This window comes from Serratia sp. BIGb0234 (genome assembly GCF_024809915.1).
GTDB classification, from domain to species: Bacteria; Pseudomonadota; Gammaproteobacteria; order Enterobacterales; family Enterobacteriaceae; genus Serratia; species Serratia liquefaciens.
Genome location: NZ_JANUEI010000001.1, coordinates 1,198,745 through 1,314,087, shown reverse-complemented (window position 1 = coordinate 1,314,087; position 115,343 = coordinate 1,198,745). Strand labels below are relative to the sequence as shown.

General features: G+C 53.9%; 111 protein-coding genes, 3 tRNA genes, 1 other RNA gene and 1 other annotated feature (2 of these 116 running past the window's edge). Of the genes, 55 read left to right on the top strand and 60 right to left on the bottom strand.

What is annotated here, in order from left to right; all coding sequences use genetic code 11:
* Positions 1-336, bottom strand: partial view of a nuclear transport factor 2 family protein gene (locus M2407_RS06520; protein ID WP_046373681.1) — the 5' portion only. Its footprint begins 60 nt before the window's first position; 336 of the gene's 396 nt are visible here — the first part of the coding sequence; its start codon is at positions 334-336; the stop codon falls past the left edge of the window.
* A gap of 236 nt (positions 337-572) precedes the next feature.
* On the opposite strand from M2407_RS06520, the gene M2407_RS06515 reads away from it, so the two are divergent.
* The 5 genes from M2407_RS06515 to gstA all read left to right on the top strand — a co-directional run bounded on the left by M2407_RS06515 (position 573) and on the right by gstA (position 3,556).
* Positions 573-1,238, top strand: coding sequence for an HD domain-containing protein (locus tag M2407_RS06515; protein WP_128865410.1), 666 nt, complete (start codon positions 573-575; stop codon positions 1,236-1,238).
* Between the two features lie 103 nt (positions 1,239-1,341).
* Positions 1,342-1,608 (top strand): DUF3811 domain-containing protein, encoded by a 267-nt coding sequence (locus tag M2407_RS06510; protein ID WP_020826699.1) that lies wholly within the window; start codon positions 1,342-1,344, stop codon positions 1,606-1,608.
* Between the two features lie 73 nt (positions 1,609-1,681).
* A complete protein-coding gene (locus tag M2407_RS06505; protein ID WP_116690574.1) occupies positions 1,682-1,867 on the top strand; it encodes a hypothetical protein in 186 nt (61 codons plus the stop codon).
* Positions 1,868-1,973: 106 nt separating this feature from the next.
* Complete coding sequence (gene dapA / locus M2407_RS06500) at positions 1,974-2,858, top strand: 4-hydroxy-tetrahydrodipicolinate synthase (RefSeq protein WP_259217179.1); 885 nt, start codon at positions 1,974-1,976, stop codon at positions 2,856-2,858.
* A gap of 92 nt (positions 2,859-2,950) precedes the next feature.
* Complete coding sequence (gene gstA, locus M2407_RS06495; RefSeq protein WP_129940478.1) at positions 2,951-3,556, top strand: glutathione transferase GstA; 606 nt, start codon at positions 2,951-2,953, stop codon at positions 3,554-3,556.
* 48 nt (positions 3,557-3,604) lie between these two features.
* Here gstA and pdxY read toward each other — a convergent pair whose 3' ends face one another.
* Positions 3,605-4,465 (bottom strand): pyridoxal kinase PdxY, encoded by an 861-nt coding sequence (pdxY, locus tag M2407_RS06490; protein WP_046373686.1) that lies wholly within the window; start codon positions 4,463-4,465, stop codon positions 3,605-3,607.
* Between the two features lie 519 nt (positions 4,466-4,984).
* On the opposite strand from pdxY, the gene M2407_RS06485 reads away from it, so the two are divergent.
* The gene (locus M2407_RS06485) at positions 4,985-8,062 is read left to right on the top strand and encodes a hypothetical protein (protein ID WP_259217172.1); all 3,078 of its coding nucleotides are present in this window, start codon (positions 4,985-4,987) and stop codon (positions 8,060-8,062) included.
* A 59-nt stretch (positions 8,063-8,121) separates the two neighbouring features.
* Positions 8,122-11,244, top strand: coding sequence for a DUF4214 domain-containing protein (locus M2407_RS06480; protein WP_259217170.1), 3,123 nt, complete (start codon positions 8,122-8,124; stop codon positions 11,242-11,244).
* Positions 11,245-11,324: 80 nt separating this feature from the next.
* Here the strand turns inward: M2407_RS06480 and tyrS are convergent, their stop codons facing one another.
* From tyrS to anmK, 4 genes are all read right to left on the bottom strand, one after another.
* Positions 11,325-12,599 (bottom strand): tyrosine--tRNA ligase, encoded by a 1,275-nt coding sequence (gene tyrS, locus M2407_RS06475; RefSeq protein WP_020826694.1) that lies wholly within the window; start codon positions 12,597-12,599, stop codon positions 11,325-11,327.
* A 139-nt stretch (positions 12,600-12,738) separates the two neighbouring features.
* Positions 12,739-13,392, bottom strand: a complete 654-nt coding sequence (pdxH, locus tag M2407_RS06470) for a pyridoxamine 5'-phosphate oxidase (protein ID WP_046373687.1) — start codon at positions 13,390-13,392, stop codon at positions 12,739-12,741.
* Between the two features lie 87 nt (positions 13,393-13,479).
* Positions 13,480-13,782, bottom strand: coding sequence for an MliC family protein (locus M2407_RS06465; protein WP_122079141.1), 303 nt, complete (start codon positions 13,780-13,782; stop codon positions 13,480-13,482).
* A gap of 45 nt (positions 13,783-13,827) precedes the next feature.
* On the bottom strand, positions 13,828-14,949 hold the full coding sequence (anmK, locus tag M2407_RS06460) for an anhydro-N-acetylmuramic acid kinase (RefSeq protein ID WP_259217167.1): 1,122 nt from the start codon (positions 14,947-14,949) through the stop codon (positions 13,828-13,830).
* A 369-nt stretch (positions 14,950-15,318) separates the two neighbouring features.
* On the opposite strand from anmK, the gene M2407_RS06455 reads away from it, so the two are divergent.
* A complete protein-coding gene (locus M2407_RS06455) occupies positions 15,319-15,783 on the top strand; it encodes a glycine zipper 2TM domain-containing protein (protein ID WP_044552917.1) in 465 nt (154 codons plus the stop codon).
* Positions 15,784-15,868: 85 nt separating this feature from the next.
* On the opposite strand, the gene slyA is transcribed toward M2407_RS06455, so the two are convergent.
* The gene (gene slyA / locus M2407_RS06450; RefSeq protein WP_012144945.1) at positions 15,869-16,303 is read right to left on the bottom strand and encodes a transcriptional regulator SlyA; all 435 of its coding nucleotides are present in this window, start codon (positions 16,301-16,303) and stop codon (positions 15,869-15,871) included.
* 180 nt (positions 16,304-16,483) lie between these two features.
* Here slyA and M2407_RS06445 point away from each other — a divergent pair, with 180 nt between their 5' ends.
* Genes M2407_RS06445 through M2407_RS06435 form a run of 3 tightly spaced genes read left to right on the top strand, consistent with a single transcriptional unit; the run spans position 16,484 to position 19,624 of the window.
* Positions 16,484-16,720, top strand: a complete 237-nt coding sequence (locus M2407_RS06445) for a DUF1656 domain-containing protein (RefSeq protein ID WP_104410897.1) — start codon at positions 16,484-16,486, stop codon at positions 16,718-16,720.
* A 3-nt stretch (positions 16,721-16,723) separates the two neighbouring features.
* Complete coding sequence (locus M2407_RS06440) at positions 16,724-17,581, top strand: HlyD family secretion protein (RefSeq protein WP_122079134.1); 858 nt, start codon at positions 16,724-16,726, stop codon at positions 17,579-17,581.
* 9 nt (positions 17,582-17,590) lie between these two features.
* Positions 17,591-19,624, top strand: a complete 2,034-nt coding sequence (locus M2407_RS06435) for an FUSC family protein (RefSeq protein WP_259217163.1) — start codon at positions 17,591-17,593, stop codon at positions 19,622-19,624.
* A gap of 6 nt (positions 19,625-19,630) precedes the next feature.
* Here M2407_RS06435 and sodC read toward each other — a convergent pair whose 3' ends face one another.
* Positions 19,631-20,155, bottom strand: a complete 525-nt coding sequence (gene sodC / locus M2407_RS06430) for a superoxide dismutase family protein (RefSeq protein ID WP_020826685.1) — start codon at positions 20,153-20,155, stop codon at positions 19,631-19,633.
* Between the two features lie 240 nt (positions 20,156-20,395).
* On the opposite strand from sodC, the gene M2407_RS06425 reads away from it, so the two are divergent.
* Positions 20,396-22,243, top strand: coding sequence for a polyurethanase (locus M2407_RS06425; RefSeq protein WP_259217162.1), 1,848 nt, complete (start codon positions 20,396-20,398; stop codon positions 22,241-22,243).
* Between the two features lie 57 nt (positions 22,244-22,300).
* On the opposite strand, the gene M2407_RS06420 is transcribed toward M2407_RS06425, so the two are convergent.
* From M2407_RS06420 to M2407_RS06410, 3 genes are all read right to left on the bottom strand, one after another.
* Positions 22,301-23,197 carry an aldo/keto reductase family oxidoreductase gene (locus M2407_RS06420; protein ID WP_020826683.1) on the bottom strand — a complete coding sequence of 299 codons (897 nt, stop codon included), beginning with the start codon at positions 23,195-23,197 and terminating at the stop codon, positions 22,301-22,303.
* Between the two features lie 99 nt (positions 23,198-23,296).
* The gene (locus M2407_RS06415) at positions 23,297-23,536 is read right to left on the bottom strand and encodes a DUF1289 domain-containing protein (RefSeq protein WP_115058942.1); all 240 of its coding nucleotides are present in this window, start codon (positions 23,534-23,536) and stop codon (positions 23,297-23,299) included.
* A gap of 21 nt (positions 23,537-23,557) precedes the next feature.
* Entirely contained in the window at positions 23,558-24,487 is a 930-nt protein-coding gene (locus M2407_RS06410) for a LysR substrate-binding domain-containing protein (protein ID WP_041414527.1), read from the bottom strand.
* 141 nt (positions 24,488-24,628) lie between these two features.
* Here M2407_RS06410 and M2407_RS06405 point away from each other — a divergent pair, with 141 nt between their 5' ends.
* The 4 genes from M2407_RS06405 to M2407_RS06390 all read left to right on the top strand — a co-directional run bounded on the left by M2407_RS06405 (position 24,629) and on the right by M2407_RS06390 (position 28,969).
* Positions 24,629-25,270 (top strand): NAD(P)-dependent oxidoreductase, encoded by a 642-nt coding sequence (locus M2407_RS06405; RefSeq protein ID WP_020826680.1) that lies wholly within the window; start codon positions 24,629-24,631, stop codon positions 25,268-25,270.
* Positions 25,271-25,421: 151 nt separating this feature from the next.
* Entirely contained in the window at positions 25,422-27,059 is a 1,638-nt protein-coding gene (eptA, locus tag M2407_RS06400; RefSeq protein WP_259217337.1) for a phosphoethanolamine transferase EptA, read from the top strand.
* A 103-nt stretch (positions 27,060-27,162) separates the two neighbouring features.
* Positions 27,163-27,783, top strand: coding sequence for a TetR/AcrR family transcriptional regulator (locus M2407_RS06395; protein WP_259217159.1), 621 nt, complete (start codon positions 27,163-27,165; stop codon positions 27,781-27,783).
* An 88-nt stretch (positions 27,784-27,871) separates the two neighbouring features.
* Positions 27,872-28,969 carry an alkene reductase gene (locus M2407_RS06390; protein WP_128865403.1) on the top strand — a complete coding sequence of 366 codons (1,098 nt, stop codon included), beginning with the start codon at positions 27,872-27,874 and terminating at the stop codon, positions 28,967-28,969.
* A gap of 80 nt (positions 28,970-29,049) precedes the next feature.
* On the opposite strand, the gene idi is transcribed toward M2407_RS06390, so the two are convergent.
* On the bottom strand, positions 29,050-29,589 hold the full coding sequence (gene idi / locus M2407_RS06385; protein ID WP_020826676.1) for an isopentenyl-diphosphate Delta-isomerase: 540 nt from the start codon (positions 29,587-29,589) through the stop codon (positions 29,050-29,052).
* Between the two features lie 325 nt (positions 29,590-29,914).
* On the opposite strand from idi, the gene gloA reads away from it, so the two are divergent.
* The gene (gene gloA, locus M2407_RS06380) at positions 29,915-30,322 is read left to right on the top strand and encodes a lactoylglutathione lyase (protein ID WP_041414525.1); all 408 of its coding nucleotides are present in this window, start codon (positions 29,915-29,917) and stop codon (positions 30,320-30,322) included.
* A 79-nt stretch (positions 30,323-30,401) separates the two neighbouring features.
* Positions 30,402-31,082, top strand: a complete 681-nt coding sequence (gene rnt / locus M2407_RS06375) for a ribonuclease T (protein ID WP_020826674.1) — start codon at positions 30,402-30,404, stop codon at positions 31,080-31,082.
* A 71-nt stretch (positions 31,083-31,153) separates the two neighbouring features.
* On the opposite strand, the gene M2407_RS06370 is transcribed toward rnt, so the two are convergent.
* Entirely contained in the window at positions 31,154-31,501 is a 348-nt protein-coding gene (locus M2407_RS06370; protein WP_020826673.1) for a Grx4 family monothiol glutaredoxin, read from the bottom strand.
* A 415-nt stretch (positions 31,502-31,916) separates the two neighbouring features.
* Between M2407_RS06370 and M2407_RS06365 the strand changes: the two genes are divergently transcribed.
* Positions 31,917-32,735 (top strand): C40 family peptidase, encoded by an 819-nt coding sequence (locus tag M2407_RS06365; protein ID WP_020826672.1) that lies wholly within the window; start codon positions 31,917-31,919, stop codon positions 32,733-32,735.
* Between the two features lie 185 nt (positions 32,736-32,920).
* Positions 32,921-33,499: a superoxide dismutase [Fe] gene (gene sodB / locus M2407_RS06360; protein WP_020826671.1), complete on the top strand. Its 579-nt coding sequence runs from the start codon at positions 32,921-32,923 to the stop codon at positions 33,497-33,499.
* A 54-nt stretch (positions 33,500-33,553) separates the two neighbouring features.
* Here sodB and M2407_RS06355 read toward each other — a convergent pair whose 3' ends face one another.
* The gene (locus tag M2407_RS06355; protein WP_020826670.1) at positions 33,554-33,643 is read right to left on the bottom strand and encodes a YnhF family membrane protein; all 90 of its coding nucleotides are present in this window, start codon (positions 33,641-33,643) and stop codon (positions 33,554-33,556) included.
* Positions 33,644-33,966: 323 nt separating this feature from the next.
* Here M2407_RS06355 and purR point away from each other — a divergent pair, with 323 nt between their 5' ends.
* Positions 33,967-34,992, top strand: a complete 1,026-nt coding sequence (purR, locus tag M2407_RS06350; RefSeq protein ID WP_020826669.1) for an HTH-type transcriptional repressor PurR — start codon at positions 33,967-33,969, stop codon at positions 34,990-34,992.
* A 34-nt stretch (positions 34,993-35,026) separates the two neighbouring features.
* Here purR and punR read toward each other — a convergent pair whose 3' ends face one another.
* Positions 35,027-35,935, bottom strand: a complete 909-nt coding sequence (punR, locus tag M2407_RS06345; RefSeq protein WP_122079117.1) for a DNA-binding transcriptional activator PunR — start codon at positions 35,933-35,935, stop codon at positions 35,027-35,029.
* A 123-nt stretch (positions 35,936-36,058) separates the two neighbouring features.
* Between punR and punC the strand changes: the two genes are divergently transcribed.
* Entirely contained in the window at positions 36,059-37,270 is a 1,212-nt protein-coding gene (gene punC / locus M2407_RS06340; protein WP_122079115.1) for a purine nucleoside transporter PunC, read from the top strand.
* 340 nt (positions 37,271-37,610) lie between these two features.
* A complete protein-coding gene (gene cfa, locus M2407_RS06335) occupies positions 37,611-38,762 on the top strand; it encodes a cyclopropane fatty acyl phospholipid synthase (protein ID WP_046373697.1) in 1,152 nt (383 codons plus the stop codon).
* Positions 38,763-38,827: 65 nt separating this feature from the next.
* Here cfa and M2407_RS06330 read toward each other — a convergent pair whose 3' ends face one another.
* On the bottom strand, positions 38,828-39,124 hold the full coding sequence (locus tag M2407_RS06330) for an I78 family peptidase inhibitor (RefSeq protein ID WP_020826665.1): 297 nt from the start codon (positions 39,122-39,124) through the stop codon (positions 38,828-38,830).
* A gap of 29 nt (positions 39,125-39,153) precedes the next feature.
* Positions 39,154-39,804 (bottom strand): riboflavin synthase, encoded by a 651-nt coding sequence (locus M2407_RS06325; protein WP_020826664.1) that lies wholly within the window; start codon positions 39,802-39,804, stop codon positions 39,154-39,156.
* Between the two features lie 241 nt (positions 39,805-40,045).
* On the opposite strand from M2407_RS06325, the gene M2407_RS06320 reads away from it, so the two are divergent.
* The 7 genes from M2407_RS06320 to M2407_RS06290 all read left to right on the top strand — a co-directional run bounded on the left by M2407_RS06320 (position 40,046) and on the right by M2407_RS06290 (position 44,674).
* Positions 40,046-41,422: an MATE family efflux transporter gene (locus tag M2407_RS06320; protein WP_142815288.1), complete on the top strand. Its 1,377-nt coding sequence runs from the start codon at positions 40,046-40,048 to the stop codon at positions 41,420-41,422.
* Positions 41,423-41,611: 189 nt separating this feature from the next.
* Positions 41,612-41,688 (top strand) — tRNA-Val (locus M2407_RS06315).
* 20 nt (positions 41,689-41,708) lie between these two features.
* Positions 41,709-41,785: transfer RNA gene (locus M2407_RS06310), tRNA-Val, on the top strand.
* 20 nt (positions 41,786-41,805) lie between these two features.
* Positions 41,806-41,882, top strand: a tRNA-Val gene (locus M2407_RS06305).
* A gap of 124 nt (positions 41,883-42,006) precedes the next feature.
* Positions 42,007-42,312: a cupin gene (locus M2407_RS06300; RefSeq protein WP_259217147.1), complete on the top strand. Its 306-nt coding sequence runs from the start codon at positions 42,007-42,009 to the stop codon at positions 42,310-42,312.
* A 404-nt stretch (positions 42,313-42,716) separates the two neighbouring features.
* A complete protein-coding gene (gene pykF, locus M2407_RS06295; protein ID WP_020826661.1) occupies positions 42,717-44,129 on the top strand; it encodes a pyruvate kinase PykF in 1,413 nt (470 codons plus the stop codon).
* Between the two features lie 308 nt (positions 44,130-44,437).
* The gene (locus M2407_RS06290; protein ID WP_004943717.1) at positions 44,438-44,674 is read left to right on the top strand and encodes a major outer membrane lipoprotein; all 237 of its coding nucleotides are present in this window, start codon (positions 44,438-44,440) and stop codon (positions 44,672-44,674) included.
* A 143-nt stretch (positions 44,675-44,817) separates the two neighbouring features.
* Here M2407_RS06290 and M2407_RS06285 read toward each other — a convergent pair whose 3' ends face one another.
* The 7 genes from M2407_RS06285 to sufA all read right to left on the bottom strand — a co-directional run bounded on the left by M2407_RS06285 (position 44,818) and on the right by sufA (position 51,785).
* The gene (locus tag M2407_RS06285) at positions 44,818-45,831 is read right to left on the bottom strand and encodes a L,D-transpeptidase family protein (RefSeq protein ID WP_020826660.1); all 1,014 of its coding nucleotides are present in this window, start codon (positions 45,829-45,831) and stop codon (positions 44,818-44,820) included.
* Between the two features lie 291 nt (positions 45,832-46,122).
* Positions 46,123-46,536, bottom strand: a complete 414-nt coding sequence (gene sufE / locus M2407_RS06280; protein ID WP_020826659.1) for a cysteine desulfuration protein SufE — start codon at positions 46,534-46,536, stop codon at positions 46,123-46,125.
* A gap of 93 nt (positions 46,537-46,629) precedes the next feature.
* Positions 46,630-47,850: a cysteine desulfurase SufS gene (gene sufS, locus M2407_RS06275; protein WP_020826658.1), complete on the bottom strand. Its 1,221-nt coding sequence runs from the start codon at positions 47,848-47,850 to the stop codon at positions 46,630-46,632.
* Positions 47,847-49,139, bottom strand: coding sequence for a Fe-S cluster assembly protein SufD (gene sufD, locus M2407_RS06270; protein ID WP_217331182.1), 1,293 nt, complete (start codon positions 49,137-49,139; stop codon positions 47,847-47,849). Before sufD ends, sufS begins: the two co-directional genes overlap by 4 nt.
* Positions 49,114-49,860, bottom strand: coding sequence for a Fe-S cluster assembly ATPase SufC (sufC, locus tag M2407_RS06265; RefSeq protein WP_020826656.1), 747 nt, complete (start codon positions 49,858-49,860; stop codon positions 49,114-49,116). Before sufC ends, sufD begins: the two co-directional genes overlap by 26 nt.
* A gap of 42 nt (positions 49,861-49,902) precedes the next feature.
* Positions 49,903-51,399, bottom strand: coding sequence for a Fe-S cluster assembly protein SufB (sufB, locus tag M2407_RS06260; protein ID WP_041414521.1), 1,497 nt, complete (start codon positions 51,397-51,399; stop codon positions 49,903-49,905).
* A 14-nt stretch (positions 51,400-51,413) separates the two neighbouring features.
* Positions 51,414-51,785 (bottom strand): Fe-S cluster assembly scaffold SufA, encoded by a 372-nt coding sequence (gene sufA / locus M2407_RS06255; protein WP_020826654.1) that lies wholly within the window; start codon positions 51,783-51,785, stop codon positions 51,414-51,416.
* Positions 51,786-52,340: 555 nt separating this feature from the next.
* Here sufA and M2407_RS06250 point away from each other — a divergent pair.
* A complete protein-coding gene (locus tag M2407_RS06250; protein ID WP_004943694.1) occupies positions 52,341-52,745 on the top strand; it encodes a hypothetical protein in 405 nt (134 codons plus the stop codon).
* Between the two features lie 54 nt (positions 52,746-52,799).
* Here the strand turns inward: M2407_RS06250 and menI are convergent, their stop codons facing one another.
* Both menI and M2407_RS06240 read right to left on the bottom strand, forming a co-directional pair.
* The gene (gene menI / locus M2407_RS06245; protein ID WP_020826652.1) at positions 52,800-53,216 is read right to left on the bottom strand and encodes a 1,4-dihydroxy-2-naphthoyl-CoA hydrolase; all 417 of its coding nucleotides are present in this window, start codon (positions 53,214-53,216) and stop codon (positions 52,800-52,802) included.
* On the bottom strand, positions 53,213-56,269 hold the full coding sequence (locus tag M2407_RS06240; RefSeq protein ID WP_128865397.1) for an FAD-binding and (Fe-S)-binding domain-containing protein: 3,057 nt from the start codon (positions 56,267-56,269) through the stop codon (positions 53,213-53,215). The genes menI and M2407_RS06240 overlap by 4 nt, the downstream gene beginning before the upstream one ends.
* Before the next feature lie 243 nt (positions 56,270-56,512).
* Here M2407_RS06240 and ydiK point away from each other — a divergent pair, with 243 nt between their 5' ends.
* Together ydiK and rprA are read left to right on the top strand one after the other, a co-directional pair.
* Positions 56,513-57,613 (top strand): AI-2E family transporter YdiK, encoded by a 1,101-nt coding sequence (ydiK, locus tag M2407_RS06235; protein ID WP_020826650.1) that lies wholly within the window; start codon positions 56,513-56,515, stop codon positions 57,611-57,613.
* Positions 57,614-57,873: 260 nt separating this feature from the next.
* Positions 57,874-57,984: antisense sRNA RprA (rprA, locus tag M2407_RS06230), an RNA gene on the top strand.
* Between the two features lie 112 nt (positions 57,985-58,096).
* Here rprA and ppsA read toward each other — a convergent pair.
* Entirely contained in the window at positions 58,097-60,475 is a 2,379-nt protein-coding gene (ppsA, locus tag M2407_RS06225) for a phosphoenolpyruvate synthase (protein WP_201895329.1), read from the bottom strand.
* A gap of 532 nt (positions 60,476-61,007) precedes the next feature.
* Between ppsA and M2407_RS06220 the strand changes: the two genes are divergently transcribed.
* The 9 genes from M2407_RS06220 to M2407_RS06180 all read left to right on the top strand — a co-directional run bounded on the left by M2407_RS06220 (position 61,008) and on the right by M2407_RS06180 (position 69,895).
* Positions 61,008-61,829 carry a pyruvate, water dikinase regulatory protein gene (locus M2407_RS06220; RefSeq protein WP_017892646.1) on the top strand — a complete coding sequence of 274 codons (822 nt, stop codon included), beginning with the start codon at positions 61,008-61,010 and terminating at the stop codon, positions 61,827-61,829.
* Positions 61,830-62,023: 194 nt separating this feature from the next.
* Complete coding sequence (locus tag M2407_RS06215; protein ID WP_046373703.1) at positions 62,024-63,070, top strand: 3-deoxy-7-phosphoheptulonate synthase; 1,047 nt, start codon at positions 62,024-62,026, stop codon at positions 63,068-63,070.
* Between the two features lie 103 nt (positions 63,071-63,173).
* Positions 63,174-63,659 carry a glutathione peroxidase gene (locus M2407_RS06210; protein WP_122079096.1) on the top strand — a complete coding sequence of 162 codons (486 nt, stop codon included), beginning with the start codon at positions 63,174-63,176 and terminating at the stop codon, positions 63,657-63,659.
* Between the two features lie 162 nt (positions 63,660-63,821).
* Positions 63,822-64,013 carry a hemin uptake protein HemP gene (gene hemP, locus M2407_RS06205; protein WP_170868563.1) on the top strand — a complete coding sequence of 64 codons (192 nt, stop codon included), beginning with the start codon at positions 63,822-63,824 and terminating at the stop codon, positions 64,011-64,013.
* Positions 64,014-64,106: 93 nt separating this feature from the next.
* A complete protein-coding gene (locus tag M2407_RS06200) occupies positions 64,107-66,188 on the top strand; it encodes a TonB-dependent hemoglobin/transferrin/lactoferrin family receptor (RefSeq protein ID WP_122079093.1) in 2,082 nt (693 codons plus the stop codon).
* A 63-nt stretch (positions 66,189-66,251) separates the two neighbouring features.
* Positions 66,252-67,286, top strand: coding sequence for a hemin-degrading factor (locus M2407_RS06195; RefSeq protein ID WP_020826643.1), 1,035 nt, complete (start codon positions 66,252-66,254; stop codon positions 67,284-67,286).
* On the top strand, positions 67,283-68,113 hold the full coding sequence (locus M2407_RS06190; RefSeq protein WP_020826642.1) for a hemin ABC transporter substrate-binding protein: 831 nt from the start codon (positions 67,283-67,285) through the stop codon (positions 68,111-68,113). The genes M2407_RS06195 and M2407_RS06190 overlap by 4 nt, the downstream gene beginning before the upstream one ends.
* Positions 68,113-69,117, top strand: a complete 1,005-nt coding sequence (locus tag M2407_RS06185) for an iron ABC transporter permease (RefSeq protein WP_128865395.1) — start codon at positions 68,113-68,115, stop codon at positions 69,115-69,117. Before M2407_RS06190 ends, M2407_RS06185 begins: the two co-directional genes overlap by 1 nt.
* A complete protein-coding gene (locus tag M2407_RS06180; protein WP_020826640.1) occupies positions 69,110-69,895 on the top strand; it encodes a heme ABC transporter ATP-binding protein in 786 nt (261 codons plus the stop codon). The genes M2407_RS06185 and M2407_RS06180 overlap by 8 nt, the downstream gene beginning before the upstream one ends.
* A 55-nt stretch (positions 69,896-69,950) precedes the next feature.
* Here the strand turns inward: M2407_RS06180 and M2407_RS06175 are convergent, their stop codons facing one another.
* The 15 genes from M2407_RS06175 to M2407_RS06105 form a co-directional block, all read right to left on the bottom strand.
* A complete protein-coding gene (locus tag M2407_RS06175; RefSeq protein ID WP_046373708.1) occupies positions 69,951-71,393 on the bottom strand; it encodes a protein adenylyltransferase SelO in 1,443 nt (480 codons plus the stop codon).
* Positions 71,394-71,639: 246 nt separating this feature from the next.
* Positions 71,640-72,377, bottom strand: coding sequence for an EAL domain-containing protein (locus tag M2407_RS06170; RefSeq protein ID WP_122079080.1), 738 nt, complete (start codon positions 72,375-72,377; stop codon positions 71,640-71,642).
* A 551-nt stretch (positions 72,378-72,928) separates the two neighbouring features.
* A complete protein-coding gene (locus tag M2407_RS06165) occupies positions 72,929-73,942 on the bottom strand; it encodes a lipoate--protein ligase A (RefSeq protein ID WP_122079077.1) in 1,014 nt (337 codons plus the stop codon).
* A 57-nt stretch (positions 73,943-73,999) separates the two neighbouring features.
* The gene (locus M2407_RS06160; RefSeq protein WP_041414519.1) at positions 74,000-74,464 is read right to left on the bottom strand and encodes an NlpC/P60 family protein; all 465 of its coding nucleotides are present in this window, start codon (positions 74,462-74,464) and stop codon (positions 74,000-74,002) included.
* A gap of 177 nt (positions 74,465-74,641) precedes the next feature.
* On the bottom strand, positions 74,642-75,031 hold the full coding sequence (gene arnF, locus M2407_RS06155; protein WP_046373746.1) for a 4-amino-4-deoxy-L-arabinose-phosphoundecaprenol flippase subunit ArnF: 390 nt from the start codon (positions 75,029-75,031) through the stop codon (positions 74,642-74,644).
* Positions 75,028-75,375 (bottom strand): 4-amino-4-deoxy-L-arabinose-phosphoundecaprenol flippase subunit ArnE, encoded by a 348-nt coding sequence (gene arnE, locus M2407_RS06150; RefSeq protein WP_048762677.1) that lies wholly within the window; start codon positions 75,373-75,375, stop codon positions 75,028-75,030. Before arnE ends, arnF begins: the two co-directional genes overlap by 4 nt.
* Positions 75,372-77,036 (bottom strand): lipid IV(A) 4-amino-4-deoxy-L-arabinosyltransferase, encoded by a 1,665-nt coding sequence (gene arnT / locus M2407_RS06145; protein ID WP_128865392.1) that lies wholly within the window; start codon positions 77,034-77,036, stop codon positions 75,372-75,374. The genes arnE and arnT overlap by 4 nt, the downstream gene beginning before the upstream one ends.
* Positions 77,033-77,938, bottom strand: a complete 906-nt coding sequence (arnD, locus tag M2407_RS06140) for a 4-deoxy-4-formamido-L-arabinose-phosphoundecaprenol deformylase (protein WP_142815297.1) — start codon at positions 77,936-77,938, stop codon at positions 77,033-77,035. Before arnD ends, arnT begins: the two co-directional genes overlap by 4 nt.
* The gene (gene arnA / locus M2407_RS06135; RefSeq protein WP_046375045.1) at positions 77,935-79,917 is read right to left on the bottom strand and encodes a bifunctional UDP-4-amino-4-deoxy-L-arabinose formyltransferase/UDP-glucuronic acid oxidase ArnA; all 1,983 of its coding nucleotides are present in this window, start codon (positions 79,915-79,917) and stop codon (positions 77,935-77,937) included. Before arnA ends, arnD begins: the two co-directional genes overlap by 4 nt.
* A complete protein-coding gene (arnC, locus tag M2407_RS06130; RefSeq protein WP_020826629.1) occupies positions 79,917-80,897 on the bottom strand; it encodes an undecaprenyl-phosphate 4-deoxy-4-formamido-L-arabinose transferase in 981 nt (326 codons plus the stop codon). Before arnC ends, arnA begins: the two co-directional genes overlap by 1 nt.
* Complete coding sequence (gene arnB, locus M2407_RS06125) at positions 80,884-82,038, bottom strand: UDP-4-amino-4-deoxy-L-arabinose aminotransferase (protein WP_128865391.1); 1,155 nt, start codon at positions 82,036-82,038, stop codon at positions 80,884-80,886. Before arnB ends, arnC begins: the two co-directional genes overlap by 14 nt.
* Before the next feature lie 400 nt (positions 82,039-82,438).
* Positions 82,439-83,194: a vitamin B12 ABC transporter ATP-binding protein BtuD gene (btuD, locus tag M2407_RS06120; protein ID WP_217331180.1), complete on the bottom strand. Its 756-nt coding sequence runs from the start codon at positions 83,192-83,194 to the stop codon at positions 82,439-82,441.
* A 20-nt stretch (positions 83,195-83,214) separates the two neighbouring features.
* On the bottom strand, positions 83,215-83,766 hold the full coding sequence (locus tag M2407_RS06115) for a glutathione peroxidase (protein WP_020826626.1): 552 nt from the start codon (positions 83,764-83,766) through the stop codon (positions 83,215-83,217).
* A 41-nt stretch (positions 83,767-83,807) separates the two neighbouring features.
* Positions 83,808-84,815 carry a vitamin B12 ABC transporter permease BtuC gene (gene btuC, locus M2407_RS06110; RefSeq protein ID WP_020826625.1) on the bottom strand — a complete coding sequence of 336 codons (1,008 nt, stop codon included), beginning with the start codon at positions 84,813-84,815 and terminating at the stop codon, positions 83,808-83,810.
* Between the two features lie 173 nt (positions 84,816-84,988).
* Positions 84,989-85,408: a DUF2502 domain-containing protein gene (locus M2407_RS06105; RefSeq protein ID WP_020826624.1), complete on the bottom strand. Its 420-nt coding sequence runs from the start codon at positions 85,406-85,408 to the stop codon at positions 84,989-84,991.
* Positions 85,409-85,640: 232 nt separating this feature from the next.
* On the opposite strand from M2407_RS06105, the gene M2407_RS06100 reads away from it, so the two are divergent.
* The gene (locus M2407_RS06100; protein ID WP_259217114.1) at positions 85,641-85,772 is read left to right on the top strand and encodes a hypothetical protein; all 132 of its coding nucleotides are present in this window, start codon (positions 85,641-85,643) and stop codon (positions 85,770-85,772) included.
* A 216-nt stretch (positions 85,773-85,988) separates the two neighbouring features.
* Here M2407_RS06100 and ihfA read toward each other — a convergent pair whose 3' ends face one another.
* From ihfA to M2407_RS06050, 10 genes are all read right to left on the bottom strand, one after another.
* A complete protein-coding gene (ihfA, locus tag M2407_RS06095; RefSeq protein ID WP_004943604.1) occupies positions 85,989-86,285 on the bottom strand; it encodes an integration host factor subunit alpha in 297 nt (98 codons plus the stop codon).
* A gap of 4 nt (positions 86,286-86,289) precedes the next feature.
* Positions 86,290-88,677 carry a phenylalanine--tRNA ligase subunit beta gene (pheT, locus tag M2407_RS06090; protein ID WP_259217113.1) on the bottom strand — a complete coding sequence of 796 codons (2,388 nt, stop codon included), beginning with the start codon at positions 88,675-88,677 and terminating at the stop codon, positions 86,290-86,292.
* A 14-nt stretch (positions 88,678-88,691) separates the two neighbouring features.
* Positions 88,692-89,675 carry a phenylalanine--tRNA ligase subunit alpha gene (gene pheS / locus M2407_RS06085; protein ID WP_020826621.1) on the bottom strand — a complete coding sequence of 328 codons (984 nt, stop codon included), beginning with the start codon at positions 89,673-89,675 and terminating at the stop codon, positions 88,692-88,694.
* A gap of 118 nt (positions 89,676-89,793) precedes the next feature.
* Positions 89,794-89,916 (bottom strand) — a sequence feature (Phe leader region).
* A complete protein-coding gene (pheM, locus tag M2407_RS06080; protein WP_121626058.1) occupies positions 89,868-89,912 on the bottom strand; it encodes a pheST operon leader peptide PheM in 45 nt (14 codons plus the stop codon). It overlaps the preceding feature by 45 nt.
* Before the next feature lie 113 nt (positions 89,917-90,029).
* Positions 90,030-90,386, bottom strand: a complete 357-nt coding sequence (rplT, locus tag M2407_RS06075; RefSeq protein ID WP_020826620.1) for a 50S ribosomal protein L20 — start codon at positions 90,384-90,386, stop codon at positions 90,030-90,032.
* Positions 90,387-90,429: 43 nt separating this feature from the next.
* A complete protein-coding gene (gene rpmI, locus M2407_RS06070) occupies positions 90,430-90,627 on the bottom strand; it encodes a 50S ribosomal protein L35 (RefSeq protein WP_004931418.1) in 198 nt (65 codons plus the stop codon).
* Positions 90,628-90,725: 98 nt separating this feature from the next.
* On the bottom strand, positions 90,726-91,277 hold the full coding sequence (infC, locus tag M2407_RS06065; RefSeq protein ID WP_013812633.1) for a translation initiation factor IF-3: 552 nt from the start codon (positions 91,275-91,277) through the stop codon (positions 90,726-90,728).
* Between the two features lie 3 nt (positions 91,278-91,280).
* The gene (gene thrS / locus M2407_RS06060) at positions 91,281-93,209 is read right to left on the bottom strand and encodes a threonine--tRNA ligase (protein ID WP_041414516.1); all 1,929 of its coding nucleotides are present in this window, start codon (positions 93,207-93,209) and stop codon (positions 91,281-91,283) included.
* A gap of 223 nt (positions 93,210-93,432) precedes the next feature.
* The gene (locus M2407_RS06055) at positions 93,433-94,044 is read right to left on the bottom strand and encodes a hypothetical protein (protein WP_259217108.1); all 612 of its coding nucleotides are present in this window, start codon (positions 94,042-94,044) and stop codon (positions 93,433-93,435) included.
* Positions 94,045-94,295: 251 nt separating this feature from the next.
* A complete protein-coding gene (locus M2407_RS06050; protein ID WP_130015635.1) occupies positions 94,296-95,336 on the bottom strand; it encodes a PspA/IM30 family protein in 1,041 nt (346 codons plus the stop codon).
* A 247-nt stretch (positions 95,337-95,583) separates the two neighbouring features.
* Between M2407_RS06050 and M2407_RS06045 the strand changes: the two genes are divergently transcribed.
* Both M2407_RS06045 and M2407_RS06040 read left to right on the top strand, forming a co-directional pair.
* Positions 95,584-95,805 carry a hypothetical protein gene (locus M2407_RS06045; RefSeq protein ID WP_130015634.1) on the top strand — a complete coding sequence of 74 codons (222 nt, stop codon included), beginning with the start codon at positions 95,584-95,586 and terminating at the stop codon, positions 95,803-95,805.
* 124 nt (positions 95,806-95,929) lie between these two features.
* Positions 95,930-96,616 carry a MarC family NAAT transporter gene (locus tag M2407_RS06040; protein ID WP_020826577.1) on the top strand — a complete coding sequence of 229 codons (687 nt, stop codon included), beginning with the start codon at positions 95,930-95,932 and terminating at the stop codon, positions 96,614-96,616.
* A 38-nt stretch (positions 96,617-96,654) separates the two neighbouring features.
* Here the strand turns inward: M2407_RS06040 and M2407_RS06035 are convergent, their stop codons facing one another.
* The 6 genes from M2407_RS06035 to M2407_RS06010 all read right to left on the bottom strand — a co-directional run bounded on the left by M2407_RS06035 (position 96,655) and on the right by M2407_RS06010 (position 104,310).
* Positions 96,655-97,788, bottom strand: a complete 1,134-nt coding sequence (locus tag M2407_RS06035) for an ABC transporter substrate-binding protein (protein WP_046375047.1) — start codon at positions 97,786-97,788, stop codon at positions 96,655-96,657.
* Positions 97,789-97,937: 149 nt separating this feature from the next.
* Entirely contained in the window at positions 97,938-99,221 is a 1,284-nt protein-coding gene (locus M2407_RS06030; protein ID WP_020826575.1) for a septum site-determining protein, read from the bottom strand.
* 256 nt (positions 99,222-99,477) lie between these two features.
* Positions 99,478-100,815 (bottom strand): cytochrome c, encoded by a 1,338-nt coding sequence (locus M2407_RS06025; protein ID WP_048762668.1) that lies wholly within the window; start codon positions 100,813-100,815, stop codon positions 99,478-99,480.
* A 12-nt stretch (positions 100,816-100,827) separates the two neighbouring features.
* Positions 100,828-102,609 carry a GMC family oxidoreductase gene (locus M2407_RS06020; RefSeq protein WP_259217104.1) on the bottom strand — a complete coding sequence of 594 codons (1,782 nt, stop codon included), beginning with the start codon at positions 102,607-102,609 and terminating at the stop codon, positions 100,828-100,830.
* A 2-nt stretch (positions 102,610-102,611) separates the two neighbouring features.
* Positions 102,612-103,337, bottom strand: coding sequence for a gluconate 2-dehydrogenase subunit 3 family protein (locus M2407_RS06015; protein WP_128865382.1), 726 nt, complete (start codon positions 103,335-103,337; stop codon positions 102,612-102,614).
* 307 nt (positions 103,338-103,644) lie between these two features.
* Entirely contained in the window at positions 103,645-104,310 is a 666-nt protein-coding gene (locus tag M2407_RS06010) for a transglycosylase SLT domain-containing protein (RefSeq protein WP_020826571.1), read from the bottom strand.
* 109 nt (positions 104,311-104,419) lie between these two features.
* Here M2407_RS06010 and ghoS point away from each other — a divergent pair, with 109 nt between their 5' ends.
* The 5 genes from ghoS (at position 104,420) to M2407_RS05985 (ending at position 108,403) form a co-directional block, all read left to right on the top strand.
* Positions 104,420-104,719 carry a type V toxin-antitoxin system endoribonuclease antitoxin GhoS gene (ghoS, locus tag M2407_RS06005; RefSeq protein WP_020826570.1) on the top strand — a complete coding sequence of 100 codons (300 nt, stop codon included), beginning with the start codon at positions 104,420-104,422 and terminating at the stop codon, positions 104,717-104,719.
* A 132-nt stretch (positions 104,720-104,851) separates the two neighbouring features.
* Positions 104,852-105,796, top strand: a complete 945-nt coding sequence (locus tag M2407_RS06000; protein WP_259217097.1) for a metal ABC transporter substrate-binding protein — start codon at positions 104,852-104,854, stop codon at positions 105,794-105,796.
* A complete protein-coding gene (locus tag M2407_RS05995) occupies positions 105,793-106,683 on the top strand; it encodes a manganese/iron ABC transporter ATP-binding protein (protein ID WP_020826568.1) in 891 nt (296 codons plus the stop codon). The genes M2407_RS06000 and M2407_RS05995 overlap by 4 nt, the downstream gene beginning before the upstream one ends.
* The gene (yfeC, locus tag M2407_RS05990; protein ID WP_046373759.1) at positions 106,683-107,543 is read left to right on the top strand and encodes an iron/manganese ABC transporter permease subunit YfeC; all 861 of its coding nucleotides are present in this window, start codon (positions 106,683-106,685) and stop codon (positions 107,541-107,543) included. The genes M2407_RS05995 and yfeC overlap by 1 nt, the downstream gene beginning before the upstream one ends.
* Positions 107,543-108,403 carry a metal ABC transporter permease gene (locus M2407_RS05985; RefSeq protein WP_020826566.1) on the top strand — a complete coding sequence of 287 codons (861 nt, stop codon included), beginning with the start codon at positions 107,543-107,545 and terminating at the stop codon, positions 108,401-108,403. The genes yfeC and M2407_RS05985 overlap by 1 nt, the downstream gene beginning before the upstream one ends.
* Positions 108,404-108,440: 37 nt before the next feature.
* Here M2407_RS05985 and M2407_RS05980 read toward each other — a convergent pair whose 3' ends face one another.
* A complete protein-coding gene (locus M2407_RS05980) occupies positions 108,441-108,890 on the bottom strand; it encodes a GNAT family N-acetyltransferase (protein WP_176983977.1) in 450 nt (149 codons plus the stop codon).
* Between the two features lie 260 nt (positions 108,891-109,150).
* On the opposite strand from M2407_RS05980, the gene M2407_RS05975 reads away from it, so the two are divergent.
* Positions 109,151-110,020 (top strand): fructosamine kinase family protein, encoded by an 870-nt coding sequence (locus M2407_RS05975; RefSeq protein ID WP_020826564.1) that lies wholly within the window; start codon positions 109,151-109,153, stop codon positions 110,018-110,020.
* 44 nt (positions 110,021-110,064) lie between these two features.
* Here M2407_RS05975 and M2407_RS05970 read toward each other — a convergent pair whose 3' ends face one another.
* Positions 110,065-110,625, bottom strand: a complete 561-nt coding sequence (locus M2407_RS05970; protein ID WP_020826563.1) for a YniB family protein — start codon at positions 110,623-110,625, stop codon at positions 110,065-110,067.
* 195 nt (positions 110,626-110,820) lie between these two features.
* Between M2407_RS05970 and M2407_RS05965 the strand changes: the two genes are divergently transcribed.
* The 4 genes from M2407_RS05965 to M2407_RS05950 form a co-directional block, all read left to right on the top strand.
* Positions 110,821-112,101 carry a protease gene (locus tag M2407_RS05965; RefSeq protein ID WP_259217094.1) on the top strand — a complete coding sequence of 427 codons (1,281 nt, stop codon included), beginning with the start codon at positions 110,821-110,823 and terminating at the stop codon, positions 112,099-112,101.
* Positions 112,102-112,159: 58 nt separating this feature from the next.
* A complete protein-coding gene (gene hxpB, locus M2407_RS05960) occupies positions 112,160-112,825 on the top strand; it encodes a hexitol phosphatase HxpB (protein WP_020826561.1) in 666 nt (221 codons plus the stop codon).
* A 396-nt stretch (positions 112,826-113,221) separates the two neighbouring features.
* Positions 113,222-113,770, top strand: coding sequence for a metal-dependent hydrolase (locus M2407_RS05955; protein WP_020826560.1), 549 nt, complete (start codon positions 113,222-113,224; stop codon positions 113,768-113,770).
* A gap of 183 nt (positions 113,771-113,953) precedes the next feature.
* Positions 113,954-115,343 carry the 5' portion of an L-cystine transporter gene (locus M2407_RS05950; RefSeq protein WP_020826559.1) on the top strand. It continues 2 nt past the right edge of the window, so only the first 1,390 of its 1,392 coding nucleotides appear in the window; its start codon is at positions 113,954-113,956; its stop codon straddles the right edge of the window (only 1 of its three bases is visible, at position 115,343).

The following is a 115,343-nucleotide window of genomic DNA, read 5'->3' as shown; positions in this document are numbered from 1 at the left end:
TTTTCCCGCGCGCAGCTGGTAAATATGCGCAAAGGATGCGGTGAAGGACTTTCCGGTGGCCGCGTAGGTGCCATGGTAGAACCCCTGCGCAATCACGGTTTCGCCGGCATCATAGAAGTGGTCGACATCGGCGCGATAGCCCTGCCATTCCGTCCCCAAACGCTGGTGAACATTTTTGAATATCGCCTGCGGGCCGATATAGGTGCCGGCATAAGGAAACCCCGCCGCTTCGGTCCACTCGGCATCTGGCGCCAGCGCTGCCAGCAGGTTGCGGCCATTCTCTTCGGCACTGCCGCCCTCATAGGTGGCGCGTACAATTTCAAGATTCGTAGGCATGATCTTTCTCCGGTGGCGTCTGCAGGATATTCCGGCCATACCCCGCAGACACAGGTTTACACCAAGCGGAGATGACCGGAATGGCGTCATTGTAAGTTGCTTATTCCGGTATAAAAACCGCGATTGCGGCAATAGTCTGTTGCATTGTAGTAAACAATTAGAACATTGCGCTGTCATCACCGCCGCATCAAAGGGGGGTTATGATTGAGGTTTTCCGACCACAAGGAACAAAACACGTGCATTCTTCACCTCTGGCGCAAGCCTTGCTGCAGCCTTTCGCCCCCCATCAGGAACTGGCTCAGGCGTTGTTGCCGCTGACGCTCGATTCCGATGATGGCTCTCATGACGTGGCACATCTGCATCGCGTGTGGAAAAACACCCGCAAAATCAGCCAACAAGAAGGCGGCAACCGTCGCATCCTGTGTGCGGCCGTGCTATTGCATGACTGTGTGGCAGTGGAAAAAAACTCGCCACAGCGCCATCTGGCTTCGCGCATGGCGGCAGAGAAAGGCGCCCTGATGCTCAAACAGCTGGGCTGGGAGCCGCAGGACATTGCCGAAACCGCCCATGCCATCGAGGCCCACAGCTTCTCCGCAGCCATTACCCCGGAGAGCCTGGAGGCAAAAATCATTCAGGACGCAGACCGTCTGGACGCTATCGGCATGATTGGCGTAGCGCGGTGTTTCTATATTGGTGGACGCATGCGCAGCGCGCTGTACGATGCCGCCGATCCGCTGGCGGAACAGCGCCAATATGACGACAAGCGTTTTTCCCTGGATCACTTCGAAACCAAGTTATTCAAACTGCAGGAAGGTTTCCAAACCGCCACCGGCAAGAAAATGGCGCTGGAACGTACCGAACGCATGCGGCGTTTCCTCAGCGAACTGCTGGAAGAGATGTAACGCGCCAGCGCCCTGCAAACTGGCATTTCCGTTACGGCAGCAGCATCTTCACACCGCTAATTGCTGTACACTGGATGCCAACTTCACTGACCAGGCTGCAAAAATGAAAAAACTGACGCTGAAAGACATGACGGAAAGCGAGCAACGTGAAGTAAAAACCGAGTTGGACAAGGCACGTAAAAGCCTCGGGCGCGCCTTGACCAATGGCGAGAATAACAAGATCAAGGATGAGGTGGTGGCTCGCATCACTGCCGCCCGCGAGAAAATTGAAAAAGCCACCCGGGCCGAACGCAAAGCCAATCGCGTTCAACCCACCGGGGAAACGTTCAGTTGGTCGGCTTCGATCAACGGCGCACGCCGTCCCCGCTAATCAATTTCGCCCCGCCAAGGCGGGGTTTTCCTTTTCCCGGCTTATTAGCCAAACTCATCAGCGCGGTTTAATCATGAATAACCGTGTTATCAACCTGTTGCAAATTGACAGCATCATGCAGAATATTCATTATCAACGCATTACCCCTTTTCAAGAGACCGCCATGACTCACCTCAACCACAATGACGCTGCGCAAATATCGGCATTGCCGCTTGAAGGTTTGGTGGCAGTTTACTCGAAGAAACAGACGCTCATTTGATCGGGGCGCGCTGTCCCGTCAGATGAGCTGACTGGGCGGTGTACGACTCGTTTCCCCTCTTGTTATCTCATCTGGCATCTTATTGTTCGCATTGAAGGAAATTACTATGGCCTCATTTTCCGGTATCTGGGTTGCGCTGGTGACCCCATTTAATCACAACGCCGTTGACCTGCCCGCCACCCAACGGCTGGCCCAACACCTGATCGCCTCTGGCGTCGATGGGTTGGTGGTTTGCGGTACTACCGGTGAGGCTGCCGCGTTAAGCAAGGAAGAACAGCTGGCGGTGCTCGATGCCGTGCTGGCCGTGACGCCAGCCCATCAGGTGGTGATGGGGCTGGCCGGCAATAACCTGATCGACACATTGCAAATGCAACAGGCGATCCAGCTGCGCGACGTCGCCGGCGTGCTGATCCCCGCGCCCTACTACATTCGCCCGTCGCAATGCGGTCTGGTGGACTATTTCACCCAGTTGGCCGACGCCTCAAGCGTGCCGGTGATCCTGTACAACATTCCGCAACGCACCGGCGTGGTGATGGAGCTGGCAACCCTGCGCCAGATTGCACGTCATCCGCAGGTGAAAGCCATCAAGGACTGCGGCGGTAATCCGGACACCACCATGGCGCTGATTAACGACGGTGAAATCGACGTACTGACCGGGGAAGATAACCTGATCCTGACGACGCTGTGCCTGGGCGGCACCGGGGCGATTTCTGCTTCCGCGCATATTCAGCCGCAGCGTTTTGTGCAATTGGTACAACAGGTCGCCGACGGCGATTTGGTTGCCGCCCGCGCTAACTTCTATGACCTGCTGCCGATGATCCAGCAAATGTTCAGCTTCCCGAACCCAGCCCCGGTCAAAGCTGCATTGGCGCAGCAGGGTCTGATCCGTAACGAGCTGCGTTCGCCCATGCAAATCGCGCCGCAGGCATTGCAACAGCAAATTGCCGTCACCCTGGCGCAGTTACAGCCCGAAGCCGCGTTGATAAGTTAAATTTGTCGTTTAACCCGCTGTAATTTTGGCGTTATAGAGCTAGGATCAGAAGTTAAGCATGCCTGTCACTCATCATTATCAAGGAGCTTTCGATGAAACTGTTCTATAAAGCCGGTGCCTGTTCTCTGTCTCCACACATTGTACTGCGTGAGGCGGGCCTGGATTTCACGGCGGAAAAGGTCGATCTGGCGCTGAAGAAAACGGAAAGCGGTGCCGACTATCTGACCATCAACCCGAAAGGACAAGTGCCTGCGCTGCTGTTGGATGACGGCAGTCTGCTGACCGAAGGCGTCGCGATTGTGCAATACCTGGCCGATCGCGTGCCGGATCGCGGTCTGATCCCCGCAGCGGGCACGCTGTCGCGCTACCATGCGATTGAGTGGCTTAACTATATTGCCACCGAACTGCACAAGGGTTTCAGCCCGCTGTTTAACCCGAAAACGCCTGAAGAATACAAAGCCTTCACGCGGGAAAAACTGGAGAAGCAGTTCAGCTATCTGGATTCGGTGCTGGCGAAGCAGCATTTCTTGCTGGGGAACCGGTTTAGCGTGGCAGATGCCTATTTGTTTACCGTTCTGCGCTGGGCTATCGCCATGCAGTTTGATCTCAAAAAGCACGCCAACTTATCGGCCTATTTTGATCGCGTGGCCGCACGGCCGGCAGTAGATGCCACCTTGAACGCGGAAGGATTGAAATAATTTCCTGGCCCCGGCGCGATAATCCGCCGGGGCACAGCGTCAACTTAATTACAGCTTTACCGCTTTAAAATCACAGTCTGGCTGGACGATACGATCCTGAGCCGCCACCACCTGTAGTTCGTACTGTCCCATTGCCTGAGTTGTCAGCATCACTTCATAAACCGCCGCCGTCACGTGCTCCAGCGCCTTATCAAGCGCCTCGCCCTTAAGCAGATTAACCAGCAACAGGCCGCTGGTCAGATCGCCCACGCCTACCGGTTGGCGACTGCCAAAATCCACCAGCGGACGGCTGATGTGCCAGGCTTCATCCGCCGTGACCAACAGCATTTCGAAACAGTCCGGATGGTAGCCGGCGCGGCTCAGGTGCTTGACCAGCACCACTTTCGGCCCCTTGGCAATTAGCTCACGCGCAGCGCTTACCGCTTGATCAACATTCGCGACGGTGCGCTGACTCAACAACTCCAGCTCCAGCAGGTTTGGCGCAATCATGTCGCTGCACGGCAATGCCTGCTGACAATGAAACTCCGCCACGCCCGGTGCCACGATGCAGCCTTTTTCAGGGTGACCCATGACCGGATCGCAAAAATACCAGGCGTGCGGATTGGCCTGTTTGACCTGACGCACGATCTCAAGAATATGGCTACCCTGCTCCGGCGAACCGATATAACCGCTCAGCACGGCATCGCAATGCTTGAGTTGATCGATATCCGCAATACCCTGGGCAATTTCCGTCAGGTGGCTGGCCGGCATCACGCAACCGGTCCACTTGCCGTACTGGGTGTGATTGGAGAACTGGACGGTGTTCAACGACCAGACGTTAACACCCATGCGGCGCATCGGAAATTCTGCCGCACTGTTGCCCGCGTGGCCAAACACCACATGAGACTGTATAGAAAGAATGTTTTTCATTTTAATTAGGTTACAACCTTACCAAAGCCTGACCATGGAAAATTAAACGAAACAAACGCTACAGCTATGCGCGATCGTTCTCTAGACACATCATACTCCAAACGTCAAATTTTAAAATCATAAAGTACAATAAAAACTTTAAAAATAACAAGTTAGGTTGTTAACAATGCAAATATTTAATGTGAACGCGCATATAATCCGTAGCAACAATCATGGTACTTTTCCTAAAAAATCAACCTCAAAACCCATAGAACACATTGTTATCAGTCAGGTAGGGAATACTTGCATTGTATCGACTTGAACTAACTCTCTATTGCAACTAAGTTTAATTTCAACTTTGAATGAATCGGCTTGGTTTTTCGTTATTAACATATCATCAAGTTAAACGCTTAGTACGCTAATAGCATAATTAATTATATAGGTAACCATAATAGGTCAACTTATTTCACTTTATCACTAGTAGAGTTTGGCGCGTAGCCATCTATCGTATGCACTTCACAACTCAAATCTGGGGGATCCATGAGTAAAATTAAATATCAAAAAGACGTTGCCGCTCTTTATTATGCCTGTCTGGGGAAAAAAGCAGACTCCGCCACGTTGACTTTTTATGCCAATATTTTATCTGACGGAAAAGTTGATCAAACCTTCCTGGTCAATAAGTTCATTGCCGCATTGGATGGTCAATCACGCTATCAAAATCTCAACAATGAGGAAAAGGTCAGTTATGTTTACCAAAATATAACTGGCGCCCCTGCACCTGAAAACGTGGTAGCTCATTGGTCAAATGAACTGAGTCAGGGCCACTCAACTGGTTATATGGTTCAAAATCTTGTGCGCGAATTTCGGGATTATAACGGGAGTAATCCAGAGCTTACAGAGGGTGCCGCTCAGCTGGAAAATACCATCAACGCGTCACTTTACCCCGCTTTCGACCAAGGACCCGACGTTTACGCCGCCGCAGCCGACATCCAAGCGATCTACTATGTGATTGGCGGGAGCATGGTCGCTGAGGGCATCAATTTTTGGGCTCAGGCATTATACAGTGGCCAAAGTACGCTAAGCCGAATTGCTCAGCACTTCATAGAAACCAGACCTAAAACTGCGGGCTTAAGCGACAAAGATTTCGTTAAAAAAATATTCAACCTGACCTTTAAAACGCCCCCCAACGATGCGGAGTTAGCCAAATATTTTGCTGGTCTTGATGCTCACACCGAGAGCCGCGGCGAAGTCGTCACCAGAATGATAGAAGATATTCGAAATGATACGACACACCCTCAAGCCAAAGAAGCCTTCCTTAGTGCAACCCATGTCTATGCTGCCGGCCAGCTTCCAACAGCCCAATACAAAGAAACTGTCGCCGCGTTATACCTGAGCATCGCGAAAAGTGACGCATCAGCATCAACTATTGACACTTATAGTAAGTTTTTGGCTAGCGGTAACTCTGAATTAGCCTTGTTGAAGATACTTGCCAAATCACCTCAGTTTAGCGAGGCCAGTAATTTTAAAAAGATATATAATGATCTTTATAACTTTAACGGCTCTGTTCCAGAACAGGTTTACCAGGCCATTCTCCTTAAAAGCGGGAATGACCCATTAAAAGCAACGCTGCTTATTATTGACTCTCTGCGCAATGGGAAATACCCATTAGATAATGGTCAGAGCCCGAGCCCTTCGTTGATCAAAAAATTCAACGCAAGCATTGGTGAAGCGCTAGGTTATAAAGAAAAAGCCATATTAACGCTAGATAGTAACGGTGGTGTCCTAACGGGAACAATTAACTCAGACAAATTACATGCATTATCTGCTGCAGAGATAGCATCTCTAAAGGAAATCACAATAAATGCCAACACCGATCTCCAAAAAAAACTCGACCTTTCAGATTTAAATGGGATAAACAAAATCATCATCAGCGGGGATTATGCCAGCAATAAACTACTTCTAAGTTCAATTTCCGCCGCATGGATTTCACCAACGCTCATTCTTGACGATAAAAATATCGAGAATTCAGGAGGTCAAATTGATCTGGCAAGTTTTATTGTTGATAAGAAGGTATTTGTAAAAGATGACACCGACATTGCCAACGCCACATTAAACCTTATTTTCGGCGCGCAGGGAAATAGCCAGCTATTTTGGAACGGCAATGCTACAAGCACCACTGGAAACATGGTAAGCAAAGCCTTCCACGCAAAATCAGACCATTTCTACTCGATCTACAGTGACTATCTAATTTCAGCAAACTTTTTTACCAAGGACATTTACACCACTACAGACCCAAACGGGGCCACCTCCACGGAAGTACGTGGAAATAGTGGTAACTTCAACTATTTTTCCGCCTTTGACCTGACCAACTACATCGGAAAAACAAATATTTATCACGACGGATTATTAACAGGAACTCAGGACAATAAAGTCTTTGATTTCGGCCTGGCTACGCAGCTCGGCACAGTAAATGGCTGGGATGGACTGACCGTTTCAGGTCCTGTAAACGATATTCATGTTATTAATTTCCATAAGGGCTACGGATATGGCAATGATAATAGCAATGTTCTGCGCTACCGGGAGGACGCTGGCGAGGCCAGTTCACTGCATATCGAAATGGCCCCTATTACACAAAGTATCGCTACGGATATCGCTCTAACCATACGCCTGGGAGAGGATGAAAACGACCACATCAACGCAGGCACCCTTAGTCTGACAACTCACTATCAGGGAACGGTTAATGATAGGTCGCTGAACATCGAGTTACAGGGCGAAAGTGGCACGCTGAGGCTTGCCGGTGGTGACAATAGCATTACAAATATCAATATAAATGGCGCAGCAATAGATACTCATACCTTAAACCTGACTATTGCAGCAGACTTTAGTGATTCATTGACTTACGTTGGAACGACACCGACAGCAGACCGCTACCAAGACTATATTATCAATTTGCACATGGAAAAAGGAGGTTCTGGTGGTGGGTCATTTTATCAGACATTAGTTTCCCTCAATGATAATTCTCCTTTTCAGACTGTTATTGATGCATTAGCTGGCGAGCAGTTGCTCGTTTCTGGCGGTAATTCGGGAGATAACCTTCAGGTGATGGGGAATACAACCATTATCGATGACACGGCTAATAATGCTGCAGATATTTATCGTTTTACCGACAGTAGCATCGACAACCTGGTTACCAGCTTGACTCCGGAGAATCGAGACAAAATACTTGTTGGCGAAGAAAATCAACAGTGGATATTTGGTACCGGGGGCTATAAAGAAATGGCCATTTATGGCAGCGTTGTTGGGAGTAATGCCCTGAATACACTTTTCCACTCCCTGGACTCCAGTCAATCTGATTCTGCGCAGAACATGTTTAGCGCAATAATGGATAATGTAACTGAAGGAAGAAGCCAAGGCCAACTCTCTGAGGTCGGCATTTTGAAAATTGATAAAGCACTGTATGTGATCATCGATAAAAACCACAACCAAGCATTTGATGATAATGATATTGTATTCTCTTTGGGAGACAGAGATCCCTACCAGACCGCAGTTAGCCTGCATTATAAATCACCACCGGTACAGTTGACGGCGGAATACCCCATACTAAGTGAAACGTTATAATGCTATGTTTATTTGCTAAAACCATAGGTTTAAAATAAACTTTTTGATGCGGAGACTTTATGAGCTTACTGCAAGAACAACATATTTTCTCCGCCATTTACCTGGCCACATTAGGTAAAAAGGCGGACACCCCCACGCTTGATTACTTTGGAAGGAAGTTAGAAAGTAATAAAACCAACCCCGCCCTACTCGCTAACGCATTAATTAACTCGCATGATGGGCAAAATCGTTACGATGGTCTGAACAATAGCGAAAAAATTAGTTTTATATTTAAAAATATCACCGGAACGAAACCTGACAGCACTACATTAGCAGCGCTAGTTTTAGAGGCCGAAAATGGGACAACACTGGGTTCTATAGCCATTAGCATTATAAATAGAACAGAGAATTACAGCGGTACAGACCAGAATCTACTGCAGCAGAAAATGCATCTGGAAAACGCCATTATCACAACCCTTTACCCTTCATTCGACAAAACTAGCGAATACACCTCCTATGCATCTGATATTCAAGCCATTTACTATGTCATCGGTGGAGCAATGGTATCAAGTGGAATTAATTTTTGGGCTAATGACTTGATTAACAACCCAGATAAACTTAATAAAATCGCCCAGAACTTCATCAGTACCAGACCCTCATTAGATAATTTAAATAATGAGGATTTTATAAAGACAATATTCAAAAACACCTTTAATAAAGAGCCGTCATCACAGGACATATCAAACTATCTCACCGGTTTAAACAACAGTACAGAAACTCGAGGGGATGTTGTTGTGAGAATGATTAATGACATACGCAATGACGATAGCAACTCTCAAGCCAATGTGAATTTCAATAAAGCGACCAAAGTCTATCTTTCTGGTGAGATGCCAGATTTTAAATACCAAGAAGTTGTAGCCTCCTTCTACCTGGTCATCGCCAAAAGTAGTGTGCCGGCCGATGCATTAGATACGTACAGCAAAATGCTGGCGGCCGGAACGACCGAGGTCCAATTATTAAAAACTCTGTCCGCCTCGACGCAATTCAATGCCGCAACGGATTATGGTGCTATCTATCAGTACTTGTATGGCAACAATCTTACTACATCAGAATCTCAGGCCATTCTGTTAAAGGCTAATTACGATAAACTGCAAGCCACCGTGTTAATTATCGATGCTTTTCGCAATGGAAAGTACCCACTAGATAACCATCCAACCCCTCCATCGCACTCCTTACTGCTAGATTTCGAAAAAAATATCGGTATTTCTTTGAATTATCAGAAGTCATACAATGGTGAATTTGGAATTTCGAATAATGGTAAGTTGACTGCAGAAATAAATACGCAGCACTCTCACGAACTGACTAATGCCGAAATAGCCTCACTGTTAATATTGACTGACCTCAAGATAAATGCCAACAGCAATCACAGCATAGATCTAAGCTTTATTAATCTAAACTCTATAAAAGAAATTTTATTAACTGGAGAATACGCCACCAGTGATTTGGTTCGCTCAGGATTTAGCGGCCAGCAGCACATGACGCTAATGCTGAATGATTCTAATATTGCTACCGCAAACGGGAGTATGCAGCAACGAAATGCCAGCGTAATCATCGACAGTAAGGCCCAGCTTAATACGGCCAAAATTGAAATCCGGCTGGACGATAATGGCTTTCTTTCCTGGGTTGGCAATAGCATCAATGGTGGAGCTAACATCGTAGGCAAAGACTTTACGGCACTTAATATTCATGGTTCTGCCGCCTCGATGAGCCCCTTTGACAAAGGAATCATTTCCGCAAATCTGATCAGCAAAGATATTTTTCTTACTAGCGACGAGAACGGTTCTGTCCAAGCCGAGATTGCCAGCAGCCTCAATCAATTTTTGTACTTTTCCACTATTGATCTTACTCACTATCGGGGTACCGGTAGCATCTACATGAATGGCGTATTAGTCGCTACCGAGGGAAGAAACACGTTTGACTTTGGTTTAATTGACCAGCGAGCTACAATTTTCAACTCTGCCTACAACAATGTCACCCATTTGCAGCAGACTGATAAAGCCAAAGACCAGCATGGGGACTATACAGGTTCCCAAGGTGCAATCATTTCCGCATATTCTGGCGAACTCACCCTACTAAATGTCAGCAATTCATTATTTAGAATCAATGGTGATTTAACTAAGCAAAGCCATATTAATATTTATGATACGCTGCAAAGCGATAACACATTCACTATCGGCTTCACCGATGTGGCCAGCAGCTTACGCACTCTAGATATGGGAACATTCAGTTTTACTTCCGCACACAAGAACATGTTGGAAGTGTATATGAGCAGTTCCCCCGATCATCAGCAAGAACGTTTATTAACACTTACCGGAGGGGATAATCATATTTCCACCCTACAGTTAAACGGTCATCAATATATTACCGATCAATTAATGCTGCTGAATCTCAAAATAGAATCCAACTTCAGTGATAATCTGAAAACCATTAAGGGTGGAGACTACAACGAAGGCCGCATATCTTCTATTATGCACCTCAACTTGATATCCGAGAAACAAGGCACCGGCGGTGGGAGCTTCTATAGCACATTAAAAACGTTGGATAACAGTGCAGAGTTCAGCCCTGTCATCGACAGTTTAGCGGGTGAACAATTGACAGTTTCAGCAAGTGATGGTGGCCTTATTGTTCACTCCGCTACCGTTATGGGCAACACCACGTTAGGTTACGCACAAACCCTTAATTTTGCCGACAGCAAAATTGATAATATGGTGACTCTGGAGAGCAACTACTCGCAAGCCATCATTAACGTTGGCAACAGCGGCTCTCAATGGACATTTTCCTTCGACGGGCCAAAAAATGCCGTGTTATATGGCAATGCGACGTCATCTACCGAACTTAATACATTATTCACCGGTTTAACCGCTAGCGACAGTGCACAAAACCTCTTCTCCCAGGTTTTGGCAAAAATAACCAATGGGGCCAGCGACCATAATTTGTCAGAGGTCGGAGTAATGAAACTGGATAAATCGGTATATGTTATTGTTGATCAAAACCATAACCAGATGTTTGATGCAGACGATATTGTGTTTTCGGTCGGCAATCAGGACCCCTACTTTGTCGCCAGTGCATTACACTATAAAGCACCGGCTATCACCGTTAATGGCTCTGCGACTGAGAGTCTCCTGACAGAGGCAATAGCATAACCATTAGCTAATCAAACTCAGTATCTGCCCAAAATAAAAAGCCCGGAGGTTATCCCCGGGCTTTTTTCGATCCAACGAGATTACTGCCAATCTACCAGGCAGTAATGTTTTTTGCCGCGACGCAGCAGCGTGTAACGACCGAACAGGCGATCGGCGTCGCTGAAGGTGTATTCGGCGTTAGACTGCTTCTCACCGTTGATGGTCACTGCATTGGAGCCAATCATGGTGCGAGCCTGGCCGCGTGAAGGTACCAGCTCGGCATTCACCAGCGCCTGTTGCAGATCGGCGTCGCCATCGAGCTTGATGGTCGGCATACCGTCCTGCGCCAACTGAGCGAAGTCAGCTTCAGTCATGTCGTGCAGCGCACCGGAGAACAGGCTCTGGGTGATGCGCTTGGCCGCAGCCAAACCTTCCGCACCATGCACCATGCCGGTCACTTCTTCTGCCAACACATACTGGGCACGCGGTGCCTTGCCGCTGTTCTTGTCTTCTTCTTCCAGCGCGTTGATTTCGGCCAGATCCATAAAGGTGAAGAACTTCAGGAAGCGGTACACGTCGGCGTCGGCGGTGTTGATCCAGAACTGGTAGAACTTGTACGGGCTGGTTTTTTCAGGTGCCAACCAGACTGCGCCACCTTCGGTCTTGCCGAATTTGGTGCCATCGGCTTTGGTGATCAACGGCACGGTCAGGCCGAACACCTGCTGCTGATGCATGCGGCGGGTCAGATCGATACCTGAGGTGATGTTGCCCCACTGGTCGGAGCCGCCGATCTGCAGCTCAACCTGATGACGGTTGTAGAGCTCGGCGAAGTCGAAGCCCTGCAGCAGATTGTAGGAGAACTCGGTGAACGAGATACCGGAATCGTCACGGTTCAAACGCTGCTTCACCGCTTCCTTGTTGATCATCTGGTTGACGGAGAAGTGTTTGCCGATATCACGCAGGAAGGTCAGCACGTTCATGCCGCCGAACCAGTCGTAGTTGTTGGCGGCTACCGCGCTGTTGTTGCCACAGTCGAAATCCAGGAACGGAGAAACCTGTTTGCGGATTTTTTCTACCCACTCGTTCACAGTATCGGTGGTGTTCAGCTTACGTTCAGCCGCTTTGAAGCTCGGATCGCCGATAAGTCCCGTGGCACCCCCCACCAGCGCGACCGGTTTGTGGCCGGCAAGCTGGAAACGCTTCAGGCACAACAGAGGAACCAGATGGCCCAAATGCAAGCTGTCAGCGGTCGGATCGAAACCGCAATACAGTGCAATTGGCCCTTGCGCCAGTCGCTCTGCTAACGCTTCCTCATCCGTAACCTGGGCAACGAGGCCCCGCTCTTGCAGTTGTTTAATCAAGTTGCTGCTTGCCATCAATGACTCCATGTATAAACGAATGCACCTTTGTCGGTACACGACCTTTCGCCCACTGGCGAAATATAAAATTCAGAATACCGCATAGAATAAAGCGCCGGCGACATCAGTGCCAGCGCTTAAGGGGGATTTTCGGTCTTCAGGGCGCCAGTCGGTCAATTTTCCAGTCATTCCCGTCCCGTTGGTACAGGAAACGGTCGTGCAAGCGGTTGGCACCGCCCTGCCAAAACTCGACGGAGTCGAAATTGACCCGGAATCCGCCCCAGAAACTCGGCAGCGGGACTTCGCCCTGTTGGAATTTTTGCTTCAGCTCGAGGAATTTGCTTTCCAGCACCCCGCGCGCGGAAATGCGCGATGACTGCTGCGACACCCAAGCGCCGATCTGGCTGTCTTTCGGGCGACTGGCGAAGTACTTCATTACTTCTAAAGTGGAAAGCCGCTCCGCCTTACCGAGGAAAATCACCTGGCGGTCAAGCATGTGCCACGGGAACAGCAGGCTGATATGCGGGTTATTCGCCAATTGCTGTGCTTTGCGGCTGCCCAGGTTGGTGTAGAACACCAACCCTTTTTCATCCACATGCTTAAGCAAAACAATACGCTGATAGGGTTGACCATTTTCATCCACGGTGGCCACACACATGGCAGTCGGATCGGCCAAACGAGCGTCGCAGGCCTGTTTAAGCCACTTTTCGAACAGCTCCAGCGGATTGGCGGTCAGATCGTTGCGACGCAGGCCACCCCGGGTGTATTCACGGCGCAGGTCCGCAACATCAAATTCATTATTTTCAATCATTGGGTTATCAACCAACTGAAAAATGGTGATTCTATTCTGCGCCAGCGGCGTCAGGATCTCAATCGATCTGACGCCGCAACCGCCGGATCAATTCGCCAGCGTGCAGTCGCTCATGATCACTTTGCCATTACGCTCAAGGTAGGCGTTTTGGCCCTTGGACCAGAAGGTGTATTTACCGTCACTGTATTTTGCGCCGGTCATGGCCAGCACCTGCTTGAGTTTCAACTGCTCGCCGTCCATCAGCAGGCTGACGGTGCTCTCCTTGCCGTCCAGCGCCACCGTCAGCGGCGTGGTGCCACACTGATAGTGCAGGGTCTGGCTGCTTTGCGGCAGAACATAGCTGCAACCGGCCAACGCCAGCGCACCGGCGGCAATAATGATTTTTTTCATGCTGTTGCTCCTTAGGAAAATCTGTCGATTTCTATCCTAACAGAGCTAACGGCCCCCTAAAGGTAAAACCGGATAAATCCCACCCAGCAGGGTTTCACGGCTGGCGCCGGTGACCGAAGGCAGATTACCGGGCTGGCCAGACAAGGTACGAAACGCCAGCCAGGCGAAGGCCAAAGCCTCCATATCATCGCCGCTGATGCCGAAATCGTCAGTCAGGCACACTTCGGTGCCGGGCAGTAGCGCCGACATCCGCGCCATCAGCAATGGGTTACGCGCCCCACCACCGCAGACCAACAGGCGTTCGCACCCGCCAGCCAACTGGACCTGCTCGCAGATAGTGATCGCCGTCAGTTCCGCCAACGTAGTTTGTACGTCAACCGGCTTGACCGCCGGCAGTCCCGTAAGCTGACGTTCCAGCCAGGCCGCATTGAAATATTCACGGCCGGTACTTTTCGGCGCCGGCAGCGCAAAGTAAGGATCGGCCAGCATCTGCTGCAACAGAGGCAGGCAGACACGGCCTTCCATCGCCCATGCGCCGTCTTTATCGTAAGGCTGCGAGCGATGGCGCCATACCCAAGCGTCCATCAGCATATTGCCCGGCCCGGTATCGAAACCGCGCACCGGCGCCCCCGGCAACAACATCGAAAGATTGGCGATACCACCGATGTTCAGCACCATGCGGCGTTCCACCGGATGCGCCAACAACGCCTGATGGAAGGCCGGCACCAGTGGCGCGCCCTGGCCCCCGTAGGCCATATCACGCCGCCGAAAATCCCCCACGGTGGTGATATTGGTCAGCGCGGCAATGCGATTGTTATCGCCCAATTGCATAGAGAAGCGCGCGTCACCTTCGGGCTCGTGCCATACCGTTTGGCCATGGCAACCGATAGCGGTGATGTCCTGGGCGGCAACGCCGGTTTGTTTCAGCAGGCCAAGCACCGCCTCACCAAACAAGGTGCCGAGCTGCGCATCCAGTCGCCCCACTGCAGCAAGCGTGGTCTGTTGCCCCTGGCACATACCGAGAATATCCTGCTTGAGCTGAATCGGCATCGGATGGCTGTAGCTGGCCTGCTGCGCCACCATTCGTCCGTCTATCGCGGCAAGCACCACGTCGACGCCATCCAGACTGGTGCCGGACATAACACCTATATAGCGGCCTGACTTCATAGCAACATCCTTTACCCTGCGCGGGGAAGCAAATTTTTGACCCAACAAATAAACCAGAATTAAAAAATTAACGCCATGAATTCTGATGTTTTTTTTCACCTCTGTGAACGATGCGCCTGTTTTATTGCCTGCTTTCTTGCTGAGGTGTCACCGCTAAACAATCGCTCAACGTGTAACGGAATTTCTCACGGCACTGTTATAAAGCTAAACCACCGTTTATTATTGGTTGAACAGCGCAACGTTAAGCTGCGTGCAGTAGCGGGTCATGGTGATGTACGTGCGTTTGAGCCATACTTTGTCTATCATTTTCATTGAATCTGGCCTGGAAAGGTTCCCCAGGTTATGGACTACTATCAACAGGAGTTTTATATGATCAAGCGTCTTCTCGTCGTTGCCATCGCCGCAGTTACGCTGGCAGGGTGCGCCAATGATTCCATGTCCGGCGACGTCTATTCCGCTTCACAGGCCAAGCAGGTTCAAACCGTGACTTATGGCACGCTGGTTTCTGTTCGCCCGGTCAAAATTCAGGGCAGTGAAACGTCGAATACCATTGGTGCCATTGGCGGGGCGGTACTGGGTGGCTTCCTCGGTAACACCGTTGGCGGCGGTACCGGTCGCAGTCTGGCAACCGCAGCCGGCGCAGTAGCCGGTGGCGTGGCGGGTAACAGCATCGGCGAAGCCGCCGGCCGTACCTCAGGCTACGAGCTGGAAATCAAGACCGACCAGAAAGAGAATATCGTGGTGGTTCAGAAGGCGGGCGCGACCAAGTTCAGCCCAGGCCAGCGTGTTCGTATGGCTCGTACTGGCGACACTATTACCGTATCTCCGCTGTAAGCGATACAGATGGGTAAAACCGGAGGCTTTAGGCCTCCGGTTTCATTTCCGATGCTGTGAAATCTAATCGAATAAAAAGAAATTCTTATTGTTTATTTTGTAGTTCAGTGATGTTTTGCTCAAGCTTGCCAATCAAACCAACCAACAGTTGTACTTCATCAGTAGTAATGCCGCTCAGAATCTCGCCCCGCGTAGAGCTGATGACGCTGTCCACTTCCCGGATGATGGGATCGGCCGCTTCAGTCAGTTTGATACGCTTTGCACGCCGGTCATTGGCGCAGGTGTGGCGAGTAATCAACCCCTTCTCTTCCAGTTGGTCCAGAGTACGAACCAATGACGGTTGCTCAATGCCGATCGCTTTAGCCAGCTGGATCTGTGACTGCTCCGGCGGCAAACGATTGATACTGTGCAAAGTAACCCAATGCGTTTGCGTGAGCGCCAGCGGCTTGAGCCGATGATCGATGAGCGCGCGCCATACACGAACTAATCGTGCTAAATCTGAACCTAATGTTGACTCCACTTACCCCTCCTTATAATTAGCATGCTAACATACCCTCCCAGAGCTTAGACTATTTTGAGTAACTCACATTAAAAACACAAATGTATATAATGTATATTGTGGAAATAGCCACCATTTTGATCAGTTATTGTTTATTCTCTATGCAACCGCTCAACATATTCACTCACTGGGATTGTTAATGTGAATACTTCATGGCTTCATGCCTCGTCCCCGCTACCCGATTTGGTGCTGGGCGCCTCGCTTTATTTTCCGCCCCTATTTAAGGCTGTTTTGCTCGGCCTGATTTTATGGCTACTGGTACACCACCTGTTGCGAGACTGGATTTATTCCGGCGAAATTTGGCACCCTATGCTGATGGATTTGTCTATTTTCGTCATCGCCGTCAGCGGCTCCCTGTGGCTTTTAGCGAGTTGGTAACTCATGACGTATAAAACATTAAAATATTTTTCTACGGTAATCGTCTGTGCCATTGCCATCTGTGCCGGTTGGTGGTTATGGAATTACTATATGCAATCCCCCTGGACCCGCGATGGAAAGGTGCGCGCCGAACTCGTCAATATCACACCAGAAGTTTCTGGAAGATTAGAGAAAATAACCGTTCATGACAATCAGTTCATACCTGCGGGAAGTCTGATTTTTACGATCGACCCCGTGCCTTACCAGATTGCGCTGGACAATGCTGAGGCCGCGCTGGCAAAAGCGCAGTCTGATTTGGCTAAGGCCGATCATGAGGCGGCTCGCCGCCGCGGTCTGCCGCGAAATGTTATTTCTGCGGAAGATATGGACGAATCGAATTTAGCGGCACAGGCAATGAAAGCCGCGTATAAAGCCGCACAGGCTAATCTGGAACAGGCAAAATGGAATTTAAGTAAAACTAAAATTTATGCCCCTACCGATGGCTATATCACCAATTTGCAAACCCGCGTGGGTAACTATGCCAGCGTCGGCTCACCGCTGGTTGCGCTGGTTGATGTGCACTCGTTTTATGTGCTCGGTTATTTTGAAGAAACCAAGCTAAAACATATAAAAGAAGGCAATAAAGCGGACATCGTTTTATATAACGGCAACACTCCGCTTCAGGGTGAAGTTGAGAGTATCGGCCGCGCCATTTACGATCAAAGCGTCGAAAGCAGCAGCGATTTATTAATGGACGTGAAACCCAACGTGCCCTGGGTTCGTTTGGCGCAACGCGTACCGGTACGGATAAAATTGCTAAATGTTCCGGCAGATTTGCCGCTGGTCGCGGGCACCACCTGCACCATCTCGATTCATCAGTAAGGCTAACGTGTGAACCTGCCTTTTTTGGAATGGAACCGTACCCCTTGGGGAAAAGCCACCGCTGGACAATGGCGTTATGCACTGCGCAATTCACTGGCGATGTGCCTGTCACTGTGGGTCGCGTTCGTTCTCAATCTTGACGAACCTTACTGGGCGCTCACATCGGCAGCGGTAGTCAGCTTCCCCACCGTCGGCGGTGTGATCAGTAAAAGCATCGGCCGGGTTTTCGGCAGCCTGGTCGGCGCTGCCGCATCCGTGGCCATCGCCGGCCATTGCCTGAATGACCCCTGGCTGTTCACGCTGTTTATCGCCGCCTGGATCGGCCTGTGCACTTATATTTCAAACCACTATCAGAACAACGTTTCCTACGCCTTCGCGCTGGCGGGCTACACCGCCGCCATCATCGCCTTCAGCACCGTCAACGTGACGGACACTCAGCAGATCTTTGATATTGCCCAAGCGCGCGTTTGTGAGGTTATCACCGGTATTCTGTGCGGCGGTCTGATGATGATGATCCTGCCCAGCACCTCTGACGGCGAAACCTTGTTAACCTCGTTGCGGCGCATGCATCTGCGATTATTGGAACATGCCGCGATGCTGTGGCAGCCGGAAATCACCGTGCAGATGCGTACCTCGCACGAAGGGGTTATCGGCCAAATACTGACCATGAACTTGCTGCGTATTCAGGCTTTCTGGAGCCACTACCGGCTACGCCGACAGAATAATCTGCTCAACTATATGCTGCACCAGCAGTTACGTATTACCAGCGTGATCTCCAGCCTGCGCCGCATGCTGCTGAACTGGCCGGATCGCCCGGACAACCTGGCCAGCGTGCTGGAACAACTGCTGACCGAGCTGCGTAACCCCGAGACTGACAAGTACCGTTTGGCGCGCATACTGCAACAGATTGCGCCGCAAGATCCCGCCGACTATCGTCATCGCGCCTTCTGGCTGCGTCTGCGCCATTTCTGCTGGCTGTATCTGGGCGCCAGCCGCTGGTTGCAGCGTCTGGAGAGCGCCACGCCGGTCAGCGATATTCAGCCACCGCGCGTCACCTCTTTGGCCCGTCACACCGACAGCTACGAAGCGGCATATAACGGCCTGCGCACCTTTTTGTGCATTGTCATTGGTTGCGCTTACTGGATTAATACCCAATGGGACGCGGGCAGCTCGGCCCTGACGCTGATTGCCATCAGCTGCGTGCTCTACTCTTCCACGCCGTCCCCCATCAACAGCATCACTACCCTGCTAAAGGCGGTGCTGCTGCTGTCGATTGTCTGCTTTGTGGTGAAATTTGGCCTGATGATTCAGATTGATGATTTTTGGCTGTTCTGTGCCTTTCTGTTCCCGGTGCTGGTAACGATGCAGATGATCAAGCTGCAGCACCCCTCCTACGCCGCACTCTGGGGGCAACTGATCGTATTCATGGGCTCTTTTCTTTCCGTCACCAATCCACCAAGCTACGACTATCAGTCGTTTATCAATGACAGTATCGGGAAGATTGTCGGGGTATTGCTGGCCGGTTTAGCCTTCCAAATATTGCGACCCAGCTCGGACAAACGCAAAAGTCGGCGCATTATCCGCGCCCTGCGGCGGGACTTTATCGATCAGCTAAGCAAAAAACCGCAGCAAAGCGAAAGCCAGTTTGAATCGCGAATCTATCATCGCATCAGCCAACTTAATCAAAGTCAGGATCAAGACGCGCGCAGCTGGTTATTGCGCTGGGGCGTGGTGTTGCTCAACTGCAGCCATATCGTCTGGCAACTGCGTGACTGGCAAACCCGTTCCGATCCGCTCTCGGCGGTTCGCGACGTCTGTATTCATTGCCTGCGGGGCATCATGACGGAGAAAGGCGTGCAGCACAGTTCGCTGGACGCCAGCCTGCAAGAACTACAGCGCATGAGTACTGCGCTGGCGCACCACCCGGAACAGGCGGCGCGCGATCTGGCAGGCTTGATTTGGCGGCTTTATTGTTCGTTGCAGCAGCTACAGCAGGCGATTGTCCCTGTTGATAGCGCAGCGGCAACATCCACCGCCCGTTAACCGTTGCTATGACTTAATCACGCCGCAGGCGAAGCGTTCGCCTCCGCCACCCAGCGGTTTGGGATGATCGGAGTGGTTATCACCACCGGCGTGCACCATCAGTGCCTTGCCGCTGATTTCGCTGATTTTTTTCAGCCGGGGCGCCAGCACCGGGTAGCTGGCCATGCCGTCGTCGGTCACGTAAATAGCCGGCAAATCCCCCAAATGACCGTCGGCGTACGGCCCAAGGTGCTTACCGGTTTTTTGTGGATCAAGATGTCCGCCGGCCGCCAACGCCGCGACGGCCTTGCCGTCCTTCATTCCCGGTTCGCAACTGCCCTTCTCATGAACGTGAAAACCGTGCACGCCGGCAGGCAAGGCTTTGAGCTGTGGCGTAAACAACAAACCATAAGGCGTTTCGCTGATCGTCACCTTGCCAATATCCTGACCAATTCCCTGTCCGGTCACCAGATTCATGTCAACATCCACCGTCGCCGCCTGAGCAACGCCGCAGGCCATCAAACCAAAGGCCGCATACCAATAGTGTTTCATCAATCAATCTCCTTGAAGTCTCTGTGAGTGTTCAGTATAGGGGAAGCTGCCGCGTCACCGCACAAAACACGCACAATTTTGGCGATCAAATTCGCATTCTTAATAATTACTACTAATAATAATTCTACCGATGTCGGTCCTCTGACCAGACGCCGTGCGGCATACTCATTTCATTGCGACTCGCTGCAATAGCTATTCAAAGATTAACCCGGCAACGCAGCTAATTCATAAGGAACTGATATGGGAATCTTTAATTATCAAGGCCTCGATGAGGCGAAGTCCAAAGCGTTATTTACCGATGCCATGGCAATTTCCACCTACGCCTATCACAATATCGATAATGGTTTTGATGAAGGCTATCATAATACCGGCTTCGGGCTGGGCCTGCCCTTTACCCTGCTCACCGCGTTGATAGGCAGCTCTCAATCACAGGGCGGATTACCCGGTATTCCCTGGAACCCTGACTCGGAAAAGGCGGCGCTGGCGGCGGTAAATAATGCCGGCTGGTCATTGATTAGCGCAGATCAATTAGGCTATCAGGGCAAAACGGACGCTCGTGGCACCTATTACGGTGAAACTCTGGGCTATACCACTGCACAGGCCGAAGTACTGGGAAAATACGACAGCGAGGGTAATCTCACCAGCATCGGCATTGCTTTTCGCGGCACCAGCGGCCCGCGAGAATCGTTAATCACCGATACCATCGGCGATCTGGTCAATGACCTGCTGGCCGGTTTCGGTCCCAATGGTTATGCCGATAATTACAGCCTGAAAGCCTTCGGCACCCTGCTGGGGGATGTGGCCAAGTTCGCCCAGTCTCACGGGCTGAGTGGGGATGACATTACCATCAGTGGTCACAGCCTCGGCGGCCTGGCGGTAAACAGCATGGCGGCGCTCAGCGACGGCAATTGGGGTGGCTTCTACGCGCAGTCAAACTATGTCGCCTTCGCTTCTCCTACCCAATACGAAACCGGCGATAAAGTCATTAATATCGGCTACGAAAACGATCCGGTATTCCGCGCGTTGGATGGCACGACGCGCACTTCAGCAACGCTGGGCGTGCATGACGCACCACAAGAGTCCGCTACCAATAACATCGTTAATTTCAACGACCACTATGCCTCCACCGCCTGGAATATTCTGCCCTTCTCGATCCTCAATGTGCCAACCTGGTTATCTCACCTGCCGTTCTTTTATCAGGACGGATTGATGCGGGTATTGAATTCAGAGTTCTACTCGCTGACCAGCAAAGATTCGACGGTGATTGTCTCCAATCTTTCTGACGTTACCCGCGGCAATACCTGGGTGGAAGACCTCAACCGTAACGCCGAGCAACACAGCGGCCCAACCTTTATTGTCGGCAGTGACGACAATGACCTTATCAAGGGCGGCGCGGGAAATGATTATCTCGAGGGCCGCGCCGGCAATGACACCTTCCGTGACGATGGCGGTTTTAATATTATTTCCGGCGGTGAAGGCCATAACACCCTGGATTTGCAACATGCATTGAAAAATACCGAGGTCGCGTACGACGGTAATACGCTCTATTTGCGCGATGCTGACGGTGGCATCACTCTGGCTAACTCGATTGGCACGCTGAAAAGCAAAGAGTCGTCACTGCTGATTTTCACCAAAGAGGTTGATCATCAGGTGACCGACAACGGATTACTTTCCACCAAGGGGTTGACCGCCTACGCCAGTTCGGCGAACGGTACCGCGACCGATGACGTTCTAACCGCCAAGGATTCCGGCTCCTGGCTATTCGGTCTGGAGGGAAATGACCAGCTGTTTGGCGGCAAAGGCAATGACGTGTTCGTCGGAGGCGCGGGTAACGACGTTATGCACAGCCAGGGCGGCAGCAATACCTTCCTGTTCAGCGGCGACTTCGGTCAGGATCTGATTTACGGCTATCAGGCCCGAGACAAGCTGGTATTTATCGGTACCGACGGCAGCAGTACGGGCGGTAATTTCCGTGATTTTGCTTCCGAGGTGAACGACAATCTGGTGTTTAATTTTGGCGGCAATACGGTCACTTTAGTCGGAATCGGATTCGATAGCCTGTCGGACGGCCAGGTGGTACTGGCCTGAACACCGGGGTAATAACGTTAAAACGGGCGGCCGAAGCTGCCCGTTTTATCGTGCCGGTTAAGGTACGTCGTAACCCAGCGCCGCTTTGCGGATGCGGAACCACTGTTGACGATCCAGCGTCAATTGCTGCGCCTTCAATGCCGAACGCACGCGTTCAATCTTGCCTGAGCCGATAATCGGCAACGGTGCCGACGGCAGACGCATCACCCAGGCGTACACCACCTGCTCGATAGTCTCGGCCCCTATTTCCTGCGCCACCGCCTGCAACTCATCACGCAGCGGCTGGAACTCGGCGTCGCTGAACAGGCGGCCGCCCCCCAGACAAGACCAGGCCATCGGCTTGATGCGTAATTGCTGGCACTGATCCAGCGATCCATCCAGGATACTCGGCTGATGAATCGGTGAAATCTCCAGTTGATTGGTCACCAGCGAGAATGGCAGCCGCGATTGCAGCAACGTAAATTGCGCCGGTGTGAAGTTGGAAACGCCGAAGTGACGCACTTTGCCACTTTGGTGCAGAGACACAAAGGCCTCGGCGACCTCATCGGCATCCATCAGCGGATCCGGACGGTGGATCAACAACAGGTCAAGATAGTCGGTATGCAGATGCGCCAACGAACGTTCCGCGCTGTAAACAATATGCTCGCGGTCGGTGATGTAATGGCCGATGGCGTTGCCCGGTTTGGCCGTAGTGGCGATACCGCATTTGGACACCAACTCCATCGACTGGCGCAATGACGGCTTCAGCCGCATCGCTTCGCCAAAAGCCTGTTCGCAGGCATAGCCACCGTAAATATCCGCGTGATCGGCAGTGGTCACGCCCAGCTCGATATGCTGCTCAATGAACGCCAACAGCTGTTGCGGCGACATGCCCCACTCCATCAAACGCCAGTATCCGCAAATCATGCGGGAAAATTCAGGCCCCTGCGGCGCGAGTTGAATACGGTTTTCCATTATTGAAACCTCATGACAGTGTTTGATGCCAGCATACACAAGCGGGTAACGACGTGGAAAGGGGAAAGCCGCGCTAACGTGCGGCGGATCGGGTACCGGTCAAAATAGCGACGGCTGTTCGGGTAGCGGCTCATCGGGCTGTTTATTGGCTCGCTGCAGGCGCAGGAAGCGTTGGTGACACAGGCGCAGCACATCCCTTTTTTGCGCATCGCTCATTTGCATCCAGCCAAAGCGTTCTTCGCGGCTGCGCAGGCAGCCACGGCAAAAGCCTCGGTCATCGGCCTGGCAGATACCTCGGCACGGGCTGGGGATGTCAAAAAACTCAAGCTGCTGCGGCACGCGTCCTCCTGTTATCTCTTGCTAATTGAAGACGCCATCGGCGCCGCTGGCAAGTGACTTTTCGGTGTGGCGGCGAAAATAGTCGCGCAAGTAACGCAGCGCCTGGCGATTTTTCTCCGGCATCGCCCGCTCGAGCGTCATCGCATGCAGCCGTAACGGTGTCGGCCGCCATTCAGGCATCAGTTGGATTAACTCACCGCGTTGCAGCTCATCTTCTATTTCATACAGGGGTTGAATCGAGATCCCCAAACCATTGCGGGTGAAGGCGCGCATGACGGTCATGCTGTCGCTGACAATCTGCCCTTCCGCCAGACGCAATTTAAGCTGCTGGCCGCTCTGGTGATGCAAATCGAGATGCGCACCGCTGAAAGCCCCGGTGATCCATCGGTGTTGCACCAGGTCTTGTGGCGTCTCCGGCACGCCATGCTGGCTGAGATAGCGAGGAGCGGCACACAGCACCATCGGCCATTCGGCCAGCGGGTGGGCAATCATATTGGCGTCCGCCAGTTGACGATTAACCCGCAGCGCAATATCGATACGTTGATCAATCATATCGACAATCCGGTCGTCAGCCAGCACCTTCAGCGTCAGCTTGGGATGCGCCTGCAACAACGGCGCCATCGCCTCCGCTAACGGGCGACCACCGATACCGATGGTCGTCGCGATGCGCAATTCTCCCACCAGGGTATCGCGCAGTTCCGCCAGACGCTGTTCCGCCTGCTGTGCCTGAAACAACATCGCCTCACAACCGGGATAGAACGCCGCCCCCGCTTCGGTGAGCGCCAGGCGGCGTGTAGAACGGTGCAACAAGGGCACGCCAAGCGTTTTTTCCAGTGATCGCAGGTGCTGGCTGACCGCTGACGGCGTCATTCCCAGTCGCCGGGCGGCTCCGGCTAGCGATCCTTCGGCCACCACGGTGGCGAATACCGCCATTCGATTCAGTTTATCCATGATTATGAAGTTTTACTTAATCAAGAAAGCATGAATATGGCACTAATCAACATCATTGTTAAGTACTACATTATCTATACCCGCTCGGGTCAATCTGAGCAGAAAGTTAATACTGACCCCTTTACTGACAGGAGCATAAAGATGAAAGTAGCCATTATTGGAGCAACAGGTTTTGTAGGCCGCCGCGTGCTGGATGAAGCTCTGGCACGTGGACTGCAAGTCACGGCGATTGCCCGTCAGCAAAAAGACCTGCCGGAAAACGCCAACCTGAGCATAGCGCTGGGCGACGTCGCCGACACCGAATGGCTGGCGAAACAGCTGGCCGGTCAGGATGCGGTGATCAGCGCCTATAACCCAGGCTGGGCGGAAGACAACCTTTACGAAAAAACCAGCCGCGGCGCACAGCAGATCCTGGACGCGGTTAAAAAAGCCGGCGTTAAACGCCTGCTGGTGGTGGGCGGTGCCGGCAGTCTGGAAGTCGCGCCGGGCGTTGAATTGGTGGACACGCCGGAATTCCCGGAAAATATCCGTCCAGGCGCACAAGCGGTACGCGATTTACGCAACAAACTGCGTAACGAGACTTCGCTCGACTGGACCTATTTGTCGCCAGCTGCCCTGTTGGAACCTGGCAAACGCACCGGCCAGTTCCGCCTTGGCACCACCAAACTGTTGATGAATGGCCAGGCGCCAGCCGGTATCTCGGTGGAAGATCTGTCGGTCGCCATCATCGACGAAATTGAAAAACCGCAGTTTATCAAAGCGCAATTTACCGCCGCTTACTGATATCGCATCGCCAGACCATCCCCCGGTCTGGCGACCTTTTTTCTAAACCAAAACTAAACGACTTCGCCACCATTCTGAATCTCTAAGGTTTTCTTAAGTTTCATCCTGTAAATTTCAGCGCATTACTTAATAGCAGGACTTAGATTTGGCAATGTGGTTACGTCAACGCTTACAGTGCAACAGCCTGGGTTTTATCCTCGCCAGCGCCTTGTTCTTCACTCTGTTCCAGAATGCGTTATTCCTTCATAAGGCCTGGTCGTATATCAGCTTCGATAACGTCCACAGCGTTATTTTCGCCGCCACCATGCCGGTAGTGATTTTTTGCGCGTTGAATATCATTTTCAGCGTGCTGACCGTGCCCTTCCTGCGTAAACCGCTGATGATTTTCTTCCTGCTCGGCAGCGCGGCCGCCAACTACTTTATGTTCAGCTATGGCGTGGTCATCGACGGCAATATGATGCAGAACGCCTTCGAGACCAATCCGCAGGAGGCCACGGCCCTGCTGACACCCCGCATGGGGCTGTGGCTGGTGTTGCTCGGTATTCTTCCGGCGGTGGCGGTCTGCTTTACCGATATCCGAAAAACTCGCCCCTGGTGGTACATGGCCGGGCTGCGTGCCGCCAACGTGATGCTTTCCGTGGTGGTGATCCTGATTATTGCCGCGCTGTTTTATAAGGACTACGCTTCGCTGATCCGCAATAACAAAAGCGTAGTGAAAATGCTGACGCCTTCCAACTTCGTCGCCGGCACCATCAAGTTTACCCAGCAACGCTACTTCACCCGTAACCTGCCGCTGGTGAAAATTGGTGAAGATGCGCGCAAAGGGCCGCTGATAGCCTCACAGCAAAAGAAAACCCTGGTGATCCTGGTGGTGGGCGAAACGGCGCGCGCCGAGAATTTCTCGCTCGGGGGCTACGACCGCGAAACCAACCCGCGCCTGAAACAAGACAATGTGACCTATTTTAAAAACGCCAGCTCGTGTGGCACTGAAACCGCCATATCCGTCCCCTGCATGTTCTCCAACATGCCGCGCAAGGATTACGATGCGACTCTCGCTACGCATCAGGAAGGTGTACTAGACGTACTGGCTCATGCCGGTGTTAACGTGCTGTGGCGTGAAAATGACGGCGGCTGCAAAGGCGCCTGCGATCGCGTACCGCACGTAGACATGACCAAGTTGAAACTGCCGCAGGATTGCGACGGCGATGTATGCATGGATAATGTATTGCTCTACAAGCTGAACGACTACATCAACAGCCTGAAAGACGACGGTGTGATCGTACTGCATCAGATGGGCAGCCACGGGCCGGCCTATTACCGCCGCAGTACGCCAGAGTTCCAGAAGTTCTCGCCGACCTGCGACAGCAATCAGATCCAGGATTGCACCCACGAGCAGTTGGTCAATACCTATGACAATTCGCTGCTTTATACCGACGCCATGCTGGACGACACCATCAAACTGCTGCAGCAGTACAGCGGGAAATTCAACACGGCGCTGGTGTACCTTTCCGACCACGGTGAATCATTGGGTGAAAACGGCATGTACCTGCACGGTACGCCCTATGTCTTCGCTCCAAGCCAGCAGACCCACGTTCCCTTCCTGATGTGGATGTCTGCAGACTATGAGCGCAACTTCAAGATCGATCGCCAGTGTCTGAACAATATGGCGGAAAAGGACGAAGTCTCGCAAGACAACCTGTTCCATACCCTGCTCGGCATGATGAACGTGCAAACTCGCGAGTATCAATCGCAGTTGGATATTCTGCAACGCTGCCGCAGCGGTTCATAACCGCTTAACATCTTCACCCCGCTCGGGCAAAATACCGATCATCGCAACCGGCGTTCTTACGCCGGTTTTTTTATTGCTATTGACCTAGACCGATTGGTCTATTATGCTGACAGCCATTATGACTAAACATGCGCATTGCCCGACAGACACCCGTGAACATTTGCTCGCTACCGGCGAGACGCTAAGCCTGCGCCTTGGTTTTACCGGCATGGGGCTGAGTGAACTGCTGAATACGGCCGGGGTGCCGAAAGGCTCGTTCTACCACTACTTCCGTTCGAAAGAAGCCTTTGGTGAAGCGATGCTGCAACGTTATTTCGAGCATTATGATGGGCAAATGAAACAGCTGTTTGCCGACGATAAAAGCGATGCGCGCCACCAGTTGCTGAGCTATTACGCCCAGGCAATCAGCTATCACTGCCGCAGCGAATGCCACAATGCCTGTCTGGCGGTGAAGCTTTCCGCCGAGGTGAGTGATCTGTCAGAACCGATGCGTCATGCATTGGAAACGGGAACCGCCCGGGTGATTGCTCACCTGCAGGACGCGATTGAACGCGGTATCCGCGAAGGCGCCTTGTCGATTGCCATGAGCCCGGCAGCAACGGCAGAAACGCTGTATTCACTGTGGCTTGGCGCTTCGCTGCGTGCCAAAATCCGCCGCTCGATCGCGCCGTTGACCAGCGCGCTGGAAAGTATTGAATTGCTGTTGCGTCCGCCGCAACCTTAAACGAAACACCCTGGCTTTATCGAAACTTGCCCTGCGGGGCAGTTTTATTACATCACTAGTCGACCGGTCTATTAATATAGGATGCACTATGAAGATTGAAAAGTTGTTCTCCCCGTTGAAGGTTGGCGCTATCACCCTGCCAAACCGCGTGTTTATGGCCCCACTGACGCGGCTGCGCAGCATTGAGCCCGGCGATATCCCTACTCCGTTAATGGGCGAATATTATGCTCAACGCGCCAGTGCCGGCCTGATCGTCACTGAAGCCACTCAGATTTCTTTCCAGGCGAAAGGCTATGCCGGCGCTCCGGGGCTGCACACTCCTGAGCAGATCGCCGCGTGGAAAAAAATCACCCAGGCTGTACACGATAAGAATGGCCATATCGCCGTTCAACTGTGGCACGTGGGCCGTATTTCCCACAACAGCCTGCAACCGGGCCAGCAGGCACCGGTGGCCCCTTCTGCGATCAATGCCGACACCCGCACCACCGTGCGTGACGAAACCGGCGCCTGGGTACGAGTGCCGACCTCTACCCCACGAGCGCTGGAAACCGAAGAGATCCCGGGGATCATCAACGATTTCCGTCAGGCAACCGCCAACGCGCGTGAAGCCGGCTTTGATTTTATCGAGCTGCACGCTGCGCACGGCTATCTGCTGCACCAGTTTATGTCGCCAGCGTCTAACCAACGTACCGACCAATACGGCGGCAGCATCGAAAACCGCACTCGCCTGACGTTGGAAGTGGTTGACGCGAGCATCGCCGAATGGGGTTCAGAACACATTGGCATCCGTATTTCACCGCTGGGTCCGTTCAACGGCCTGGATAACGGGGAAGATCAGGAAGAAGCGGCGCTGTATCTGGTGGAAGAGCTGAACAAGCGCAATATCGCTTATCTGCACATTTCCGAACCCGACTGGGCCGGCGGCAAGCCTTATTCCGACGCCTTCCGTGACTCGGTACGCGCCCACTTTAAAGGCGTCATCGTCGGTGCCGGTGCTTATACCGCCGAGAAAGCAGAAGAGCTGATCAATAAAGGCTTTATCGATGCGGTGGCCTTCGGCCGCAGCTATATCGCCAACCCGGATCTGGTAGAGCGCTTCAAGCAGAATGCTGCGTTGAACGAGCCGCAGCCTGCCACCTTCTATGGCGGCGGTGCAGAAGGTTATACTGACTACCCGACGCTGTAATAACGCGGAATACCAGATAAGAAAGCCCGTCGGTATGCGAATGCCGGCGGGCTTTTGTCGTTTTTCGATTCAGGGGCAATTTAACGGGGAACCAACTTTCCCCAACGTTCAATCTCAGCGGCGTCGATATTGTTCATTATGGTGCGGAACCAAACGGTAAATTTATCAGGATCGTTTTTTATCTCCTGGGCTAATTGCCGAATATCGACCCACAACCAGCTGTGGGCCTCTTCGGGATCCTCTTGCGGTTCACCGTCAAACAAGCCCACGTAAATATGATCGAATTCGTGCTCAATTAAATCGCCTGGCACTTCCGCGCGGTAGGTAAAACTCGATACCTGCAGTAGCTCAGTGCAAAAGCCCATCTCTTCCTGCAACCGCCGCTGTGCGGCTGCCTGCGTCGCCTCTCCCCAGCGCGGGTGACCACAGCACGTGTTGGTCCACAACCCGGCAGAATGGTATTTACCGTAAGCCCGCTGTTGCAGCAGCAGTCTGCCCTGGCTATTAAATATAAAAATTGAAAACGCCCGGTGCAGTAATCCCTGCTGGTGCACCAGCGTTTTGGTTTGCGACCCCACGGAATTATCTTCGGCGTCCACCAGAATCAGCATTTCGTCCATTAATGATCTCCTTCGGCAGTAGCCATCATTCCACACGGGTAAAAACAAAAAAGCATATTAACCAGATCCAAATGTATAAATTGAGGCCATTCACCCTGAGTCTGGATCGCTATCCGACCCTGCTGTTCCTTGCGAGGGGTATAGTACCTATTTCCATCAACCATAGGGCACATACTGTGCGATTGCCATTGATAAGGTGACAATGTCACCGAAACTCTGCCGCTCCCGCCCCGGCATACATTGAAATCCCTTATGCGGCAACGCTATACTGAATTTCGCTTCAATCCATCCGCCATTGGCAACGGCACACCCAATCAGAGGAATTATGCGCTTACTCCATACCATGATCCGCGTCGGTGACCTGCAACGTTCCATCGACTTTTATACCAAGGTATTAGGCATGCGCTTGCTGCGTACCAGCGAGAACCCGGAATACAAATACTCGCTGGCGTTTGTAGGCTATACCGATGAAAGCGAAGGTGCGGTGATTGAACTGACCTATAACTGGGGCACCGACAGCTACGAAATGGGCAGCGCGTTTGGCCATTTGGCGCTGGGCGTCGACGATGTCGCCGCAACCTGTGACAGCATCCGTAACGCCGGCGGCAAGGTTACTCGCGAAGCCGGCCCGGTAAAAGGTGGCACCACGGTGATCGCCTTCGTTGAAGACCCGGACGGTTACAAGATCGAACTGATCGAGAACAAACATGCTGGGCATGGTCTGGGCCACTGAGGTCGATTAAGGGCGCTTCCTGCGCCCTTATTTTTATCTGCGTGATAACCGCCTGCAACCGGGCGCAAAATTTGCCATAATGCGCGCTGCATTCGATGAAGATAAGAAACTGATGGCCGAAAAAAGTGATCTTAACGCCCTGAGTGGCCGTTTTCGTGGGTTTTACCCCGTAGTCATAGACATAGAAACTGCCGGATTTAATGCCAAAACCGACGCGCTGCTGGAAATTGCCGCCGTTACGTTAAAAATGGATGAAAACGGCTGGTTGCAGCAGGACGAGACCCTGCACTTCCACGTGGAGCCTTTTGAAGGTGCCAACCTGCAGCCGGAAGCGCTGGCCTTTAACGGCATAGACCCAAGTAACCCATTGCGCGGTGCGGTCAGTGAGCACGATGCGTTGCACGCTATTTTTAAAGCCGTGCGCAAGGGCATTAAGGATCGTGGCTGCAACCGGGCAATCATTGTGGCGCACAATGCCAATTTTGATCACAGCTTCCTGATGGCCGCTGCAGAGCGCGCCAGCCTGAAACGCAACCCCTTCCATCCATTCGCCACCTTTGATACTGCGGCGCTGAGTGGGCTGGTACTGGGGCAGACGGTGTTGGCCAAAGCCTGCATCGCCGCCAATATCCCGTTCGACAGTTCCCAGGCACATTCTGCCCTGTATGACACCGAGCAAACCGCGTTGCTGTTCTGTGAACTGGTCAACCGTTGGAAACGCTTGGGTGGCTGGCCACTGGCGGTCGAAAACACCGACTAAGACAAAAAAAATCGGGCGGCCCAGTCTTCACTGGTGCCGCCCGATGGATCCCAACAATAAAACCGAGCCGATTATGGCTGCTGGTCTTCCTGCTGTTTGTACTTCTCTGCCGTTTCTTTGATCAGCTGCTGCAGTTCGCCGCGCTGATACATTTCGATGATGATATCGCAGCCGCCTACCAGCTCACCGTCGACCCACAGCTGTGGGAAAGTCGGCCAGTTGGCATATTTCGGCAACTCGGCACGGATGTCCGGGTTCTGCAGAATATCAACGTAGGCAAAGCGTTCGCCACAGGCAGACAGCGCCTGCACGGCTTGCGCAGAGAAACCGCAGTTTGGCAATTTCGGTGAACCTTTCATGTACAGCAGAATCGGGTTCTCAGCGATCTGGTGCTGAATTTTTTCAATCGTCGTCGTCATTGTATTGCTTCCTCAAGCCAAGTCTTATGGCTACAACATGCATCACACCGGCCATTGTAGCGGCTGGAACAGTCGCAAGAAAACGCCATCTTTTGCAAGGGCATTTCCCCGTAGTCAGTCGCGTCTTACCGGCAAAGCCTTTCCGGTCAAAACATATGCGCAGAATAACATTTTTAATCTGGCCATTTCACTAATATATTTTGCCATCAAAATGCGCCGTTAAATAATCCCGTCGACGGTGATTGTCGCTTTTTTATACATCAACGGATTGATTTTTCAGCAAAAAAAATGCCATTAACGTTTTCTCACAATATGGATTATCATTTATGAGTTCTTCGCTGTTTTATATGGCGAAATTCGGGAATACTGTCCTTCTTTCGATATCTGTTCCGGGGCCAAGGTTGGTAACGTCGACATGCGTTTAATTCTTACGCTTTTTGTGCTGCTGTTTACACAGCTATTCTTCAATCTGGCGCATGCTGCGCCACAGGCGCGTATTGCCGCCGAGCAACGTAAAAGCCATGTCAACGAAGCCCGGCCAGATGACCGCAAGAAAAAGAAAGCGGTAAAAGCCAGCAAAAAAGCAAAAACCACCACCCCGCAGAAAACCGCCAAGGTTTCCAAAGCCAAAACGGAAAAAACCGCTAAAAAGATCGTCAGCGCCAAATCGAAAGGCAAAACTCAGAAAATAGCCAAAATCAAAGTTACCCCGCCGAAAAAGGGTTACAAAAAAGGCTATGGTCGCCACCGTGAAGCCGGGATGGCCACCGCAAAACTGGTGCGTGATGATAAACCGTTGAAGCTGACTCCAGCGCACAAAAAACGCTATCAGCACGCCAAGCAAACCGCGATGGCCAAGCTGATGGACCAAATGGGCAAACCTTACCGCTGGGGCGGTACTTCACCAAGAACCGGTTTCGACTGCAGCGGCCTGATTTACTACGCGTATAAAGACGTGGTGAAAATCAAAATGCCGCGCACCGCCAACGAAATGTATCACCTGCGAGACGCTGCGCCGATCAAGAGAAGCGAACTGGAAAGCGGTGACCTGGTGTTCTTCCGCATTAATAACCGCGGCGTGGCAGACCATGTTGGCGTTTATCTGGGCAACGGCAAATTTATTCAGTCACCGCGTACCGGTGAAGAAATTCGGATCAGCCAGCTCGACAATGACTACTGGCAAAACCATTACATCGGCGCCCGCCGTGTAGTAACACCGAAAACCATTCGATAATTTCTTTGGCGGCTGGCTTGCCCAGCCGCTCTCCCCTGACTGATTTTTCTAAAGCACCCAATCCTTTAGCCCGCCCCCACTGTATTTCATCGAGAAAATTGCCAAGCTAAATACCCACAATAAAAACAGGTCAATTTAAGGTCCGTTGCTTTAGCGGCGAGTTGACACTGTACAAGGAGGAAGCAATGTCGTTTGAACTGCCCGCACTACCTTATGAAAAAAATGCCCTCGAACCGCACATTTCGGCAGAAACCCTGGAATACCACTACGGCAAGCATCACAACGCCTATGTGGTCAACCTGAACAATTTGCTGAAAGGCAGCGAGTTTGAAGGATTATCCCTTGAAGCAATCATCAAGGCTTCCAGCGGCGGCATCTTCAACAATGCAGCTCAGGTATGGAATCACACCTTCTATTGGCACTGCCTGTCACCTCAGGGCGGTGGGGAACCTCAGGGCAAATTGGCTGCCGCGATCAACCAGGCTTTTGGTTCTTTTACCGCCTTCCGGGAACAATTCAGCGACGCCGCGGTGAAAAACTTTGGCGCAGGCTGGACCTGGTTAGTGAAAAAGCCGGATGGCTCGCTGGCGATTGTTAATACGTCGAATGCGGCCACGCCGTTGACTGGTGAAGACAAACCGTTGCTGACCGTCGACGTTTGGGAACACGCCTACTACATCGATTATCGCAACGCACGACCGGCCTACCTGGAAAACTTCTGGGCGCTGGTTAACTGGGCATTTGTGGAGGAAAATCTGGCGTAACGCGGGGAAAATACAACCAGGCGTAGCGAACTGCGCCTGGTTGACTGAAGAGTATCAGTTCAATGCTGCGGTGAAGCTAAAAGCGATAATCACAGCCAGCGCACCCAGGGTGGTGAACAGTGACATTTTCAAATCGGTATCCATTACAACTCCTTTTCAGATTGGGTTTCCCAAGGGTAAAAGGCACACAATTAATGTGTTAAACCATTTTCCCACAGTTGGCCGATAAAATCTTGTTATCATTTCCCAGTTTATAATACCGATTACCTCTTCCCCTTTTGCTCAATATGGGACAAAATTCGCAGTTCACAACTGTGTACCGGCAAAATGCCCCTCCTGACCAAGCGCTGACGACTTCAACACACTAAAAACTCAGTTTTCGCTTCTTTGGAGAAGGATCTACGCAGGCAAACGATTAACATCACACTTACATACTGCAACATGTGAGTTCAGGAGTCATTCTTTACATGGCAACGATTAAAGATGTGGCCAAACGCGCTGGCGTTTCCACCACCACCGTTTCGCACGTCATCAATAAGACTCGTTTCGTCGCCGAAGAAACAAAAGCGGCCGTTGGCGCCGCGATCAAAGAGCTGCACTATTCACCCAGCGCCGTGGCGCGCAGCCTTAAGGTCAATCACACCAAATCTATTGGTCTGCTGGCCACATCGAGCGAAGCACCCTACTTTGCCGAAGTGATCGAGGCGGTGGAAAACAGCTGCTACAGCAAAGGCTATACGCTGATCCTGTGCAACTCACATAACAATCTGGACAAACAACGCGCCTATCTGGCGATGTTGGCGCAAAAGCGCGTCGATGGCCTGTTAGTCATGTGTTCGGAATACCCGGACCAACTGCTCGGCATGCTGGAAGATTATCGCAATATCCCGATGGTCGTCATGGATTGGGGCGCCGCACGCGGTGACTTTACCGACACCATTATCGATAACGCCTTTGAAGGCGGCTATCTGGCCGGGCGCTACCTGATTGAACGCGGCCACCGCGATATCGGGGCCATTCCGGGCCAACTGGCGCGTAATACCGGCGGCGGCCGCCATCAGGGCTTTTTAAAAGCCATGGAAGAAGCCAATATCGACGTGCGTGAAGAGTGGATTGTTCAGGGCGACTTTGAGCCGGAATCCGGTTACAAGGCCATGCATCAGATACTGTCGCAGAAGCAACGTCCTACTGCAGTCTTCTGCGGTGGCGATATCATGGCCATGGGGGCGATCTGCGCCGCCGATGAACTTGGCCTGCGCGTACCACAAGACATATCGGTGATTGGCTACGATAACGTGCGAAACGCCCGCTACTTCACCCCGGCACTGACCACCATTCATCAGCCCAAAGAGCGTTTGGGCGAGATGGCCTTCACCATGCTGCTGGATCGCATTATCAGCAAGCGTGAAGAGTCGCAGGTGATTGAGGTTCATCCCAAGCTGGTTGAGCGCCGTTCGGTCGCTGACGGCCCGTTCATCGATTATCGCCGCTAATTATCTACGCCGGACACTCTCGCGGTTTCCGGCGTCATTCTTCGCTTAGCCACTCCTGATTCAAGGTTTCACTGTCTCCCAGATAATCCAGCAACCAGGCCATAGCCGGTGACGGCGTATTTTGCTGCCAGGTCAGGCAACAAGGACTGGCGGGAAATGGCTGTTGCAACTGTAGCGCCACCAGCTCCCCGCGCTGCACCAAAGGCAATACCTGATGCGCGGGCATCATACCAACGCACAACCCGGCACACAGGCAGTCCACCGCAGAAGCCCAGTCCGGCACCACCAGGCGGCGCTGGTTGTCCAACGTCCAGGTCACGCGTTTGGGCAGGTTGCGCGAGGTATCTTCCAGGCACAGCGACGGAAAGGGCCGTAGTTGATCGTCGTTCAACAGCCCCTCTATCGCGGCCAGCGGGTGATGCGGACTGGCCACGCACAACCAACGCATATCTCCCATATCGCGAAAGGCGAAACCGCCGCCCACCGGCACCGCCCTTGTGGCGCCGATCGCCATATCGGCACGACCGTCCACCAGCGCATCCCATACGCCATTAAACACCTCCGGCTGAACCAGCAATTCGACGTCGGGGAAATGGCGGTAAAAATCCAGCACCAATTGGCGACTGCGTTGGGGTTTAACGATGATATCCACCGCTATTTTCAATTGGCCCCGCCAGCCGTTAGCGACCTGTTGGCACTGTCGGCGCGTGTCGAGCATTTTTTTGATGACACCACGCGCTTCCTGAATAAACAGCACGCCCGCCGGTGTCAGTTCCACGTCACGATGACGGCGCTCAAACAGCGGTACCGCCAGCCATTGCTCCAACTGCCGCACCGTATAACTTACCGCCGACGGTACCCGATGCAGCTCCTGCGCCGCGGCGCTGAAACTGCCGGTGCGGGCCACCGCATCGACGACATCCAGGGAATATTCAGACCACATAGCTTTGCCTTCAATTTTTTTAACAGCACCTCGCAAATATTACCGTTTCACAAGCAGAGATCCAGCCGGATACACTTGCCGGCGCTAAAAACCTGCGACAATAAAATATTAACGAGAAATACTATGCGAAATTCCTTTGGTTTTATGTTCTACCTTGCCGGCCTGAGCATGCTGGGATACCTGGCCACCGATATGTACCTGCCCGCCTTCGGCATGATGCAGCAAGATCTGCAGATTTCCGCCGGGGCAATCAGCGCCAGCCTGAGCATCTTCCTGGCCGGGTTTGCCTTTGCACAACTGCTGTGGGGCCCGCTTTCCGATCGCCTCGGCCGTAAACCGGTGTTGCTGATCGGTCTGGCGCTGTTTGCCCTCGGCTGCCTTGGCATGCTGTGGGTGCAAAATGCCGTGCAACTTTGGTCGCTGCGCTTTATCCAGGCGATTGGGGTTTGCTCGGCTGCCGTTACCTGGCAGGCCTTGGTAATTGACCGCTATCGCGAAGGCAAGGCTAACCGCGTGTTCGCCACCATTATGCCGCTGGTAGCCCTTTCACCGGCGCTGGCGCCATTGGTGGGTGCCTGGTTGCTGAATCACATGGGCTGGCGCGCCATTTTCGCCGTGTTGCTGGGCATTACCGTGCTTTTGCTATTGCCGACGCTGCTGCTGAAAGAAAGCGCCAAAACCGTGCCTTCCGACGACAATAAGAAAAGCGCGCTCAGTTTCTTCCATCTATTAAAGTCACGCATCTTCAGTGGCAACGTTATGATCTTTGCCGCCTGTTCTGCCGGCTTCTTCGCCTGGCTGACCGGTTCACCGTTTATTCTTGGTGATATGGGTTATAGCCCGAACGACATCGGTCTGAGCTATGTGCCGCAGACGCTGGCGTTCTTATTAGGGGGCTATGGCTGTCGTACCGCGTTAAACCGCATGAATGGCAACACCTTGTTGCCTTGGCTGTTGGTAGTTTATGGCGTCAGTATGGTTGCATTATATCTGGTTGCCACCCTGACTCAGCCCACGCTCACTACGTTGTTAATTCCGTTCTGCGTGATGGCGTTGGTCAACGGAGCCATTTACCCTATCGTGGTAGCCAATGCGTTGACCCCCTTCCCGGAGGGCACCGGTAAAGCTGCCGCCTTGCAAAACACCCTGCAATTAGGCCTGTGTTTTGTCGCCAGCATGCTGGTTTCGGCCTTTATCGCCCAGCCTCTGTTGGCAACGGTCACGGTAATGGTGTCGACGGTGGTATTAGCCGCGTTGGGCTATCTGATGCAGCGGAGAAAGGTAATGGACGATCGACAGGCGACGCGTCAGGAACATGCTAACTCCGCGTCATAATTGCCAGTATTAATAATCACTTAAAGAATATTTTTGCCGAGTGCGATTTACAGTTGAGTAAGCGCCTCGGCAAGCCTATACTCAAAAACGACCTTTAAAAATAACACTTTTATAATTTCTTTATCACTAGCAACTGTTGTGTACGCGTATGGCGTCACAGTTTTTTAAGGATTGTCTTTCCCGCGTTTCTTGCGCTGGAACCTTCTTAAAATTTTCCTCTGTTCATAGTCGGATATCAGACGCCACGGGATTCTTACCGTAGGTAAACGTATGCACCCGCAGAATTTGTCTAAGCTATTTTTTGACGGGTCATAAGTCAGAAGAAGGTGATGGAGAAGCTATGAGTTCATCGTGTATAGAAGATGTGAGCATCCAGGACAACCAATGGTACCGTATCGCTCATGAAATGCTCAGCATGGCCGGTATTGAAATAAACGGCTCGCGCCCTTTCGATATTCAGGTTAAAAATCCTAATTTTTTTAAACGCGTGCTGCAGGAGGGTTCTCTCGGCCTGGGCGAAAGCTATATGGACGGCTGGTGGGAATGCGAACGGCTGGATATATTCTTTCATCACGTGGTCCGCGCCGGTCTGGAAAAGAAATTGCCCCGCCACCTCAAAGATACCCTGCGAATTGCCGCCGCGCGATTAACCAATCTGCAATCGAAGAAACGCGCCTGGATAGTCGGCAAAGAACATTACGATCTGGGGAACGATCTCTTTACCCTGATGCTGGATCCTTATATGCAGTATTCCTGCGCCTACTGGAAAGAGGCGACCACGCTGGAAGAAGCGCAGGAAGCCAAATTACGGATGATTTGCGAAAAGCTGCAGCTGCAGCCCGGCATGAATTTGCTGGATATTGGCTGTGGCTGGGGCGGGCTTTCTGCCTATGCGGCGAAAAACTATGGCGTTTCGGTGGTGGGCGTGACCATTTCTGCCGAGCAGCAAAAGCTGGCACAGGAGCGCTGTGCCGGGCTGGACGTCGAGATCCTGCTGCAGGATTACCGTGATTTGCATCTGCAATTTGACCGTATTGTTTCCGTCGGTATGTTTGAGCACGTCGGTCCGAAAAATTACCGCACCTACTTCAACGTGGTGGAACGTAATTTAAAACCGGACGGCTTATTCCTGCTGCATACCATTGGTTCGAATCGGACAGATATGAATGTTGACCCGTGGATCAACAAATATATCTTCCCGAATGGCTGCCTGCCGTCGGTTACCCATATTGCCCAGGCCAGCGAAGGGCATTTTGTGATGGAAGATTGGCACAATATTGGCGCTGACTACGATCGCACCTTGATGGCGTGGTACGAAAGATTCAAACAGGCATGGCCGCAGTTGGCCCAACGTTATTCGGATCGTTTCGAGCGCATGTTCAGTTATTACCTGAACGCCTGCGCTGGAGCATTTCGCGCCCGTGACATTCAACTCTGGCAGGTGGTATTCAGCCCGAAAGGCGTAGAAGGCGGTATCCGCGTGACGCGCTAAATATGCACAATAAAAAACCCCGGCCAATTAACCGGGGTTATTCTTATACATGACCTGCAAAAGCATCAGCCGCAATACACGCGAATGATCTTATCCTCGCTGTCGCCCAGGAAATTCAGGCGGCGCAGGTTGAAGTCCATCGTAACCGCTGAGTTATACGGAATCGCACGTACCTGCGACTCAATTCGTACGCCTTCCAGCGAAGACATCGGTTTACCGACATAATTCTGGTATTGCGCCGCACCACAGGTGTCGCTATCGGCATCCACTGTCGGGTTGGCCGCGCCCTGGTCCGGCGAACTGCTACAAGCACTCAGCGCCAGCAGCGCCGTTAACATCAACGTTTTCCCATAAAACTTCACGCGATTGCTCCTCTCTGGTGGGTCGTTTGTCAGATCTTCTGCGCCAGCGCGCTCGCCGCCGCCATTGCCGCTTCGCGGCTTGCCAACACACGTTCAACGGTGTCTACCACCGCCTGCGTTTGCGGGTCGATCTCAATATTCACCTTATCACCCAGGCGTTTTTTGCCCAGCGTGGTACGTTCCAGCGTTTCCGGGATCAGGTGTACGCAAAAACGATTATTCACCACTTCACCGATGGTCAGGCTAATTCCGTCAATACCAATAAACCCTTTGTGCAGAACATATTTCATCAGTTCCGCATTCGGCATACGTAACCATACCTGACGATTATTCTCGGAGGTATAAATCTTGGCAACTTCCGCCGTGCAGATAATATGGCCGGACATCAGGTGACCGCCAATCTCATCATTAAACTTGGCCGCCCTTTCGATGTTAACCACATCGCCCAACGCCAGTTCACCAAGGTTGGTCAGGCGCAGCGTTTCTTTGATCAAATCAAAACTGACGCGGTTACCTTCTACCGCGGTGACGGTCAGACAGCAGCCGTTATGCGCCACAGACGCACCGAGCTCCAATCCAGGCAGCAGCTCGGTAGGCATTTCTATGACGTGGGTACGGAAGTTGGATTTTTCATCAATGGCGACCAGCGGCGCGGTGCCTTGTACGATACCGGTGAACATGTGAGCCTCTTCTTTCTGAAAATGTTTAAAGCGCTTGGGGCAGTTTGCCCCAGTTGGCGAGGAAAACCAAACCCGTGGCGACAAAAAGTCTGTGCCTGCGCATTTAATAACTATTTCATCACAGCATTTGCTTAACCTCGCCGAGCGGGTACAATCTTTTTGACAAAATTCCGCTATTTTTAATTGTTGTCCTTTCGCGACGACCCTCCCCTCCATCATAAATAAATAGAAAGGTGTATGCGTGCAGAAGTACTTCATTGAAGCGCGTAGTTTATTGGCCCTCGCAATCCCGGTAATCATCGCGCAAATATCACAAACCGCAATGGGTGTGGTAGACACCATTATGGCCGGTGCGTACAGCGCCACAGATATGGCGGCGGTTGCCGTCGGTACCTCTATTTGGCTGCCTGCCATTTTGTTCGGGCACGGCCTGTTGTTGGCGTTGACACCGGTCATCGCCCAGCTTAACGGCGCGGGCCGACGAGATCGCATTGCTCATCAGGTGCGTCAGGGCTTTTGGCTGGCGGGGGCGGTCTCGTTGCTGGTGATTATCGTGCTGTATAACAGTAAGTTCGTCATCGACTTGATGCACAATATCGACCCGCAATTGGCGGATAAAGCCGTGGGCTATCTGCACGCCATCATGTGGGGCGCGCCGGGCTATCTGTTCTTCCAGGTACTGCGCGGCCAGTGCGAAGGGCTATCGAAAACCAAGCCGGGCATGGTGATTGGCTTCCTCGGCCTGCTGGTGAATATCCCGATCAACTACATCTTTATCTACGGTAAATTCGGCATGCCGGAATTGGGTGGCGTAGGTTGCGGCGTGGCGACCGGCAGCGTTTACTGGTTTATGTTCCTGGCGATGCGTTGGTACGTGAAGCGCGCCCCGTCGCAGCGCGATATTTTGCCACACGAAGGCAGCAGCCCGCGGCCCGACTGGCCGGCAATAAGACGCCTGTTCGGCATCGGTCTGCCAGTCGCGCTGGCGCTGTTCTTCGAAGTCACGCTGTTCGCCGTCGTCGCTCTGCTGGTCTCTCCATTGGGCATCGTTTCGGTGGCCGGGCATCAGATTGCCCTGAACTTCAGCGCGCTGATGTTCGTGTTGCCTATGTCGTTGGGCGTCAGCGCGACTATTCGCGTTGGCTATCGGTTGGGTGAAGGCTCGGTCGAAGGCGCGCGGATTGCCGCTTATTCGGCTATCGGCGTCGGTATCCTGATGGCCTGCTGCACCGCGCTGTTTACCGCCACCTTCCGCGAGCAAATCGCCCTGCTGTACAACGACAGCCCGGCGGTAGTGGCCATGGCATCACAGCTGATGCTGTTGGCAGCTATTTACCAGATCTCCGATTCTATTCAGGTAATTGGCAGCGGCGTTCTGCGTGGCTATAAAGATACCCGCTCAATCTTCTTCATCACCTTTATCGCCTATTGGGTGCTGGGTCTGCCGAGCGGGTATCTGCTGGCGTTGACCGACATTGTCGTCCCGGCGATGGGGCCTAGCGGCTTCTGGATTGGGTTTATTATCGGGCTGACCTTCGCCGCCATCATGATGGCCTTGCGTATGCGTTGGCTGCAAAAACAGCCTGCGGCACTGATCCTGCAGCGCTCTACCCGCTAACTATCACCACCGGTCGGTTACGCCGACCGGCGGCTTCAGCAGCATGGATTGCAGAAAAAACCGCCGCACTGCACACAAGCGCAGCAATCGCGTGAAATACCGGATAAAATTACGTTTTTCTCCTTGCCAGCGCGCGGGGAGCTCGTTAATATTCGTCCCCGCTGTCAGCCATGACAGACAGGAAAAGATGCGTCCGTAGCTCAGTTGGTTAGAGCACCACCTTGACATGGTGGGGGTCGGTGGTTCGAGTCCACTCGGACGCACCAAATTCCTAAAGCAGTACAGTGCGTCCGTAGCTCAGTTGGTTAGAGCACCACCTTGACATGGTGGGGGTCGGTGGTTCGAGTCCACTCGGACGCACCAAAATTCTAAAGCAGTGCAGTGCGTCCGTAGCTCAGTTGGTTAGAGCACCACCTTGACATGGTGGGGGTCGGTGGTTCGAGTCCACTCGGACGCACCAAATCATAATATCCGCAGCTCCACCCTATCGACCCGACAGTTCCTCAAGCTTTAAAAACTTTGCTCCTGCTACCGCAAACCACATCAGGTATCATCAAGGTCAATACCCTATCAGGACAGATCCCATGCTGAAATTTACCGCAGAGACTGCGTTTGAAAAACTGGACACCGGCCTTACCCGCAGGCAAGGGGTAATGAGCGACGGCACCAGCGCCACGGAAGTGAAGTTCGAAGCAGGAACCTTCGGCCAACTGCAAAAGCGGGCTTACGCTCTGCAGACGCGGGTGGTTTCCGGTGAGTTTGAATTCACCGTCGGCAATGATACCCAGGTGATCGTGGCCGGTGAAACTATCGCCATCCCCGCTAACATTGCCAGCGGCTGCTTCTGCCTGTCGGCCGGTACGCTGCTGGAAATTATCGTATCCGGCTAAAATCGGCCAATGACATGTTTACACTAAGGTTATTTGCGCAACAAACTGCAGCTGTCAGTTTGCATTTGCGCCACATTTGCTGCTGATTTGCCGGATCCGCGCGTTAGCACCGGTTTTTTATTTTGTTTCCCGCCGCTTAGCCTTTATAATGCGCAACGTCTTTCAGTTGAATGGTTTCAGCCCTTGATCTGCGAAAACGCAATAACAACACATTTTCATCTCATCACGTTGCGCAGCATCCCCGCATCCCGGCGCGGGCTGAATTTTTCCGCCCCATTTCGACTCCGGTCACCTATCCTTAACTATGTTTTGCACCACCAGGCACGACTCAAATCCCTTATCAGTGGCCTGACCGCTGGTTTTATTCGTTTTATTATCCATCACAACTTGTAGAAAACTCCGTCATGAAAAAGACCAAAATTGTTTGTACCATCGGTCCAAAAACCGAATCGGAAGAAATGCTGACCAACCTGCTGAACGCTGGCATGAACGTAATGCGCCTTAACTTCTCCCACGGCGATTACGAAGAGCACGGCAACCGCATCAAGAACATGCGCGCCGTGATGGCGAAAACCGGTCAGAACGCCGGTATCCTGTTGGATACCAAAGGCCCGGAAATCCGCACCATGAAACTGGAAGGCGGCAAAGATGCCTCTCTGGTTGCTGGCCAGACCTTTACTTTCACCACCGATCAGAGCGTTATCGGCAACAACGAACGCGTTGCAGTAACCTACGCCGGTTTTAGCGCAGATCTGAAAATCGGCAACACCGTACTGGTGGACGACGGCCTGATCGGCATGGAAGTCACCAACGTGACCGAGAACGAAGTGGTCTGTAAGGTGCTTAACAGCGGTGACCTGGGCGAAAACAAAGGCGTTAACCTGCCGGGCGTTTCCATCCAGTTGCCGGCATTGGCTGAAAAAGACAAGCGCGACCTGATCTTCGGCTGCGAACAGGGTGTGGACTTTGTTGCCGCTTCCTTTATCCGTAAGCGTTCCGACGTGCTGGAAATTCGTGAGCACCTGAAAGCCCACGGCGGCGAGCAGATCCAGATCATCTCCAAAATCGAAAACCAGGAAGGCCTGAACAACTTCGACGAAATCCTCGAAGCTTCTGACGGCATCATGGTCGCTCGTGGCGATCTGGGCGTAGAAATCCCGGTAGAAGAAGTGATCTTCGCGCAGAAGATGATGATCGAAAAATGTAACCGCGCACGTAAAGTGGTGATCACCGCCACCCAAATGCTCGATTCCATGATCAAGAACCCACGCCCTACCCGCGCAGAAGCCGGCGACGTTGCCAACGCCATTCTGGACGGTACCGACGCAGTGATGCTGTCAGGCGAAAGCGCCAAGGGTAAGTACCCGCTTGAAGCCGTTACCATCATGGCGACCATCTGTGAGCGCACTGACCGCGTGATGCCAAGCCGTATCGACAGCCTGAATGACAACCGCAAGCTCCGCATCACCGAAGCCGTATGCCGCGGCGCCGTTGAAACCGCAGAGAAACTGGATGCGCCACTGATCGTGGTTGCCACCAGCGGCGGCAAATCAGCCAAATCCGTGCGTAAATATTTCCCTAACGCCGTGATCCTGGCGCTGACCACCAATGAAGTCACCGCGCATCAGCTGATTCTGAGCAAAGGCGTGATCCCACAGATGGTCAAGGAAATTGCCTCTACCGACGACTTCTATCGCATCGGTAAAGAAGCGGCGCTGGCCAGCGGTCTGGCACAAAAAGGCGACGTTGTGGTGATGGTTTCCGGTGCTCTGGTTCCGAGCGGCACAACCAATACTGCCTCGGTTCACGTGCTTTAATATAAAACGTGACATAATTATTTTGATGAAAACGCCGCTTAGCGGCGTTTTTTTTAGCACTGGTAAACTGTTTTCTCAAAAACGCAACCGTGGATTGCTCATTATTTAGCTAATTATAAATCGGAGTTGTCCCATGGAATCCAGCTGTTTTCCCTACATTTTTTAACTATTTTTCAAAAGAAGCTGTAAGTTTGAGCGAACGATCAAAATAAAGCACTCCAATACAAAAAAATTATTCTCTTTCGAAAAAAGTTTGTGTAATACTTGTAACGCTACATGGAGATTAACTCAATCTAGAGGGTGTTATAATGAATCGTACTAAACTGGTACTGGGCGCGGTAATCCTGGGTTCCACTCTGCTGGCAGGCTGCTCTAGCAATGCTAAAATCGATCAACTGTCTTCTGACGTTCAGACTCTGAACGCTAAAGTTGACCAGCTGAGCAACGACGTGAACGCAATCCGTTCTGACGTTCAAGCAGCTAAAGACGACGCAGCACGTGCTAACCAGCGCCTGGACAACCAAGCTCACGCTTACAAAAAGTAAGATAGCTTCGGTTATTGAAAACGGCGCACATTGTGCGCCGTTTTTTTTGCCTGTCATTTCCGCATTTCCCCCCTTCCGTCTTTAGGCGAAAAAAAAGGGCTCAGCACGCTGAACCCATCGGTATTGACCGCTACGGCTACTTTTTAATTCACCGAACTGATAGGTGCACCCTTGAACGGGCCCTTATTCGCTTCCTGCGAGGCTACAGGCGTTAAACTGACGTCAGAGGGGTTCTGCCCCACGTTAACCAGCACCGGCATGCCAGAGCGGCGTACAACCGCGCTATCGAACACGGCCTTATCGGTCTGCGCATCGCCGACAAAAGCCTTCTCGGCTTTGGACAACGTAATCGGCATGGTCTGCGGATCGTCGCTTTCAACTCTCGACAGCGGCTGATGCACTTCTACGTAACGTTTACCGTCCGGTTCAACCGAAATTTTCACCGGATCGTTAATGACCTGAACACGGGTACCGCGCGGTACCATGTTGAACAACGCCTCGATATCGGTTGGGCGCAGACGGATACAGCCAGAGCTGACGCGCATGCCGATACCGAAGTTGGCGTTGGTGCCGTGGATCAGATACTCACCGTGCCCCATAGCCAGACGCATAGCGAACAGGCCCATTGGGTTTTCAGGACCGGCCGGCACCACGCCCGGCAGCTTCACGCCTTTCTCCAGATAGCGCTTGCGGATATTGGCTGTCGGCGTCCAGGTCGGGTTCGGGATTTTTTGGCTTACGGAGGTCACCTGCAGCGGAGTGTGCATCCCGGTCTGGCCGATACCGATAGGATAAACGATGACCTTGTTCTCGCCTTTCGGGTAGTAATATAGACGCAGTTCGGCCAGGTTGACGACAATCCCCTCACGCTTGGTGTCCGGCAACAGCATTTGGGTCGGGATGGTCAACACCGAACCCGGCTTGGGCAGGAAGGGATCGGTACCCGGGTTGGCCTCAAGCATGCCCAGCAGACCAATTTTATAGTCGGCAGCAATCGCCTCCAGCGGACGCCCATCGTTCGGTACGGTATAGGTGGTGTTCTCGCCAATCAGACGGCTGTCCGGCGGCGGCAGCGGGTATTCGCTCGCGCTGGCGGCTTGCGTGCCGGTCAGTACGGTGGCAAATAGCATGCCCATTAAACTCAACGCACGTTTCATTATCATCCCTATATGCTTATTACGGTTCGGCCACAAGGCTATCTGGCACTTGATGACCGGTAAATCAGACAAGACCTGATTAATACTAGCAATGCTGACGTCAAAGGCAATAAGTCCTCTAAAAATCAACATGTTATAACGTAATCGCTTTCTCCATTTGTCAGTATAACGTCAAGGGATAAGCTGCTGATATGTCACTGATTTGCGGGGTGAATAGCAGGGTTGGGCGGGTTTTGTAAAGACTCATTGACATAGCAAATATAAGCGCCTTATCAATGAGCCTTAGGAATATCAGAGTTTGGCGGCCTGACTGCGGATTGCGCGGATCATGGCTTCCAGCCCCTGAGAACGGGAAGGCGTCAGGTGCTGACTCAACGCCAGTTCGGCGAAAAACGGCCGCACGTCCAGCTCGACAATCTGCTGCGGCGTCATTTGGTGATAAAGAATAAACACCACCGCCAGCAGCCCTTTGACGATAGCCGCGTCGCTATCCCCGTGAAACTCGACCTGCCCTTGTTCATCGAGCCGCATCACAATCCACACCTGGCTCTGACAACCGGAAATCAGATTGCCCGCCTGACGTTCGCTATCGTCAAGCGCCGGCAGCTTCGCGCCCAGTTCGATGACATACAGGTACTTGTCTTCCCAGTTCAGGCAACGGGAAAAATTACGCACCAACTTTTCTTTATCCGGCAAGTTCGCCATGAGGTTCCTTTCAATAATTCAGGGGCCGGCATGCCGACCCCATGTCACTGGCCACCGGCGCTCAGCCAATAGCGCCAAGCCCGACAGTCTACCCTATCCCAGCAGTTTTTGAATTCGCTGCAACCCGGCCACCAGCCGGTCAACTTCTTCGCGGGTGTTGTACAACGCCAACGAGGCGCGGCACATGCTCGGCACATTATAGAACGCCATCAGCGGCATCGCGCAATGATGTCCGGTGCGAATAGCGATGCCGTACTGATCCAGGAAGCTGCCGACGTCATAGGCATGGTGTTCGCCCAGATTAAAGGCGATCACCCCAGCGCGATCCGCCGGACCATAGATCTTCAGCGTCGGTACCTGCTGCAGCGCTTCGAGCGCATAATGCATCAGCGAATGCTCATAATCAGCAATCGCCTCCAGCCCCAGCGCGTTCACGTAGTCAATCGCCGCCCCCAGTCCCATCATGCCTGCAGTATTGGGGGAACCGGCTTCAAAACGCCACGGTGGCTCGGCATAGGTGGTGCCGAGAGTAAGGCTCACCTGCTGAATCATTGAGCCGCCGCCTTCCCACGGTGGCATTTGCTGCAACAGCGCCTGACGACCGTAGAGAACGCCGATACCGGAAGGCCCATACAGCTTGTGACCGGAAAATACGTAGAAATCACAATCCAGCGCTTGCACATCAACCCGTTGGTGCATGACCGCCTGCGCACCGTCAATCAGCACCTTCAGACCGGCAGCTTTGGCCTGCGCCGTAATTTCCTGCACCGGATTGACCGTGCCCAACACGTTGGAAACCTGAGTCAACGCCAGCAGTTTGGTGGTGGCATCGATCAATCCAGGCAGCTGCGCCACATCCAACGTACCATCTTGCTGTAGCGGCCAGACGCGCAGGTTCAGTCCACGCTCTTGCGCCAGCATCTGCCAGGGCACGATGTTGGCATGGTGCTCCATCTCGGTGATGATGATGCTGTCACCGGGCTGCAGGAAGTGGCGACCAAAGCTGTTGGCCACCAGATTGATGCCTTCGGTGGTGCCTTTAACGAATACGATCTCTTCCGCCGAGCCTGCATTGATAAACGCCGCCACCTTTTCACGCACCGCTTCCATTTCCTGTGTCGCCTCGGCGCTCATGGTGTGGATGCCGCGATGCACCGCCGCATAACCGTGACGATAAAAATCCAGCTCGCGATCGATTACCGCCTGCGGCTTTTGCGCACTGGCCGCGCTGTCGAGGTAAGCCAGAGGCTGGCCGTTGACCTCACGCGACAGGATCGGGAAATCGCCGCGTACCCGTTCGATGGGAAAACTCATGCGGCCTCCCCCGGCTCCGGCAAGCGCCGTGCAATGCGCGCCAGCACCGATTCACGAATGGTTTCGTTACCGATCCCCTCAGTCAGCTCAGCGGCAAAGGCAAAAATAATCATCTGTTGCGCAGCGTGCTTGTCGATGCCCCGTGATTGCAGATAGAACAGCTGCTCTTCATCGATACGCCCGACGGTGGCGCCATGGCTACACTTCACGTCATCGGCATAGATTTCCAGCTGCGGTTTGGTATCGACCTCAGCCACTTTGCCCAACAGCAAATTGTGGTTGGTCATCTGCCCATCGGTTTTTATCGCGTGCTTGGCCACTTTGATCATGCCATTGAACACGGCCTTGGCGCGGTCGCTAACCACCACTTTGTGCAATTGGCGGCTTTCGCAGTAACCCTTGTTGTGTTCCAGGTAAGTTCGGGTATCGCACACCTCTTTGCCGACCGGCAGCACAAGGCTGTTGATCACCAAATTAGATCCTTCACCGTTAAGCTGCGCGCTGGTGTTGTGGCGCGTCAGGCCCGCACCGAGCAGGAAGCTGTCACTCTTCACCTGCGCGTCGCGGCCAATCACCAAATCGTTATGGGCAAAGTGGTAACTTGGCTGGCTTTCAAACGCCAGTTTGCAGTGATGCAGTTGGGCATTGTCAGCCACATTGGCGGTCAGGCGTGCGCCGGTGAAATGCGCGGCATCGTTCAAACTGACGTAGTGCTCAATCACTTCGGCCTGGGCGCTGCGCCCAATCTCAAGATGATGACGGTGATGCACGGTGTTCACTCCGCCTGCGGCACCGCGTCCGCTGCTGATATGCAACAGGTACAAAGGGCGTGACGCGCTTTTACCGGCCGCCACGCGGATAATGCTGGTTTCCTGCGCCAGGCTTTCGGTCAGGTGCAGAAAAATTTCAGGCTGAATGGGCTCAGGCAGCGCCTGTGGCGTGCCGTAGGAGGCAACGTCAAACTGATAATCGCCCAGTTCGCCATCGCTCAGCGCCGCACTGAAACGGCCGTCGATAAACACTAACCGATATGCATCGATAGCCAACGCCAGTGCATCCACCTGAGCCGTGGTCACCTGCTCTACAGGCGGCTCCAGGAACTGCTGCTCCAGCAGGCCTTCCAGCGGCGTGTATTTCCAGTTCTCATGCTTGCGGGTCGGCCAGCCCAGGCGTAAAGCCTGCTGCCAGTGCGCCAGCGCATGCGCGGAATGCTCGCCGCCACGCTCTTCGAACAGGCTGTAAAGCTGCTGCAGCGCGCGTGAGTTATTGTTCGTCGGTAAGCCAGCCATAGCCCTGCTCCTCCAACTGTTTCACCAGGGAGAAGTCGCCGGATTTGACGATGCGCCCCTGGGAAAGAACATGAACGTAATCCGGTTTGATGTAATCCAGAATACGCTGGTAGTGCGTGACGATAATGAACGATCGCTTGCCGTCGCGCAGCGAGTTAACGCCGTTGGCGACGATCTTCAGCGCATCGATATCCAAACCGGAGTCGGTTTCATCCAGAATGCACAGATCCGGCTCCAACGCCGCCATCTGCAGAATATCATTACGCTTTTTCTCCCCACCGGAGAAACCGACGTTGACCGAACGGGTCAGCAGATCGGGCGGCATGTTCAGCAGTTCAATCTTCTCTTCGATAAAATCAGCGAAATCGAAGCGATCGAGCGCCTCCTGCTGGCGGTATTTTCGCACCGCATTCACGGACGTCTGCAGGAAGAAATGGTTGCTGACGCCGGGAATTTCCACCGGGTACTGGAACGCCAGAAACACGCCTTCGCCGGCACGATCTTCCGGATCCAACTCGAGCAGGTCTTTACCTTTAAAGGTCACCTCGCCCTCAGTGACTTCATACTCTTCGCGCCCTGCGAGGGTCGCCGAAAGCGTGCTTTTGCCCGAGCCGTTCGGCCCCATGATGGCATGCACTTCACCGGGTTTGATCTCCAGGTCCAGACCCTTGAGGATCTCGTTGCCTTCCGCGCTGACTTTTAAATTCTTGATACTTAACATGCAGTGTCCTTAGGTCGCGCTTTCGCGCTGTAAATCCGGCGATTAGCCCACGCTGTGTTCCAGGCTGATGGCCAATAACTTCTGCGCCTCGACGGCGAACTCCAGCGGCAGCTCAGAGAACACGTCCTTACAGAATCCGTTGACGATCATCGAAATGGCATTGTCTTCACTGATGCCACGTTGCAGGCAGTAGAACAGTTGGTCATCGCCAATTTTTGAGGTGGTGGCTTCATGCTCCAGCTGCGCGCTGTTGTTACGCGCCTCAACATAAGGGAACGTATGGGCGCCACTGTCCGGCCCGATCAGCATCGAGTCGCACTGGGTAAAGTTACGGGCGTTTTCCGCTCCCGGCAGGATCTTCACCAGGCCGCGATAGGTGTTCTCGCTGTGCCCGGCAGAGATACCTTTGGCGATGATGGTCGAACGGGTGTTCTTGCCGATGTGGATCATCTTGGTGCCGGTGTCCGCCTGCTGATGGCCGCTGGTCAGCGCCACAGAGAAGAACTCACCGATAGAGTTGTCGCCCTGCAGGATCACGCTCGGGTATTTCCAGGTGATGGCCGAGCCGGTTTCCGACTGGGTCCAGGACATTTTCGACCCGGCACCTTCGCACAGTGCGCGCTTGGTGACAAAGTTCAGGATCCCGCCCTTGCTGTCACCGCCGGAGAACCAGTTCTGTACGGTCGAGTATTTCACTTCGGCGTCTTTGTGCAGGATCACTTCCACCACCGCCGCATGCAGCTGATAGCTGTCGCGTACCGGAGCAGAGCAGCCTTCGATGTAGCTGACATAACTGCCTTCGTCGGCGATCAGGATGGTGCGTTCGAACTGCCCGGTTTTGGCGGCGTTAATACGGAAATAGGTCGACAGTTCCATGGGGCAGCGTACGCCCTTCGGCACATAGACGAAGGTCCCGTCAGAGGCCACCGCGGCGTTCAGCGCGGCGAAGAAGTTGTCGTTTGAGGGTACGACGCGGCCGAGGTATTTGCGTACCAAATCCGGGTATTCGTGGATCGCCTCGCCGAACGAACAGAAAATCACCCCGCTCTCGGCCAACTTCTCGCGATAGGTGGTGGAGACCGAGACGGAGTCAAAGATCGCGTCCACCGCCACTTCACTGCCTTCTCGCACCGGCACGCCGAGCTGGTTAAACGCCAGTTCAACCTCGCTGGTCAGGTAATTGTTGTCCGTGACCGCGCCGGGCTGCTGTTCTGCGCCGGGCTGCGAGCCGCAGGCGTCATCACAACTGCCGCAGGACGGCGCCGAGTAATAGCTGTAGTCCTGGTAATTCAGCCGGTCATAGTTGGCTTTCAGCCAGTGCGGCTCTTCCATTTGCAGCCAGGCACGGTAAGCCTCCAGGCGGAACTCCAGCATCCACTCAGGTTCGTTACGCTTGGCCGAGATGGCGCGCACCACGTCTTCGTTGATGCCTTTCGCTAACTCGTCGGTAGCCAGTTGGGTAAAAAAGCCTTCTTTATAGCGACCTTCGCTGACCCAAGCCTGCACTTCATTAGGCATTTCTACATTGCTTCGTGTCATGTTGATTGCATCGCTCAAACGCCAAAACTCTCGCCGCACCCGCAGGCATGCTGAGCTTTAGGGTTGTTAAATTTGAATATCTGATTCAGCCCTTCACGGACAAAATCCACCGTGGTGCCATCGATAAACGGCATGGCTTTTAACGGCACATACAGTTTGGCGCCATCGCGCTCAAACAGCAGGTCGTCGTCAGCGGGTTCACGGGTGAGATCCAGCACATAGGCAAACCCGGCGCAGCCTGACTGCTTCACCCCGAGCTGCAGCCCCTTCACCTGCGGATCCTGCTGCATTAATTTAGTAATTTGTTGTACGGCATTATCACTGAGCAAAATGCCTTGCCAGACATTTTCGTCCAGAGAAAAGGTGCCGACATTTTCCGTTTGCATATGGCCTACCTCACACTCGTGTTTTTCCACAGCCAATCTGGGTTGCTACTATGTTAGTGATAACAATTATCACTTCAACCGTTTGTTTTGCGGGGGTATCCGCCAAAAACCCGGATTTTCGTTTCGGCATGCGGCAAGCGCGCGGGACAGTCAGCGACACAATCGCTGCAGGTCGGCAAGGGGATCAATTTATCCCTATGAATTTACAGCACATCCTGTACTACCTTCGCGCTTGCCTATTGGCTCGAACGCTTTACAGATCCGGATTTTTATTTTGCTTTAAACATTCATAGAAAATACCTATTTCTGAATTTTGTCTGTCTTAAAAATGCGTTTATCGACAATAAGGGACTTTTCCCACTCTTTCGCGCTTCACTGCAGGCAGACAATTCGCAGGCTCTATGACTAAAGTTTAGTCGTTACTGACCATATTGGGTCGCCGTGCGCTCAATGCATCCCCCTGCCGCGATAAAAATTTCAACAGAATGATTGATCGTAAACGCGCCAGTAAATATGATAATGATTATCATTCAATTACAAATTGAGCGCGGGCAAATGAATATCTCGATGAATGCGTGGCTGCTGGGCAAAATTGATGACTATAAGTTCAGCGTGCGTGACGCCACGGTAGATTTCTACATGGCGGAAGCGTCGCTCAGGCGGCCGGAGTGCAATATCAACCACCTGAAACGCTACAACAATGTCAGCCTCAACATGGCCAATCTGTGCCTGGAAAACGGCGATGATGAAAGCTATCTGCACGCGTTGAGCAAGCTGCATAATCGGCTGATCGTGGAAATCAACAATCCGCAGCGCTGCCAGCTGTTTCGGGTTCAGAGCTACCATTTTGCCCGCCATACCCTGACCCTGATCTGCCAGAAATACGCGATGGAAGGCACCTGGGAGAAAGCCAACGCCTTCCAGAAGGACTTCGTCAAGCGGGTGCCGTTTCAGCTGTAACCCCGCCGACTGACAAGAAACCCGCAGGCCGGAATGCCTGCGGGGGAAGGAAACTTAATCGATCACTGCGGTGGTTAAACGCGAAGTGCAGCAAAGGCGGTCGCGCGAATCGAAGATTTCAATCTGCCACACCTGATGCCGACGGCCAACATGCAGTGCGCGACAAACCCCGCGTACCTGGCCTTCAAACACCGCTCGCAGGTGGTTGGCATTGATCTCCAGCCCTACTACTTTCTGATCGCCCTCGCTGCACAGGTAACCAGCCATCGATCCCATCGACTCCGCCAGCACCACCGAGGCCCCACCGTGCAACAAACCAAACGGCTGCCGCGTACGGTGGTCCACAGGCATGGTAGCCTCAAGGTAATCCTCTTCCATTCGGGTAAACTGGATCCCCACATGGCTGACCATGCAGCCTTCACCGGCCTGGTTTAATTGTTCCAGCGTCGTTTCTCGTTTCCACAGTTTCACTCAATCATCTCCAGAAGTGCCTGTAATGGGTGCCGTACACCGTTACCCTCAATACGTTTGACCTGGCTGCGACAGGAGTAACCGGTCGCCAGACAACGTTGCCGCGGCAAACGTTGCAATGCCTGGTGCCATGATAGCTCATAAATGCCGAGCGAATTCTGCAGGTTCTTCACTTCATGCCCGTAAGTACCCGCCATGCCGCAGCAGCCTACGCTGACATTTTCCAGCCTGGCGCCGAAGCGAGCAAAGATCGACGTCCAGTGCTGACCGCTGGCTGGTAAGGCCGTGGTTTCAGTACAGTGACCGAACAGATACCAGGCCTCACCGGTCGCAGGCTGTTCAGCCCGCTCGGCCAGCAGTTGCTGCAACCATTCGTGCACCAGTTGCACCTGGAAGTCCCCGCGGGTTTCCCCCAGGATCTCGTTATATTCATCGCGATAACACAGCACCAGCGCCGGATCGACCCCCACCAGCGGCATACCGAGTTTTGCCACCCGATTGAGGAAATCGGCGGTTTTGCGCGCAGTACGAGCAAAGCGCGTCAGGAATCCTTTGATATGTTGCGCCTTGCCATTCGGAGAAAACGGCAGCAGCACCGGCCGGTAGCCGAGCTTTTCCACCAGCCGTACAAAGTCCGCCACCACTTTGGCATCGTAATAGCTGGTGAAGGGATCCTGCACGATCAAAACGTGCTGCTCGCGTTGTTCAGCATTCAGCGCTTCAAGCTGTTCCAGCGTCATGGTCGTGGCACCATGGCCGGAAAGCTGTTGACGCAGCGTCGGGCTGGAGAGCATCGGCAAATCAACCATGCCGACAGTATTGCGGCTTAGCTCACGCACCCAGGGCTGACGGAAGAAGAAGTTGAACACCTTGGGCGCTTTCGCCATCAGCGGCGTATAGCTCTCTACCCCGGCGACCATATAGTCACGCGCCGGCCGCAGATAACGCGTGTGGTAAAGCTGCAGGAAACGCGAACGGAAGCCCGGCACGTCAATCTTGATCGGGCATTGGGTAGAACAGGCTTTGCAGGCCAGACAGCCGGACATCGCCTCTTTCACCTCGTGCGAGAAGTCATATTCGCCTTTGCCGGCGTACCAGCTGTTACGGGTTTTCTCGATCAGCGTTCGGAAACTGAGCCGCTGCTGTGGCAGCTGTTTTTCCAACGCCACGGGATCGACGCCCTGCTCGGACAGCAGACGCAGCCATTCACGCACCAGCGCGGCCCGGCCTTTTGGCGAATGGATACGATTGCCGGTGATTTTCATCGACGGGCACATCGGGCTACGCACGTCAAAGTTGAAGCACAGACCGTTGCCGTTACATTCCATCGCCCCCCGGAACGAAGTACGTACCTCGACAGGAATGCGGCGATCGAGGGTACCGCGCTTGACGGCGTCCACTTTCATCATTGGCGCATCGACGCCCAGCGGCGAGCAAATTTTGCCAGGGTTGAGGCGGTTGTTCGGATCGAATGCGGCTTTGATGCGACGCAGTTCCAGATACAGCTGCTCGCCGAAAAACTCCGGGCTGTATTCGGCGCGGAAGCCTTTACCGTGTTCACCCCACAGCAAGCCGCCGTATTTGGCGGTCAGTGCCACCACCCGATCGGAGAGCTGTTTCATCAGCACTTCCTGCTGGGGATCGCACATGTCCAGCGCGGGACGCACATGCAGCACGCCGGCATCGACGTGACCGAACATGCCGTAGCTGAGGTTGTGGCTGTCCAGCAACTGACGGAATTCGACGATGTAATCGGCCAGATGCTGAGGCGGCACGCAGGTGTCTTCGGCAAAGGGAATCGGTTTGGCCCGCCCTTTGGCGTTACCCAATAACCCGACCGCCTTTTTGCGCATGTTATAAATGCGCTCGATGCCCACCAAATCACCACAGATCTGATAGCCAATCACGCCGCCCTGCCTCTCGGAGATCAGCTCGTCCAATCGCAAGCACAGGCTTTCCATCTGCTGGTCGATCAGGACCTGGTCGTCACCGGCAAATTCGACGATGTTCAGGCCCAGCATCTCTTTATCCGGCACGTTGGTGATCAGTTCGCTCACCGAATGCCAGACGATATCCTCACGCGCCAGGTTCAACACCTTGGAATCGATGGTTTCTACCGACAACGCCTTGGCTTCAACCATAAAGGGCGCATTACGCAGCGCGGAATCAAAGGAGTCGTATTTAACGTTCACCAGGCGGCGCACCTTCGGCAGCGGCGTAATGTCCAACCGCGCTTCGGTAATAAAGGCCAGAGTTCCTTCGGCGCCGGTCAGGATACGCGTCAAATCGAAGGTTTGCAGATCGTCGCTAAACACGTGTCGTAGATCGTAGCCGGTCAGGAAGCGGTTTAGCTTGGGGAATTTTTCCAGGATCAGCGCGCGTTGGTCACGGCAACTGTTGAGTACCGTTCGGTAAATCTGCCCCTCAAGGGTTTCCTCACAGGCAATCGTTTCCGCCAGTGGCGTCGGCATGGCGCGAGTGTCGATCATGTCGCCGCCCAGCAAAACCGCCCGCAGGCCCAGTACGTGATCGGAGGTTTTACCGTACACCAGCGACCCCTGGCCGGAAGCGTCGGTATTGATCATGCCGCCCAGCGTGGCGCGGTTACTGGTGGAAAGCTCCGGCGAGAAAAAATAACCCAAGGGCCGCAGGTACTGGTTAAGCTGGTCTTTGATCACCCCAGCCTCCACCTTGACCCACCCCTGCTCGACGTTGATGTCCAGAATACGGTTCATGTGGCGCGACATGTCCACCACGATGCCGCTGTTAAGCGACTGTCCGTTGGTGCCGGTTCCGCCGCCGCGGGGGCTAAAGGTCAGCGCGTTGAAACGCTCTTCAGCCGCCAGGCGTGCAATCAGCGCCACGTCTGCGGTGGAGCGGGGAAACACTACCGCGTCGGGCAGCAACTGATAGATACTGTTGTCGGTCGCCATCGTCAGCCGGTCGGCGTAGCTGGTGGCGATATCGCCATTGAATCCGTTTTGCTTTAAGGCTTCCAAAAAGTCGAGCACCCGTTGAACGAGGCCGGGTGCCTGAGAAATCTGTGGGATCATTCGCTTTTTGACCCTGTCTGTCTATTTTTTATGCGCTTATGCACGCTGAATCAGGCCTTTATTCAGACCCACCCTACTTTTTATTAGGCATAAAAACTAACATACTCGTTTAGTGAAGGCATGCACATTATTAGGTCGTCAGACGACGCGCGATAAAAGGTGCGGCGCATGATGAAAAGTGACGAAAATGCACCATGCTTAATCTAAACAAAGGAATTAACTTACCAGGATGAGAACCCATTCATGACAATCCCCCAGTCCCGATACGATTTGCCACGGATTATTTTTGGCGTGCTGTTTATCGCCATTATGATCGTCGCCTGTTTTTGGGTCATTCAACCGTTCATTCTCGGCTTTGCCTGGGCCGGCATGGTGGTTATCGCCACCTGGCCGCTGCTGATCAAGCTGCAAAAAATACTTTGGGGCCGCCGCTCGCTGGCCGTGTTGGTCATGACGTTGCTGTTGATCCTGCTGTTCATCCTGCCGATTTCTCTGCTGGTCAGCAGCGTGGTCGACAACAGCGCGCCCGTGGTTGCCTGGGCCAGTACCCCCGGCAAGCTGCATATTCCCGATCTGGCGTGGCTGCAATCGATCCCGATGATCGGCGATAAGATTTATAACAGCTACCATACGCTGGTGAGTGCCGGCGGCACCGCCCTGGTGGCGAAAGTGCAACCCTACTTCGGCCAAACCGCCACCTGGTTTGTGGCGCAGGCGGCGCATATTGGTCGCCTGTTGTTACATTGCACGCTGATGCTTTTGTTTAGCGTATTGCTCTATGCCCGTGGTGAGCAGGTTGCCCTGGGCATTCGCCACTTCGCAACGCGTCTTGGCGCCGAACGAGGCGATGCTGCCGTCGTGCTGGGTGGTCAGGCAATCCGTGCGGTGGCTTTGGGCGTGGTGGTGACGGCGCTGGTACAATCGGTATTGGGTGGTATTGGCCTGGCGGTGACTGGCATTCCAGCCGCCACCCTGCTGACGGTGCTGATCTTTATCTGCTGTGTCGCGCAACTGGGGCCGCTGTTGGTGCTGGTGCCAGCCATTATCTGGCTGTACTGGAGCGGTGACACCACCTGGGGCACCGTGCTGCTGGTCTGGAGCTGCGTGGTGGCTACGCTGGATAACGTATTGAGGCCGGTGCTGATCCGCATGGGTGCCGATCTGCCGATGCTGCTGATCTTGTCCGGTGTTATCGGCGGCCTATTGGCTTTCGGCATGATTGGCCTGTTTATCGGCCCTGTGGTGCTGGCGGTGTCTTATCGCTTGCTCACCGCCTGGATGAACGAAGCACCGGAACCGACAACCGATCTGGAAGAAGTCGCCAAAGACCTGGAACAGATGTAATCCGGATCTCTGCCCGGCTCCCCGGGCAGAATCCTTTCTTTATCCACACCCATTCTCATTTACTTCAATCCGTCGCGGCGATAATTAATAAAGTCCCTCTGAATGCCGGGCTAACGGGCATTAATTAAACATACCGCATGAATACATCTTTTTAGCCTGAAGATAGAATTGAGCAAGGTTTAAAATAAATGGGAACCTGGATCTTGATTAGGATGATTCTTAATGACTAATTTCGTTTAAATATCTAGTATTATTGCCATCTATTGCTTCAAACATCTGATTTAAAGCAAGATTTCCTAACAATGTAATGCCATACATGTGAATTGCTGTGTGTAGTCTTTGCCCGTCTCCTATGATGGGCTTTTTTTTATTCTTTTTTTGGCCAAGATTAATGCCGATATCCATTCTATTTACATTCAGAAATAATAAAGCCGTAACCTGAGCTACGGCTTTAGAGTTAATGCGGAATCTTATGTCGAAGAATTACTTTTTCTTCGACAGATTGACCCAGGTTTGCACCACGGTATCCGGGTTGAGCGACAGGCTGTCAATGCCCTGCTCCATCAACCACTCGGCGAAGTCCTCATGATCGGAAGGGCCCTGCCCGCAAATACCGACGTATTTGCCATGGCGTTTAGCCGCTTGAATCGCCATCGACAGCAGCGCTTTAACCGCCTCGTTACGCTCGTCAAACAGTTCAGACACCACGCCCGAATCGCGATCCAGCCCCAGCGTCAGCTGGGTCATGTCGTTGGAGCCGATAGAGAAGCCATCGAAGTGTTCCAGGAACTGATCCGCCAACAGGGCATTGGACGGAATTTCGCACATCATGATCACTTTCAGGCCGTTTTCGCCACGCTTCAGACCCTGGCGCGCCAATTCGGCGACCACCGCTTCCGCCTGCGCTACGGTACGCACGAAAGGCACCATGATTTCGACGTTGGTCAGGCCCATTTCATTACGCACGCGTTTTACCGCGTCGCATTCCATCGCGAAGCAATCGCGGAAGCTGTCGGCGACGTAACGGCCAGCGCCACGGAAGCCCAACATCGGGTTCTCTTCATGCGGCTCGTATTTCTCACCGCCCACCAGGTTGGCATATTCATTGGATTTGAAGTCAGACAGGCGCACAATCACTCGCTTCGGCCAGAATGCCGCCCCCAGCGTGGCAATCCCTTCCGTCAGGCGGCCCACATAGAACTCGACCGGGTGGTCGTAGCCTTGCATCAGCGCCTTGATTTCCTGCTGCAGTTCTGGAGTCTGTTGATCAAACTCCAGCAATGCCCTCGGATGCACGCCAATCATGCGGTTGATGATAAATTCCAGCCGGGCCAGGCCCACGCCTTCGTTCGGCAAGCGCGCAAAGTCAAAGGCGCGGTCGGGGTTACCGACGTTCATCATGATTTTCAGCGGCAGTGACGGCAGCTCGGTCACTTCGGAACTCTGCACGCTGAAGTCGAGCATATCGCTGTACACAAAGCCGGTATCGCCTTCCGCACAAGAGACGGTGACCTTCTGGCCTGCCTTCAGCAGATCGGTAGCGTTACCGCAACCGACCACGGCAGGAATGCCGAGCTCGCGCGCGATGATCGCCGCGTGGCAGGTACGGCCGCCACGGTTGGTGACGATTGCCGCGGCCTTTTTCATGATCGGTTCCCAGTCCGGGTCGGTCATGTCCGTCACCAGCACGTCGCCAGGCTCGATCAGGTCCATTTCGCTGATATTATGGATGACTTTTACCGGGCCCGCGCCAATGCGGTGGCCGATGGCGCGCCCTTCCACCAGCACCGGGCTGCTGCCGTTAAGCTGGTAACGCTCCATCGTCTGTTCGTTGGAACGCACGGTTTCCGGACGGGCCTGAACAATCAGCAGCTTGCCGGTATGACCGTCTTTGGCCCACTCGATATCCATCGGACGACCGTAGTGTTTTTCGATCAGCAGTGCCTGATGCGCCAGGCCCTGTACTTCTTCGTCGGTCAGAGAGAAACGATTGCGTTGCTGCTCTGGCACGTCTTCAATTTGTACCTGTTTGCCGTGATCCTGCGAAGGTGCGTACACCATGCGGATTTTCTTCGACCCGAGGTTACGACGCACGATAGCCGGCTTGCCTTTCAGCAGCGTCGGTTTATGTACGTAGAACTCGTCAGGGTTTACCGCGCCCTGCACTACCATTTCACCCAGGCCGAAGGCGGAAGTGATAAACACCACCTGGTCAAAACCGGATTCGGTATCGATGGTGAACATCACGCCGGAAGACGCCAGGTCAGAACGTACCATGCGCTGCACGCCGGCCGATAAGGCCACGCCGCGGTGATCGTAACCCTGATGCACGCGGTAAGAGATGGCACGGTCGTTAAACAATGAGGCATATACGTGCTTGATCGCCACCATTACGGCGTCGATGCCCTGCACGTTGAGGAAGGTTTCCTGCTGCCCGGCAAAGGAAGCGTCCGGCATGTCTTCTGCGGTGGCGGAAGAACGCACGGCAAAAGAGGCTTCCGACTCGCCGTCGGCCAGTTGCTGGTAAGCCAGATTTATTTCGCGCTCGAACTCTGCGTGGAACGGCGTGTCGATGATCCATTGACGGATTTGCGCGCCGGCCTTGGTCAGTTGGGCAATGTCGTCAACGTCAGTTTGATCCAGTAACTGATAGATGCGCTGGTTAACACCGCTTTGCTCGAGGAAATCGTTAAACGCCTGCGCGGTGGTGGCAAAACCGTTTGGCACGGCTACGCCCAAATCGGAAAGATTGGTGATCATTTCACCGAGGGAGGCATTTTTGCCGCCGACACGGTCAACGTCGTGCATGCCGAGCTGGTTGTACCAAAGCACATTACGCAAGTCTGGGCCATTGTTGGACATCGAGACAATCCTTATTGCTATCAGTAGGGTATAGACGGATTTAATTCGCTTGCTTTCTCAGCGCCGCTAAAACGGTGCCGAATCAGACTAGCACAATGATCCATAGGAAATGGAAAGGTGAATCGATCAACCCGGCGAAGAAAATGGATTTTAGGAAAACTTCCTGAAATGAAAAATGAGGATGGAATCGTTCCCTGTCGCACTAATAGCTTAAATCTCAACAAATTAAGTAATTTTTAAACTTGATTTTTAAAAACCATATTATTACTAATGACTTTGGTGAAAATAACATCGTTCTGTGGAACCATTCCTCAAGAAAAAGAAATCCCTGCTTTTCATAAAATTTAAAATAGCGTTTCAATCAATAACGCTCCGACGAAAGCTTATTCCTTGATCGGCGAAATTAATCGACGACTCTGCCCTCACTATCACATTTTTTTTGCCCGCCCCTTTACCGCTCGATCATCTCAAGCCCATGATAAGAGCAAGCAGATGCGATGACTGCATCACCGTTTCAGGTAAGGAGCCTCGGGTGGAAAGAAGCGTTTTTTATATTTCGGATGGCACGGCGATCACCGCCGAGGTTTTGGGCCACGCCGTGCTGTCTCAATTTCCGGTGAAGGCCACAACCTTTACGCTGCCCTTTGTCGAAACCGAGGCGCGCGCCCGTGGAGTCTGCCAGCAGATTAACGATATCTATCGAGATACCGGCGTGCGGCCCCTGGTGTTTTACTCGATCATTTCGCCGGAAGTGCGCAAAGTCATCACCCAGAGCGAAGGGTTTTGTCAGGATATTGTGCAAGCACTGGTCGGCCCGCTGCAGGGCGAGTTAGAGGTGGAGCCCACCCCGGTCCCTAATCGTACCCACGGCCTGACGGCCAGCAACCTCGGTAAATATGATGCCCGTATCGCGGCTATTGACTACACGTTAGCCCATGATGACGGCATTTCGCTGCGCAATCTCGACCAGGCCCAGGTGATTTTGCTCGGGGTTTCACGCTGTGGCAAAACCCCCACCAGCCTGTACCTGGCGATGCAGTTCGGTATCCGCGCCGCCAACTACCCGTTTACCGCCGATGATATGGACAATTTACACCTTCCCGCCGCGCTGAAGCCGTTTCAGCACAAGCTTTTCGGCCTGACTATCGATCCGGAGCGTTTAGCCGCTATCCGTGAAGAACGGCGCGAAAACAGCCGTTATGCCTCTATTCGCCAGTGTCGAATGGAGCTTGCCGAGGTGGAAGCGCTGTTCCGTAAAAACCAGATCCGTTATCTCAATACCACCAATTATTCGGTAGAGGAGATCTCGACCAAAATTCTGGACATTCTGGGCATGAGCCGCCGCATGTTCTAGTTTTCACGCGGTGGGCCGGTCCCCTACCGCGTGCTGCTTATTTCTTCATTGGCGACGTTTTTTGTGCTTTTTTTAGCGATTCTGATCAACAGAACACAGTTTCTCCGGTTGAATTCATCGGTTTTTACGTTATTGTGATCGCCATCACTTCCCGGCACTCCTGCCGCAGCGAAGAAAAGTCTTTAGAGAAAATCATGCACAAAACAGATGAACTGCGGACCGCGCGCATCGACAGCCTTGTCACGCCGCAAGAACTGGCGGAGAAGTTGCCGATCTCGGCGGAAATCGCGGATAACGTGACGGCCTCCCGGCAACGCATTGAAAAAATCCTGACCGGTGAAGATCGCCGCCTGCTGGTGGTTATCGGCCCATGCTCGATACACGATCTCGACGCCGCCGTAGACTATGCCGGCCGCCTGAACCAACTGCGCATACGTTACCAGGATCGCCTGGAAATCGTGATGCGCACCTATTTTGAAAAACCGCGTACCGTGGTGGGCTGGAAAGGCCTGATCTCCGATCCGGCGCTGGATGGCAGCTTCCAGGTGAATCGTGGGATCGAAATGGCGCGTCGGCTGCTGCTGGAAGTGAACCAGCTCGGCCTGCCTACCGCTACCGAATTCCTCGATATGGTGGTCGGTCAATACATCGCCGACCTGATCAGTTGGGGCGCGATTGGCGCACGGACCACCGAAAGCCAGATCCACCGTGAGATGGCCTCGGCGCTCTCCTGCCCGGTGGGCTTCAAAAACGGTACCGACGGCAATACTCGCATCGCCATTGACGCCATTCGTGCGGCGCGCGCCGGGCACATGTTCCTGTCCCCGGACAAACACGGCCAGATGACTATCTATCAGACCAGCGGCAATCCTTATGGTCATATCATCATGCGCGGTGGCAAAACCCCGAACTACCATGCTACCGATATCGTTGCCGCTTGCGACAGCCTGCGTGAATTCGACCTGCCGGAACACCTGGTGATCGACTTCAGCCACGGCAACTGCCAGAAACTGCATCGCCGCCAGTTGGAAGTAGCAGAAAATGTTTGCCAGCAAATCCGTGCCGGTTCTGCTGCCGTGACCGGCGTGATGGCGGAAAGCTTCCTGGTGGAAGGCACCCAGAAAATCGTGGCCGGTCAACCGCTCACCTACGGTCAGTCAATTACCGATCCTTGCCTGAGCTGGGCCGACAGCGAACAGCTGCTGGCCATGCTGGCCGATGCGGTAGATACCCGCTTCTGATGCCAAAGCCGGGGCGCCCGTCCCGGCTTTTTCTCCTGTCATCCGCTCATCTATACTGTTAGCAATTCTCGCAGTCTCCCTGGAAAGGATTTGGAACCTCGACATGATCCACTCACTGTTATCCATCCCCTGCGTCACCCTGCAAGGGGAACACAAAACGCTGGGGGATTTCCCCGCCCGAGCCTATCTGGTGGTTAACACCGCCAGTAAATGCGGTTTTACGCCGCAATACCGTGGGCTGGAAAACCTGTGGCAGTATTACCGCGAACGGGGGCTGATGGTGCTGGGCTTTCCCTGCAATCAGTTCGGTTCGCAAGAGCCCGGTAATCCCCTGGAGATCGCCAACTTCTGCACTCTGAACTACGGCGTCAGCTTCCCGCTGTTCAGCAAGATTGAGGTCAACGGTCCTGGGGCGCATCCGCTGTTCAATGAATTGAAACGCCTTGCCCCGGGCGTATTGGGCAGCCAGCGAATCAAATGGAACTTCACCAAATTCCTGCTGACCGCCGACGGTCAACGGGTGAAACGCTTCGCACCGATCACCAAACCCGAGCGCCTGTTCGACCGCATTGAAACCCTGCTGAAATAACCTTGTTTTAGACGGGCTGAGCCCCTTCAGCCCCTCTCACCTTCCCTTCCTACAAAAAGGTTCCATCGGTAAGAAAATTTTCCTTGATGTAACCTTTCGTTCACATGATAATGATTCTCACTTTGATATTAATTGCTATTTAACGGTCTGTTTTATAAACACATGACGATGGATAATCACAATCACGACTTACCTGCCAAAACCGTAAGCCCCGCGGTGAGTGGCCTGACCTCGCCTCCCTGCTACGACAGCGCTCAGCTGCTCGACGCCGAGGGCGTGGCGATCATCATCCATCAGGGCCAGCGCTACCAGCTGCGGCAGACCAAAGCCGGGAAATTGATCCTGACCAAATAACACCCATCCCTCAACGCCAGCCACCCCGATCGATATTGATCCAGGCAGCCAGCAAATCTATTGATATGTTAAAAACATACGGAGAGTTGCGACATGCCTCTGATCCCTTACACCCGGCTGCGTTTATCCGCATTGAGTCTGGCGATTGCCTGCGCTCTGCCGACGGTGACTTTTGCACAAACCAACCACACGGCTTCTTCTTCCAGCGATGTGTCGGCTAAAACAAGTAAAGCCAGCGACGAAACCCTGACCGTTGCCGCCACCGGCAATGCACGCAGCAGTTTTGAAGCGCCGATGATGGTCACCGTGATCGAAGGCAATAGCCCTGAAAGCCAGACCGCCACCAGCGCCGCCGACATGCTGCGCCGCGTGCCGGGCATAACCGTCAATGGCACCGGCCGTACCAATGGCCAAGATGTTTTCATGCGCGGCTACGGTAAAAACGGCGTACTGACGCTGGTAGACGGTATCCGTCAAGGCACCGATACCGGTCATCTTGGCGCCACCTTCCTGGATCCGGCACTGGTAAAACGCATTGAAGTGGTACGCGGCCCTTCGGCCCTGCTTTACGGCAGTGGCGCACTGGGCGGCGTAATTGCTTATGAAACCGTGGATGCCGCCGATCTGCTGCTGCCAGGTCATGACACCGGGTTCCGGGTTTACGGCACAGCGGGCAGTGGCGATCACAGCCTGGGTATGGGCGCCAGCGCCTATGGCAAGACCGACAACCTCGACGGCCTGCTGTCATTCGGCACTCGCGACGTTGGCGATTTGCGTCAGGGCAACGGTTTTGACGCGCCCAACGACGAGACCATCAGCAATGTGCTGGCCAAAGGCACCTGGAAGATTGATGAAAATCAATCATTAAGTGGTGACCTGCGCTACTACAACAATCGGGCGCAGGAACCGAAAAACCCGCAGGAGTCCGCTAGCAGCAGCGGTAACCTGATGACCGATCGTTCAAGCATCCAGCGTGACGGTCAACTCAGCTACAAACTTAAACCGGTGGGCCAGGATTGGCTCGACGCCGTAGCCAAAGTCTATTATTCCGAAGTGGAGATCAACGCCCACACTCATGGCAACGAAGACGAGGCGCGTAAACAAACTACCCGTGGCGCGAAACTGGAAAACCGCACCCGCCTGTTTGCTGACACCTTCGCTTCTCATCTGTTTACCTATGGCAGTGAAGCTTACAAGCAGGAACAAACGCCGGGCGGTGCAACAGAGAGCTTCCCCCAAGCGAAAATCAACTTTGCCTCCGGTTGGTTACAAGATGAAATTACCCTGCGAGACCTGCCGGTGACCCTGCTTGCCGGGACTCGTTACGATAACTACAAAGGCTCCAGCGACGGCTATGCGGATGTGGATGCTGACAAGTGGTCATCTCGTGGCGCTATCAGCATTACGCCAACCGATTGGCTGATGTTGTTCGGTTCTTACTCGCAGGCATTTCGTGCGCCGACCATGGGTGAAATGTATAACGACTCTAAACATTTCTCTATTCCCATGGGACCTACCACCATCACCAACAATTGGGTACCCAATCCGAATCTGAAACCGGAAACTAATGCCACCCAAGAGTATGGTTTCGGGCTGCGCTTTGACGATCTGCTCTTAGCTGACGATAGTCTGCAATTCAAAGCCAGTTACTTCGACACCAAAGCCCGAGACTACATCACTACCGACGTCACCATGGAGTTGGGACGTGGTCCCCGTGGCCCTTATTGCATCAGTTGCACCACTTTCTCGACCAATATCGATCGTGCGAAGATCTGGGGTTGGGATGCCATGTTGAGCTATAAAACGCCAATTTTTGGCTGGGATTTGGCATACAACCGAACACGTGGAAAAAATGAAACCAGCGGCGAATGGTTAAACAGCATCAATCCAGACACCGTTACCAGCACGCTGGATATCCCGCTGGGTGAAACCGGTCTCTCTACCGGGTGGGTTGCGACGTTGGCCCAACGCGCCAGCCGTGTAGAAACCGGCACACCGGAGCAAGGCGGCTACGGCGTCAATGATTTCTACCTGAGCTATAAAGGCCGCGATCGTCTGCAGGGCGTTACCACCACCGTGGTGCTGGGCAACGCCTTCGACAAAGAATACTACTCGCCGCAGGGCATTCCGCAGGATGGCCGCAACGCCAAACTGTTGGTCAGCTACCAGTGGTAACGTTTTGAATCCGGCGGGCAACCCGAATGCCCGCCGATTGCACCTCTCACAGGAGAACTATCAATGAGCAATACCCTCTACCAACGCTACCAGCAGGCAAAAATTGATAACCCAGGCAAATACGCACGCGATCTGGCCGAGCTGCTTGGCGTCAGCGAAGCAGAACTGACCCATGCTCGCGTCGGTCAGGATACTCGTCGTCTGCAGGCCGATGCCCGCACCCTGCTGACCGAGCTGGAGCAGGTTGGCGTCACCAAATCCATCACCCGTAACAGCTACGCGGTGCACGAGCAGATGGGGCGCTACCTCAACCAGCATCTGAACGGCCACGCGGGTCTGATCCTCAACCCACGCGAATTGGATTTGCGGCTGTTCCTCAACCAATGGGCCAGCGCCTTCGCCATGAGCGAAACCAACAAGCGCGGTGTGCGTCACAGCATTCAGTTCTTCGATCATCAGGGTGATGCGTTGCATAAGGTGTACACCACCGACGAAACCGACCTGGCCGCCTGGATGGCGCTGGTGGAACGCCACCTGAGTGCAGAAAACCCGGCGTTGGCACTGAAAGCCCCGGACGCCACCGTCAGTAACGCCGCACCGGACAACGAAAAGATCGACCGCGAATGGCGTGAAATGACCGACGTTCACCAGTTCTTCCAGTTGTTAAGTCGCAATAAGCTGACGCGTCAGCAGGCCTTCAAGGCCGTCGGCAACGATTTGGCCTACCGGGTGGATAACAGCGCCCTGTCCCAGTTGCTCAACGCAGCGCTGGGCCTGCAAAACGAAATCATGATTTTTGTCGGCAACCGTGGCTGCGTGCAGATCTTCACCGGTCAGATCGAGCGTCTGATGCCGCAGGAAGGCTGGATTAACGTGTTTAACCGTCGTTTCACCCTGCACCTGATCGAAGACGCAATTGCCGAAAGCTGGATCACCCGCAAGCCAACCAAAGACGGGTTTGTCACCAGCCTGGAGCTGTTTGCCGCGGACGGCACGCAAATCGCCCAGCTTTACGGCCAGCGTACCGAAGGCCAGCCGGAACAAACCCAGTGGCGTGAGCAGGTTGCCGCGCTTGAACCCAAGGACATTGCCGCATGAAACCCTCATTGACCCGTCGCCTGGCGTTGTGCATTGCGCTGGCGTTACCCTTCTCCGCTGCGGCGGCGGAACGTATTGTCTCGATAGGCGGTGACGTCACCGAAATTGCATTCGCACTCGGCGCGGGCGATGAAGTGATTGCGCGCGACAGTACCAGTCTGCAACCTGAAGCCGTCAAAAAGCTGCCGGATGTCGGCTACATGCGTCAGCTTAATGCCGAAGGTATTCTGGCGTTGAAACCTTCGCTGGTGCTGACGACCGAACTGGCCGAACCGGCGCTGGTGCTCAAACAGCTGGAAGAAAGCGGCGTTAAGGTCGTACGCATTCCGGGCGATACCACGTTGCAAAGCGTGCCGGAGAAAATCGAGGTAATCGCCAATGCGTTGCAGCGTACCGAGCAAGGCAAAAAGCTGAGCGAACGGTATCAGCAACAGCTGGCGGCGGTGAAAACCGATGCTCTGCCGGTCAAGGTCCTGTTCGTCATGAGCCACGGGGGGATTACACCGATGGCCGCCGGGCAACACACCGCCGCCGACGCGGTCATCACGGCAGCCGGTTTGAAGAATGCGATGCAGGGATTCAGTCGCTATCGTCCCCTGTCGCAGGAAGGCGTGATCGCCAGCGCGCCCGATCTGCTGTTGGTCACCACTGACGGCATAAAAACGCTCGGTGGCCAACAACAATTGTGGAACTTGCCGGGCGTCGCGCTCACGCCAGCGGGGAAAAACCACCGCGTGCTGGTGGTTGACGATATGGCGCTGCTGGGCTTTGGGCTGGAAACGCCGGCGGCGTTGGCCAAACTACGCCACGCGGCGGAGCAAAAGTAATGCGCAGTCGCACTTCCCCACGCGTGGCGATTGCCGGCCTGCTGGTGTTACTGGCGCTGCTGGCGCTGGGTGCCGCCAATATGGGGGCATTGCCCCTGTCGTTTCGCACTCTGTGGCAACAGCCGTTCAGCGACACCGCCTGGCATATCTGGCTAAATATCCGTCTGCCGCGCGTACTGCTGGCGGTGGTGATCGGCTGTGCATTAGCGGTATCTGGTGCCGTCATGCAAGGGTTGTTTCGCAACCCGCTGGCTGACCCGAGCCTGCTGGGCATTAGCAGCGGCGGCGCGCTGTTTGTCGCGCTGATTATCGTGATGCCTCTGGCGTTGCCTCCGGTGATTGCCCTGTATGGCCATATGCTGGCGGCGTTCCTCGGCAGCATGCTGGTGTCGCTGTTGATCTACGGTATCAGCCGCAGCGGCCACGGCAGCCTGTCGCGCCTGCTGCTGGCGGGGATTGCCATCAACGCCCTGTGCATGGCGGCGATTGGCGTGCTGTCTTACCTCAGCAACGACCAACAGCTGCGTCAGTTCTCGCTGTGGATGATGGGCAGCCTTAGCCAGTCGCAATGGCCGACGCTGGTGGTGTGCGCTTCCCTGATCCTGCCGACCACCTTAATGACCCTGTTACAGGCGCGTCGCCTGAATCTGTTGCAACTGGGGGATGAAGAAGCGCATTACCTCGGGGTCAACGTCCAGCGCGCCAAGCTGCAACTGCTGTTGCTTAGCGCCTTGTTGATTGGCGCCTCGGTGGCGATGAGCGGCGTGATTGGCTTTATCGGTCTGGTGGTGCCGCACCTGGTACGCATGCGCCTCGGCGGCGACCACCGCTGGCTGTTGCCCTGCTCCGCGTTGGGCGGTGCCTGCCTGCTGTTGGTCAGCGATACGCTGGCACGCACCCTGGTAGCACCGGCGGAAATGCCGGTCGGGTTGATGACCAGCCTGATCGGCGGGCCTTACTTCTTATGGCTGGTGATGCGCCAGCGGGAGCGTGTGGGTGGATAACTCCTCAAGCCTGACGGCGCAGCAATTGCGTTACAGCCTGGGTTCACGTCGGCTGATAAACGACGTTTCGCTCAGTATCGCCAGCGGCGAAATGGTGGCAATAATCGGGCCAAACGGCGCAGGTAAGTCTACGTTGTTGCGCTTGTTAACCGGCTATCTGGCTCCGGGTTGCGGCGAATGTCAGCTACTGGGACGACCGTTAGAACAGTGGCAACCGCAGCAGTTGGCGAAGGTACGCGCGGTGATGCGCCAGCACAGTGATTTGGCCTTTCCTTTTACCGTGGAGGAAGTGGTCAGCATGGGACGGGCACCGCACGGCAAACGCGATGCACGGCATGCGGTGCAACAGGTGATGGCGCAAACCGACTGCCTTGAACTGGCCCAACGCGATTATCGCCAGCTTTCCGGCGGCGAGCAGCAACGGGTACAGTTGGCCCGCGTGCTGGCACAACTTTGGCAGCCACAGCCCACCCCGTCCTGGCTGTTCCTTGACGAACCGACTTCGGCACTGGATCTCTACCACCAGCAACATACGCTGAGGTTGCTGCGCACGCTTACGCGCCAACAGCCGATCGCGGTGTGCTGCGTGCTGCATGACCTCAACCTGGCCGCGCTGTATGCCGACCGCATTTTATTGCTGCATCAGGGGCAATTGGTCGCCTCGGGTACGCCGCAGGAGGTGTTGCAGGCGGAAATACTCACCCGCTGGTATCAGGCAGATTTGGGGGTAGTACATCACCCGGAAGTGGCGTTACCGCAGGTGTATTTACGCCAGTAGTGGCAGTACCGGGCGCGGTACCCGCCGCGCCCGTCATCCTTTCATTTCATTTCAGTTAACTCGAGCAGGATATCTCCAGATGCTTGCCCCAATCCGGCGGCAATGCGGCGAGATCGTCATATTCCGGCGCGTCAGCAAACGGCGTCAACAAGGCCTGATGCAGGCGCGCCAGTTTGCTGACATCATCCCGTTCGGCACTTTCAATCGCCTGCTGCGCCAGATAGTTGCGCAGGATCAGCTTCGGATTCACCGCCTTCATCGCCTGTTGACGCTCAGCGTCGCTCACCTGTTCTTGCTGCAAGCGCTGGCGGTATTGTTGGTACCAACCGTCGAACGCAGCGCGATCGATAAATTCATCACGCAGCGGCGACTGCGCCTGTTGCTGTTCGGTATGACTTAACAAGCGGAAAGTTCGGCTATAGTCCCGGCCTTCTTGCGCCATCAGGCTCAGCAACCCGGTGAGCAAATCGTTATCCTGCTGCGATTGGGTGAAGAAGCCGAGCTTGGCGCGCATCTGTTCCCCGTAAGCGCGCATCAGGGCCGGTTCATAGGCCGCCAATGCCTGCTGCAGTTGTTCGGTACTCATCAGCCCGGACAGGGTCTGTGCCAGCCGATGGAGGTTCCACAGCGCCACCGCCGGTTGATTATCGAAGGCATAGCGCCCCTGATGATCAGAGTGGTTGCAAATATAGTCGGGCTTGTAGTCGTCGAGGAAGCCATAAGGGCCATAGTCGATGGTAAGCCCCAGAATCGACATGTTATCGGTGTTCATTACGCCGTGAGCGAAACCGACGGTCTGCCAATGGGCGATGAGCCGCGCAGTGCGCTCAACCACGTCGGTAAACCACAGTAAGTAACCCTCCGCCTGATCTTGCAACTGCGGCCAGTGACGGGCAATGACAAAATCGGCCAGCTGCTGCACCTGTTCCGGCTGCTTGCGGTAATAAAAATGCTCAAAGTGGCCGAAACGCACGTGGCTTTCCGCTACGCGTAGCAACATCGCTCCACGCTCAGGTTGCTCACGATAAACCGGCTCTTCACTGGTCACAATGGTCAGCGCACGGGTGGTTGGAATGCCCAGATGGTGCAGTGCCTCGGAGGCGAGGAACTCACGGATCGCCGAACGCAGTACCGCACGCCCGTCGCCCATGCGTGAATAAGGCGTCAATCCCGCCCCTTTCAGGTGCCAGTCCATGCTGCGGCCATCCGCCAGGCGTTGTTCACCCAGCAAAATGCCCCGGCCATCCCCCAACTGCCCGGCCCAAACGCCGAACTGATGGCCACTGTAAACCTGCGCCAGCGGTCGCATGCCCGGCAACAGTTTCTCACCCGCCCAAATCGGGGTTTTGTCCTGGGTAAACCAGCTTTCGTCCAGCCCCAGTTCGCGTGCCAGCGGTTCGCTGTGATACAGCAAACGAGCGCCTTTCAGCGGAGTGGGATTCAATTCGGTATAAAAACCGGCTAACTGATGTTGGTAAGCGTTTTCAAACTGCGGCATAGGCCCTCCGTTGCACCTAGTGTAGAGCTTGAACGGGGCGATTAACACAGAGGAAATGCAGGGAGAACGCATCTGCCTGATACCTGGGCAGATGCGGGGATCAGCGTTTATGCCGATACGGTTTGAATGCCTTTTTACGCTGAGCGGGAAAATACCCGATCGGCGAGAAAATCATAATGAATAACAGCGCCGGAATCACATCTGACATCATCCAGTCCATTATTGGCTCCGTTGTGTGTTGTACTCTCAATTATTGTTATTGAACTCATCGGGTGTTACCCGTAACGCTGCCAGATTGTCCACACCAACGCTGGGCCATAAAAAACCTTGCAGGCCAAAAACCCCGGCGTGTCTGAGCTTATTAAAATATTCCCTTTTCTCTATTCCTCCTACGATCACACCTTTGCACAGCAAATTGATATTTTTTAATAGCGAGTCAATGACCACGTCATATCCCTGATGGGTAAACAACTGCCAGTAAAAACGCTTGTCGATCTTGACGTAGTCGAACAACCCATCATACAAGGCGGTCAGGGTCGCCTGGCCGGAGCCGAAATCATCCAACCACAGCGAAAACAATTCGCTCAGCCGGAGGATCTTTGGATTGTTTTTGCCGGCCGAAAGATTCGGAAAACCCTCACTGATTTCGAAAGCAATAAATGGCCATTGCCTGATACGGTCACAGAGTTGGCCGTCAGCGAGAATCAAATCGACCAGGGTTTCTTCAATATTAAGCGTCAACAAAACGTCGTTTTCGACAAACCAGGCGGCATTCTGTTCTGCCAGTTTCAATTGCTCATTAAATAACTCAATCTTTTGCTCAGCGGTCAGTAAATTAATCCCAATGTCAGCCGGCATAGCCAAATCACCGTCCAGACTATTAAAGCGGTTCAAAATTTCTACCGCTAACAGCCTGCCCTCCATTGAGTAAACAGGTTGAAAAACATAGCTACTAATAAAGTCAGCTTCGAATTGTATTTTCATTTCAATGCCACAGGCTGAATGGCGAGCATCTCATCGTATATCAATATATTTTATCGATCAATCCCTCTGAGATTAATCGGAAATATCAATGCAATTAGTGATAACTTATCATTTAATTGATAGATTAAAGCTATGTTGCGTCCACTTGGCACGGTATCAAAAACAATTTGGCTTAAGACAGAGTTGGCGCAACCCCACTAAATTTAAGCCATATTTAGGTTAAGTAATATAGTCACACTGAAAATTTGGCTTATCGCTATTGTTTTCATTAAAGAAATTCTTAAACATATCTAAATATCAATTAAGCATGAAATCTGCACAAGCGCAAGCGCGCCGCAAACTGATTAAATTTAATAACGCATCAATTCCGTACGTTATTCTTTGCATTGAAACAGCAAAAAAATGCCCACCTTGCTTTATTGGAAATTCATGCTACCCACTATTGAGGTGGCTTTCGGCAGCAGAAAGCCGATAAAAACAATAAAGCGGCGCAAACTTGCGGCATAAAAAAAGGATGACACCGTCATCCCTTGATATTTAAAGCGTGGTTGTTATTTGATCGTTTCGACCAGCCATTGCCGCAGCTCGGCTAACTCGGTAGCCTGCTCCGGGAACTGAGCAATCAGTTTGTCGCAGCACTCAGCCAAGGCTTCACTGCGGTAAGCGCAACCCACCAGCATCTCTGCCAAACGCTGCAGCGGTGCCGGACTCAGGCTGTCGGTAAAAATCTGCGCCCGGCAGATCTGCCCCTTTTCTACGTCAAAGAAGATATCCACCCCACCCCAGACAAAGCGTTCGTTCAGTAAATGGCTAAATGCCGGCGCCTTGCCGAAATTCCATTCCCAACTGCTCTGTTTGGCAAACTGCGCGGCGAAATCCGGCAGGTCGGGATAGACATCCGGTGAGATGATTTCCGCCGTAGCGGTCTCGCCATAGTAGTCAAAGAATGCCTGAGTCACCGCATCGCAGACCTGCTGGTGGCTGATGTCAGGTTTAAATTCCACCAGGTTGGCCACCCGGGAGCGTACCGAGGTGATGCCCTTGGCCTGCAGCTTTTTGGGATCCGGATTAAGATAATCCGCCAGACGGTTAAGATCGGCATTCAGTAATAAGGTGCCATGGTGGAACCCGCGATCCTGGGTTTCCCGATAGGCCGAGCCGGAGATTTTACGCACGCCTTCCGGCGTTTCGATCACCAGATCATTGCGGCCCGATGCCGTGGCAGAAATACCCAACTGGGCCAACGCCTGCAGAATGATACCGGTGGAAAGAGTTTTGTCGTAACCCGGTTTGCCCGCCATAAAGGTAAAACAGGTGTTGCCCAGATCGTGGAATACCGCTCCACCGCCGCTGCTACGACGCGCCAGGCGAATACCGTCCTGCTCCATTCGCCGGGTGTTGCACTCTTTCCATGGGTTTTGTGACTGGCCTATGACCACCGTTTCGGCATTGCGCCATAAGAACAGGATTTTCTGCGTGGTCATTTCGCGGAAGATGCACTCTTCCACGGCCAGATTGAACCAGGGGTCGTAAGAATCGGAAATCAGTAAGCGTAAGTTATTCATGGCGGTCCCCGCTAAGCACGTGATGCCGCCATAATACACCAAATCAACAGCTTAAGATTAAATTCGCCGCGCCTGCCAGTAGGCTTTTTTCCAATACACATTGTCCAGCGAGGATCGCATCACGCCACGGCTGGTGGAGGCATGAATAAACTGATCGTTGGTATCATAAATGCCAACGTGCAAACCGTTCTCACCGCCGCCAGTTTTGAAAAACACCAGATCGCCCGGCATCAGCTCATCACGCGAGACTTTGGTTCCCAGCGAGGTTTGTTCCACCGTCGAACGAGGTAGTTGCATATCGAAACGGTCGCGGAAGGTGCGATAAACGAAACCGGAACAGTCAACGCCGCCGCGATCCACCCCACCATAACGATAAGGTGCGCCGTACCATTGACGCAGTTGCTCATTCAACTGAGCCACCACCACGATAGAGTCCGCCAGCCGACCGCTCGGCGGCGGTGCATGACTGCTACAACCGGCAAGAATTAAACTGGCTAATAAAAACCAAATACGCATCCGCATAATATCCCTTCATTGAACACGTTGCCGCATCATGCCGTCCGGTAAAAGCATACCGCCTGCGAGGCAAAGCCGGCACCACGTAAGGAAAGCGCTATTTGGGGCTAATTTATCCCCCTGCAGGGGAAAAAGGCAAGCACGGTGAAGGAGATAATCGCATTGGCGCCACTTTTTGCGCTATTAAGGCGTTTTTACCTTGGCCTGGCTGTTAATCAGCCACACGCCAAACAGGATAAACAGCGTTCCCAACGTTTTCAACAGGGTGGCGGATTCGTTAAACCACGGCAGGATCACCGCGGCCAGGTACACCAGCGCATAGCTCACGCTCAGCAGTGGGTAAGCGCGGTTTAGTGGCAGATGGTGCAGCGCGAAGAACCAGCACAGCATGGACAACGCATAACCGAAGATACCACCGCTGACCGCCAGTAGCGGCACCCAATACTGAGCAAACAGGTCTAACGTCACGTCGGCAAACGACATCAATGGGATCTGCGCCATACCCCACTTCATCAGTAGCTGCGCCAGCGTGACCAAGAGTACGCTGGCCGCGCCCCAGGCGTAACCCCTCATGGATTGATACTCATCAGCAGGATCCCCAACATGATCGACGCCACGCCGTACCAATGACGTGCGGTGGTGGGTTCGTTAAACAACCACCGGGCAGCTAATGTCACCAACACAAAATTCAGGCTGAGCGTCGGATAAGCCAGGCTGAGCGGCAAGCGCTGCAGCACGTTGAGCCAGACCGCCATGCCCAACCCCAGCAACAACACCGCCAGAAGCAGCCAGCGCAGCGTCACCCCCCGTCTGACGTCGGGGGGCAATTGCCAACTCTGGGCCGCTTGTTTCTGGCACAGCTGCCCACCACAGGTGAGCAGGCTGACCACCAGCACCAGCAAGTAGCCAACTATCATGGCTGCTGTTGATACCAAAGCAGGGCCAAGCGGTTCATCTCAACCACTTTATCCGCTGCCGGTAAGGTTTGCGGCACGTGATCCCCTCTCGACAGTTGCAATACCAATGAGACGTCACCCTGTTTTCGCGCCTGGGCCAACCACTGCGGGAAATCGGCATCGCTGATGAAATGGCTGCGGGAATCCGGGTAGGCCAGGCCATAAGCCACCTCACCTTTCTCGCTGAACATCAGCACATCGCTGCGCTTCAACTCCCAGGCCAGCCCTGCTGCTACCCCTGCGCTGTCGGTCAATACGTAACGGCTATGGCCCAACTGCGCCATATTTACGCTGATAAAGTTTTGCGGCAGCTTGGAGTCAGTGACCTGCTGCGGAATGGCGTAACCCACCAGCAAGCACAGCAGTAGCGGACAAGCCGCTGCCCAGCGCCAGCGTTGCGCGTTATTACGCGCCGACACTATGGCAAAGAACAGCCAACCGCCGAACATAATAATGCCGATGACGATCTTCGGCCACTCTTGTGCCCCAAACAGCTTCACCTTCGGCAGCAATCCTGAACCCAGCACCAGCAGCGCCACCACGCAAATCAGACCAAATAAGCCGTTCAGCAATGCGTTGATCTTAAACGTTTTGCTGCGTAGGCTTGCCGCATAATCCTCAGCGTAAGCGGCCATCAACAGCGCCAACGGCGCCATGCACGGCAAAATATAGGTCGGCAGTTTGCCTTTGGCGATGCTGAAAAAGATCAGCGGCATCATCACCCAACTCAGCAGGAAGAACAGCTCCGGCCGTTGGACGCGTTCACGCCAACCCTTAAGCAAAGATCCCGGCAACAACGCCAACCACGGCAATACCGCCGCCATCAAAATCGGGATGTAATACCAGAACGGCGCTTTGTGCTGGGCGTTATCCTCGGCAAAACGCTGAATATGCTCCACCCAGAAGAAGTAGTTCCAGAAGTCCGGCTCACGTTGAGCAATAGCCAGCGCCCAAGGCAGGCTAAGCAATACTGCGGTCAGGATAGCCAACGGGCCGTAGATCAAGAGATCCTTGATCCGCCGCTGCTGAATGACTATCGGGATCACCGCAATCACCGGCACCGCCAGCGCCAGGAACCCCTTGGTCATAAAGCCCATGCCGCAGGCCAGCCCCAGCAACACGTAACCGCCGACTTTACCCTTGACCGTGGTGGCTTTCAGCGTCAGGTAATAACTGACCATGGCCGCCACCAGCCACAGGGAAATCATCGGATCCAGCACGCTGTACGTGCCGATGCTGAACACCAGCACCATCGACAGGAAAATCAACGTCGCCAGGCTGGCGCGGCGCGCGTTGCGCCACATCAGCATTGCCAGCGCGAACACCAGCACGGCGGTCATGCCGGTGCTGAATACCGAGCCAAAACGCACCGCGAAGTTGGTATCGCCAAACAGCCACTGGCTGATGTTGTTGAACCAATATCCGGCAACCGGTTTTTCAAAATAACGCAGCCCAAGCAGATGCGGCACTACCCAGTCGCCGCGTTGCAGCATTTCACGGCTGATCTCGGCGTAACGAGTTTCATCCGGTTGCCACAGCAGGCGACCATTGAGGGGGATCAGGTAAACCAGAGCAAAAAAAATGGCCAACACAATGGCCCAGGATCCTTTTAGCGCCTTCATGAATCGTCCTTCACATCGGTTTGACAACCCAGCCAACCTTCGCGGCCAGGGAAAGGAGCACGCTCGACGCGGCCCAATGGCAATGACGCCAAATCTTGTGGCAACAAGGTGCTTAACGGGCAGAATTCTATGCCCTGCCGTTGCGCCCGTTGCAGTAACTGCTCAAACATGGCGGCCTGAGACATACCTTCAACTTCGGTATGAATGGTATAAACCGGCACGCCGCGATCGTTTTCAATCGCCCGTAAAATGTAATCGTTGAAGTCAGCCATGCTGACTTCACTGCCAATCACCTCATCAAAAGTCGGTAACGTCACCGGGATCTGCACGGTTCCCACACGGCCATCGCTTAACAGCGGACGGAACGGATGGGTACCACGACAATCGCTGTTGTAGTGAAAACCGAAGCGCTGCTTCACTTCCAGCACCCGTGTGTCCGCGCGCCAACCGGCAACGGCCGAGCATTTGACCGGCAGCCCGGTACTGGCAGTCAGCGCATCCACACCCAACTGCACCTGTTGCGTCAACTGCGCCTCAGACCAACGGCCGACCTTGGCCTGCCAGCCCTGATGATCCCAGGCGTGCAGGCCCACTTCATGTCCGGCCTGGGCGGTGAGTTTCATCAATGGCCCCAAGGCACGGGCGATATTACGCCCCGGCCAGGCGGTGCCGGCCAGCAGAATATCCCAGCCGTACAGCGACGCGGCGTTCGAGCGCAGCATTTTCCACAGGAATTTCGGACGTAAAAGGCGCCACAGATGGCGCCCCATATTGTCCGGCCCTACGCTGAAGAAGAAACTGGCCTGAATGTTGTACTTGTCTAACAACTCCAGCAACTGCGGTACCCCTTCACGGGTACCGCTGAAAGTATCTACATCAACTCGCAGACCGACTTTCTTCATGCACCGTCACCTTCCTGAACGGTGGTGCGCAAGAAGTAGTCCAAGGTATCGGCAACGGTTTGCTGCATCGCGATGGTCGGCTGCCAATCCAGCAGGCGACGGGCATTTTTGATGCTTGGCGTACGGTGCTCAACGTCCTGATAACCCTTGCCGTAATAGCTGCTGCTTTCGACATCCTTAAAGCCGGCAAACGGCGGGAAGCGGTCGCGCAACGGGTGATTATTGAAACTTTCGAGCAGCATTTCCGCCAGTTCGCGGATGCTGGCCTCGTTGGTCGGATTACCAATGTTGACGATTTGGCCATCGCACAGCCCGTCGCGGTTTTCGATGATGCGGAACAGCGCTTCAATACCGTCGTTGATATCGGTAAAGCAGCGTTTTTGCGCCCCGCCGTCCATCAGTTTGATCGGCGACCCTTCCACCAGATTGAGGATCAACTGGGTGATGGCACGGGAAGAACCGATACGCGCTGCATCCAGGTTATCCAGGCGCGGCCCCATCCAGTTAAACGGACGGAACAGCGTAAACTTCAGCCCTTCTTTGGCACCATAGGCCCAGATGACTCGGTCCAGCAGCTGCTTGGACACCGAGTAAATCCAGCGTTGTTTGTTGATTGGCCCGACGATCAGGCGGGAATGATCTTCGTCGAACTCTTTGTCGTCGCACATACCGTACACTTCGGAGGTGGACGGGAAGATGATGCGCTTGTTGTATTTCACGCAGTCACGAACGATTTTCAGGTTTTCTTCAAAATCCAACTCGAACACGCGCAGTGGATTGCGGGTGTACTCGATCGGCGTGGCGATGGCCACCAGCGGCAGAACGACATCACATTTCTTGATGTGATACTCGATCCACTCGGAATGGATGCTGATATCCCCTTCCACAAAGTGGAAGCGCGGGTTATCCAGGAAACGGCTGATGGCATCAGAACCGATATCCAAACCGTAAATGTCGTAACGATCGTCACGCAGCAGACGTTCGGTCAGGTGGTTACCGATAAAGCCGTTAACGCCGAGGATCAATACGCGGGTTCTGCGCTTCATCACTGCGTTGGGCTTGGCGGCCAGACGTACGTCGGTGACGATGCCCATTTCCTGCGCCAGACGGCTACCCTGTACGTACAGGCCGGCATCGTTTTGACCGGCAACGATTTCCAGTGCGCCTTCGCCGCAGGCAATGACCAGCGGAGAAGTACTGAGCACGGTGCCAGGCTGCTTGTCATGCTGCGCATCCAGCACGCGAGCACGCCAGACAATCAATTTACGCTGGCCGAGATAGCTGAAGGCGCCAGGATAAGGTTCGGTCACTGCGCGGATCAGGTTGTTGATTTCCTGCGCCGATTTATGCCACAGGATCTCACCGTCTGCCGCAGTCCGGCGACCAAAGTAGCTGGCTTCGGCTTCGTTTTGCGCACTGAATGTCGCCGTGCCGTTTTTCAGCTTCGGCAGTTCGTCCTTCAGCAATGACTGTGCGGCTTCCAGCACTTTTTTGTGCAGCGTCAGCGCCGTGTCGTCAGCGGCGATTGCCACTTTGCGCTGACCAACGATATCGCCAGCGTCCGGACGCTTGACCATTTTATGCAGCGTAGCGCCGGTTTCTGTTTCGCCGTTCACCAGCGCCCAGTTCACCGGTGCGCGGCCACGGTAGCGAGGCAGCAGTGAACCATGGAGGTTGAAACCGCCAAGCGGCGCCAGCGACAGCAGCTCGTCGCTCAGCAGATTACGGTAATAGAAGGAGAAAATAATGTCCGGCTGCATCTGGCGAATGCGTTCGATCCACAGCGGGTGGTTAACGTCCTCCGGCGCATAGACCGGTAACTCCAATTCTGCACCCACACGGGCAACGGAGGAGAAGAAGTTGTTCTCACCAGGATCGTCGGTATGCGTGAATACTGCTTGAACGTCATAGCCTGCGTCAGTCAGCGCTTTCAGACCTGCGCAGCCAATATCATGGTAAGCAAATACAATAGCTTTCATCATTCTTCTTCCTGAGTATTGTGGTTCGGCTGTTCACCGACCACTTTCTGAACAAAATAACGAGGACGAGCACGCACGTCGGTATAAATACGACCGATGTACTCTCCCAACAGACCCATGCCGACAAATTGGGCGCCAATAAAGGAAAACAGCACGGCAAACAGGGTGAACACCCCGCCGCCCGCCCATTCAGGGCCCATGATCAAACGCAGGGCGATCAGCAATACCGCCAGCACGAAACCCGAAAGCGCAATCACGCTGCCCACTACGCTCAGCAAACGCAGCGGCGTGGTGGTCAAACAGGTGATCAGGTCGTACATCAGATTAATCAGCTTCATCAGGCTGTATTTAGAGTCGCCAAACTCGCGTTCAGCGTGCAGCACGTCAATTTCAGTAGTACGACGGGCGAAGGTATTCGCCAGGATCGGGATAAAGGTGCTGCGCTCGTGGCAGTTCAGCATCGCTTCGATAATGTGGCGGCGATAGGCGCGCAACATGCAGCCATAGTCGCCCATCGATTTACCGGTAGCGCGCTGGATCATCATATTGATGATGCGGGAGGCGCTTTTACGGAACCAGGAGTCCTGACGGTTGGCGCGCACAGTGCCGACCACGTCGTAACCCTCTTCCGCCACCCGCACCAACCGCGGGATCTCTTCCGGCGGGTTTTGCAAGTCAGCATCCAGCGTGATCACCAGATCGCCGCTCACCTGATTGAAACCGGCCATGATTGCCGAGTGCTGCCCATAGTTGCGGTTCAGCAATACGGCAATGACGCAACTGCCGGGCTGTTCGGCGGCAGCGGTCAGCATATCGGCAGAATTGTCGCTGCTGCCGTCATCGACCAGGATAATTTCATAGGGCTGGGCCAGCTGTTTACAGGCGGCGGTGGTACGTTCAAGCAAGGCAGGTAGACTTTCCTGCTCGTTGTACACCGGGATCACCACCGAAACTTTTTTAATCGGTTCAACGCGAGACACGTAACGACTCCACAACAGAAGACAAGGCTTTGACCACGCGATCAACATCAGCGTCGGTCATATCAGGGAATAGCGGCAAGGTGCACAAACGCGCCGAGTTCCATTCGGTATTGGGTAAGGACAATTGCGGATAGCGGTCGCGATAAAACTTCTGGGTATGCGCGGCACGGAAATGCAGACCGGTACCAATGCCCACCTCTTTCAGGCGTTCCATCAGTTGGTCGCGATCGATACCGCAACGCTCGGCGTCAACGCGCACCATAAACAGGTGCCAGGCGTGGTCATGCGGATAATCAGGCAACCCCAGCGGCAGGAAAGGTGAACCTTCCAGCGCGGTGAGATAACGCTGTGCCAGCTCTTTACGGCGGGCGTTCAACTGCGGCAGGCGCGCCAGCTGTACGACGGCGATGGCCGCGTGGATATCCGAAAGGTTGTATTTGTAGCCCGGCTCCACCACTTCGGCCTGCGGCTTGCGCCCCAGTTGCTGACGGTCGAAAGCGTCAACGGCCAGACCGTGAAACTTCAGACAGCGCAGACGATCCGCCAGCACATCGTCGTCGGTGGCAATCAGGCCACCTTCGGCACAGGTCAGGTTTTTAATCGCGTGGAACGAGAAGATGGCCGTTCCTTGTGCGCCAACCCATTCACCGTTGTAACGGGAACCCACCGCATGAGCGGCGTCTTCAATCAGCGGCAGATTATGGCGTTTGGCCACGTCTCGCAATGCATCCATTTGCAGTGGCGCACCAGCGTAATGCACCGGGACAATAGCTTTGGTTTTGGTCGTAATGGCGGCTTCAACATCCCTGGCATTGACCATCAACGTATCGCGATCAACGTCGATCATTACCGGCGTGGCGCCGAGCAACTCAATCATGTTGAGGGTTGAAACCCAAGTTTGTGAGGGAGTGATGACTTCATCGCCGGGACCAATGCCCAGAGCCATCAGGGTGATATGCATGCCTGCAGTAGCGGAACAAACGGCAATCGCATGTTTGCAGCCGAAGGTGGCGCAAAACTCACTTTCCAACTGCTGATTTTGCGGTCCGGTGGTGATCCACCCTGAACGCAATACCTTTTCTACCGCCGCGATTTCTTCATCGCCGATCGCCGGGCGTGAGAAAGGTAAAAATTGATCCATAGTTAACCCCAAACGTATCAAATTTCTTTTAATGACACTGTAGATCTCTTTTATTTAACGAATATTAAACGCCAGAGAGAATCGTTCCCGGTGGATTAACTGCCAATGTACGGCCGCAAGCTTAACTAAACCTTAAGGCGAGATTAATTATCAGCGGACTATCTGATTTGCGAGGGCCATCATCATCATTTTATATTGATTTAAAAATCAATTAGTTATAGTTATTAATAATTATTTACTTATTTTATTCGAACTAAATCAGCGTAGCACGTCAGCGACGGTTTTCAAGATTTATGAGGTGATTTTTAGCGAAGAGTGAAATAAAGCCGATGCTTACTCGGCTATTTATATCGAGTCCGTTTAATTTTCGTTTAGGCCGCATTTTCAATACGCTAACGCACTAGGCGGTTTTGGTCATAATCCAGCGTTGATCGCCCACTGCCTGCAAATGAAAATCGACGTCATAAATTTGTGACAGCAGAACCGGCTCCATCACCTCCCGCGTGCTGCCCTGAGCAACTAAGCGCCCCGCATGCAGCAGCCAGACCCGATCGGCCTGCTGTAAGGTGTGGTTGAGATCGTGCGCGCAAACCAAGGCACTGCGCCCGCTCTGGCAAAACTCTCTTAATAGTCGGTCCAATGCCACCTTCTGCGCCACGTCCAGGCTGTTGGTCGGTTCATCCAACAGCAGCAATTGGCTGTACGGGTTAACCGTCGGCCAGACCTGCAGCAGCACCGCGGCCAGACGTACTCGCTGCCATTCCCCGCCGGATAACTGAGTCAGCATGCGCGGCAGCTTGTCCATCAGCTTTAAACGCTGGCACAGATAAAGAATGGTGTTTTCCAGCGCCTCTTCCGAAGCTCCCGCCGGTTGATGCAATGCCAGATACTGGAATACCGGCATCAACGCCACCGGGGGTTGCTGTTGGCTTAAATAACCACGACGCAGTGCCAGCTCATTGCCCTGAAAACTTTTCAGCGGATGACCGTCCAGCAGGATCTCCCCGATACCGGGCAAGATACCCGCCAGGCAGGCCAACAGCGTGCTTTTACCGGCGCCGTTCGGGCCAATAAGGTGAAACTGCAACCCAGCATCAACCTGTGCTGAAAACGGGGCCAAGCGCCCTTCTACCCCAACCTGCCTGAGTTGCAGCATGATGTATTACCGCTCCTTCTTTAGTCGGCCAGCGCCTGTTTGACGGCGGCCAGCAACGCAGGATCTTCCGGCGTCGTATCCGGGGAAAAGCGTTCGATGACCTTGCCATCGCGGCCAATCAGGAATTTCTCGAAGTTCCACAGGATATCGCCAGTTTGCTTTGGTGCCCGCCCCTTGCTGCTCATACGCGCCAGGAACTCACTGCCCTGTGGCGCAACGGCGTGCGGTTTGGCGGCGGTCAACGCCTGATACAATGGATGGCGGTTTTCGCCGTTCACTTCCAGTTTGGCAAACATCGGGAACTGAACGCCAAAGGTACCCCGGCAAAACGCCAGGATCTCTTCGTTGCTGCCCGGCTCCTGCCCCAGAAATTCGTTGGAGGGGAATCCCAGCACCTCAAAACCTTGATCCCGGTAGGTTTCGTACAGGGCTTCCAGCCCTTCATATTGCTTGGTCAGGCCGCATTCCGACGCCACATTCACCACCAGCAACACGCGGCCTTTATATTGTGCCAGCGTGGTAGATTGATTTTCGATGGTGTTCAGCGGAATGTCATAAATAGCTTGAGTCATGGAGCTTATCCTCTTGTTTTACTTGCAGGTGAACAGAGAAACTACCTTACGCTTTTTACCCGAGTGAGCAACCAGATAAACAGAGGTGCCCCCAGGGTGGCTGTCACCACCCCGATGGGCAATTCAGCCGACAGCAACGTGATACGCGCCACCACGTCGGCCGCCAGCAAGACACCGGCACCGGCCAGTGCGCAACCCGGCAGTAAATAACGCTGATTGGTCAAACCGCTAAGGCGCAGCATATGCGGTATCACCAGCCCGACAAATCCGATCACCCCCGCCAACGCCACGCTGACGCCTACCAGCCAGCCGATTGCCAGCACCAGCAGATTACGCCACAAATGCAGTGAAAGCCCGAGCTGGCGGGCCTGTACCTCGCCCAGCGCCATAAAGTTCAGCGCCTTGCCCTGGCAACACAGCCACAGCACCACCGGCACCAGGGCCAGCACCAGCCATTTTTGGCGCCAGTCTACGCCGCCAAAGCCGCCCATCATCCAGTACATTAGCTGGCGCAGATCCAGGCTGGAACTGAAGTACACTGCCCAGGTCATCACTGCACTGCACACAATGCCCAAGGCAACGCCGACCAACAATAATCGCGCGTTGGTCAGACGCTTGCGACGAGCAAAGCTCAGCAGCATAAAGGTCATGATTAACGCACCCGCAATGGCGCTCAGGCTCATCAACGCCACCGGCAGCAGGCCGTTGCCCAGTAATACCATTAGCACCAGTGCAACCCCGGCACCATTAGCCACTCCCAATAAGCCAGGCTCCGCCAACGGGTTCTCAAACAAGGCCTGCATTACCGCACCGGCAATGGCCAGGCTGGCTCCAACCAACATCACCGCTAGCGCACGCGGCAGGCGTAATTGCCAGACAAACAGCTGCGCCGCATCACTTGACCACTGTGAGGGCCAAAGCCAGACATCACCCGCGCTGAGGCTAAAAACAAAAGCCACGGCAACGCCCAGCGCCAACAGCCATAAATGGCGTTTATCGCGATGACGCTGTTTGTGCAGTAATAAAGTAAAGGTCTGGCTGGTTGGCATAGGTGTGGCGATTCCCTGCGGGCCGCGAGCGGCGGTCGAATAATTGACGTCTGGGTCAAATATTAGGGGGTTAGCGCCAGAAGGGAAAGCCTTGCTTGAGGATTATGGCAGGAAAACAACGGCTGATGCTGCCCCCCTCCACTGAGGGGCAACACCAGACGTCGTACACTCAATTAGCGTCGCGGATCATTTCCGTTTTGTGGGTAGGGTTTACCGTGGTCATTGTCGTTGCCGCGGCCCTTACCGTGGTCATTATCATGACGGTTGCCATCGTTACGGTTATCGCGTTCACCGTGGAACGGATTGCCGCCCCGCTCTGGACTCCGGTGATCGTTGCCGCGCGGCGGTGAGGGTTGCCAGCGACCACCGTCCCAGTACAGACCACGGCTATTACGCTCACCCACGCCGCGTCCCTGATGAGCATGCCACCACTGTGGCGGACGCCAGTCATAACCGTCCCAGTAGTAACCTCGCCGATCCTGATCCCCCAGATGGACCGAGACGCCCGGCACGTTGATATCAATGGAGACATCTGCCTGGGCCACGAGCGGCAGCAGCAGCGGTAAACACACCAGCAACAGGATCTTTTTCATTTTGGCACTCTCACTTTATTTTTTGCTGAGCTGGTTATATCAGCGCGATTATTTTACGCCTATCGCCGCAATGCCTATTTTCAGATCGTTTTCACCTCGCTTACATAATCCATACACTCTCATTTTTCAGATTAAATAAAACAGCTGCTAACAACGTTTAACGAATAGCTGACATACCTGATGCCATGCCGCTATTTATAATGACGCCAACATTGGCCACAGAGATATTATTATGATTAAACGCATTGGTATGTTGTTCACGGTCACCGTGCTGACCACCGCGCTCAGCGCCTGCTGCTTCGGCCCCCACGGTGGCGGTCATCGTGGCGGTGGTGGCCCGGGCCACTATTACAACCATTATTAAAAACCAGGAGCCGAGGCTCCTGGTTTTATTTGAGGTAAAGCAAGGACATTAATATCCATAAGAAAAATCCGCAAAAATCTGGATATCTTAAAATTAAACACCAACCTACTTTATTTAATCGCATAGGCTCTTACGGCCATAATTTAGGAATAAACCGAATTTTTCTTCAAAAAAAGAAAAAGGCCGCAAAAGCGGCCTTTTTTGGTTTCACGCAACTTACTCTTTCGGGCTTGCGTTCTCTACCCGACTTTTCAGTTTTTGCCCTGGACGGAAAGTGACCACGCGGCGCGCCGTAATCGGAATGTCCTCGCCGGTCTTCGGGTTACGCCCCGGACGTTGGTTCTTGTCACGCAAATCAAAATTGCCAAAACCTGACAGTTTCACCTGCTCACCGTTCTCAAGAGCACGACGTACCTCTTCGAAAAACAGTTCTACCAGGTCTTTGGCATCCCGTTTGCTAAGCCCAAGCTTTTCAAACAGGTGTTCTGACATTTCAGCTTTAGTAAGCGCCATAGGTTCAATCCCTCAAGGATGCTTGGAATCGCTGTTTTAGAGCCTCTACACATTTTGCAACGGTAACGGCTATCTCCTCTTCTTCCAGTGTACGAGCGGTATCCTGCAATACCAGACTGATAGCCAGGCTCTTATAACCCTCTGCCACGCCCTTGCCACGGTACACATCAAACAAGTTTACGCCAACTACCTGATTTGCGCCAACTTTCTTACACTCTGCCAAAATATCTTCTGCGGGGACGTTTTCAGCCACCACAACGGCGATATCTCGACGGTTTGCCGGGAAGCGAGAAATCTCCCGCGCCTGAGGCACGGCGCGGCTTGCGACCTTGTTCCACTCCAGTTCAAACACCACGGTACGGCCGTTAAGATCCAGTTTACGTTCAAGTTCCGGATGAACCACACCGATGAAACCGACACGTTCGCCCTGGAAATAAATAGCGGCGCTTTGCCCTGGATGCAGGGCTGGATTGGTCTCTGCCTTGAACTGAATTTCGGATAATTTACCGGTCAGCTCTAGGACAGACTCCAGATCCCCTTTCAAATCATAGAAGTCGACCGGCTTACGCGCCAGATCCCAATGTTCTTCATGCGTATGGCCGGCAATCACCCCTGCCAGCATGACATCCTGACGGATACCCAGATTTGCCGCAGTATCAGGCACAAAGCGCAGGCCGCTTTCAAACAGGCGCAGACGAGTCTGCTGACGATTCTGGTTATACACCACCGCAGACAGCAAGCCGGTCCACAGCGACAGGCGCATAGCGGACATCTCTACCGAGATTGGGCTTGGCAGGATCAGCATTTCTTCGCCCGGGTGCAGCAAGGCCTGAACCTTAGGATCGACGAAGCTGTAAGTGATCGCTTCCTGGAAGCCGTGATCGACCAGCATGGTTTTCACACGCTTGAGCGTCAGATCCGCTTCGCGATGCTTGGTCATGATCAGGTCAGCACGTACCGGCACGTCAGGAATATTGTTGTAGCCGTAAACCCGTGCGACTTCTTCTACCAGGTCCTCTTCGATTTCCATATCGAAACGCCAGCTCGGCGCGACCGCCAGCCAGTTGTCGCCTTGCTCGGTCACCTGGCAACCCAAACGACGCAGAATATCGCTCACCTGCTCGCTCGGTACCACGTGGCCGATCAGACGGTCCAGCTTTTCGCGACGCAGGGTGATGGTGGCACGCTTCGGCAATTCGGCTTCAGCTGTCACATCGATGATCGGGCCAGCCTGGCCGCCACAGATATCAATCAGCAGGCGGGTCGCACGCTCCATCGCTTTGTACTGCAATGCAGGATCAACGCCACGCTCGTAGCGATGTGAAGCGTCAGTGTGCAAACCATTACGGCGCGCACGACCGGTAATGGACAGCGGGCTGAAGAACGCGCATTCCAGCAGCACGTCCTGAGTAGTTTCATTCACGCCGGAGTGTTCACCACCGAAAATGCCGCCCATGGCCAGCGCTTTCTGGTGATCGGCGATCACTAAGGTATCGGCATTCAGTTTGGCTTCGTTGCCGTCCAGCAGCGTCAGGGTTTCGCCTTCGCTCGCCATACGCACCACGATACCGCCTTCAATACGGCTCAGATCGAAGGCGTGCATTGGCTGGCCCAGTTCCAACAGTACGTAGTTGGTCACGTCAACCACCGCATCAATGGAGCGGATGCCGCAACGACGCAGCTTCTCGCGCATCCACAGCGGGCTTGCCGCTTTGACATCGATGCCTTTTACTACGCGGCCCAGGTAACGCGGGCACGCCTGCGGCGCGTCAACGCGAATTGGCAGCGTATCCGCAATAGTGGCGGCTACCGGGCTCATATCCGGCTCGGTCAGGGCAACCTGGTTCAGCACCCCAACGTCACGCGCTACACCGATAATGCCCAGGCAGTCGGCACGGTTTGGCGTTACGCTGATTTCGATGGTGTTGTCGTCAAGCGACAGGTATTCACGGATATCGGTGCCAATCGGCGCGTCTTCCGGCAGCTCAATGATACCGTCGTGATCGTCGGTAATGCCCAGCTCGGAGAACGAACACAGCATGCCTTCGGAAGGCTCGCCGCGCAGTTTGGCGGCTTTGATCTTGAAGTCACCCGGCAGTACTGCGCCTACGGTGGCAACCGCCACCTTCAGGCCGGTACGGCAATTTGGTGCGCCACAGACGATGTCCAGCAGGCGATCGCCACCCACGTTGACCTTGGTCACGCGCAATTTGTCTGCGTTCGGGTGCTGACCGCACTCAACCACATGGCCTACTACCACGCCGTTAAAGGCGCCGGCAACCGGCTCCACGCCGTCTACTTCCAGACCGGCCATGGTAATTTGATCGGATAATGCTTCGCTGCTGATGGCCGGGTTTACCCACTCGCGCAACCAGAGTTCACTGAATTTCATGTGATATTCCCGCCTTACTTAAACTGTTTGAGGAAACGCAGATCGTTTTCGAAGAACGCACGCAGGTCGGTGACGCCGTAACGCAGCATCGTCAGACGCTCCATACCCATACCGAAAGCGAAGCCGGAATAGATTTCCGGATCGATGCCCACATTGCGCAGAACGTTCGGGTGCACCATGCCGCAACCCAGAACTTCCAGCCACTTGCCGTTTTTACCCATCACATCCACCTCAGCAGAAGGTTCGGTAAACGGGAAGTAAGACGGACGGAAACGAACCTGCAAATCTTCTTCAAAGAAGTTGTTCAGGAAATCATGCAGTGTGCCCTTCAGATTGGTGAAGCTGATGTCTTTATCGACAATCAGCCCTTCCATCTGATGGAACATCGGGGTGTGCGTTTGGTCGTAGTCATTACGATAAACGCGGCCCGGCGCAATAATGCGGATTGGCGGCTGCTGGTTCTTCATGGTGCGGATTTGCACGCCGGAAGTTTGGGTGCGCAGCAAGCGCGTGGCGTCGAACCAGAAGGTATCGTGATCGGCACGCGCCGGGTGGTGACCCGGAATGTTCAACGCGTCGAAGTTATGATAGTCGTCTTCAATCTCAGGCCCGGTCTCAACGGAGAAACCCAGTTCGCCGAAGAAAGCTTCGATACGGTCGATGGTACGGGTGACCGGATGCAGCCCACCGTTTTCCATACGACGGCCCGGCAGGGAAACGTCGATGGTTTCTGCTGCCAGTCGCTCGTTCAGCGCAGCCGATTCCAGCGTATTTTTACGCGCGTTCAGCGCATCCTGCACTGCCTGTTTTGCCTGGTTGATTACCGCGCCTGCTGCCGGGCGATCTTCTGCCGGCACGTCACGCAGCGATTGCATCTGCAAGGTAAAATGGCCTTTCTTGCCTAAATATTCGACGCGCACCAAATCCAACGCGGCAACATCCTGGGCATCTTCTACGGCTGCCTTGGCATTGGCAACCAGCTCTGCGAGATGTGGCATTGCTTTCCTCTTCCTCTGGCCGATATGGCTCTAAGTAATTGTTATCTATTATTCGAACACGCCTTTAGCACATCTTCAAAGCATTTAACGCTTTAACCCGGCTCAGAAGACGGCCAAAAACAAAAAAGCCTCCACAGGGGAGGCTTAGGCGCTACTTTTCGTTTCTTTTCTTACGCGCAAAGCCTCCTGAGATCAGGCGCTAAAGTAAAAGAAGAAACGAAAAATAGCAGCGTGCATGATTGCGTTACCTTGTCGATGATTGTCCACCAGTGATAAAGCGGCGGGCAATAAAAGTCAATATTGTCTCTGAAAGCTAAAGATTAAAAGAGGGAGCAAGCTCCCTCTTCAACTGACTTACGCCAGTGCTGCTTTCGCTTTCTCAACCAGTGCAGAGAATGCCACTTTGTCGAAGACCGCGATGTCAGCCAAGATCTTACGGTCAATTTCAATAGAAGCTTTTTTCAAGCCGTTAATGAATTTGCTGTAAGACATGTCGTTCTGACGTGCAGCTGCGTTGATACGTGCAATCCACAGCTGACGGAACTGACGCTTACGTTGACGACGGTCACGGTAAGCGTACTGACCTGCTTTGATTACTGCCTGGAAGGCAACACGATAAACGCGCGAACGGGCACCGTAGTAACCTTTCGCTTGTTTTAAAATTTTCTTGTGACGTGCGCGTGCAATTACACCACGTTTTACGCGAGCCATATGCTCTCTCCTAAAGTCTTATTCTAGATTCAAAAAAAATGGCTTAAGCGTACGGCAGGCACGCGGTAACCAGGACCAGATCGTTTTTAGACACCATGCCTTTCGGACGCAGGTGACGTTTACGCTTGGTTGCTTTTTTGGTCAGAATATGACGCAGGTTAGCATGTTTACGCTTAAAACCACCGCTGCCGGTTTTTTTGAAGCGTTTGGCTGCACCACGTACAGTTTTAATCTTTGGCATTTTAATTAAATCCACTTCGCATTGTTAAACAACGAATCAGTGAGGCGAATAAAACCCACACAACGCAAGCGCTGCGCGGGTTCGATTACTTGGAAGCCTTACTGTCTCTTCTTCGGTGCGAGCACCATGATCATCTGACGGCCTTCGATCCTCGTAGGGAAGGATTCGACAATGGCCAAATCAGAATCTTCACACAGGTCTTTACGGACGCGGTTAAGCACTTCCATACCGATCTGTTGGTGCGCCATCTCACGCCCACGGAAACGCAGGGTGATTTTGGCTTTATCGCCATCTTCCAGAAAGCGAATCAGGTTGCGTAGTTTGACCTGATAGTCGCCATCATCGGTACCAGGACGGAATTTGATTTCCTTGACCTGAATAACTTTTTGCTTCTTCTTCTGTTCTTTTGTCGACTTGCTCTTCTCGTAGAGGAATTTGCCGTAATCCATGATTCGGCAAACTGGCGGTTCGGCATTTGGGCTGATTTCTACTAAATCAACGCCCGCTTCCTCAGCTTTTTCAAGAGCTTCATTCAGACTGACAATACCAATCTGCTCGCCATCGACGCCGGTTAGGCGAACTTCTTGCGCGCGAATTTCTCTGTTAATGCGATTAGGACGCGCCGGTTGAACTCGTTTTCCGCCTTTAATACTTTATTCCTCCAGTTGATGAAGACTACGGCTGCGAATCTCTTTTTGCAGCTTGTCTACGACTTCGTTTACGTCCAGGCTTCCCAGGTCTTTGCCACGGCGGGTACGAACGGCAACTTTGCCTGATTCGACCTCTTTATCACCGCAGACCAACATGTAAGGAACCCGTCGTAAAGTATGTTCGCGAATTTTAAAGCCAATCTTCTCATTTCTCAAGTCCGCTTTAACGCGAATCCCTGCGTCCTGCAGTTTTTTGGTCAATTGCTGGACATAATCAGACTGGCTGTCGGTGATATTCATCACCACCACCTGCACCGGAGCAATCCAGGTTGGGTAGAACCCTGCGTACTCTTCGGTAAGAATACCGATGAAACGCTCCATGGAGCCCAAAATAGCGCGGTGAATCATTACCGGGACCACGCGATCGTTGTTTTCGCCAACATACGATGCGCCTAAACGGCCAGGTAAGAAGAAATCGAGCTGCACGGTACCACATTGCCATGCACGATCCAAACAATCATGCAGAGTAAATTCAATTTTTGGTCCGTAGAAGGCACCCTCACCCGGCTGATATTCAAACGGAATCCCGTTTTCAGTCAGCGCCGCAGCCAGATCCTCTTCCGCACGGGTCCACATATCGTCAGTCCCGATACGCTTTTCAGGGCGAGTAGAAAGTTTTACCGCAATCTTGTCGAAACCAAAGGTACCGTAAACATCATAGACCATACGGATACATTCGTTCACCTCGGCACGCACCTGCTCTTCAGTACAGAAGATATGGGCGTCATCCTGGGTGAACCCGCGTACGCGCATCAGGCCATGCAGAGAACCCGAAGGCTCGTTACGATGGCAACTGCCGAACTCACCCATACGCAGCGGCAAATCACGGTAGGATTTCAGGCCCTGGTTGAAGATCTGCACGTGACCCGGGCAGTTCATCGGCTTGATGCAATACTCGCGGTTTTCCGACGAGGTGGTGAACATGGCGTCTTTATAGTTTTCCCAGTGGCCGGTTTTTTCCCACAGCACACGGTCCATCATAAATGGCCCTTTCACTTCCTGGTACTGGTACTCTTTGAGCTTCATGCGCACAAAGGCTTCCAGCTCGCGGAAAATTGTCCAGCCATCGTTGTGCCAGAACACCATACCCGGCGCTTCTTCCTGCATATGGTACAGGTCGAGCTGCTTGCCGATCTTGCGATGGTCACGCTTGGCGGCTTCTTCCAGACGCTGCAGATAGGCATTCAGCTGTTTCTTGTCTGCCCATGCGGTGCCGTAGATACGCTGCAGCATTTTATTTTTGCTGTCGCCACGCCAGTAGGCGCCAGACGTTTTCTGCAGTTTGAAGTGATGGCAGAAACGCATGTTCGGCACGTGCGGACCGCGGCACATGTCGACATATTCTTCGTGGTGATACAGGCCAGGACGGTCGTCATGGCTGATGTTCTCATCCAGAATCGCCACTTTGTAGTTTTCACCACGCGCGGCAAAGGTGTCACGGGCTTCTTGCCAGCTAACCTTCTTCTTGATGACGTCATAATCTTTGTCGGCCAACTCATGCATCCGCTTTTCCAGCAGATCCAGGTCTTCCTGCGTCAGGGTACGGTCGATATCAACGTCATAATAGAAACCGTTGTCGATCACTGGGCCGATAGCCATTTTGGTGTCTGGCCACAGCTGCTTGATGGCATGACCCAACAGGTGCGCACAGGAGTGGCGCATGATTTCCAGGCCTTCGGCATCCTTGATGGTGATGATAGCCAACTGCGCGTCTGATTCGATCAGATCGCCGGCATCAACCAGTTCACCGTTCACACGGCCGGCAATACAGGCTTTCGCCAGGCCAGGGCCGATATCGCGGGCAACATCCAAAGGGGAAACAGGGTGATCGAAATGACGCTGACTTCCGTCAGGAAGAGTAATAACAGGCATTAATAATTCCTTATCTACAGTGGTGACCCACACGACAGATCACATGCAGTACGAAAATTGAGTTTGGGTTTAGTCAGCCAGGTTTCAGATCTCGCCCACAATTGCCAGATTGAAACCTAACTTGGTACACAGAATGGAAAGCATACCTTCACAGCCATATTGGCTAAGCGGATAGTATCACTAAAATTGTTCCGGATAAATAAACTGCGGCACAGGCCCGGATTTAACGGGAAGCCCGGAGATCCTTCAGGTAAGCCAACGCGGCAATCAGGCAGAAGGCGTAACCCAACAGCTCGCAGCCCTCTTCCACCATGTTCTTCACCACCCGGTTATAGCCATCCAGCATCAGCATTTGCCACAGGGAATTCATGCCAAACAAGCGTGAAAATACCAAAATACACAGCAGGCCTGCGCACATCATGCCGTAGCTCGGATGCGTCACGAAATGCGCCAATCCCTGCACCGTGGCCTCAATGTGGCGTGACGCATACCACAGGCATCCAAGCGTCACCGCCAAGGCGAACCACAACCAGGAACCGTGCCACAGCATATCGAAGGCAAAATCCATCTCGCGGATCAGCATGCAAAGGAAGAAACCTCCCGCCAGCACCCATGCGGGCCGGTAGGCAACTTGCCGGCGTGCAGCCACCAAGAACAAGCCTGAGATGGCGGCCAGCATCACTTCCTGCGCCGATTCGGTTAAGGAGGTTTCGTAGACAAAATTATGCAACCAGTGCACATCAATGAACATTAAGCCCATCAGCGCAGCCAAAAATGCGCTGTAAAGCAGAAAAGAGCCTATTTTTCCCAGTAAAATTTGCAGATCATGTTTCATAGTCATACTCGTTATTATTTAAAGCGCGACTATGGTATTCACCTGCGCAAGGGGATCGTAGCAATTGATGCGGAATAGGCTTACTTCGTGTCTGATTTGCCACTAAAGGGCCATAAAAAACAAAAATCCCCGGCAAATTGCCAGGGAGGATGCCAGTCTTTCCTGGCTGTCACTTCACCGTCGTGAAGATCCGGGCCTCTCATCCCGATACTGAGACGCGCAAGTAAGACCCGGCATACTCCTTGTCGCCGTTATTCTCTCACCACCACGATACGGCTGTTGGTCTTAACGCCCCACAGGCCGGCCAACGCGCTGATGACTGCGCCAATCAGCAATGCGAAGAATGACCACAGGGCAGCATGCGACAAGGCCTTAGCCGCTTCCGCTGCCTGCTCGCGCGCTTTTTGCTTCAGCTCTGTATATTCCTGCTTAGCCTGATTAATTTTTACTTCCACGTCATTCAAGCGCTGATTCACCAACTGCGCCGTTTTGTTTTTCGCATCCACCAGGTTTTTGACGGTCTGGTCAACTTCCTGAGGTGTCATATCGGTATTCTCCGACAGCGCTTTCTTGAGCGAATCCTCATCGACGTCCTGCGAAATGGCCTCACCGTGTTTTTTCAATTTGGCAACCAGATCCTGAATAATTGCATCGCTATTGTCAGGCTGCAGCGCCAACGCTTTTACCGCGTCCCCCACTTCACTCTTGGCCGCGTCCAACTGTTGCTGCATAAACTCCGGCTGCAATGAAGGGATATCGCTTTTTTTCAGTGCCGCCACGACATTGTCTTGTAACTTTTCGGGTTCCAACTTGGTGTCGATACCCAACTTATCAAACACTTTGCCGCCGGCATCCGCGAGACCCGAAGCGCCTTTACCAATGGCTGACCCGGCACCGGAAAGCAGGCTACCGGAAGTTGAGGCAATAGCCCCCAGCGCGTTTCCGGTAGCTTTGACTGCAGACCCCACCAACAAAGCGCCCAACACGGCCGCTACAATCAGCGAGGTGGCCCAAACCAGGAAACCGTGGATTAACCCATCATTCGCTGCCAGACGACCGGCAATAAAGGCACCGGCAGCCAGGCTCAGGATGATCGAAATTGCAGACCAAACCACCACAGTCGTACCGGCCCCGTTGACCGGATCGTCAGAGGTCGGATCGACGATGGAAAAACCCAGACTGGTCCCCAGAGTAGACAGCAGCAGCGACACCGCCAAAACGGTGATAACCCCGCCAATTACGCTGCCCCACGATATTTTTTTAACCGTTGCCAATTCGTTTGCCACTTGCATAGTAAAACTCCTTTTAAGCTTTTCGATTAAGTAAAACTGCCCGAAAGCCCTATCAGTATAGAATCCAATAAAAAAAGGGGTGGCTTAATGATCAAAAATATAAAATTAACTAATGATACATGTACTCTTTGTCCGTGTTTAGCCGGCGTTTTGCTCCCTGCACATTGCGCAAATCAGCGATGGCGAACATCTCTGGCTCCCGCTATCCTGATGCCATTAACGGCAGAGTTGAGAAGCACCCCGCATCATGAACCGGTTATTGAAATTACTCGTTGGCGCCTGCCTGGTGCTGGCGGCTCTTTTTGTCCTGCTCCATCTGGGAGCAGACCGTCATCCACGGGCCATCGCGGTGAGTGAGCCGCCGATGGAATGTGAGGATACACCGGAGATTGCCAATGATTGCGTGAACGACGATGACGCTAATACCGACGCCGTCCTTGAATTGCTCCCCCCTGGCAGTCCAGGTTAACGGTGTGAGAACCTTTTATTAATTCATTGTATTTTAAGTCACTTATTGCGGAAGCAATTCGCATTTCATGGCAGGCGATCAGGTTGCGCTGTCGTGTTTTAACTGAAAACAGGGAGTTCGCTTTATGACAAGTATTCTGCAGTTATTCCAGGCCATCGGACTGGGTTTGGTGCTGCTGTTGCCACTGGCCAACCCGCTGACCACCGTCGCGCTGTTGCTTGGCCTGTCGGGCAATATGACGCGCGAAGAACGCAATCAGCAGTCGCTGATGGCATCCATTTATGTGTTCTTTATCATGACGGTGGCGTTCTACGCCGGCCAAGTGGTGATGAACACCTTCGGAATTTCCATTCCCGGTCTGCGTATTGCCGGTGGGTTGATTGTGGCATTTATCGGTTTCCGCATGTTGTTCCCGCAGCAAAGCGCAGAAGACGCGCCAGAAGTGGAAACCAAGTCAAACGAACTGCGTAAGAAAACCTCGGCCAATATCGCCTTTGTCCCCCTGGCAATGCCAAGCACCGCTGGCCCCGGGACTATCGCCATGATCATCAGCTCCGCATCGAGCATTCACGAAAATACGCTGGGTTTCGCCCATTGGGTGCTGCTGGTGGCCCCGGTGGCGATTTTCTTCTCGGTTGCCTTTATCCTGTGGGTTTGCCTGCGCAGTTCCGGCGCCATTATGCGCCTGGTGGGCAAAAGCGGCATCGAAGCCATTTCGCGTCTGATGGGGTTCTTGCTGGTGTGTATGGGCGTGCAGTTTATTATCAACGGCGTGCTGGAAATCATCTCCACCTACGTGCCGGCGGCCTGACAATAAGGGCGCGGTATCAGCCGCGCCCTTCACGATATTTACTTTCCTGCCGGTGCCTGCGCACCCAATATCCCCTTACCTTCCGGCACTTCGGTAAAGCGGCTGAGGATTTCGCTGTAGGTTTTTGCCGGATCCAATTCCTTGAACTGATTCGGATAGATAAACTTCGCCAGATATTCCAGCCCGACGATGTTGTACGGGTGGTTATAGAAGTTATGGTAAATGCCGTAGAAGCGCCCCTCCTTCACCGCCGTGACCTGGGCGAAACCCGGGCGTTGCTTCATCCGGTTAAAAGCGTCATCAACCTGCTGCTGCGTCACGCCGTAACCAAAGGGCACGGCGGCATTGGTTTTGGTCGCCCATTGAGAGCCGGACACGATATAGGCGTCAGGTTTCATGCTGATCACTTTTTCCAGGGAGACGTCGCCGGTTGCGCCAGGCAACAGTGCGGAGCCCAGGTTACGTGCGCCCACCGCCTCGATCATCCCCCCCCAACCGACGTGAGAATGAGTGAAACAACAGGACTCAAGCCCGTTAAGACCGGCTTTTGCCTCGATAAATACCAACGGCTTTGGCTCGACGGCTTTGGTTTTATCCAGGATGTTCTGATAATGCTGCTGATAGAAGTCGGTGTACTGTTTCGCTTCGCTTTCGCGGTTGAGGGTCTCACCCAGCAGCGTGATGCTTTTCGGGGTGTTTTCCACCGGCTTGAGCATGGTGTCGATAAACAGCACCGGAATGTTGAGCGCTTTCAGCTTATCCAACACGCCAGTCTGGCTCAGTGAAGGCTTGGAACGCAGTTGAGCCACCATCAGATCAGGCTGTTTGGCGATCACGCTTTCCAGGTTGACCTCGCCCTTATCACTAAAACCCATATCGATAATGCCGTTGGCTTCCGGCCACTTGTTACGCAGGATCTTCCAGGTTTCACCGTCGCTTTTCTTGAGCAGGTTATTCCAGGCCACCAGCCGGGCGAAAGGATCGGCGCGGTCGAGCAAGGCCAGCGTCAGAATATCGCGCCCGTCCTGCACCACAATGCGCTTCGGCTCTTGCTTGATGGTCAGACTCTGGCCAGAGGTATCTGTCAGGGTTAACGGATAAGTGGTCGCCATCGCCTGAGCGGACAAACCGCAGGCGCAGGCCAAAGCCAACAGGGTGATTCGACGGTGCACGTAAAACTCCTTAGCGTAGGAAATCAGTGCGGAAATAATAATGAGAACCGCTCCCATTATCAAAGATAACCCCGGGTGCGTTTTCGCTTAATTGAAAAGGGATGTGAACAGGGAAAAAGCAGCGCACCGAATCCGATGCGCTACTGAGGTCAAATCAGGCCGTAAATCAGCGCCGACAGCGCTATCAGGCCCATCACCAGGACAAAGACGTTGCTCAGCGCACGATAGCGGCGCATCGCGGGCACTGCACGCACAGCGTACATCGGCAGAATAAACAGGATCGCTGCAATCAGCGGACCGCTGATGGTTTCGATAATGTGCAGCGCACTTGGGTTCCACACCGTCGCCGCCCAGGTCAGCAGGAACAGCGATATCGCAGAAATTCGGTGCGTAATTCGCGAGCTCAAGGGTTTACCAACCGCTCGCGTCAGGCCGTCGATCAGGCTGGTTGCCCCTTCGGTCACGCCCAGGGAAGTACCGAGATAAGACTTGGCCATCGCCAGCATCGCCATCATTGGGCCAAGGTAGGCGATCAGCGGGTTGGAGAATTTGTTCGCCAGCGTGGTCAGCACGGTGATGTTTTGATCTTTCGCCTGCTGCATATCCTCATGTGACAGGCTCAGTACGCAGCTAAAGACAAAGAACAAGACGGTGACGCAGATCAGCACATAGCTGTAGCGCATGATACGCGCGCAGCGGCGTTCGGCCTTCTCGCCGTACAGGCTCTTTTGCGTGGAGGCGAAGGACGAAATAATCGGCGCATGGCTGAAAGAAAACACCATCACCGGCACCGCCAGCCACAGTGAATGCCACAGGTCCGGGCTGCTGAACTGGGTGTTGGCCAGGCCGCTGACAAAGTTTGCCGTTTGCCAGGTGGGTACCAGATACAGCGAGATACCCATCAAAAACACCAGCAGCGGGAACACCAACATGCCCATCGCCGAAACAATAGCGTCTTTGCCGCGCAGCAACACCAGGTTCAGAACCACCACCACCGCCAGGCTCAGCCAGACACGCGGTAGCGGCGCCAGGTGAAACTGATGGATCAGGAAGCTGTCCAGCGCATTGGTGATCGAGATGCTGTACACCAGCACGATCGGGAAGAACGCCATCAGGTACAGCACCATGATGATTTTGCCGGCCAGCACGCCAAAGTGCTCCACCACCACATCATGGATATTGCCGTCACGGCTGGAACCGGACAGCACAAAGCGGCTCAATGCGCGGTGCGGTAAATAAGTCAGCGGGAAAGCGAACAACGCCATCAACAACAGGACCAGCGGGCCATTCAGACCTGCATTGATCGGCAGGAACAGGGTTCCTGCGCCGACAGCGGTGGCATAGAGCCCAAACATCCACACGGTATCGGTTTTGTTCCATTTGGCAGCCTGGGCGGTTGCCAGCGTGCCTGAATCGGGAGAAATCGTACTCATAAGAAAGCTTACCTTACTCTTCAGCGACAACGATTGCGCTCAACGGGATATCCTTCTCCGCGAATTTTTAATATTAATCAGTGGATTAACGCAGTATTTCACTCTTGTTCCTGCTAAAAGGACGGCAAAGGATAATGAAAAATGCGGCTCGGGTCTATGTTTTATCGGCTGACAGGGTGATTTACGAGCAGAAAATGCTGCCAAAATCAGCACGCCGGGCCAAAAGAAAAGGGCCTCGAACGAGGCCCTTTCAGATTTACTTGTTGGCGTCCGGATGTTCCGGCACAGCGGCGCTGCCCATCTCCTTCTCATCGCGGATCATCGAGCGGTCTTTACGCACGCTGGCCACGTCTGAGGCGTCGATTGGCTTGGCGCTGTTGCCCCAGCTTGAACGGATGAAGTTGACCACATCCGCTACCTGCTGGTCGTTCAGACGCCAGCCGAACGGCGGCATGGTGATGTTGGAAACCGCCCCTTTCACCGCCGGCGTGGTGTTACCTGTCAGCACGATATGAATCAGCGAAGTCGCGTCTTCGGTCTGTACCACCGGATTGCCCTTCAGCGCCGGGAAGGCGCGTTTATAGCCGACGCCATCGGTGCGGTGGCAGGCCGCGCAGTTATCGACGTACAGCGCCGCTCCGGGCTTGCTGTCGTTACCGCGCCACAGATCCTTGGCGACGCTGTCTTCGACCGGTGCCGCCTGCTGCTTGCCGTCTTTCGGCGGCAGCGTTTTCAGATAGCGCGAGATCGCCGTCAGATCCTCATCGCTGAGATACTGCAGGCTGTGCTCCACCACGTCGCTCATGCCACCAAACACGATAGACTTGTCGTTGCGTCCGGTTTTCAGGAACTCCGTCAGTTCGGCTTCGCTCCAGGTCCCCAACCCATCCTTGTTGTCACCGCGCAGGCTGGAAGCCACCCAACCGTCGATCGGCGCATTGCTGCCGGACAGATAGGTGTCGCCGTCGTTATTGCTCAGCGCTTTTTCCTGCATGGTAAGGCTACGTGGCGTATGGCAGGCGCCACAGTGACCCAGCCCTTCCACCAGATAGCGACCGCGTTCAATCACCGGATCCGCTTTGGTGTCAGCCACAAAGTCGGCCGGTGAAGGCGCAAACATGCCGCGCCAGATGCTCAACGGCCAACGCATCGACAACGGCCAAGGAATGTCGGAATCCTTGTTGGCCTGCTCCACCGGTTGCACACCGTGCATGAAATAGGCGTACATGGCGCGCATGTCATCCTCTTTCACCAGGGCAAACGACGGATACGGCATCGCCGGGTACAGGGTGCTGCCGTTTTTGGCGACGCCTTTGCGTACCGCATTGTCAAAGTCTTCGAAGCTGTAATCACCGATACCGGTTTTCTTGTCCGGCGAAATATTGGTGGAGTAGATGGTGCCGATCGGCGTTTCCATCGCCAGACCGCCTGCAAACTCTTTACCGCTTTTGCCGTTGGTGTGGCAGGCCACGCAGTCACCGGCGCGCGCCAAATACTCGCCGCGTTTGATCAGCTCGCTGCTGACGGTGGCGTCCTGCGCCCATACGGAAAAACTCAGTGCACTGAGAACCAGTGCGGGAACAAATGCTTTCATCAGTCGCCGTCCTTATGCCTGCACCAAAGGGCCTGGTTTTTTCAGATACTGCTCGCGAATGGCACGGGCAGACCAGTAAGCCAACGCGGCCACGGTGCCGGTCGGGTTGTAACCCAGCCCCTGAGGGAAGGCCGACGCGCCGATCGAGAATACGTTATGCACGTCCCAGCTTTGCAGATAGCGGTTCACCGCGCTGGTTTTCGGATCTTCCCCCATCACCGCCCCGCCGTTCATATGGGTGGTCTGGTAGCTGGTGGTATCAAAGTGGCTATTGGCGTTTTTCGGGCTGCCGGCGATCAGTTTAGGGTTCATGGCCTTGGCGATAGGTGCCATTTTGTCGTACATGAACTGCGACATCTTGACGTCATTGTCCTGCCAGTCGAACGTCATGCGCAGCAAGGGCTGGCCGAAGACGTTCTTGTAGTTGGGATCGAGGTCCAGATAGTTGCTGCGGTACGACTGATGCGCACCGTGCGCATCCATCGACACATGGTGGGTATAAGCATCGGCCACTGCCGCTTTCCACTTGCTGCCCCAGGCTGGCGTTCCTGGCGGCGTTGGCAAGCCGGAAATAGGCTTGGTCCCAGCCTGGTTGACCCAGAACGGCGAACCGCCGACGAAGCCTTCTTTGGCATGATCAAAGTTATCGGCGTTGAAGTCGTCAACGCCGACACCGTTACCGCCGGCGCCGATGAACGGGTTGGTGTATACGTCCTTGTCGAAGAACGCCTTGATGGTGGTCATGTTCTGATAGGCGAAGTTACGCCCTACCACACCCTCGCCGGTCACCGGATCGTAAGGTTTACCGATGCCGGACAGCAGCATCAGATGCACGTTGTGGAACTGGAACGCCCCCAGGATCACCAACTCCGCCGGCTGCTCGACTTCACGACCCTGCGCGTCAATGTAATTCACCCCGGTCGCACGGGATTTATCGGCGGTCAGATTCACTTTCAACACGTTAGCGTTGGTGCGCAGCTCAAAGCGTTTTTCCATACGCAGCGCCGGCAGAATGTTGACGTTCGGCGAAGCCTTGGAATACATGTAGCAGGCATAACCGCTGCAGAAACCGCAGAAGTTGCACGGCCCCATCTGCGCACCGTACGGGTTGGTATAGGAATCGGAGGTGTTGGCGGAAGGCAGGTTATACGGGTGATAACCTACTTCCAGCGCCGCTTTCTCGAACAGCTGGGCAGAGAAGGTATTTTTCTGCGCCGGCAGCGGGAAGTCGTCCGAACGGTCACCGGCGAACGGGTTGCCGCCCTTTTGACCCACTTTCTGGCCTTTGATGGTCCAGGCGGTACCGGAAGTACCGAATACTTTCTCGGCCTTGTCGAAGAATGGCTCCAGCTCGGCGTAGCTCACGCCGAAATCCTGGATGGTCATGTCTTTCGGGATAAAGCTCTTGCCGTAGCGCTCTTCGTAATGGCTGCGCATACGCAATTCAATAGGATCGACCCGGAAATGGACGCCGGACCAGTGCAGGCCCGCGCCGCCCACGCCGGTACCCGGCAGGAACGCCGCCAACTGGCGGTAAGGCACCGCAGTCTGGCTGGTATTATGACGAATGGTCACGGTGCTTTTCGACAGATCCTGGAACAGCTTGCGGCGGATGTTATAGGTCAGTTCGTCGATCACCTGCGGATAGGAACCGTCCGGATAGGTATCGCGCATCGGGCCACGCTCCAGCGCCACCACGTTCAGGCCCGCTTCGGTCAGCTCTTTGGCCATAATCGCGCCCACCCAACCGAAACCGACGATCACCGCGTCTACTTTTTTCATTACCGTTGCCATTGTTACCCCCTCTCCCCACGAATCGAGACCGGAGGTAAGGGATAACGTTCCCCTCGCTCAACCCAGTCCATAAAGTCGGCGCGCGCGCCCGGAAAATTAATCAGCTTCCAGCCAACCATGTCTTTATTGCCGCCATGGATCGGGTCGCTGAAGAAACCTTCGCGGGTGTTTTGCAACAGGTAGGAGAAGAACAATTTTGCCGGCAACTGCGAGAATTCCGCCTCTCCGGACTCAAACTTCTGCAACAGCGCATCCTGCTGTGCAGCGTCAAGTTCAGCAAAGGGTTTACCGGCGGTTTTCTTGCAGTAGGCATCAGCATCTGCGATGCCCAGGTTATAGATCTGCTTTGGTACCAACGGCAGTTGATAACCCATTTCTTTCGGTGCATCCGGGTTAAACGGTCCCTGCATGTACCAAATAGAACCGGTGGCGTACGGGGTATTCATTTGACGATCGATAAACTCCGGCACGCCGGCCTCCAGCGCACCGGGGCCGCGTTCATCCGCCGGGATCAGTCGCGCCACAGCGGCTTTAACGAAGGCCCACTCTTCCGGCGTAAAGAAAGTCGGTTGGTAATCTGGCTGTTTTGAGGTGTCTGTTGCCGCAACCGCCGGGATTGGAGCTGTCAGCGCACTCACGCCACTGCCGCCAATCACTGCTGCGGGAATTAAAGTCATCGATTTCAACAGGAAATCGCGCCGTGAATTGTTAGTTTTATCGTCCGACATATCACATTCCATCCAAAGATAATCACAACTATTTAACCTCAACCTTGCGGTCGATGCGGGTTTTAAACACAAATTGTTACTTATTTGTATATTTATTGAAGACCAAAATGTGAACAAAAGCCAAAATGTTACCGGTAACTTATTGAATAAACGTAAAGATTTGATGGGTAATGTAAAGTTAACGATTCGTGCGGTTTTTTAGGTAACAGGATGGGAAATAACGAAAAATGAGAGATGTGTCGCGAATTTAGCGTAAGCCAATAAAAAACCGGCTGCTCACGCGGCCGGTTTTACGAAAAAATCTTGGCTAGGGTGACATCGCCTGGTAGGCGGTGGTCACTTTCCAGAGATAGCGTGGCGCCTGCGGGGCAGGATGCTTTTTCTGGATGTGTTGATAAAACTCATCCGGGCTCATTTGGTTGATGCGGTTCACCGCCACACGCTTGTCCGATGAGAAAGTGCGAAGCATAGCGCCCGCCCCATTCACGTAGGAAACGATGGTGGCGTAACGCAACGTCTGTGGATTGTTGATCCCGGCTAGCTGCTGGCTTTGAAGAATATTGATATAGGCCGTTCCCAGATCAATATTGACCGCCGGATCCTTCAACTCACGCGAGCTTGGCTGCCCGCTTCTTCCTTTTAAACGATAGGCATCACGCCCGGCGGTTGAAGGCTTCAGCTGCATTAATCCCACTGCGTTCGAGGTGCTGACTGCATTCGGGTTAAACCCGGACTCCACCTGAATAATCGCTTTAATCAGCGTTTCGTCAACGCCATAGCTGCTGGCTGCCTGACGAATGTAATCGTTATAGGCTATCGGTGTCCCCGTGCGGTTAACCGGTGCCTGCGGGGGGGTTTTTAGCCAACCACCACGCGATGTGCCACTGCCTGAATTATTAGTTGCTGTTTGCGGGTCTTTGGCGCACCCCGACAAAAGCAAAATTGCCGTCAGGCAACCTATTTTTGTTTTCACAGAATCCCTCACTCCTTTCAATGAGTTGCGTAGCATATACAACTTGTAAGGACGCCTGTACGGTTTTTTTGGTCTATTCTCAAGCTACTCGTATACCAAGAGGTGATTTATGAGTCAATCTGCAACGACGTGTTTTGTGGTGACTTTTCGCTATCAGGAAGAAGGATTAGCTGATTTAGCCAAGCTGACAGGACAATTAACCCTGCAGGGATTTGTCACGTCGGTGGCCGACGAAAATGGCGTTCCGCACGAGCTGGGCAGCAACAGTTTTGCGTTAATAACCCCACTGGATCAAGAGGATGTACGGCAATTGGCCCAGAAGCTTGGTCAGGTGGCCTTGGGCAAGGCGCCGGAGGTCGACATCGTCACCTATGAGGACTACGTAAAGCGGTTACATACTGATACATAAAATGCTATAACTCACTGCTGGGTATTATTTCGCTTCGCTGTGGAAATAACCGGCAGTTTGCCTGCAGGTGACGCTTGACTTTGCTCTAATTGATATTGATAATCATTTTCATTTGAGCCAGGAGATGTCACCATGTTTTTGAAACAACGCGCTTTTCCCCGCCTATCCCTCGTTAAGAACAGGGCCTACTTCCGCCCTTTCACCCTGCTGTGTCTGTTGTTGACCGCCAGCCTTGCCAGCCATGCCGCGTTGGCGGAAAAGAAGCTGCGCGTGGTGACCACTTTCACCATTATTCAGGACATTGCCCAGAACGTAGCCGGTGACGCCGCCGTAGTGGAGTCGATCACCAAACCGGGTGCAGAGATCCATGATTACCAGCCTACACCACGCGACATCGTCAAAGCGCAGCACGCCGACCTGATCCTGTGGAACGGTATGAATCTGGAACGCTGGTTCCAACGCTTCTTCGAGAACATTAAACAGGTGCCTGCGGCCGTGGTCACCGAAGGCATCACCCCGCTGCCGATCCGCGAAGGGCCTTATAACGGCAACCCGAATCCACATGCCTGGATGTCTGCCAGCAATGCGCAGGTGTACATCGAAAATATCCGCAAAGCGCTGGTGCAGTACGACCCGGCCAATGCAGAAACCTACAATCGCAATGCTAAAGCCTACGCCGCCAAAATTGCCGCGCTGGATTCCCCGCTGCGCGAACGCCTGTCTCGCATTCCGGAAGCCCAGCGTTGGCTGGTGACCAGCGAGGGCGCCTTCAGCTATCTGGCCAAAGACTATCAGTTGAAAGAAGTCTATCTGTGGCCGATCAACGCCGATGAACAAGGTTCACCGCAGCAGGTTCGCCGGGTGATTGACGCCGTGCGTGCCAACCACATCCCGGTGGTGTTCAGCGAAAGCACTATTTCAGACAAACCGGCCAAGCAGGTCGCGAAAGAAACCGGCGCAAAATACGGCGGCGTGCTCTATGTCGACTCCCTGTCCACCCAGGATGGCCCGGTACCGACCTATATCGACCTGCTCAACGTCACCGTACAAACCATTGCCAAAGGATTTGATCAATGACAAGTGAGGTTTTTGTCCGTCCTGAGTTGAGCGTGGACGACGTTACCGTGACCTACAACAACGGCCATACCGCGATCCACAACGCCAGCTTTACCCTGAGCGGCGGTGCCATCTGCGCGCTGGTTGGCGTCAACGGCAGCGGTAAATCGACCTTGTTCAAAAGCATTATGGGTCTGGTGCGGCCCACCACGGGCCGCGTACAGCTCAACGAGCAGCCGGTCGCGCAGGCATTAAAGAAAAACGTTATTGCTTACGTGCCGCAAACCGAGGACGTTGACTGGAATTTCCCGGTGCTGGTGGAAGATGTCGTCATGATGGGCCGTTACGGCAAGATGAACTTCCTGCGTATTCCTTCAAAGGAAGACCGGCTGCGGGTGGACAAGGCGCTGGAGCGCGTTGGGCTGAGTGAGTTACGCACCCGCCAGATCGGCGAGCTTTCCGGCGGGCAGAAAAAACGCGTCTTTCTGGCGCGGGCGCTGGCGCAACAAGGCAGCGTTCTGCTGCTGGACGAGCCTTTCACCGGGGTCGACGTCAAAACCGAGAACGCCATTATCGATCTGCTGCGCGCACTGCGTGATGAAGGCCACCTGATCCTGGTTTCAACCCATAACCTGGGGAGCGTACCGGAATTTTGCGATCGGGTTATCCTGATTAACCGCACGGTGCTGGCTGCCGGCCCAACAGAAACCACCTTTACCCAAAGCAACCTGGAACAGGCGTTTGGCGGCGTACTGCGCCATATCAATCTGTCAGGCCCGGATCTGCACGACGACAACGATCCGCGCACGGTCACGGTATTGACCGATGACGAGCGGCCAGCGGTGTTCTACGGCCATACCAAGAGCGATCCGCCGGCGCAAAGCCAGCCGAAGGAGAAACAACCCTGATGCTGGAACTTCTGCTGCAACCCTTCAGTTACAACTACATGGTCAAAGCCATTTGGGTCAGCGCCATCGTCGGCGCCGCCTGCGCGTTCCTTTCGGCCTACCTGATGCTAAAGGGCTGGTCGCTGATGGGGGACGCACTGTCGCACTCGGTGGTACCCGGCGTTGCCGGGGCCTATGCGCTAGGCCTGCCCTACGCCGCCGGAGCCTTCTTCACCGGCATGCTGGCCGCGCTGGCAATGACGCTGGTGCGCCACGTGACTCGCCTGCGCGAAGACGCCATTATCGGCTTTATCTTTTCCACCTTCTTCGCCGTAGGCCTGTTGATTGTGTCGCTAAACCCGACCTCGGTTAACGTCCAGTCGATTATCTTCGGCAATATCCTCGGTATCGCCGATGAAGACGTTTTGCAGGTCGAGATTATCATCGGCGTTTCGCTACTGATCTTGTGTCTGGTGTGGAAAGACTTACTGGCAGTGTTTTTTGACGAAAACCACGCCGTGTCTATCGGCCTGTCGCCGCTGCGGTTAAAGATCCTGTTCTTCACCTTGCTCAGCGCCTGCACCGTAGCGGCATTGCAAACCGTTGGCGCCATTTTGGTGATCGCCATGGTGATAACGCCTGGGGCTACCGCCTACCTGCTGACAGACCGCTTCAGCCGGTTGGTGATTATCGCCATCGTGATTGGCGCACTGACCAGCGGCCTTGGCGCTTACCTCAGCTTCTTCCTCGACGGGGCTACCGGCGGGGTGATCGTGACTCTGCAAACGCTGGTATTCCTGGCAGCCTTTTTCTTCGCCCCCAAACATGGGCTACTGGCGTCCAAACGCCGCGTGGCACGTGAACAGACCGGAGGCCACTGATGGAAACCCTGTATCAACTGCTCAGCGAGCCCTTCGCCTATCCCTTTATGCAGCGGGCAATCCTGGCCGCCATCGTGACCGGCGTGGTGTGTGCGGTGCTCTCTTGCTATCTGGTGCTCAAAGGCTGGTCGCTGATGGGTGACGCCATCTCGCATGCGGTGCTGCCCGGTATCGTGGTGGCGTTCGTACTCGGCATCCCGGTGGTGATAGGCGCCTTTTTCTCCGGTATTTTCTGTGCGGTAGCCACCGGTTACCTGAAAGAAAACAGCCGGGTGAAAGAGGACACGGTGATGGGGATCGTTTTCTCCGGCATGTTTGCCTTTGGCCTGGTGCTGTTTTCCCGTATCGATACCGATCAGCACCTCAGCCACATTCTGTTCGGCAATATGCTGGGCATTACCGATGCAGAGCTGAAGCAGACGTTGCTGATGGCTGGCATTACGCTGCTGGTGGTGTTGCTGAAACGCAAAGATTTGATGCTCTACTGTTTTGATCCCAACCATGCCAGGGTGATTGGCCTGCCGGTGAAACTGTTGCACTACGGGCTGCTGTGCCTGCTGGCGCTGACAATTGTCGCCTCATTGCAGGCCGTCGGGGTCATTCTGGTGATTGCGATGTTGATTGCTCCAGGCATTATTGCCTTCATGCTGTGCCGCAGCTTCGACCGCATGCTGATAGTCGCCACGGTGGTGTCTGTGTTCTCCTGCGTGCTCGGCACCTTGATCAGCTTCCACATTGACGGTGCCACCGGCCCCTGCATTGTGATAGTCCAGGCCATTCTGTTCGTGTTCGCCCTGCTCTACAGTAAATTTAAACCGTTACAACGTCACGAAAATGGAATGCTCGACGCAAAACCTTGAAACAGGCGGCTGTGCCTAATGGCCCCGCCGCTGCTCATTACGGCTGCTGATAGATATCCGGTCGGACAATATGCCAGACAAAATCCTCGCGGTTTATCGCTTCATAACCCACCTTTTGATACAACCACGGCGCAGTACCGGTCACCAGCATAATCCGCCGCAGCCGCTGCAACACCGGGTGTTCCAGCGTGCAATCCATCAACCAACGCGCTAACCCTTGTCCCTGGTAGTCCGGGGAGACAAACACATCGCACAGATAGCCAAAAGTGGCGTAATCCGTCACCAGACGCGCAAAACCAATCTGCTGGTGTTGATGGTACAGGCCAAAGCACAGGCTATTGTCGATAGACAACTGCACCGTCGGCAACGAAATGCCGCTCGCCCAGCTTGAAGTGGTCAAAAATGCGTGAGTAAAGGAGAGGTTCAGTTCACTTGTATCGCAGTTGATCCGGTATTCCCCTCGCTGCCACTGCCGGTTTTGCTCCATTGTTGTTCATCTCATTGATAATGATAGTTATCTGAATCCTGCCCTTGCCGTAATAGCTGACGACCTTATAAACATCGCTCTCACGCCGCCAAGTTGCAACAGACGTCGTACTTAAATTAATCAATAGCGTATATACTTTGAGCAAATGCGATGGCGATAAAATCGCCGGTTGTTGGTGCCAGCTGTGCGCCAGGTCGTGTTTTCACAGGGCTAAAGACGCTAACCTAATGAATTCGCAGGCAACACAGAGGGGGTGTACCATGTGGCAAGCCGTTAGCCGTCTGTTAAGTGAACATCTTGGCAGCGCAGAAATCCGCGAAAGGACCGAACTGCCCGGGGGAGAAATCCATCCGGCGTGGCGCGTGAGTTACGGTGACAATCAGGTGTTTGTCAAATGCGACGCTCGCGAACTGTTGCCCATCTTCACCGCCGAAGCCGACCAGCTGGCCTTGCTGGCGCGCAGTAAAACCGTGCGGGTTCCGCAGGTGTACGGCGTAGGCAGCGATCGCGATTACAGCTTCTTGCTGCTGGAATACCAAACCCTGAAACCTTTAGACGCCCATGGCGCTCACTGTCTCGGACAACAGCTGGCCCATTTACACAAGTGGAGCGAACAGCCGCAGTTTGGCCTCGACTTCGACAACGACCTGTCCACCACCCCGCAGCCCAACGCCTGGCAGCGCCGCTGGTCAGAGTTTTTTGCCGAACAGCGCATTGGCTGGCAACTGCAGATGGCGGCAGAGAAAGGCATGACCTTTGGGGATATCGATGAGATTGTCGACATCGTGTATCTGCGTTTGCAGCATCATCAGCCGCAACCTTCTCTTCTGCACGGGGATTTGTGGCCGGCCAACTGCGCAATGACCGCCGACGGCCCACTGCTGTTCGATCCGGCCTGCTATTGGGGCGACAGAGAGTGTGATTTGGCCATGCTGCCGCTGTATCCGGAACTGCCGCCGCAGATTTACGACGGCTACCAGAGCGTCTGGCCGTTAGAGAGCGGCTTTATCGAACGTCAGCCGCTTTATCAACTGTATTACCTGCTCAACCGCAGTAACCTGTTCGGCGGGCAGCATCTGGTTCGGGCCCAACGCGCGGTGGAAGCGTTGCTGCATCCCGAGTCCCGATAAAATAAAGGCGCTGAAATCAGCGCCTTTTTAATGAGCAGCCGTTATCAGGCAGCCCCGGCCAGTTGGCCGAGCAGCTTGATCACAAACCAGCCAATCACCGCAATCACCACCGGCAAAATGTACAGCGGGAAGTATTGCAGCAAGATGGTGTGGTGCGGCAGCGTAATGCGCTCTTCCAACTGCGCACGCGTATGCCCTTCACTGCCTTTAGCCTGTTCGAGGATCATCTGATCTTCCAGGCCTTCGCGGATAAACTTCACCTGACGTGACATACGTGCGCCAGAGGCCTGCAGCGCCAGCCCGACAAAAATCAGAATATAAATGATGATAAACATCAGGTTCGCGCCGCTGAACAGGCTTTTTTCTACGTCCGGTACCGGCGAGTTATACCAGAAGATATTCAGGAACGGGGTGTTAAAGCGCACCATATCTACCATTACGTGAACGAAATCCAGCATTACTGCGTTGATGCCTTTGGTCTTTTCGCTGTGTTGATACACAAACATCAGCAGCGAGATCAGCGTTGACAGTAACGCAGGGATGAAAACCACCCAGCCAAGAATACGTTTTAAAATGGCAATGCGCCCAGCCTGTTGATACGTCATGTGTTCCCCTTGTAAGCGACGTAACCGTAATGGGCTAAGTCTACCTGTAGTTGTTGAAACTCGCCCACCGTTTTCTTCAGCACTGCTGTGCTACAAGCGTAGCCGGGATTATCCGAAATCAACAGCTTAACGGCGAGCGCGCGTTGCCGGTAAATAGTTATATAGTTAAATCAAACCGTTTAAACAGGGGCCGCCATGATTCGGCTGATTATCTTATTGCTGGGTGCGCAAGCGCTGCGGGGGCAACGCCGCCTGCTAATGCTGTTCGGTTGGGCGTGGATCGCCGTAGGCGCGCTGATGCTGTTCGATGTACTTCAGGACGGGCGTTCGGTGCTGGCTTTGGATGCGCTGGCAGTACTGCTGGCGCTGGAGGGATTAGTGGCGATTTCCGCCGCATTGGTGATCGGCTCATCCGCCAGTCGCCCGGTGTTACTGAAGGGATTGGGCTTTTTGTTTCTGGCCTTTTTAGTTTGGGACGTGCCCGCCGACGACAACATCGTCGCCACGCTGGTGTTTGGCAGTGCGCTACTGCTTGACGGTGCGGTTCGCATTGCTTCTTCTACGGTGATCCAGCACAGCCGCTGGAAACCGGTCGCGCTGGCGGGCAGCGGCGAAATCTTGCTTTCGCTGATGATTTTTATTGGCTGGCCGGTGCCGCATCGGATGACGGTTCCTTTTTGTATCGGCGTGATGATCCTGCTTTCCGGCTGGGTACTGTTACGCATAGCCCGCAGGTTGGAAAGCTTCTCGCTAAATCAGAACCCGCAGTTAGCCACTCAGCCGCAAACCAATGACGCTAATCCGCTCAGGGTGTATGTCTGGACACCGACAGGATCGGCAAAAGATGCCCGCAGGCGTTACATCGTCGATCGCTATATCGCGGCGGTGGACGGCAGCGGCAATATATCCACTGGCCATGCCGCCCTGGCGTTGGCACCGGACGTGTATATCAGCCACTATCCGCTTAACGAAATCAGCCAGTCCGCACAAGATTTCCGCCGGCTATTGCACTCCGGTGAACAAAATAACGTCGACGGACGCTTTCTGCCCGATTTGCAACAGGAAGTGGCGGCCTGGTGCCCGCCGGACAAAAAAATACAGTTTCGCCGTTACAACCCGACGGCATTACGCGCGTTCTGGCAGCGTTATCGTCAGGATGCCACTTACAATCTGACTCGTCGCAACTGCTCCACCACGGTTATTCAGGCGCTCGATAGCGCGCTGGAAGGTGTACTGGGCGATAAACATCTGTGGCGGCGTTTCCTGTTGCTGATACTCGATCCCAACCTGTGGATGTTGGCGGTGCTGCGTAGCCGTGGCGAAAGCATGACCTGGACACCGGGGTTGGTGCTTGATTATGCCCGCATGCTGCAACAGGTCACCGAACGCCAGCATCAGCGCTGGTGGCTAAAAGTGCAGGAGATGTGGCGCATCCTGCGTTTTGGCAAGGCTCAGCCACGCAGGCAAAAATTTTAGTCTCAACGCCGGCGATGATAAAGTGTCGGGCACATTCACCGGCAGGAGTTAACCGATAATGGCCTATTCGCAACGCATTGAAACCGCTATTTTTGATATGGACGGTTTATTGATCGATTCAGAACCGCTGTGGCTACAGGCAGAACTGGATATCTTTGGCGCACTGGGGCTGGATTTGTCAGACCGCCACAAACTGCCGGATACCCTGGGTCTGCGCATCGATCTGGTGGTGAAGATGTGGTACCAGGCCATGCCGTGGCAAGGGGTGTCGCAAGAAGAAGTCTCTGCACGTATTATCGAGCGCGCCATCGAGCTGGTGCGTGAAAAACGCCCCCTGCTGCCTGGCGTACAACAGGCGCTGGAGCTGTGCCGCAGCCTGGATCTGAATATTGGCCTGGCCTCCGCCTCACCGCTGCACATGCAACAACAGGTGCTGCAGATGTTTGACCTCGAAGGCTACTTTGATCAACTTGTCTCCGCCGAGTACTTGCCTTACAGCAAGCCGCACCCGGAAGTGTACCTGATCGCCGCCGAGCGCCTGGGCAGCGATCCCCTGCGCTGTATAACGCTGGAAGACTCGTTCAACGGCATGATTGCCACCAAGGCCGCGAGGATGCGTTCTATCGTGATCCCTGCGCACGAGTATCGTCATGATGGCCGTTGGGCGCTGGCCGACCACAAGCTCGATTCCCTTGAGCAACTCACCTCCGATCATCTGGCCTGATTTTCACGGCATCGGCTTACTGCCGGTGCCGCTAACCTGACTTCTCCCGTCATTTCGTTGCTTAAGTTCAAAATCTGGCTACACGTCATAAAATAAATAAAACATTATTTCATTTTTATTGAGTTACTGTTGCGGCCTCATTATGCTGCAGTTCAAGAAAGTCGCCGGACGTTAGGCACAGGCTGTCACTGCCACGCAGCCTTACCCTGTCGTCCGGCGCTTTCTCCCACGCCCATCCCCTTACCGCAGCAAAAGCGTACAGCACTTGGCCATTTAAGTAACAAGCCGTTGTAAAACCGGGAAAAATAAACAATTGGTTACAGGGTAACTGCTTCCACTACTGGGAATTTTCCCATATACTGGATAAATTAACAGTTTATCAGCCGGAACAGCAGTATGACCGCGGAAGGACATCTTATTTTTTCTGTCGCTTGCGCGATTTTCGCCAAGAAGGCCGAGGTGACCCCAGAGCTGGCAACGGGCGACTGGTGGCACATCATCCCTGCCGCGCTGTTGACCTCACTGCTGCCCGATATCGATCACCCCAAGTCGGTACTGGGCCAACGGTTGCGCTGGATTGCTATTCCGATATCGCGCGCCTTCGGCCACCGCGGTTTTACCCATAGCCTGCTGGCGATCGCCGGCGGCATGGCGTTGTTCCAGCTTGACGTGCCGCGCAGTTGGCCGATTCCGGCCGACGTCCTGCATGCCATGATCATCGGTTACTTCAGCCATCTGCTGGCGGATATGCTCACTCCCGCCGGCGTCCCCTTACTCTGGCCATGCCGCTGGCGCTTTCGTCTGCCGCTGCTAAATTCTCAGAAAGGCAATCAGCTTGAGCGCGCCCTGTGCCTGTGTCTGGTGGCTTTCGCTATCTATTGGCAGGGCGGATGCACCATCCCAGTGCAGTCTTATTTTGAGCAAATAAAAAATATCAGACTGTGATCACATAAAAACGGACATTTAATAACCACCAAGTGCATAAATTAAACAAATTTGCGCAATGAGTTATATCAAATTCCATTTGGATATAAGTGAGCCGTTAAGCAAACTGTTACGATATTTAGTATCGCTACGCCATGGTGCATAGCCATTTTCATATAAGAAAAAATTTTGGAGACATTGGGGATGAATTTTCCGCTGGTTATTAACGTGGTGATTTTTGTCGCCCTCCTTTTGCTGTTGGCGCAAAGCCGCCATAAGCAATGGAGCCTGGCGAAAAAGGTACTGGTCGGCCTGGTCATGGGTGTGGTGTTCGGTTTGGCACTGCAGCTGGTGTACGGTTCGGACAATCCGGTACTGAAAGAATCCATCAGCTGGTTCAACATCGTCGGTAACGGCTATGTGCAACTGCTGCAAATGATTGTCATGCCGCTGGTCTTCGCCTCGATTCTGAGCGCGGTCGCCAAGCTGCATAACGCCTCTTCCCTGGGGAAAATCAGCTTCCTGACTATCGGCACCCTGTTGTTCACCACGCTGATTTCGGCGCTGGTGGGCGTGCTGGTAACTAACCTGTTCGGTCTGACCGCTGAAGGCTTGGTGCAGGGGGCGCAGGAAAGTGCGCGTCTGTCCGCAATCCAAAGCAACTATGTGGGCAAACTGGCCGACCTGACCGTACCGCAGATGGTGCTGTCCTTCATTCCTAAAAACCCGTTCGCCGATCTGACCGGTGCCAGCCCTACCTCAATCATCAGCGTGGTAATCTTCGCGACCTTCCTGGGTGTGGCGTCGCTGCAGCTGCTGAAAGACGACAAGCCAAAAGGTGAGCGCGTGCTGGTCGCTATCGACACCCTGCAGGCCTGGGTGATGAAACTGGTGCGTCTGGTGATGAAACTGACTCCCTATGGTGTTCTGGCGCTGATGACCAAAGTGGTTGCCGGCTCTAACGTTCACGACATCATCAAACTGGGTAGCTTCGTCGTGGCCTCTTATCTGGGTCTGGCGATCATGTTTGCGGTGCACGCTGCCCTGCTGGCCTTCACCGGCGTTAATCCGCTGAAGTTCTTCCGCAAGGTATGGCCGGTCATCACTTTCGCCTTTACCAGCCGCTCCAGCGCCGCCAGCATTCCGCTGAACGTGGAAGCGCAAACCCGTCGCCTGGGCGTACCGGAATCCATTGCCAGCTTCTCGGCCTCGTTCGGCGCCACCATTGGCCAGAACGGCTGTGCAGGCTTGTACCCAGCGATGCTGGCGGTGATGGTGGCCCCAACCGTCGGGATTAACCCGCTGGACCCGGTGTGGATCGCGACCCTGGTCGGTATCGTCACCATCAGCTCCGCCGGTGTAGCCGGCGTGGGTGGCGGCGCGACTTTCGCTGCGCTGATCGTGCTGCCGGCAATGGGTCTGCCAGTGACGCTGGTTGCCCTGCTGATCTCCGTTGAACCGCTGATCGACATGGGCCGTACCGCACTGAACGTCAACGGCTCTATGGCGGCGGGTACCATCACCAGCCAACTGATGAAGCAAACAGACAAGTCCATTATGGACAGTGAAGACGAAGTGGAACTGGCTCACCAGT

Excerpts from the sequence above, each read along its gene's own strand:
- M2407_RS06290 (WP_004943717.1), top strand. The coding sequence starts at position 44,438 with ATGAATCGTACTAAACTGGTACTGGGCGCGGTAATCCTGGGTTCCACT.
- M2407_RS06165 (WP_122079077.1), bottom strand. The coding sequence starts at position 73,942 with ATGAATAACTTACGCTTACTGATTTCCGATTCTTACGACCCCTGGTTC.
- M2407_RS06405 (WP_020826680.1), top strand. The coding sequence starts at position 24,629 with ATGAAAGTAGCCATTATTGGAGCAACAGGTTTTGTAGGCCGCCGCGTG.
- M2407_RS06420 (WP_020826683.1), bottom strand. The coding sequence starts at position 23,197 with ATGGAAAACCGTATTCAACTCGCGCCGCAGGGGCCTGAATTTTCCCGC.
- M2407_RS06505 (WP_116690574.1), top strand. The coding sequence starts at position 1,682 with ATGAATAACCGTGTTATCAACCTGTTGCAAATTGACAGCATCATGCAG.
- sufE (WP_020826659.1), bottom strand. The coding sequence starts at position 46,536 with ATGGCGAACTTGCCGGATAAAGAAAAGTTGGTGCGTAATTTTTCCCGT.
- M2407_RS06355 (WP_020826670.1), bottom strand. The coding sequence starts at position 33,643 with ATGGATACCGATTTGAAAATGTCACTGTTCACCACCCTGGGTGCGCTG.
- sufA (WP_020826654.1), bottom strand. The coding sequence starts at position 51,785 with ATGCAAACGGAAAATGTCGGCACCTTTTCTCTGGACGAAAATGTCTGG.
- rnt (WP_020826674.1), top strand. The coding sequence starts at position 30,402 with ATGCGCGCTGCATTCGATGAAGATAAGAAACTGATGGCCGAAAAAAGT.
- M2407_RS06215 (WP_046373703.1), top strand. The coding sequence starts at position 62,024 with ATGCACAAAACAGATGAACTGCGGACCGCGCGCATCGACAGCCTTGTC.
- M2407_RS06015 (WP_128865382.1), bottom strand. The coding sequence starts at position 103,337 with ATGTCGGACGATAAAACTAACAATTCACGGCGCGATTTCCTGTTGAAA.
- M2407_RS06045 (WP_130015634.1), top strand. The coding sequence starts at position 95,584 with ATGAACCGGTTATTGAAATTACTCGTTGGCGCCTGCCTGGTGCTGGCG.
- M2407_RS06105 (WP_020826624.1), bottom strand. The coding sequence starts at position 85,408 with ATGAAAAAGATCCTGTTGCTGGTGTGTTTACCGCTGCTGCTGCCGCTC.
- gstA (WP_129940478.1), top strand. The coding sequence starts at position 2,951 with ATGAAACTGTTCTATAAAGCCGGTGCCTGTTCTCTGTCTCCACACATT.
- M2407_RS06160 (WP_041414519.1), bottom strand. The coding sequence starts at position 74,464 with ATGCGGATGCGTATTTGGTTTTTATTAGCCAGTTTAATTCTTGCCGGT.
- pheS (WP_020826621.1), bottom strand. The coding sequence starts at position 89,675 with ATGCCACATCTCGCAGAGCTGGTTGCCAATGCCAAGGCAGCCGTAGAA.
- M2407_RS06325 (WP_020826664.1), bottom strand. The coding sequence starts at position 39,804 with ATGTTCACCGGTATCGTACAAGGCACCGCGCCGCTGGTCGCCATTGAT.
- ghoS (WP_020826570.1), top strand. The coding sequence starts at position 104,420 with ATGAGTCAATCTGCAACGACGTGTTTTGTGGTGACTTTTCGCTATCAG.
- sufD (WP_217331182.1), bottom strand. The coding sequence starts at position 49,139 with ATGGCTGGCTTACCGACGAACAATAACTCACGCGCGCTGCAGCAGCTT.
- M2407_RS05965 (WP_259217094.1), top strand. The coding sequence starts at position 110,821 with ATGATTCGGCTGATTATCTTATTGCTGGGTGCGCAAGCGCTGCGGGGG.
- M2407_RS06365 (WP_020826672.1), top strand. The coding sequence starts at position 31,917 with ATGCGTTTAATTCTTACGCTTTTTGTGCTGCTGTTTACACAGCTATTC.
- tyrS (WP_020826694.1), bottom strand. The coding sequence starts at position 12,599 with ATGGCAAGCAGCAACTTGATTAAACAACTGCAAGAGCGGGGCCTCGTT.
- ydiK (WP_020826650.1), top strand. The coding sequence starts at position 56,513 with ATGACAATCCCCCAGTCCCGATACGATTTGCCACGGATTATTTTTGGC.
- M2407_RS06190 (WP_020826642.1), top strand. The coding sequence starts at position 67,283 with ATGAAACCCTCATTGACCCGTCGCCTGGCGTTGTGCATTGCGCTGGCG.
- arnD (WP_142815297.1), bottom strand. The coding sequence starts at position 77,938 with ATGAAGAAAGTCGGTCTGCGAGTTGATGTAGATACTTTCAGCGGTACC.
- M2407_RS06240 (WP_128865397.1), bottom strand. The coding sequence starts at position 56,269 with ATGATCCCACAGATTTCTCAGGCACCCGGCCTCGTTCAACGGGTGCTC.
- M2407_RS06410 (WP_041414527.1), bottom strand. The coding sequence starts at position 24,487 with ATGGATAAACTGAATCGAATGGCGGTATTCGCCACCGTGGTGGCCGAA.
- M2407_RS06200 (WP_122079093.1), top strand. The coding sequence starts at position 64,107 with ATGCCTCTGATCCCTTACACCCGGCTGCGTTTATCCGCATTGAGTCTG.
- cfa (WP_046373697.1), top strand. The coding sequence starts at position 37,611 with ATGAGTTCATCGTGTATAGAAGATGTGAGCATCCAGGACAACCAATGG.
- M2407_RS06030 (WP_020826575.1), bottom strand. The coding sequence starts at position 99,221 with ATGAGTACGATTTCTCCCGATTCAGGCACGCTGGCAACCGCCCAGGCT.
- dapA (WP_259217179.1), top strand. The coding sequence starts at position 1,974 with ATGGCCTCATTTTCCGGTATCTGGGTTGCGCTGGTGACCCCATTTAAT.
- M2407_RS05995 (WP_020826568.1), top strand. The coding sequence starts at position 105,793 with ATGACAAGTGAGGTTTTTGTCCGTCCTGAGTTGAGCGTGGACGACGTT.
- M2407_RS06185 (WP_128865395.1), top strand. The coding sequence starts at position 68,113 with ATGCGCAGTCGCACTTCCCCACGCGTGGCGATTGCCGGCCTGCTGGTG.
- M2407_RS06395 (WP_259217159.1), top strand. The coding sequence starts at position 27,163 with ATGCTGACAGCCATTATGACTAAACATGCGCATTGCCCGACAGACACC.
- M2407_RS06300 (WP_259217147.1), top strand. The coding sequence starts at position 42,007 with ATGCTGAAATTTACCGCAGAGACTGCGTTTGAAAAACTGGACACCGGC.
- purR (WP_020826669.1), top strand. The coding sequence starts at position 33,967 with ATGGCAACGATTAAAGATGTGGCCAAACGCGCTGGCGTTTCCACCACC.
- M2407_RS06285 (WP_020826660.1), bottom strand. The coding sequence starts at position 45,831 with ATGAAACGTGCGTTGAGTTTAATGGGCATGCTATTTGCCACCGTACTG.
- idi (WP_020826676.1), bottom strand. The coding sequence starts at position 29,589 with ATGGACGAAATGCTGATTCTGGTGGACGCCGAAGATAATTCCGTGGGG.
- M2407_RS06000 (WP_259217097.1), top strand. The coding sequence starts at position 104,852 with ATGTTTTTGAAACAACGCGCTTTTCCCCGCCTATCCCTCGTTAAGAAC.
- sodC (WP_020826685.1), bottom strand. The coding sequence starts at position 20,155 with ATGAAACACTATTGGTATGCGGCCTTTGGTTTGATGGCCTGCGGCGTT.
- eptA (WP_259217337.1), top strand. The coding sequence starts at position 25,422 with ATGTGGTTACGTCAACGCTTACAGTGCAACAGCCTGGGTTTTATCCTC.
- M2407_RS06370 (WP_020826673.1), bottom strand. The coding sequence starts at position 31,501 with ATGACGACGACGATTGAAAAAATTCAGCACCAGATCGCTGAGAACCCG.
- sufS (WP_020826658.1), bottom strand. The coding sequence starts at position 47,850 with ATGAGTTTTCCCATCGAACGGGTACGCGGCGATTTCCCGATCCTGTCG.
- M2407_RS06465 (WP_122079141.1), bottom strand. The coding sequence starts at position 13,782 with ATGAAAAAAATCATTATTGCCGCCGGTGCGCTGGCGTTGGCCGGTTGC.
- M2407_RS06250 (WP_004943694.1), top strand. The coding sequence starts at position 52,341 with ATGAATATCTCGATGAATGCGTGGCTGCTGGGCAAAATTGATGACTAT.
- M2407_RS06210 (WP_122079096.1), top strand. The coding sequence starts at position 63,174 with ATGATCCACTCACTGTTATCCATCCCCTGCGTCACCCTGCAAGGGGAA.
- M2407_RS06050 (WP_130015635.1), bottom strand. The coding sequence starts at position 95,336 with ATGCAAGTGGCAAACGAATTGGCAACGGTTAAAAAAATATCGTGGGGC.
- gloA (WP_041414525.1), top strand. The coding sequence starts at position 29,915 with ATGCGCTTACTCCATACCATGATCCGCGTCGGTGACCTGCAACGTTCC.
- M2407_RS05975 (WP_020826564.1), top strand. The coding sequence starts at position 109,151 with ATGTGGCAAGCCGTTAGCCGTCTGTTAAGTGAACATCTTGGCAGCGCA.
- M2407_RS06025 (WP_048762668.1), bottom strand. The coding sequence starts at position 100,815 with ATGAAAGCATTTGTTCCCGCACTGGTTCTCAGTGCACTGAGTTTTTCC.
- M2407_RS06055 (WP_259217108.1), bottom strand. The coding sequence starts at position 94,044 with ATGAAACATGATCTGCAAATTTTACTGGGAAAAATAGGCTCTTTTCTG.
- arnT (WP_128865392.1), bottom strand. The coding sequence starts at position 77,036 with ATGAAGGCGCTAAAAGGATCCTGGGCCATTGTGTTGGCCATTTTTTTT.
- sodB (WP_020826671.1), top strand. The coding sequence starts at position 32,921 with ATGTCGTTTGAACTGCCCGCACTACCTTATGAAAAAAATGCCCTCGAA.
- M2407_RS06425 (WP_259217162.1), top strand. The coding sequence starts at position 20,396 with ATGGGAATCTTTAATTATCAAGGCCTCGATGAGGCGAAGTCCAAAGCG.
- arnB (WP_128865391.1), bottom strand. The coding sequence starts at position 82,038 with ATGGATCAATTTTTACCTTTCTCACGCCCGGCGATCGGCGATGAAGAA.
- M2407_RS06100 (WP_259217114.1), top strand. The coding sequence starts at position 85,641 with ATGATTAAACGCATTGGTATGTTGTTCACGGTCACCGTGCTGACCACC.
- M2407_RS06485 (WP_259217172.1), top strand. The coding sequence starts at position 4,985 with ATGAGTAAAATTAAATATCAAAAAGACGTTGCCGCTCTTTATTATGCC.
- arnA (WP_046375045.1), bottom strand. The coding sequence starts at position 79,917 with ATGAAAGCTATTGTATTTGCTTACCATGATATTGGCTGCGCAGGTCTG.
- M2407_RS06020 (WP_259217104.1), bottom strand. The coding sequence starts at position 102,609 with ATGGCAACGGTAATGAAAAAAGTAGACGCGGTGATCGTCGGTTTCGGT.
- ihfA (WP_004943604.1), bottom strand. The coding sequence starts at position 86,285 with ATGGCGCTTACTAAAGCTGAAATGTCAGAACACCTGTTTGAAAAGCTT.
- rplT (WP_020826620.1), bottom strand. The coding sequence starts at position 90,386 with ATGGCTCGCGTAAAACGTGGTGTAATTGCACGCGCACGTCACAAGAAA.
- M2407_RS06175 (WP_046373708.1), bottom strand. The coding sequence starts at position 71,393 with ATGCCGCAGTTTGAAAACGCTTACCAACATCAGTTAGCCGGTTTTTAT.
- M2407_RS06195 (WP_020826643.1), top strand. The coding sequence starts at position 66,252 with ATGAGCAATACCCTCTACCAACGCTACCAGCAGGCAAAAATTGATAAC.
- yfeC (WP_046373759.1), top strand. The coding sequence starts at position 106,683 with ATGCTGGAACTTCTGCTGCAACCCTTCAGTTACAACTACATGGTCAAA.
- M2407_RS06390 (WP_128865403.1), top strand. The coding sequence starts at position 27,872 with ATGAAGATTGAAAAGTTGTTCTCCCCGTTGAAGGTTGGCGCTATCACC.
- btuD (WP_217331180.1), bottom strand. The coding sequence starts at position 83,194 with ATGCTGCAACTCAGGCAGGTTGGGGTAGAAGGGCGCTTGGCCCCGTTT.
- punC (WP_122079115.1), top strand. The coding sequence starts at position 36,059 with ATGCGAAATTCCTTTGGTTTTATGTTCTACCTTGCCGGCCTGAGCATG.
- rpmI (WP_004931418.1), bottom strand. The coding sequence starts at position 90,627 with ATGCCAAAGATTAAAACTGTACGTGGTGCAGCCAAACGCTTCAAAAAA.
- punR (WP_122079117.1), bottom strand. The coding sequence starts at position 35,935 with ATGTGGTCTGAATATTCCCTGGATGTCGTCGATGCGGTGGCCCGCACC.
- M2407_RS06455 (WP_044552917.1), top strand. The coding sequence starts at position 15,319 with ATGATCAAGCGTCTTCTCGTCGTTGCCATCGCCGCAGTTACGCTGGCA.
- pykF (WP_020826661.1), top strand. The coding sequence starts at position 42,717 with ATGAAAAAGACCAAAATTGTTTGTACCATCGGTCCAAAAACCGAATCG.
- arnF (WP_046373746.1), bottom strand. The coding sequence starts at position 75,031 with ATGAGGGGTTACGCCTGGGGCGCGGCCAGCGTACTCTTGGTCACGCTG.
- M2407_RS06510 (WP_020826699.1), top strand. The coding sequence starts at position 1,342 with ATGAAAAAACTGACGCTGAAAGACATGACGGAAAGCGAGCAACGTGAA.
- M2407_RS06115 (WP_020826626.1), bottom strand. The coding sequence starts at position 83,766 with ATGACTCAAGCTATTTATGACATTCCGCTGAACACCATCGAAAATCAA.
- M2407_RS05970 (WP_020826563.1), bottom strand. The coding sequence starts at position 110,625 with ATGACGTATCAACAGGCTGGGCGCATTGCCATTTTAAAACGTATTCTT.
- ppsA (WP_201895329.1), bottom strand. The coding sequence starts at position 60,475 with ATGTCCAACAATGGCCCAGACTTGCGTAATGTGCTTTGGTACAACCAG.
- M2407_RS05980 (WP_176983977.1), bottom strand. The coding sequence starts at position 108,890 with ATGGAGCAAAACCGGCAGTGGCAGCGAGGGGAATACCGGATCAACTGC.
- pdxY (WP_046373686.1), bottom strand. The coding sequence starts at position 4,465 with ATGAAAAACATTCTTTCTATACAGTCTCATGTGGTGTTTGGCCACGCG.
- hemP (WP_170868563.1), top strand. The coding sequence starts at position 63,822 with ATGACGATGGATAATCACAATCACGACTTACCTGCCAAAACCGTAAGC.
- thrS (WP_041414516.1), bottom strand. The coding sequence starts at position 93,209 with ATGCCTGTTATTACTCTTCCTGACGGAAGTCAGCGTCATTTCGATCAC.
- arnE (WP_048762677.1), bottom strand. The coding sequence starts at position 75,375 with ATGATAGTTGGCTACTTGCTGGTGCTGGTGGTCAGCCTGCTCACCTGT.
- M2407_RS06170 (WP_122079080.1), bottom strand. The coding sequence starts at position 72,377 with ATGAAAATACAATTCGAAGCTGACTTTATTAGTAGCTATGTTTTTCAA.
- hxpB (WP_020826561.1), top strand. The coding sequence starts at position 112,160 with ATGGCCTATTCGCAACGCATTGAAACCGCTATTTTTGATATGGACGGT.
- M2407_RS06040 (WP_020826577.1), top strand. The coding sequence starts at position 95,930 with ATGACAAGTATTCTGCAGTTATTCCAGGCCATCGGACTGGGTTTGGTG.
- pdxH (WP_046373687.1), bottom strand. The coding sequence starts at position 13,392 with ATGATTGAAAATAATGAATTTGATGTTGCGGACCTGCGCCGTGAATAC.
- M2407_RS05955 (WP_020826560.1), top strand. The coding sequence starts at position 113,222 with ATGACCGCGGAAGGACATCTTATTTTTTCTGTCGCTTGCGCGATTTTC.
- anmK (WP_259217167.1), bottom strand. The coding sequence starts at position 14,949 with ATGAAGTCAGGCCGCTATATAGGTGTTATGTCCGGCACCAGTCTGGAT.
- sufB (WP_041414521.1), bottom strand. The coding sequence starts at position 51,399 with ATGACACGAAGCAATGTAGAAATGCCTAATGAAGTGCAGGCTTGGGTC.
- sufC (WP_020826656.1), bottom strand. The coding sequence starts at position 49,860 with ATGTTAAGTATCAAGAATTTAAAAGTCAGCGCGGAAGGCAACGAGATC.
- M2407_RS06480 (WP_259217170.1), top strand. The coding sequence starts at position 8,122 with ATGAGCTTACTGCAAGAACAACATATTTTCTCCGCCATTTACCTGGCC.
- M2407_RS05985 (WP_020826566.1), top strand. The coding sequence starts at position 107,543 with ATGGAAACCCTGTATCAACTGCTCAGCGAGCCCTTCGCCTATCCCTTT.
- pheT (WP_259217113.1), bottom strand. The coding sequence starts at position 88,677 with ATGAAATTCAGTGAACTCTGGTTGCGCGAGTGGGTAAACCCGGCCATC.
- btuC (WP_020826625.1), bottom strand. The coding sequence starts at position 84,815 with ATGCCAACCAGCCAGACCTTTACTTTATTACTGCACAAACAGCGTCAT.
- M2407_RS06440 (WP_122079134.1), top strand. The coding sequence starts at position 16,724 with ATGACGTATAAAACATTAAAATATTTTTCTACGGTAATCGTCTGTGCC.